This is a genomic window from Collinsella sp. CLA-ER-H9, from assembly GCF_040092295.1.
In the GTDB taxonomy this organism is placed as follows: domain Bacteria; phylum Actinomycetota; class Coriobacteriia; order Coriobacteriales; family Coriobacteriaceae; genus Collinsella.
The window spans coordinates 1-115343 of record NZ_JBBNLV010000005.1; the positions used below are offsets into that span (position 1 = coordinate 1).

General features: G+C 60.4%; 90 protein-coding genes, 1 tRNA gene, 2 rRNA genes and 1 other RNA gene (1 of these 94 running past the window's edge). 64 read left to right on the forward strand and 30 right to left on the reverse strand.

Annotation, left to right across the window (positions count from 1 at the left end; genetic code table 11):
- Both AAAX73_RS04495 and rrf read left to right on the forward strand, forming a co-directional pair.
- A 23S ribosomal RNA gene (locus tag AAAX73_RS04495) occupies window positions 1-104 on the forward strand; the annotation flags it as partial.
- A gap of 146 nt (window positions 105-250) precedes the next feature.
- Window positions 251-366, forward strand: a 5S ribosomal RNA gene (rrf, locus tag AAAX73_RS04500).
- Window positions 367-481: 115 nt separating this feature from the next.
- Here the strand turns inward: rrf and AAAX73_RS04505 are convergent.
- Complete coding sequence (locus AAAX73_RS04505; protein WP_250787219.1) at window positions 482-952, reverse strand: hypothetical protein; 471 nt, start codon at window positions 950-952, stop codon at window positions 482-484.
- 278 nt (window positions 953-1230) lie between these two features.
- Here AAAX73_RS04505 and AAAX73_RS04510 point away from each other — a divergent pair, with 278 nt between their 5' ends.
- A complete protein-coding gene (locus AAAX73_RS04510; RefSeq protein WP_035138719.1) occupies window positions 1231-1662 on the forward strand; it encodes an Hsp20 family protein in 432 nt (143 codons plus the stop codon).
- 70 nt (window positions 1663-1732) lie between these two features.
- On the opposite strand, the gene AAAX73_RS04515 is transcribed toward AAAX73_RS04510, so the two are convergent.
- The gene (locus AAAX73_RS04515) at window positions 1733-2542 is read right to left on the reverse strand and encodes an MBL fold metallo-hydrolase (protein WP_349125156.1); all 810 of its coding nucleotides are present in this window, start codon (window positions 2540-2542) and stop codon (window positions 1733-1735) included.
- A gap of 48 nt (window positions 2543-2590) precedes the next feature.
- Here AAAX73_RS04515 and tilS point away from each other — a divergent pair, with 48 nt between their 5' ends.
- From tilS to AAAX73_RS04540, 5 genes are all read left to right on the forward strand, one after another.
- Window positions 2591-4129 (forward strand): tRNA lysidine(34) synthetase TilS, encoded by a 1539-nt coding sequence (gene tilS, locus AAAX73_RS04520; protein WP_250787217.1) that lies wholly within the window; start codon window positions 2591-2593, stop codon window positions 4127-4129.
- A gap of 148 nt (window positions 4130-4277) precedes the next feature.
- Window positions 4278-4826 (forward strand): hypoxanthine phosphoribosyltransferase, encoded by a 549-nt coding sequence (gene hpt, locus AAAX73_RS04525; RefSeq protein ID WP_118081750.1) that lies wholly within the window; start codon window positions 4278-4280, stop codon window positions 4824-4826.
- Between the two features lie 61 nt (window positions 4827-4887).
- The gene (ftsH, locus tag AAAX73_RS04530) at window positions 4888-6966 is read left to right on the forward strand and encodes an ATP-dependent zinc metalloprotease FtsH (RefSeq protein WP_349125157.1); all 2079 of its coding nucleotides are present in this window, start codon (window positions 4888-4890) and stop codon (window positions 6964-6966) included.
- A 185-nt stretch (window positions 6967-7151) separates the two neighbouring features.
- The gene (locus AAAX73_RS04535; RefSeq protein ID WP_349125158.1) at window positions 7152-8336 is read left to right on the forward strand and encodes a pyridoxal phosphate-dependent aminotransferase; all 1185 of its coding nucleotides are present in this window, start codon (window positions 7152-7154) and stop codon (window positions 8334-8336) included.
- A gap of 165 nt (window positions 8337-8501) precedes the next feature.
- Entirely contained in the window at window positions 8502-9323 is an 822-nt protein-coding gene (locus AAAX73_RS04540; protein WP_118081738.1) for a phosphatase, read from the forward strand.
- 77 nt (window positions 9324-9400) lie between these two features.
- On the opposite strand, the gene rlmD is transcribed toward AAAX73_RS04540, so the two are convergent.
- On the reverse strand, window positions 9401-10615 hold the full coding sequence (rlmD, locus tag AAAX73_RS04545; protein ID WP_349125231.1) for a 23S rRNA (uracil(1939)-C(5))-methyltransferase RlmD: 1215 nt from the start codon (window positions 10613-10615) through the stop codon (window positions 9401-9403).
- Between the two features lie 572 nt (window positions 10616-11187).
- Here rlmD and AAAX73_RS04550 point away from each other — a divergent pair.
- From AAAX73_RS04550 to AAAX73_RS04565, 4 genes are all read left to right on the forward strand, one after another.
- Complete coding sequence (locus AAAX73_RS04550; protein WP_117817847.1) at window positions 11188-12048, forward strand: transporter substrate-binding domain-containing protein; 861 nt, start codon at window positions 11188-11190, stop codon at window positions 12046-12048.
- A gap of 165 nt (window positions 12049-12213) precedes the next feature.
- Entirely contained in the window at window positions 12214-12852 is a 639-nt protein-coding gene (locus AAAX73_RS04555) for an amino acid ABC transporter permease (protein WP_349125232.1), read from the forward strand.
- A complete protein-coding gene (locus tag AAAX73_RS04560) occupies window positions 12845-13609 on the forward strand; it encodes an amino acid ABC transporter ATP-binding protein (protein WP_117817843.1) in 765 nt (254 codons plus the stop codon). Before AAAX73_RS04555 ends, AAAX73_RS04560 begins: the two co-directional genes overlap by 8 nt.
- Window positions 13610-13906: 297 nt before the next feature.
- Entirely contained in the window at window positions 13907-15982 is a 2076-nt protein-coding gene (locus AAAX73_RS04565; RefSeq protein WP_349125159.1) for an elongation factor G, read from the forward strand.
- Between the two features lie 113 nt (window positions 15983-16095).
- Here AAAX73_RS04565 and AAAX73_RS04570 read toward each other — a convergent pair whose 3' ends face one another.
- The gene (locus tag AAAX73_RS04570; RefSeq protein WP_349125160.1) at window positions 16096-17079 is read right to left on the reverse strand and encodes a DNA/RNA non-specific endonuclease; all 984 of its coding nucleotides are present in this window, start codon (window positions 17077-17079) and stop codon (window positions 16096-16098) included.
- 129 nt (window positions 17080-17208) lie between these two features.
- Window positions 17209-18219 (reverse strand): LacI family DNA-binding transcriptional regulator, encoded by a 1011-nt coding sequence (locus tag AAAX73_RS04575; protein ID WP_349125161.1) that lies wholly within the window; start codon window positions 18217-18219, stop codon window positions 17209-17211.
- Between the two features lie 415 nt (window positions 18220-18634).
- Here AAAX73_RS04575 and AAAX73_RS04580 point away from each other — a divergent pair, with 415 nt between their 5' ends.
- From AAAX73_RS04580 to AAAX73_RS04620, 9 genes are all read left to right on the forward strand, one after another.
- Window positions 18635-20107, forward strand: coding sequence for a fructose-specific PTS transporter subunit EIIC (locus tag AAAX73_RS04580; RefSeq protein ID WP_349125162.1), 1473 nt, complete (start codon window positions 18635-18637; stop codon window positions 20105-20107).
- Between the two features lie 144 nt (window positions 20108-20251).
- Complete coding sequence (locus AAAX73_RS04585; RefSeq protein ID WP_006235615.1) at window positions 20252-21526, forward strand: class II D-tagatose-bisphosphate aldolase, non-catalytic subunit; 1275 nt, start codon at window positions 20252-20254, stop codon at window positions 21524-21526.
- Between the two features lie 219 nt (window positions 21527-21745).
- Complete coding sequence (gene fsa, locus AAAX73_RS04590; RefSeq protein ID WP_117757862.1) at window positions 21746-22429, forward strand: fructose-6-phosphate aldolase; 684 nt, start codon at window positions 21746-21748, stop codon at window positions 22427-22429.
- Window positions 22430-22491: 62 nt separating this feature from the next.
- On the forward strand, window positions 22492-23322 hold the full coding sequence (locus tag AAAX73_RS04595; protein WP_349125164.1) for a transketolase: 831 nt from the start codon (window positions 22492-22494) through the stop codon (window positions 23320-23322).
- Window positions 23322-24260 carry a transketolase family protein gene (locus AAAX73_RS04600; RefSeq protein ID WP_349125165.1) on the forward strand — a complete coding sequence of 313 codons (939 nt, stop codon included), beginning with the start codon at window positions 23322-23324 and terminating at the stop codon, window positions 24258-24260. The genes AAAX73_RS04595 and AAAX73_RS04600 overlap by 1 nt, the downstream gene beginning before the upstream one ends.
- A 12-nt stretch (window positions 24261-24272) precedes the next feature.
- Entirely contained in the window at window positions 24273-24725 is a 453-nt protein-coding gene (locus AAAX73_RS04605; RefSeq protein ID WP_349125166.1) for a PTS sugar transporter subunit IIA, read from the forward strand.
- A 273-nt stretch (window positions 24726-24998) separates the two neighbouring features.
- Window positions 24999-25865: a ModD protein gene (modD, locus tag AAAX73_RS04610; protein ID WP_349125167.1), complete on the forward strand. Its 867-nt coding sequence runs from the start codon at window positions 24999-25001 to the stop codon at window positions 25863-25865.
- 451 nt (window positions 25866-26316) lie between these two features.
- Window positions 26317-26967 carry an HAD family phosphatase gene (locus tag AAAX73_RS04615; protein ID WP_349125168.1) on the forward strand — a complete coding sequence of 217 codons (651 nt, stop codon included), beginning with the start codon at window positions 26317-26319 and terminating at the stop codon, window positions 26965-26967.
- A 367-nt stretch (window positions 26968-27334) separates the two neighbouring features.
- Window positions 27335-29029, forward strand: a complete 1695-nt coding sequence (locus tag AAAX73_RS04620; RefSeq protein WP_349125169.1) for an ATP-binding protein — start codon at window positions 27335-27337, stop codon at window positions 29027-29029.
- 136 nt (window positions 29030-29165) lie between these two features.
- Here AAAX73_RS04620 and AAAX73_RS04625 read toward each other — a convergent pair whose 3' ends face one another.
- A complete protein-coding gene (locus tag AAAX73_RS04625) occupies window positions 29166-30044 on the reverse strand; it encodes an ATP-dependent sacrificial sulfur transferase LarE (protein WP_349125170.1) in 879 nt (292 codons plus the stop codon).
- Between the two features lie 173 nt (window positions 30045-30217).
- On the opposite strand from AAAX73_RS04625, the gene AAAX73_RS04630 reads away from it, so the two are divergent.
- Window positions 30218-30868, forward strand: coding sequence for an HAD family phosphatase (locus tag AAAX73_RS04630; RefSeq protein ID WP_349125171.1), 651 nt, complete (start codon window positions 30218-30220; stop codon window positions 30866-30868).
- Window positions 30869-31243: 375 nt separating this feature from the next.
- On the opposite strand, the gene AAAX73_RS04635 is transcribed toward AAAX73_RS04630, so the two are convergent.
- The 3 genes from AAAX73_RS04635 to AAAX73_RS04645 form a co-directional block, all read right to left on the reverse strand.
- Complete coding sequence (locus tag AAAX73_RS04635) at window positions 31244-32377, reverse strand: LacI family DNA-binding transcriptional regulator (protein WP_349125172.1); 1134 nt, start codon at window positions 32375-32377, stop codon at window positions 31244-31246.
- 416 nt (window positions 32378-32793) lie between these two features.
- Window positions 32794-33699 carry an IS3 family transposase gene (locus AAAX73_RS04640; protein ID WP_349125233.1) on the reverse strand — a complete coding sequence of 302 codons (906 nt, stop codon included), beginning with the start codon at window positions 33697-33699 and terminating at the stop codon, window positions 32794-32796.
- A gap of 4 nt (window positions 33700-33703) precedes the next feature.
- Complete coding sequence (locus AAAX73_RS04645; protein WP_349125173.1) at window positions 33704-34153, reverse strand: helix-turn-helix domain-containing protein; 450 nt, start codon at window positions 34151-34153, stop codon at window positions 33704-33706.
- A gap of 238 nt (window positions 34154-34391) precedes the next feature.
- On the opposite strand from AAAX73_RS04645, the gene glmS reads away from it, so the two are divergent.
- The gene (gene glmS, locus AAAX73_RS04650; RefSeq protein ID WP_349125174.1) at window positions 34392-36239 is read left to right on the forward strand and encodes a glutamine--fructose-6-phosphate transaminase (isomerizing); all 1848 of its coding nucleotides are present in this window, start codon (window positions 34392-34394) and stop codon (window positions 36237-36239) included.
- A gap of 283 nt (window positions 36240-36522) precedes the next feature.
- On the opposite strand, the gene AAAX73_RS04655 is transcribed toward glmS, so the two are convergent.
- Window positions 36523-37224 (reverse strand): GntR family transcriptional regulator, encoded by a 702-nt coding sequence (locus AAAX73_RS04655; protein ID WP_349125175.1) that lies wholly within the window; start codon window positions 37222-37224, stop codon window positions 36523-36525.
- Between the two features lie 193 nt (window positions 37225-37417).
- Between AAAX73_RS04655 and AAAX73_RS04660 the strand changes: the two genes are divergently transcribed.
- The 3 genes from AAAX73_RS04660 (at window position 37418) to AAAX73_RS04670 (ending at window position 40595) form a co-directional block, all read left to right on the forward strand.
- Complete coding sequence (locus tag AAAX73_RS04660; protein WP_349125176.1) at window positions 37418-38452, forward strand: YeiH family protein; 1035 nt, start codon at window positions 37418-37420, stop codon at window positions 38450-38452.
- Between the two features lie 266 nt (window positions 38453-38718).
- Window positions 38719-39936 (forward strand): helix-turn-helix domain-containing protein, encoded by a 1218-nt coding sequence (locus AAAX73_RS04665; protein WP_118081714.1) that lies wholly within the window; start codon window positions 38719-38721, stop codon window positions 39934-39936.
- 278 nt (window positions 39937-40214) lie between these two features.
- Entirely contained in the window at window positions 40215-40595 is a 381-nt protein-coding gene (locus AAAX73_RS04670) for a hypothetical protein (RefSeq protein ID WP_118081712.1), read from the forward strand.
- 55 nt (window positions 40596-40650) lie between these two features.
- Here AAAX73_RS04670 and AAAX73_RS04675 read toward each other — a convergent pair whose 3' ends face one another.
- Window positions 40651-41178, reverse strand: coding sequence for a nitroreductase family protein (locus AAAX73_RS04675; RefSeq protein WP_118081710.1), 528 nt, complete (start codon window positions 41176-41178; stop codon window positions 40651-40653).
- Window positions 41179-41470: 292 nt separating this feature from the next.
- Between AAAX73_RS04675 and AAAX73_RS04680 the strand changes: the two genes are divergently transcribed.
- The 4 genes from AAAX73_RS04680 to AAAX73_RS04695 all read left to right on the forward strand — a co-directional run bounded on the left by AAAX73_RS04680 (window position 41471) and on the right by AAAX73_RS04695 (window position 46167).
- On the forward strand, window positions 41471-41761 hold the full coding sequence (locus AAAX73_RS04680) for a CDP-alcohol phosphatidyltransferase (RefSeq protein ID WP_118260475.1): 291 nt from the start codon (window positions 41471-41473) through the stop codon (window positions 41759-41761).
- 179 nt (window positions 41762-41940) lie between these two features.
- Entirely contained in the window at window positions 41941-42441 is a 501-nt protein-coding gene (locus AAAX73_RS04685) for a MarR family winged helix-turn-helix transcriptional regulator (RefSeq protein ID WP_349125177.1), read from the forward strand.
- Window positions 42442-42449: 8 nt separating this feature from the next.
- A complete protein-coding gene (locus AAAX73_RS04690; RefSeq protein WP_349125178.1) occupies window positions 42450-44165 on the forward strand; it encodes an ABC transporter ATP-binding protein in 1716 nt (571 codons plus the stop codon).
- A gap of 1 nt (window position 44166) precedes the next feature.
- Window positions 44167-46167 carry an ABC transporter ATP-binding protein gene (locus AAAX73_RS04695; protein ID WP_349125179.1) on the forward strand — a complete coding sequence of 667 codons (2001 nt, stop codon included), beginning with the start codon at window positions 44167-44169 and terminating at the stop codon, window positions 46165-46167.
- Window positions 46168-46275: 108 nt separating this feature from the next.
- Here the strand turns inward: AAAX73_RS04695 and cysE are convergent, their stop codons facing one another.
- A complete protein-coding gene (cysE, locus tag AAAX73_RS04700) occupies window positions 46276-46980 on the reverse strand; it encodes a serine O-acetyltransferase (RefSeq protein ID WP_349125180.1) in 705 nt (234 codons plus the stop codon).
- Between the two features lie 224 nt (window positions 46981-47204).
- On the opposite strand from cysE, the gene AAAX73_RS04705 reads away from it, so the two are divergent.
- Complete coding sequence (locus tag AAAX73_RS04705) at window positions 47205-47852, forward strand: VTT domain-containing protein (RefSeq protein ID WP_117746503.1); 648 nt, start codon at window positions 47205-47207, stop codon at window positions 47850-47852.
- 288 nt (window positions 47853-48140) lie between these two features.
- Window positions 48141-49193: a branched-chain amino acid aminotransferase gene (locus tag AAAX73_RS04710; protein WP_349125181.1), complete on the forward strand. Its 1053-nt coding sequence runs from the start codon at window positions 48141-48143 to the stop codon at window positions 49191-49193.
- Window positions 49194-49822: 629 nt separating this feature from the next.
- Here the strand turns inward: AAAX73_RS04710 and AAAX73_RS04715 are convergent.
- Window positions 49823-50374, reverse strand: coding sequence for a LemA family protein (locus tag AAAX73_RS04715; RefSeq protein WP_349125182.1), 552 nt, complete (start codon window positions 50372-50374; stop codon window positions 49823-49825).
- A gap of 211 nt (window positions 50375-50585) precedes the next feature.
- Between AAAX73_RS04715 and AAAX73_RS04720 the strand changes: the two genes are divergently transcribed.
- A complete protein-coding gene (locus AAAX73_RS04720; protein ID WP_349125183.1) occupies window positions 50586-51170 on the forward strand; it encodes a TetR/AcrR family transcriptional regulator in 585 nt (194 codons plus the stop codon).
- Between the two features lie 3 nt (window positions 51171-51173).
- On the opposite strand, the gene AAAX73_RS04725 is transcribed toward AAAX73_RS04720, so the two are convergent.
- A tRNA-Ser gene (locus AAAX73_RS04725) sits at window positions 51174-51263 on the reverse strand.
- Between the two features lie 51 nt (window positions 51264-51314).
- On the opposite strand from AAAX73_RS04725, the gene tadA reads away from it, so the two are divergent.
- The 6 genes from tadA (at window position 51315) to AAAX73_RS04755 (ending at window position 63021) form a co-directional block, all read left to right on the forward strand.
- Window positions 51315-53096, forward strand: coding sequence for a tRNA adenosine(34) deaminase TadA (gene tadA, locus AAAX73_RS04730; protein ID WP_349125184.1), 1782 nt, complete (start codon window positions 51315-51317; stop codon window positions 53094-53096).
- A gap of 176 nt (window positions 53097-53272) precedes the next feature.
- Window positions 53273-53368, forward strand: an RNA gene (ffs, locus tag AAAX73_RS04735) — signal recognition particle sRNA small type.
- 350 nt (window positions 53369-53718) lie between these two features.
- Window positions 53719-55593: an ABC transporter ATP-binding protein gene (locus AAAX73_RS04740; protein ID WP_349125185.1), complete on the forward strand. Its 1875-nt coding sequence runs from the start codon at window positions 53719-53721 to the stop codon at window positions 55591-55593.
- Entirely contained in the window at window positions 55594-57453 is a 1860-nt protein-coding gene (locus AAAX73_RS04745; RefSeq protein ID WP_349125186.1) for an ABC transporter ATP-binding protein, read from the forward strand.
- Window positions 57454-57579: 126 nt separating this feature from the next.
- Complete coding sequence (gene bilS / locus AAAX73_RS04750; RefSeq protein ID WP_329739085.1) at window positions 57580-58131, forward strand: flavodoxin family protein BilS; 552 nt, start codon at window positions 57580-57582, stop codon at window positions 58129-58131.
- A gap of 801 nt (window positions 58132-58932) precedes the next feature.
- Window positions 58933-63021, forward strand: a complete 4089-nt coding sequence (locus tag AAAX73_RS04755) for a fibronectin type III domain-containing protein (RefSeq protein WP_349125187.1) — start codon at window positions 58933-58935, stop codon at window positions 63019-63021.
- A gap of 494 nt (window positions 63022-63515) precedes the next feature.
- Here AAAX73_RS04755 and AAAX73_RS04760 read toward each other — a convergent pair whose 3' ends face one another.
- Window positions 63516-65816 (reverse strand): LTA synthase family protein, encoded by a 2301-nt coding sequence (locus AAAX73_RS04760; protein ID WP_349125188.1) that lies wholly within the window; start codon window positions 65814-65816, stop codon window positions 63516-63518.
- Window positions 65817-66029: 213 nt separating this feature from the next.
- Here AAAX73_RS04760 and AAAX73_RS04765 point away from each other — a divergent pair, with 213 nt between their 5' ends.
- The 5 genes from AAAX73_RS04765 to AAAX73_RS04785 all read left to right on the forward strand — a co-directional run bounded on the left by AAAX73_RS04765 (window position 66030) and on the right by AAAX73_RS04785 (window position 71778).
- Entirely contained in the window at window positions 66030-66905 is an 876-nt protein-coding gene (locus AAAX73_RS04765; RefSeq protein WP_349125189.1) for a nitroreductase family protein, read from the forward strand.
- 157 nt (window positions 66906-67062) lie between these two features.
- Window positions 67063-69090, forward strand: a complete 2028-nt coding sequence (locus tag AAAX73_RS04770) for a KUP/HAK/KT family potassium transporter (protein ID WP_349125190.1) — start codon at window positions 67063-67065, stop codon at window positions 69088-69090.
- 60 nt (window positions 69091-69150) lie between these two features.
- Window positions 69151-69321 carry a hypothetical protein gene (locus tag AAAX73_RS04775; protein ID WP_156333780.1) on the forward strand — a complete coding sequence of 57 codons (171 nt, stop codon included), beginning with the start codon at window positions 69151-69153 and terminating at the stop codon, window positions 69319-69321.
- Between the two features lie 113 nt (window positions 69322-69434).
- Window positions 69435-71060: an ATP-binding protein gene (locus AAAX73_RS04780; RefSeq protein WP_349125191.1), complete on the forward strand. Its 1626-nt coding sequence runs from the start codon at window positions 69435-69437 to the stop codon at window positions 71058-71060.
- A gap of 4 nt (window positions 71061-71064) precedes the next feature.
- On the forward strand, window positions 71065-71778 hold the full coding sequence (locus tag AAAX73_RS04785) for a response regulator transcription factor (protein ID WP_349125192.1): 714 nt from the start codon (window positions 71065-71067) through the stop codon (window positions 71776-71778).
- A gap of 94 nt (window positions 71779-71872) precedes the next feature.
- Here AAAX73_RS04785 and rlmKL read toward each other — a convergent pair whose 3' ends face one another.
- Window positions 71873-74431, reverse strand: a complete 2559-nt coding sequence (gene rlmKL, locus AAAX73_RS04790; RefSeq protein ID WP_349125194.1) for a bifunctional 23S rRNA (guanine(2069)-N(7))-methyltransferase RlmK/23S rRNA (guanine(2445)-N(2))-methyltransferase RlmL — start codon at window positions 74429-74431, stop codon at window positions 71873-71875.
- Window positions 74432-74506: 75 nt separating this feature from the next.
- Here rlmKL and AAAX73_RS04795 point away from each other — a divergent pair, with 75 nt between their 5' ends.
- Window positions 74507-75334, forward strand: coding sequence for an HAD-IIB family hydrolase (locus AAAX73_RS04795; RefSeq protein WP_349125195.1), 828 nt, complete (start codon window positions 74507-74509; stop codon window positions 75332-75334).
- A 193-nt stretch (window positions 75335-75527) separates the two neighbouring features.
- The gene (locus AAAX73_RS04800; protein ID WP_349125196.1) at window positions 75528-76232 is read left to right on the forward strand and encodes a transaldolase; all 705 of its coding nucleotides are present in this window, start codon (window positions 75528-75530) and stop codon (window positions 76230-76232) included.
- 263 nt (window positions 76233-76495) lie between these two features.
- Here AAAX73_RS04800 and AAAX73_RS04805 read toward each other — a convergent pair whose 3' ends face one another.
- The 4 genes from AAAX73_RS04805 to AAAX73_RS04820 form a co-directional block, all read right to left on the reverse strand.
- Window positions 76496-78643 (reverse strand): Tex family protein, encoded by a 2148-nt coding sequence (locus tag AAAX73_RS04805; RefSeq protein ID WP_349125197.1) that lies wholly within the window; start codon window positions 78641-78643, stop codon window positions 76496-76498.
- Window positions 78644-79053: 410 nt separating this feature from the next.
- Window positions 79054-80094, reverse strand: coding sequence for a Gfo/Idh/MocA family oxidoreductase (locus AAAX73_RS04810; protein ID WP_006235665.1), 1041 nt, complete (start codon window positions 80092-80094; stop codon window positions 79054-79056).
- Window positions 80095-80163: 69 nt separating this feature from the next.
- Window positions 80164-81420, reverse strand: a complete 1257-nt coding sequence (locus AAAX73_RS04815; RefSeq protein ID WP_349125198.1) for an MFS transporter — start codon at window positions 81418-81420, stop codon at window positions 80164-80166.
- A 65-nt stretch (window positions 81421-81485) separates the two neighbouring features.
- The gene (locus tag AAAX73_RS04820; RefSeq protein ID WP_349125199.1) at window positions 81486-82367 is read right to left on the reverse strand and encodes an SDR family oxidoreductase; all 882 of its coding nucleotides are present in this window, start codon (window positions 82365-82367) and stop codon (window positions 81486-81488) included.
- Between the two features lie 233 nt (window positions 82368-82600).
- On the opposite strand from AAAX73_RS04820, the gene AAAX73_RS04825 reads away from it, so the two are divergent.
- Both AAAX73_RS04825 and AAAX73_RS04830 read left to right on the forward strand, forming a co-directional pair.
- Complete coding sequence (locus AAAX73_RS04825; protein WP_349125200.1) at window positions 82601-83479, forward strand: LysR family transcriptional regulator; 879 nt, start codon at window positions 82601-82603, stop codon at window positions 83477-83479.
- Window positions 83480-83599: 120 nt separating this feature from the next.
- On the forward strand, window positions 83600-84691 hold the full coding sequence (locus AAAX73_RS04830) for a GGDEF domain-containing protein (protein WP_349125201.1): 1092 nt from the start codon (window positions 83600-83602) through the stop codon (window positions 84689-84691).
- A 255-nt stretch (window positions 84692-84946) separates the two neighbouring features.
- Here the strand turns inward: AAAX73_RS04830 and AAAX73_RS04835 are convergent, their stop codons facing one another.
- The 6 genes from AAAX73_RS04835 to AAAX73_RS04860 all read right to left on the reverse strand — a co-directional run bounded on the left by AAAX73_RS04835 (window position 84947) and on the right by AAAX73_RS04860 (window position 93671).
- Window positions 84947-86887, reverse strand: a complete 1941-nt coding sequence (locus tag AAAX73_RS04835; RefSeq protein ID WP_349125202.1) for an ABC transporter ATP-binding protein — start codon at window positions 86885-86887, stop codon at window positions 84947-84949.
- The gene (locus AAAX73_RS04840) at window positions 86880-88637 is read right to left on the reverse strand and encodes an ABC transporter ATP-binding protein (RefSeq protein WP_349125203.1); all 1758 of its coding nucleotides are present in this window, start codon (window positions 88635-88637) and stop codon (window positions 86880-86882) included. Before AAAX73_RS04840 ends, AAAX73_RS04835 begins: the two co-directional genes overlap by 8 nt.
- A gap of 114 nt (window positions 88638-88751) precedes the next feature.
- Window positions 88752-89180 (reverse strand): MarR family transcriptional regulator, encoded by a 429-nt coding sequence (locus AAAX73_RS04845; protein ID WP_349125204.1) that lies wholly within the window; start codon window positions 89178-89180, stop codon window positions 88752-88754.
- Between the two features lie 265 nt (window positions 89181-89445).
- Window positions 89446-91365, reverse strand: coding sequence for an ABC transporter ATP-binding protein (locus tag AAAX73_RS04850; RefSeq protein WP_349125205.1), 1920 nt, complete (start codon window positions 91363-91365; stop codon window positions 89446-89448).
- Window positions 91358-93172 (reverse strand): ABC transporter ATP-binding protein, encoded by a 1815-nt coding sequence (locus AAAX73_RS04855; RefSeq protein ID WP_349125206.1) that lies wholly within the window; start codon window positions 93170-93172, stop codon window positions 91358-91360. The genes AAAX73_RS04850 and AAAX73_RS04855 overlap by 8 nt, the downstream gene beginning before the upstream one ends.
- Complete coding sequence (locus tag AAAX73_RS04860) at window positions 93165-93671, reverse strand: MarR family winged helix-turn-helix transcriptional regulator (protein WP_117655367.1); 507 nt, start codon at window positions 93669-93671, stop codon at window positions 93165-93167. The genes AAAX73_RS04855 and AAAX73_RS04860 overlap by 8 nt, the downstream gene beginning before the upstream one ends.
- Window positions 93672-94231: 560 nt before the next feature.
- Here AAAX73_RS04860 and AAAX73_RS04865 point away from each other — a divergent pair.
- The 3 genes from AAAX73_RS04865 (at window position 94232) to AAAX73_RS04875 (ending at window position 97020) form a co-directional block, all read left to right on the forward strand.
- Window positions 94232-95056 (forward strand): PfkB family carbohydrate kinase, encoded by an 825-nt coding sequence (locus tag AAAX73_RS04865; protein ID WP_349125207.1) that lies wholly within the window; start codon window positions 94232-94234, stop codon window positions 95054-95056.
- Window positions 95049-95378, forward strand: a complete 330-nt coding sequence (locus AAAX73_RS04870) for a TIGR04076 family protein (RefSeq protein WP_349125208.1) — start codon at window positions 95049-95051, stop codon at window positions 95376-95378. The genes AAAX73_RS04865 and AAAX73_RS04870 overlap by 8 nt, the downstream gene beginning before the upstream one ends.
- A 268-nt stretch (window positions 95379-95646) precedes the next feature.
- On the forward strand, window positions 95647-97020 hold the full coding sequence (locus AAAX73_RS04875; protein ID WP_349125209.1) for an ATP-binding protein: 1374 nt from the start codon (window positions 95647-95649) through the stop codon (window positions 97018-97020).
- Window positions 97021-97066: 46 nt separating this feature from the next.
- On the opposite strand, the gene AAAX73_RS04880 is transcribed toward AAAX73_RS04875, so the two are convergent.
- The 3 genes from AAAX73_RS04880 to AAAX73_RS04890 form a co-directional block, all read right to left on the reverse strand.
- Window positions 97067-97513, reverse strand: coding sequence for a low molecular weight protein-tyrosine-phosphatase (locus AAAX73_RS04880; protein WP_118081657.1), 447 nt, complete (start codon window positions 97511-97513; stop codon window positions 97067-97069).
- A 33-nt stretch (window positions 97514-97546) separates the two neighbouring features.
- On the reverse strand, window positions 97547-98917 hold the full coding sequence (locus tag AAAX73_RS04885) for an ATP-binding protein (protein ID WP_329739061.1): 1371 nt from the start codon (window positions 98915-98917) through the stop codon (window positions 97547-97549).
- A 194-nt stretch (window positions 98918-99111) separates the two neighbouring features.
- Window positions 99112-100374, reverse strand: coding sequence for an MFS transporter (locus AAAX73_RS04890; protein ID WP_349125210.1), 1263 nt, complete (start codon window positions 100372-100374; stop codon window positions 99112-99114).
- A 152-nt stretch (window positions 100375-100526) separates the two neighbouring features.
- Here AAAX73_RS04890 and AAAX73_RS04895 point away from each other — a divergent pair, with 152 nt between their 5' ends.
- The 12 genes from AAAX73_RS04895 (at window position 100527) to prfA (ending at window position 114377) form a co-directional block, all read left to right on the forward strand.
- Entirely contained in the window at window positions 100527-101474 is a 948-nt protein-coding gene (locus tag AAAX73_RS04895) for an NUDIX domain-containing protein (protein WP_055286308.1), read from the forward strand.
- Between the two features lie 241 nt (window positions 101475-101715).
- Entirely contained in the window at window positions 101716-103173 is a 1458-nt protein-coding gene (locus AAAX73_RS04900) for an SLC13 family permease (protein ID WP_070100742.1), read from the forward strand.
- 142 nt (window positions 103174-103315) lie between these two features.
- Window positions 103316-104803, forward strand: coding sequence for a UbiD family decarboxylase (locus AAAX73_RS04905; protein WP_055286310.1), 1488 nt, complete (start codon window positions 103316-103318; stop codon window positions 104801-104803).
- Between the two features lie 33 nt (window positions 104804-104836).
- The gene (locus AAAX73_RS04910; RefSeq protein WP_055286312.1) at window positions 104837-105415 is read left to right on the forward strand and encodes a UbiX family flavin prenyltransferase; all 579 of its coding nucleotides are present in this window, start codon (window positions 104837-104839) and stop codon (window positions 105413-105415) included.
- Between the two features lie 80 nt (window positions 105416-105495).
- Window positions 105496-106365 carry a MerR family transcriptional regulator gene (locus tag AAAX73_RS04915; protein WP_349125211.1) on the forward strand — a complete coding sequence of 290 codons (870 nt, stop codon included), beginning with the start codon at window positions 105496-105498 and terminating at the stop codon, window positions 106363-106365.
- A 229-nt stretch (window positions 106366-106594) separates the two neighbouring features.
- Window positions 106595-107464, forward strand: a complete 870-nt coding sequence (locus tag AAAX73_RS04920; protein WP_349125212.1) for a hypothetical protein — start codon at window positions 106595-106597, stop codon at window positions 107462-107464.
- 79 nt (window positions 107465-107543) lie between these two features.
- On the forward strand, window positions 107544-108437 hold the full coding sequence (locus tag AAAX73_RS04925; protein ID WP_349125213.1) for an aldose 1-epimerase family protein: 894 nt from the start codon (window positions 107544-107546) through the stop codon (window positions 108435-108437).
- Between the two features lie 263 nt (window positions 108438-108700).
- Window positions 108701-109627, forward strand: a complete 927-nt coding sequence (locus tag AAAX73_RS04930; protein ID WP_349125214.1) for a transporter substrate-binding domain-containing protein — start codon at window positions 108701-108703, stop codon at window positions 109625-109627.
- 9 nt (window positions 109628-109636) lie between these two features.
- On the forward strand, window positions 109637-110785 hold the full coding sequence (locus AAAX73_RS04935) for an amino acid ABC transporter permease (RefSeq protein ID WP_349125215.1): 1149 nt from the start codon (window positions 109637-109639) through the stop codon (window positions 110783-110785).
- A 22-nt stretch (window positions 110786-110807) separates the two neighbouring features.
- Window positions 110808-111593, forward strand: a complete 786-nt coding sequence (locus AAAX73_RS04940) for an amino acid ABC transporter ATP-binding protein (RefSeq protein WP_118081644.1) — start codon at window positions 110808-110810, stop codon at window positions 111591-111593.
- Between the two features lie 72 nt (window positions 111594-111665).
- Window positions 111666-113081: a M20/M25/M40 family metallo-hydrolase gene (locus AAAX73_RS04945; RefSeq protein WP_349125217.1), complete on the forward strand. Its 1416-nt coding sequence runs from the start codon at window positions 111666-111668 to the stop codon at window positions 113079-113081.
- Between the two features lie 228 nt (window positions 113082-113309).
- Window positions 113310-114377: a peptide chain release factor 1 gene (prfA, locus tag AAAX73_RS04950; protein ID WP_349125218.1), complete on the forward strand. Its 1068-nt coding sequence runs from the start codon at window positions 113310-113312 to the stop codon at window positions 114375-114377.
- A gap of 232 nt (window positions 114378-114609) precedes the next feature.
- Here the strand turns inward: prfA and AAAX73_RS04955 are convergent, their stop codons facing one another.
- Window positions 114610-114936: a hypothetical protein gene (locus tag AAAX73_RS04955; protein WP_349125219.1), complete on the reverse strand. Its 327-nt coding sequence runs from the start codon at window positions 114934-114936 to the stop codon at window positions 114610-114612.
- A gap of 36 nt (window positions 114937-114972) precedes the next feature.
- On the opposite strand from AAAX73_RS04955, the gene AAAX73_RS04960 reads away from it, so the two are divergent.
- On the forward strand, window positions 114973-115343 hold the 5' portion of the coding sequence (locus AAAX73_RS04960; RefSeq protein ID WP_349125220.1) for a HemK/PrmC family methyltransferase. Its footprint extends 916 nt past the window's final position; the window shows 371 of its 1287 coding nt (coding positions 1-371); the start codon lies at window positions 114973-114975; its stop codon lies off the right edge, out of view.

Here is a 115343-nt window from a genome sequence, read left to right on the forward strand (position 1 = left end):
CCTTCCGGTAAGGGCCCAGGTAGACTACCTGGTCGATAGACGGCAGGTGCAAGGACGGCGACGTCCTCAGCCGAGCCGCACTAATCGCCCGAGCTCTTCCGGAACCGCACCTCGCGGCCCGCGGGACCCAGCGCCCATGCGCGGTCCGGGCACGAGGATGCCCCCGAGTCATCTTTCCTATACGCCATGCGGCCCCCAGGGCACGTGAGAGGGACACCCGGACACCGAGAACGGTGGGCGCCGCCCACCGGTCAGCGGCCAGAGCATGGGGGGCACGCCCGGTCCCGTTCCGAACCCGGAAGCTAAGCCCCATCGCGCCGAGAGTACTGCGGGGTCAGCCCGTGGGAGGCCAGGGCGCCGCTGACCGGTGGACGGCACCGAGCCGCCATTGGGAATGTAGAAGGGGGAGGCCTCGCGGCCTCCCCCTTTTTTTGCGTTTGGTCGATATGAGCTAAACGCCTCTATGGCTTAATAGCCTTTTCTATTTGAAGAAAACAAAATGAATGACCAGCGCGATTGCCACGATGGCAATGATCAAGAGCGCAATTTGGAGACGGTGCTGTCTGCGCCGTCTGTTTGACGATGTAAATATCGATTTCCCCTGCTTAGGCGTCTCGAGATAGCGGGCGGAATGCGTTAGAGTTTGCTTGGGACGGGGCCCTCTGCGATGTTGCTTTGTGGGTGTTTGTGTCTGCTCCTGGCTGCTTGCGCTGTTTTTGGATAAGGGGGCATCTTTTAGATACACCGGATCGCTCGAGGCGACACCCATGTGTCTGCGCGCTGATTGAGATTCTTCTAGGGTTTGATATCGATTGCGAGTTACATACTCAGGCTCTGCATCGTTAATGGGCTCTTGGGAAATATGGGGACGATGGTAGCGTATGGGCTGTGAATAGGCAGAACTATCGTTCTGCAGCGACTCAAACGAATTGTCGGAGGTCTGATCGTCCATGATGCCCTTAGGTTGTCATTAACAACGTGTATGCGCTCATTGTAAGCCCTCCGCTTCGTTTTGACAGGCCGCGTATATGGTATTTAAGGCACGGTTCAAAGAACTTTAGCTTCGTTAAAACCTTAGTCGACCAGACTTAGATATGCTTATAGAAAGAGACTTAAAAAACTTTATATCAAAATGTATATATAAGAAATGGATGGGCATATATTAGAGCGTCAAAAGAAGTCCCTGCCACCTAGAAGATGGCTCGGCAGTCCCTTAAAGGAGTGGTAGTCATGGCAAGCATGGTTCCTTATCGTTCGGTTTTTGGTGTTCGTCCCTCTGCTAGCTCGTTGTTTGATCTCTTTGATGATATGAGCGACCTAGCGAACAGCTCGATTGCCTCTAAGGCGTTCCCCGTTGACGTTGAGGATAAGGGCGATGGCTATGAGGTCAAGGCTTATCTGACCGGCGTCGCCAAGGACGATATCGATGTCGAGCTTAACGAGGGCCGTCTGTCCATTAGCGTGAATGTCGAGGAAGACGAGGAGAACGAGGGTAAGAACTTCCTGCAGAAGGAGTTCAGCTCGTACAGCGCGACGCGCGGCGTGTACCTGAAGGATGCTTCGAGCGAGGGCCTTTCTGCAAAGTACGCTGACGGCATCCTTACCGTTACGGTTCCTAAGATTGTCGAGAAGAAGAACGTTACGAAGATTTCCATCGATTAAGGCTATCGGCTTTTAAAATCGGTGCCTACGTTAAGGGGGCTGGGAAGTGATTCCCAGCCCCCTTTGCTGTTTACTGTATGGTCATGGGCCGATATTGTCCGGCGGGACGTATCGTGAGTTTATGCAGCCCCTCAACGCGGGTGGCGGTGCTGCCAAGCTCGTTGTCGAGCGTTGCGTCGAGGGAGCTTGCGTAGCTTTTGACGGTCAGGCTTGGGCGATTGTTGTCTTGGCTAATGTGCATCGCGATAAGTTGCTCGGTGCGATCGGTTGCCAACGCGCGTGCGGCATCGGCGGCCTGATCGTTGGAGAGATGCCCTTTTACAGACAGGATACGTTCCTGAAGAAAGCGAGGATAGTCGCCTTGACGCAGCATGGTTACATCGTGGTTGCTTTCGAGTGCGAGAATGCGACAGTCCTTGAGCGTATCGATGGCATGCTTCGACAACTCGCCGGTGTCGGTGGCAAAGCCAATTGAATCACCCTGAGCGTCAAACCGGTAGCCGACGGGATTAACGACGTCGTGGGATGTCGAATATGTTTGAATGTGGACTCCGGCAATAGAGAGGGCGTCACCTGGGTCGAATTCCTCGACAGGTAGATGTGCGAGGCTTTCTTTGGACGTGAGCGTTCCTCTGCTGGAAAAGACTGGGCCATTCCAATGCTTGCACCATACCTCAAGCCCCTTGATGTGGTCGCTGTGTTCATGGGTGACAACAAGGGCGTACACGTCGTCTACCGACAGTCCGAGTTCCGCCATGCGTTTGAGCGTTTCGCGGCGAGACAGTCCGTCATCGACCATAATGAGCCCCTGCGGGCCCTCGATGAGTGCGCAGTTGCCTTTAGAGCCACTGCCGAGGATATGAAGGTGCAGACGAGACATAAGATTCCAAAGGATACAATGGGTGCGGACGAATAGAGGAGGAAGCAAATGCCTACGGTATCTCAGCATTATGGACACCATGCCGTGCCTGGGGCAGTCGATGAGACCCGGACGAGGCAGCAGGCTGCTCCTGTCGTGCTCATGGTATCAGGCGGCGCGGACTCGACGGCACTGCTTCTTATGGCGTGCACATCAAAGCTGGATATCCAAGACGGACGCGGTGTTGCCCCCATTGCTCGCGAGCGCCTGCATGTGCTGCATGTAAACCATCATCTGCGCGGCAAGGCGTCCGATGGCGACGAGGCCTTTGTGCGTGAGCTCTGCGCGAAATATGGTTTACCGCTGTGCGTGGAGCACGCTTATTTTGATGGGGAGTCGGGCAATATTGAGGCCGCGGCCCGCGAGGTGCGCTATGCCGCGGCGCGGAGGTATGTTCGCGAGCTCTGCGCCCAGACGGGGGCACCGCGAACGGCGGCTCGTATCTGCACCGCGCACACGTCTTCGGATCGCGCGGAAACGTTTTTGATGAACGCGATTAAGGGTTCAGGGCCCGCTGGCCTATCGAGCATTCCTCACCGGAGGAATATCGTGGTGCGCCCCTTGCTCGACCTAACTCATGGCGAGCTCGTGGGCTATCTACAGGTACATGGTCAGCCGTGGCGTGAGGACGAGAGCAATGAGGATATCTCGTATCTGCGAAACTACGTGCGCCATCGGGTAATGCCAGTGGTGGCACAGCGTAATGCGAGCGTGTGCAAGACGATTGGCGCCGCCTGCGAGATCCTTGGTGACGAAGATGCGTTTCTATCCCAGCTGTCGGCACAGGCGTTTCGAAGCTGCCTGCGCAAGGAGGCGGCGGGTGCGCTAGTGCTCGATGCCAGACGCCTTGCTGCGGCCGAGGTGGTAATCGCGCGGCGCATCGTGCGACTGGCGATCAAACGCATCGATCCGGACGCTCGTCCAGAGATGCGACATGTGGAGCGAGTCCTTTCCTGCGTTGCCGAGGGCGCAGGCTCGGTCACGCTTCCGGCGGGGATTGACGCACGCGTCGAATTTGGCATGCTGGCGTTTAAGGCTCCGGTGGCTCGCGAGGGCCTGGTCGCGGACTGGGTTACCGTACCCGGTCGTTTGCCGTTGGGCGGGGGACGTATGCTGGTCGCAGAGCCGATGGCCGTTGAACCGGGATGCGATATCGTGCGCCGCGCCCGTGAGCTTGCGGCTGCCGGGGAAGTGGCAGCTTTGGTAGACGCGGCTGCCCTGGGTTTTGCCGACAGCGATAGCGAGCGGATCCTGGCGGGCTCGCGTGGCGAGATCCCTGCCGAGGCGCGATTGGCGCGCCTATGGGTGGACGGTCCCGCACCGGGAGACGTGATGTGCCCGTTAGGAATGAGTGGCCGAAGCAAGAAGGTATCCGACTTGCTAGGAGAGGCTCGCATTCCCGTTTCCGAGCGCGCCGGCGTGCCCATGGTGAGGACGGCGCCGGGAGGTGCCGTGGTGTGGGTCGCCGGAGTTCGCGCGGACGAACGCTTTAAGTGCACGGCGGCGACGCGTGTGGCCTATCTGCTTCGCGTGGTTGACGCGGATTAGCCCCTCGTACCAGCTTTTCTGTGCGGCGTTGACGGTATTCCAGCGCTGATGATGCGCGGGCTGGAAAATATACCCCGTGCGCTGCTAGAATGTGTAGTTCGCGTCCATACGGCGGTGTGTGGGCGATTAAGCACAAGAAAGGGTTGTCATGGCTTCTCAACATCCGGATATCGAGAAGGTTCTGTTTACGCAGGAGGATATCGAAGGTATCGTTTCTCGCCTGGGCGAGGAGATTACGCGCGACTACGCTGGTAAGGATCTGGTGTTGATCGCGGTCCTGCGCGGCGCCGTTGTCTTTATGGGCGACCTGATGCGCAAGATCGAGCTGCCGACCAACATCGATTTCATGGCTGTTTCGAGCTATGGCGACGGTGTGAAGTCTTCGGGCATCGTGCGTATCATTAAGGACCTGGATATCGACATCCGTGGTCGCGACGTGCTGATCGTCGAGGACATTCTGGACTCGGGCCTGACCCTCAAGTACCTGATGAAGAACCTTGAGAGCCGCAAGCCCGCCTCGCTGGAGGTCGCTGCCTTCCTGTGGAAGGACGTTGAGGACCGCACCTCGGCCATCACGCCCAAGTATGTTGGAACCCATTGCCCCGATGCCTTTGTGGTGGGCTACGGCCTCGACTATGCCGAGCGCTATCGCAACCTTCCGTATCTGGGCATTTTGAAACCGGAGGTTTATTCGTAAGATGCCCGACGACCGTAACGACAACAATTCCCAGACTCCCCGGGAGCCTAAGATCCCGGGGATGCCCGGAGGCAAGAAGCCCACGCGTACGGGCTGGCTGTATTTTCTTTTGGCTTGCGCGCTTCTGGGCTATGCCTTCTTTAATATGGGCTCCGGTTTTGCCAGCTCCAGCAATACCGTTAAGCTCGCGACGAGCGAGATGGTCAGCGCCATTAAGCAGGATCGCGTCGAAGATTTGACCTATACGGTTCAAGACGGAAGCGTGGCGGGTCATTACTGGAAGACAAAAAAGGACAAGGGCGATACGAGCGAGCTCAAGAGCTTTTCCTCGACCTATGTCGGCTCCGATTCGCTTGCCGAGCTTATGGCGGAGCACCCCGACACCAAGTATATCGTCAACACCAACGACCCCGATTTTTGGGGCGACTTGGCGATGAGCGTGCTGCCGACGATCGCCCTGATCGCCATCATGTTCTACTTTATGCGCCAGATGATGGGCGCCAATAACAGGAACATGCAGTTTGGCAAGACCAACGCCAAGACTAACGAGGCTACGCGTCCCAAGGTAAAGTTCGAGGACGTTGCCGGCGTGGACGAGGCCGTCGAGGAGCTCGAGGAGATCCGCGACTTCCTGAGCGATCCGGACCGCTATCGCAAGCTGGGTGCCAAGATTCCGCGCGGCGTTTTGCTGGTTGGTCCTCCGGGTACCGGTAAGACGCTGCTGGCTAAGGCCGTTGCCGGCGAGGCAGGCGTGCCGTTCTTTAGCATCTCGGGCTCTGACTTTGTCGAGATGTTCGTGGGCGTCGGCGCCAGCCGCGTGCGCGACCTCTTTAAGGAGGCCAAGTCTCAGGCTCCGTCGATCATCTTTATTGACGAGATCGATGCCGTGGGACGTCAGCGCGGAGCCGGCCTAGGCGGCGGTCACGACGAGCGCGAGCAGACGCTCAACCAGCTGCTGGTCGAGATGGACGGTTTTGAGGAAAGCGAGTCGGTCATCCTGATCGCCGCAACCAATCGCCCCGATATTCTGGATCCGGCATTGCTGCGCCCCGGTCGTTTTGATCGTCAGGTCACGGTCGACCGTCCGGACGTAAAGGGTCGCGAGCAGATCTTGCGCGTACATGCCGAGAATAAGCCGATGGACGAGGACGTTAAGTTTGAGAAGCTCGCCCAGATGACCGTTGGCTTTACCGGTGCCGATCTGGCAAACCTGCTCAACGAATCTGCGCTGCTGGCCGCTCGCCGCCATCGTTCCGTGATCTCGATGGACGAGGTCGAGGAGTCGATGGAGCGCGTGATTGCCGGACCGCAACGCAAGGGTCGCGTGATGACCGAGGCCGAGCGCACCACGATTGCCTATCATGAGAGCGGCCATGCCCTGGTGGGTCACATCTTGGAACACTCCGATCCGGTTCATAAGATTTCGATTGTCAGCCGCGGCCAGGCTCTGGGCTACACGTTGCAGCTTCCGCAGGAGGATCACTTCCTCAAGACCAAGAACGAGATGCTCGACGAGCTTGCCGTGTTCTTGGGCGGTCGCGTTGCCGAGGAACTCATGTGCGACGACATCACGTCGGGCGCGAGCAACGACCTGGAGCGCGCAACCAAGATGGCGCGCGAAATGGTCACGCGCCTGGGCATGAGCGAGGAACTCGGCACGCAAGTGTTTGGCGAGGCGCAGCATCAGGTGTTCCTTGGCCGCGATTACGCCGATCACCAGGATTACTCCGAGGAGACGGCGCGTCGCATCGATATCGAGGTCCAGCGCATTATGCGCGAGGCCCATCGCCGCGCGGTCGAGATTCTGGATGCCCGTCGCGATCAGCTTGATCTGATGGCGAAGGTGCTGCTTGAGCGCGAGACCGTCGAAGGCGACGCCGTGAATGCCCTGCTCGACAACGAGTGGGATGCCTACCTTGAGCGCGAGGGCGATATCCTGGCGGCCAAGGAGGAGCGCAATGCCAAGGCGGCCGGTATGCCGACCAAAAAGCGCGCGCCCCGTATGAGCGAGGAGGAGCTGGCGGCTGATGCCGCGGCTTTTGCGCAGGCGGCCATGCAGGAGGATGCCGAAGTGGCATCCGATGGCGCTGGCGATGACCATGCCGTCAACGCCGATGCCGACGCCGACGACGACAAATAGTCTTTGTGGCGAAAGCCTCCGCGGGGAAACCTGCGGAGGCTTTTTTTAGCGATATGGGGCCATCTGTTGATTGGGGACAGACTTAAATGAGCGTTTTCACGCATTTAAGTCTGTCCCCAATTAACATTGCTGCGGCACTTTGCTCAACTAAAGCGTACAATACCGCCTATGCGAAAGGGGAACAGATGATCAACGAAACCATGTATGCTCGCGGTGCGGAAAGCTCCATCATCCGTGAGATTTTTAGCTATGGCCTTGAGCGCAAGGCGCAGATCGGTGCGGAAAACGTATTCGATTTTTCGCTGGGCAATCCGAGCGTTCCGGCACCCGCTGCTGTGGCGGAGTCCATTAAGAAGGCCCTGGAGCTGCCGAGCGACCAGCTGCACGGCTACACGCCCGCACCGGGCCTGCCGCAATGTCGTGCCGCTGTGGCCGAATCGCTCAACCGCCGCTTTGGCACGAGCTATGAGGGCAAAGACGTCTTTATGACGGTGGGTGCCGCGGCTTCGCTCACCTGCGCGCTCAACGCCGTTACGAATCCGGGCGACGAGGTTATTGTTATCGCCCCGTACTTTCCGGAGTATCGCGTTTGGATTGAGAAGGCCGGCTGCACGTGTGTCGAGGCGCTTGCCAACGAGGACACATTCCAGCTGAGCGTGGATAACGTATTCAAGGCGATCACCGACAAGACGGCAGCCGTCATTATCGACTCGCCCAACAACCCGACCGGTGCCGTATATACGCGCGACACGCTGACGCGACTGGCCAATGTTCTGCGCGAGGCCAACGCTCAGCGCGATCCCGAGAATCCGATTATGCTCATCTCGGATGAGCCGTACCGCGAGATCGTGTACGGTGCCGAGGTGCCTTGGGTGCCCTCGATCTACGAGCACACCATCGTGTGCTACTCGTATTCCAAGTCGCTGTCGCTGCCGGGTGAGCGCGTGGGGTGGATCTTGGTTCCCAACACCAATCCGCAGGCTGCCCGTCTGATGCCGGCCGTTGCCGGTGCCGCCCGTACGCTGGGCTTCGTGTGCGCGCCGGCGCTCTTTCAGCGCGTAATTATCGACTGCATCGATGAGCCGAGTGACGTTGAGGCCTATGCACGCAACCGCACCGCGCTTACCGACGCACTAGCGGAGTATGGCTACACCTATGTTGAGCCGGATGGCGCGTTCTACCTATGGGTGAAAGCATTGGAGCCCGATGCGAATGCGTTTTGCGAGCGCGCAAAGAAGTATGAGTTGCTTGCGGTTCCCTCGGACAGCTTTGGTATGCCGGGTTGGTTCCGCCTGGGCTATTGCGTGAGTTACGAAACGATTGTCAATTCGCTACCCGCTTGGAAACGGTTGGCGGACGAGTATCGTTAAAAGTAAAGCGCTCTGCCTACAATGTTTTACGTGAAACGGGGTTTGGTGTTAAGCCGGACCCCGTTGTCATGGACGTTGTGTCTTTGGGATGGAGTGGTTTTACGACTATCGAAGGCAATGCGTACAATGAATATAAGCGACGGCCGTGCCAGATAAGGAGACCTGATGCCCTACCTGCTTTCTTGTGACATTCATACCCATACGATGTTCTCTGCGCATGCATATTCGACCATTGAGGAGAATGTGTACTGGGCGGCAGAGCGTGGCCTGCAGGTGCTCGGGTCTGCCGACCATCTGAGCTCTATGGTTACGGCTTGTCCCAATGACCTGCGCAGTTACCAATTCTTTATCAACCAGGATATCTGGCCGCGCATTTGGAGCGGCGTGCTGGTGCTGCGTGGTGCCGAGGCCGATATCGTTTCGCTGGACGGAAGCCTGTTTGGCGAGGACACTCCTGTCACGCTCGATATCGCTGGCGATTCGTACAGTCGTCAGCATTCGCTGTTCGATTTGGTTACGCGTAATTTGGATTATTTGGTTGCAAGCGTGCATAATCCACAGATTGCTGAGGGCGCGACGCTGGCCCAGGCGACCGAGATGTATATCAATGCCCTGGAGCACCCCAAGGTGTTCATGCTGGGTCACACGGGGCGTTCGGGCGTGCCGTTCGATATCGACGAGGTGCTGTTGGCGGCTAAGGCCAAGCACAAGATTATCGAGATCAACAACCATAGTCTTGAACACGGTGTTGACACTGAGCATTGGGCCGTATGCCGCAAGATCGCTGAGCGCTGCGCCGAGCTGGGCGTGGGCATTGGCGTTTCGACCGATGCGCACATTGGCATGGCCATTGGTAAGCTCGATTACGCTCGCAAGATGCTCGACGAGATTCACTTCCCGTTGGATCTGATCGTGACGCGCGATCGCGAGACGCTGCTGCGCGAGATGGCGGCAGCCGGCGTGTGCGACCTGCGCAAGGGGATGTAGCGGAATTAATAAACCAAGAAAGGGGGCGGCCCAGACGGGTCGCCCCCTTTCTTGTCCTAAAAATCTACTGAGGTTGGTTAGCGGCGTTCGAGGACCGCTACGGTTTCGGTGTGGTCGGTATGGGGGAACATGTCGACGGGCGTGATCTTGAGCAGGCGATAGCCTCCGTCGAAGAGCTGATGCAGGTCGCGCTCTTGGGTCACGGGGTTGCAGCTGATATAGGTGATGCGGCGCGGCTTAAGTGCGCAGGCAGCTTCGAGGAACTCGGGGGTGGAGCCGGCGCGCGGCGGATCGATGGAAAGGACATCGATCCGCTCGTTGTTGTCGGCGGCATCTAGGATGTAATCGGTGGCATCGTCGGCCATAAACCATGCGTTGCGAGTAAGGCCGTTGAGCTCGGCGTTGCGACGTGCGTCAGCGATGCCGGCGTGGTTGCGCTCCACGCCAAGCAGCATAATGCCGATGCCCTTGTCCTGGGCGGCTTTGGCTGCGCACAGGCCGATGGTACCGCTGCCACAGTAGGCATCCATGAGCACATCGCCCTGGTGCAAATCCATGCCGTCGATAGCGAGCTGATAGAGCAGCTCGGTCTGTTGCGGGTTGGTCTGATAAAACGCGGTAGGGGAGATATCGAATTCGCAACCGAGCAGCTGGTCGCGCATGCACTCGGCGCCATATACAATGCGGGTTTCCTCGCCGAGGATGGCGTTGCCGGGACGTCCGTTGATGTTTTGGGCGACGGTGACGATGTGCGGATTGAGTGCGGCGACAGCCTCAAAGAACTCCTGCGCATGCGGCAAGTCGCGCTGAGCGGTCACGAGCGTGACCATGACCTGGTCGGTACGCCAGCCGCAGCGGACGACGGCATAGCGAAGCAAACCAAGATGCTTGTCCTCATTAAAGGCGGGAATATGCAGCCGCTCAGCTTCGCGTGCGATGCCGTTGAGAATCTGACGGGCGCCCGGTGCCTCGACGGGGCATTCGGGTACGGCAACGATCTTGTGCGTGCCGCGCTCAAAGAAACCGCAACGGACAGCGCCCTCTCTGCCGGGGGCAAAGGGAGTGGCGGCCTTATGGCGAAACCCGCGCGGCGCAGGATATTTGCCCGGGTCGCCCAGGGTGACGCCCATACCGCGAATGGGGTCGACGCTAATACCCTCGCGCTCGCAAAGAGCAGCAAAAAGCTCCTCCATAACAGCCTGCTTAGCTGCCAACTGCTTTTTATAAGGACGATTGAGCGCCGTGCACCCCCCGCAAGCTTTCATGATCGGACAGGGAGACTTGGGATCCACAGCCTTACGCGCAGACGAAACCTGATCTATATGCGAGCGCTTGGAGCGAGTCTGAGATGCCTTGTCCTCGCTCCGACGAGAGCCGGGACGCTTGGCCTTAGCCTTGCCTTTGGCTGACTTGCCCTTCGCATCCTGAGACGACTTGGATTTCTTAGAAGATTTTTTCTCCTCCGACCCCTCAGCCGCCTCGATCAAAGCACGACGAGCCCTACGCTCCGCACGAGATTCTGCCATCAATAACTCCACTAATTCATGAATTAAAGCTGCAAGTATTGTACCGTGCCAAGCCAGCAGACGATATACAAGCGGTTTATTCGTGTCAGTGATAAGCCCAACGACGGTTGCCCGCCGCGTGAGGGGTGTGGGGGTTAAGTTTATCGCGAGTTCCGCACGAACAGGAGGCCACTTAATGTGGCCTCCGTCGTGAGCAGGACTGTAGAGCAGGAAACTTAACCCCCACACCCCTCACGCGGCGGGCAAACTCGCCTTGTGCTCTATCACGCTAAAGTGTATGATTCTGAACGTTACATGACTCACTTTACCTAACTAAAGTGTCATCAAGGGGGAATACCATGAACACCGATATGTCTCGTCGTCAGTTTGTTGGTCTAGCCGGCTCGCTCGCCACGGTGCTTGGCCTTGGTCTTGTCGGTTGCGGCGGTGGCGCCGGCAAGGGCTCCGCCGCTGGCTCTGCCGCGGCCAAGGATGTGAAGGGCGCTGCGGAGTCCAAGAAGCTCGTGGTGGGCTTTGATAAGTCCTATCCTCCGTATGGTTTTGTGGGCGACGATGGCGAGTACACCGGCTTTGATCTCGATTTGGCCAAGGCTGTTGCCGATAAGCAGGGCTGGGAGGTCAAATACGAGGCCATCGACTGGGATGCCAAGGATACGCTGCTCAACTCGGGCGCCATCAACTGTATCTGGAACGGCTTTACCATGGAGGGCCGCGAGGACGACTACACGTTCTCCGAGCCGTACATGCTTAACGAGCAGGTGCTGGTGGTAAAGAAGGATGCAGGCATCAAGAGCTGGGACGATCTTGCCGGCAAGACCGTGATTACCCAGACTGATTCCGCTGCACAGGATGTGCTCGAGGGCGACCAGAAGGATTTGGCCGCGACGTTTGCCACGCTCGATACCATCGGTGAGTACAACACGGCGTTTATGCAGCTCGAGAGTGGTGCAGTCGATGCCGTCGCCTGTGACCTCTCGATTGCCCAGTATCAGCTTGCCGCCAAGCCCGATGCCTATACACAGCTTGATGAGCCGCTGTCCAGCGAGCACTACGCCGTCGGCTTTAAGAAGGGCGACACCAAGTCGGCCGATGCCGTGACCGAGTCGCTCAAGGCACTCTATGAGGACGGCACGGTCAAGGACCTGTGCAACAAGTATGCGAGCTATGGTCTGTCCTTCGACAACTGGGTTTTGAAATAGCGGCTTTCCCAGGCACTCGATTTTGCCGTTCAAACCGTCGCTTGCGTACATTTAGTACGCGGCGCTCCTCTTTCACGGCAAACTCGGGCACCTGGAAAACCCGCTTTGACATTGGGTTCGCTGTTCTGTTGCTGTGAAAGAGAGCTTAGGTTGTCTATTCAAGTCATGATGCAGATGCTTGGCCAGGGATTCTTGGTCAGTTTGCAGCTGTTTGTGCTGACGCTGCTCGGGTCGATTCCCCTGGGAATTCCCGTGGCGTTTATGCGCATGAGCAAGGTCGCGCCGCTGCGCTGGATTGCGCGCATCTACATTTCGGTCATGCGCGGTACGCCGCTCATGCTGCAGATGTTTGCCATCTACTTTGCCCCGTATTACGTGTTCGGCATCTCGCTCACGCCCGATTCCAAATGGACGGCGTGCGTTGTGGCGTTCATCATCAACTACGCCGGCTACTTTGCCGAGATCTATCGCTCGGGCTTGCAGTCGATTCCGCGCGGTCAATATGAGGCCGCCGAGGTGCTGGGCTATTCGCGCACGCAGACGTTTCTGTATATCGTGATGCCGCAGGTCGCCAAGCGTATTCTGCCGGCGATGGGCAACGAGATCATCACGCTGGTCAAGGACACGTCGCTGGCGTTTGCCATTGGCGTGGGTGAGATGTTCTCGACCGCCAAGGCGCTGGTTGCCTCGCAGGTGAGCATGGTGCCGTTTGCGATTGCGGCGCTGATCTACTGGGTCTTTAACTTTGTGGTCGAGATGCTGCTGGGCGCCGCCGAGAAAAAATTGGATTACTACCATGATTAATTCGGTAATGAATATAGCGAACGCGCGCAAGGCGTTTGGCGGCAATAAGGTGCTCAAGGATATCTCACTCGAGGTAAAGCGTGGCGAGGTTGTGGCGATTATCGGGCCTTCGGGTGGCGGTAAGTCCACGCTGCTGCGCTGCGCCACGCTGCTCGAGACGCTCGACGGTGGCTCGCTTTCGTTTGGCGACCTTGCCGTCGCGACGGATGCGGGTTCGGGCGCGGTGTACGCAAAGGGCGATGTGCCTAAACAGGCGCGCTCGCGGTTTGGTCTGGTGTTTCAGAACTACAATCTGTTCCCGCACTATACGGTGATGAAAAACATCACCGACGCTCCGGTTCGCGTACTCAAGCGTCCGCGCGAGCAGGCCGAAGCGCGTGCGCGTGAGTTGATCGCGCAGATGGGGCTTACGGGCAACGAGAACAAGGTGCCATGTGAGCTTTCGGGTGGTCAGCAACAGCGTGTGAGTATCGCCCGCGCCTTGGCGCTCGACCCGGAGATCTTGTTCTTTGACGAGCCGACTTCGGCGCTCGATCCCGAGCTAACGGCCGAGGTGCTGCGTGTCATTAAAGACCTTGCCGCGCAGAATATGACGATGGTGATCGTGACCCACGCAATGCAATTTGCGCGCGATGTTGCCGACCGCGTGGTCTTTATGGACGGCGGTCGCATTGTCGAGGAGGGTCCTGCCGAGCAGGTTATCGATCACCCGCGTGAGCAACGTACCCGTGAGTTCTTGAGCCGTATCGAGGGCTAGGCTCAGCTATATATTGAGAAAAAGCCGCCGCAGGTCTTATGGTCTGCGGCGGCTTTTATTTGTATCGATGGGGTTTAATAATCGCCTCGCATGCGCTCTTCTTCCTCTCGCCGCCTGTATTCATACGTGCGCCGAAAGGTATGCATGGACGGTCGCCCGTGAGGGTAGGGTGGTGGCATAGGACATTTGGAGGGTGAGTCGGCTCGGCTGCCGACCATGCTGCTCCCGGGATGGCACCGACCGCGAACTCTCCCCGTTGGCGTCGCGCATTGCGCGCGGCCCTGCAAGGAGGTCATCATGGGTGCTCCCAAGACCGGTAACGTAAGGAACGTGGTGCTCGTAGGCCAAGGCGGGGTGGGCAAGACCTCACTCGCCGAGGCCATGCTCCACCTTTCTGGCAAGACCGCCCGCCTGGGCGGCCACGACGGCACCAAGCCCACGCTCGACTATGACCCCGAGGAGGTCAAGCGTGCATTTTCCATCTCGACGACCATTGCGCCGATCGACTGGAAGGGCGCGCGCATCAATGTGCTCGATGCCCCGTGCTATCCCGATTTTATCGGCGACGCCTTTGCCGCGATGAGCGTCTGCGAGACGGCTCTGTTTGTGGTCGATGCCGAGGCCGGCCCACAGCCTACGACGGTTAAGCTCTGGTATGCCGCCGAGGACCTGCGTCTGGCGCGTGCGGTGTTCGTAAACCGCCTGTCGCGCTCTGAGGCCAGCTTTGCGACCACGATGAATCTGCTGCAGGAGCGCTTTGGTATGCGCCTGGGCGCCGTGACCCTTCCCTGGGGCGAGGGCGAGGACTTCGACGGCATCATCGATCTGGTGCGCATGAAGGCACGCCATTGCAACGGCACTGAAGCCGTTGAGTCGGAGATTCCCGAGGAGTATCGTGCCCAGGCCGAGGAAGCCCATGACCATCTGTGCGAGCTGGTGGCCGAGGCTGACGACGAACTGATGATGAAGTACTTGGAAGGCGAGGAGACACTGACGCAGGAGGAGCTTGAAGGCCTGCTTTCGAAGGCGATCGCCGAGCGCATCTTTGTGCCGGTCTTTGCGGGCGATTGCATTAAAGAGCAGGGCGTCAACTCGCTGATGGACGATATCGCCACGTACTTCCCGGCGCCGACGGACTACGGCGAGATGCCGCTCATCGACGGCGATTCGCTTAAGATCTCGAGTGACGATGACCGCCCGGTGGCATTTGTGTTTAAGACCTTGGCCGATCCGCAACAGGGTCGCATCAGCTTTATCAAGGTGCTGACGGGTACGCTTGAGCCGGGCCTTGAGCTGGTCAATGCGCGCACGCGCAAGGGTGAGCGTCTGGCCCACCTGTATGTGATGTGCGGCCGTGACATGACCGAGGTCGGCCACGCTTATGCCGGCGATATCATCGTGGCGCCCAAGCTGGCGGCCGAGACGGGCGATACACTCTCGATTACCGGCAAGGTCGAGGCTGCGGCGTTTAAGTTCCCCAACTCGCAGTACCGCATCGCCATCGAGGCCGAGAACCGCGGTGACGAGGAGAAGCTATACACGTTTATCGAGAAGGCGTGCAAGGCCGATCCGACCATGAGCATCGATCGTGACGAGGAGACCGGCCAGACTATCATCTCCGCCGTGGGTGAGGCGCAGGTTTCGGTCCTGCTCAATCGCCTTGAGGATCGCACCAAGGTCGTGGCCAAGAGCGTGCCGATCCGTATTCCGTATCGCGAGACCATTCGCCGCACGGCAAGTGCCCAGGGTCGCCACAAGAAGCAGACTGGCGGTGCCGGTCAGTATGGCGACTGCTGGCTGCGCGTTGAGCCACTCATTGGGCCCGACGGCACGAGCGATGGCTATGAGTTTGTAGACGAGGTCGTGGGCGGCCGAATTCCGCGCTCGCTGATCCCCGCCGTGGACAAGGGTGTCCAGGAGACTATGAAGGACGGCATCATTGCCGGCTACCCGCTCACGGGCATTCGCGTGGCCGTGTACGACGGCTCGTATCACAGCGTCGACTCCAACGAGATGGCGTTCCGCGCGGCGGCCCGCATCGGTCTGCGCAAGGCATGCGCCGATGCCGACCCGGTGGTGCTGGAGCCCATCGAGGAAATCACGGTGACTATCCCCGAGAGCTACGCCGGCGCCGTGATGGGCGACATCTCGGCCTCACGCGGTCGCGTGACGGGTATGGAGACCGATGAGCGCGGCGATACCGTGGTCATTGCCCAGGCGCCGCTGGCCGAGCTGACGGATTACTCGACGCGTCTGCGCTCCATCACGCGCGGCACGGGCGACTTTACCATGAAGCCTGCCGGCTACGAGCAGGTGCCTTATGACGTTCAGGCCAAGCTGGTCGAGCGCTATGAGGAGGGCCGCGCCAAGTAGCGTGGGGCTTTGCCTGCAACATACATGTCGATGCAAGGGCCGCTCTGGGCAATCCAGGGCGGCCTTTTTGATCCCCAGTGGGGTTGCAAATCAGTTCTTGTCGTGGCTCGGGGCTAGTCTCCCGAGGCCTGGTTGCGGCCGGTGGTGTAGTCGATCTGCACATGCGGTTGCAGGTTGTAGCAGTACACGTGGAAGCACAGCGTCTTGCCGTGGTCCTCGACCGATTGCGCCTCAAGGCGCACGCCGCGGCAGACAAGCTCCTCTTCGTTGTACATGGGCGTGACGCGATAGAGCACATGGTTGCCCGTATCGCGAATATAGTTGAGAATCTGCTCTTCAAACGGTAGCATGCCCGTCTCGTTGAGATAGCGCGTGCCGGTGAGGAGATTCTTACGGTTGGCGTTTTCGCCGCAGAGCGACCAGGCGATAAGGTGACAGCGGTTGTAGAGGCTCTGGCCCGGAATAAAGTCGTAGCGCTGCTGGCGCCATCCAGCGGGATGGATACGCGAGATATCGCCGCGCTCGCCTTGACCGAGTGATTCGGGGCCCACACAGGCGAGCGCTTTGCGGGTGCGGCCCAAGCTGTCGAGTTTGGAGAACTTCTTAAAGCAACCCTCTTCGGTGGCGCGCTCGTATTCATCGAGCGTGAATGACGGTGTGCCGAGCGGGTGCGTGCTGTCGGCGCGCAAGGCCACATAGGGGTTACCCGCGTAGTCGGGAATGCTGCTGAGATATACGCCGCGGGCGCGGTCGAGATCGGGGTTTTCGACCTCGTCGATGGGGGTGGTGGTGCTATCTGCGGAAGTGCCGTCGCCGGTGTCGGTTGTGGCGGAATCGGAGCCATCGCCGGTGCTTTGGCCCCCTTCGGAATCCGTGGAGCTTGCCGTTCCCGATTCGAGCCGGGCAACCAGGTCTGCCTCGTCGTCGGTGCGGCTGGGACTCTCGTTTTGTTTCTCGGCCAGAGCCGCTGCCTGCTCATCGCTTTGTGGCGACAACAGCTTGGGCGCTCCGTCGAGCGACCCTGTGAACAACGCAAACCCCAGCACCACGGCGGTGCCGATGGAAAGTACTTGCTTGTAGGCGGACTTGCGCGACATGGTGACTCCTGGCTAGTCAATTGGGAATCTACCAGTCTAGCAGGAGCCGGCAGGGGCCGTTCTGTCGAACAAATACTTAAGATTTGGGACAACCGCTACGGATTCATTTGCCTCATATTTGACGTATGGCTAGATCGAGGTGGAACCGAGCCAATTGAGTTTGCATTCGAGAATACGCTGCTCACCGGGCGTGCTGCTGCCATCGAGTAGCGCGAGGAGCATCTCGGCCGCCTCTCTGCCTTCCTGGTCGACGGGCTCGATGATCGTGGAGACGGTCGGCGTGGTGAGGTTGGTCCAGTCTTCGCAGTTGAGTCCCAAAAGACCGATTTGCTGCGGAAGTAGATGGGCCATGGGCTGGAGGGCCTTGTAGACACGGGGAAGTGCCCACTGATTTTGCACGAAGATAAGGGTTCGCTTGGCGGGGTTGAACTTGTATTTAAAGTACTCGGTAAGCTCACTGACCGACGGCTTGTTGTGGTCGATGGGAATCGCTTTGTAGAGCTGTCCGTTCGCTGCCAGTGCCTCGGCATACCCCTGAAAACGCTCCATGCGGGTGCGCATCTCGGTCATGTTGGCGGCAATGGAGAAAAAGTCCTCGTAGCCGGCGTCGAGGAGTGCCTGCGTGGCGTTGTACACACCGTCGTAAAGGTTGGTTTTGATCCAGCTGGTACCTGGGCTATAGATGGCCGCATCGAAAAAGACGACGGGCTTGCCGGCGCGCTTGATGCGGTCATGAACGGCCTTGAAGTTTGCCGTGGGCTGGATGATAAAGCCATCGACGCCCAGTGAGAGCATCTTGTCGACATACATGAGCTCGGTCTCGGGGTCGAAATTGCTGGTGCAAACGACCGTTTGGTAGCCCGCGGGGAGCATGACCTGCTCCATGCCGTTGAGGACGAGGCCCGCCCACTTGTTGGTGTTATCCAAGATGATGATGGCGATGACGTGGGTCTGTTTGCCGGTGAGCGTTTGTGCCTGAGCGTTGGGGACGTACCCCAGCTCCTTTATAACGCGCGCGATCTTTGCCTGCGTCTTGTCGCTGAGCTTGTCTCGTTTGTCGTTGAGGTAATACGAGACGCTTGCTGTTGAAGTTCCCGCCTCGCGGGCGACGTCTGCGATCGTAACGCGCTGTTTTGCCACAGCGACTCCTTCCGACAGATGAGCATTTTCCAACATGATGACTTTGAGTCTTGGTGTGGGATGCGCTTTGGTGAGCGACCCTTTCCTTTCATATGAGTATGCAACAAATGCGGTATACGGGTGGGGTCGAAATTTGTGACCGGCATGCGCATCTGCCGTCTACCGAGAAAATCAAATACTTCTTGACTTTTGAAATCGAGGGTAAAATCGCAGGATTCATTTTTGGTTAAACGCATAACTAAATCGCATAACTAATGCTCTGACCTGCGCGTTTACCGAATTGAGCTGGTTTAATCAATGCCAGCACCCTATATTGGTCTTGTCGAAAAGACAGCAAGTCCAAACGGCAGGGGATGCTCCGGAGGCCTCCGCAAACGGTGTCTTGCGCACGCAACTCTATGAAAAGAGGGAAGCAATGAAGATCGTAGGCGTTGCCGCCTGTACCGTGGGTATTGCCCACACGTATATGGCCCAGAAGGCGATTCAAGATGAATGCGCCGCCCGTGGCATCGAGTGCAAAGTCGAGGCTCAGGGTGGTCTGGGCATCGAGAACGAGCTGACGCAGGAAGACGTGGATTCCGCCGACCTGGTGCTCGAGTCCGTCGACGTGGGTGTCGAGAATGAGGACCGTTTTGAGCAGAAGATGGCCGAGGGCAAGTTCCTGAAGGTCGGCACCTCGGATGTAATCGCCGATCCGGTAAAGATCATCGACCAGGCCGTTGAGATCATCAAGGCGACGGGCGGCTCCGTTGACGCGCCCAAGGCCGAGGCCAAGGCAGAGAAGAAGGCCGTCTCCGCTGCCCCGCAGGCCCCGACACCGGCGTCCAAGCAGTCCATCTTTGCCGATCCTGGCAAGACGCTGCTCAATGCATTCAATACCGGCGTTTCCTATTTTATCCCCATTGTCGTTATCGGCGGCGTGTTCCTTGCCTTCTCACTGGCATCCGGCACCGCCGGCGCCAATGGCATGGAGGTTACGAACCCGCTGATGGTGAGCCTTAACACCATCGGTATGGCCGGCATCTCCATGATGATCCCGGTGCTTGCGGCATACATCTCCTACTCGATGGCCGGCAAGCCCGCGCTCGCCCCCGGTTTTGTCCTGGGCTACCTGGTCAACAACGCAGTCGTTACCCCTAACGGCAACAGCGTTTCGACCGGTTTCTTGGGCGCCATGATCATGGCGGTCATCTGCGGCTACTTTGTCCGCTGGATGAAGACCTGGAAGGTCAACAACACTATCCAGACCATCATGCCCATCCTGATCATCCCGATTCTGACCTCGCTTGTCCTGGGCATGGCCTATATCTACATCCTGGCCACGCCGCTTGGCTTTGTGATGGACTGGCTTACCGGCGTGCTCGGCAGCCTGCAGGGCGGTTCCGCGGTTGTCCTGGGTCTGGTCATTGGCGTTATGACCGCCTTCGATATGGGCGGCCCCATCAACAAGACCGCCTCGACCTTCACCATGGCCATCATGGCCTCCGGCATTTACGGTCCTAATGGTATGTTCCGCGTCGCCGTCGCCGTTCCCCCGATCGCCTGTGGCCTCGCTGCACTTATCGCCAAGAACAAGTTCGATGACGCCGACCGTCAGATGGGCATCTCTGCGCTGTTCATGGGCTGCATCGGTATTACCGAGGGCGCCATTCCCTTCGCGGTCAAGGATCTCGGCCACACCCTTCCCGGCATCTGCATCGGCTCTGCCGTGGGTGCTGCTCTCGCCGCCTTCCAGGGCATCGACTGCTACGTCCCGCACGGTGGCTTTATCGTCGCCCTTGCTACCAACAACGTCGCGCTGTTCTGCCTGGACATCGTGATTGGCTCTGTGGTTGCCGCTGCAATCCTGATTGCCATGAAGCCCACGCTCGATAAACAGGCCAAGTAAACCTTTAAGGACTCCGGTTGTGCGGAGGGATGGATTTGACTCCGCACAACCGCCCCTACACAACAAAATCCATCCGCACTGATAGGGCCCGTATCTGGGTCCCAGGGAACTTTTGTCAAAAATCCTCTGGAGAAGGAGAACAAAATGTCCAATCTCACCATCCGTCAGGCCGTTCAGGGCATGCTCAAGCTGCAGGATAGCGGCGATCACGCAACCATGGTCGGCATTGGCCCCATGAGCCCCAACCTGATTCAGGCCGTGTTCGAGCTTGCCAAGGACGAGGATTTCCCTCCCATGTTTATCGCCAGCCGCAACCAGGTCGATATGGACGAGATGGGCGCCGGCTACGTCAACGGTTGGGACCAGACGCGCTTTGCTGCCGACATTAAGAAGGTTGCCGACGAGGTGGGTTACACCGGTCCGTACTACCTGTGCCGCGATCATGGCGGTCCGTGGCAGCGCGACGAGGAGCGTAACGCCCACCTGCCCGAGGACGAGGCCATGGAGCTCGCCCGCAAGTCCTTCGTCGCCGACATGGAGGCAGGCTTTGACCTGCTGATGGTCGACCCCACCAAGGACCCCTATCAGATCGGCAAGGTTATTCCGCTCGACGTTGTGCTTCGCCGCACGATCGACCTGATCGATTACCTTGAGCAGTACCGCCGCGAGCATAACCTGCCCGAGGTCGCCTATGAGGTCGGTACCGAGGAGACCAATGGCGGTCTGACCTCCACCGATAAGTACGAGGAGTTCATTTCTCAGCTGCAGCCCGAGCTCGAGAAGCGCGGCTGCCCCATGCCCACCTTTATCGTCGGCCAGACCGGCACGCTCACCCGTTGGACCGAGCAGGTCGGTCATTACAACTTTAAGAATGCCCGCGAGCTCGCCGACATGGCCAAGCGCTACGGCGTGGGCCTGAAGGAGCACAACGCCGACTACCTGGATGACGCGACGCTGCTCGAGCACATCCCGGCTCACGTGACGGCCTCCAATGTTGCCCCTCAGTACGGCACCGAGGAGACCCGCGCTTACCTCAAGCTCTGCGCTACTGAGCAGATTCTGGTCGACAACGGCCTGTGCGACGATCCCTCCGACCTGTATCACACGCTGCTGGTCAAGGCTATCAAGACCGAGCGTTGGCGCAAGTGGATGACCGGCGACGATGTCAACCTGCAGGTTGACGATATTCTGGCCGACGACGAGCTCAGCCTGAAGATTCTGGATGTCTCCGGCCACTACGCCTTTAACGATCCCGAGGTCAAGGAGCAGGTCGAGAAACTCTATCGCAACCTCGCTGCCCAGGACATCGACGGCAAGCGCTTTGTGATCGAGCACATCAAGCGCCCGATCAAGCAGTACGTCGTCGGTCTTAACCTCAAGGGCGTCACGAGCCGCATCGAGAAGGCTCTCGAGGACTAGGTAGTTCCGGCGTTTTGACAAACGCCGGACCGGTCGACGCTGCGCGGGCATCTGCCGGGCAATCTGGCGCTCAAGCCGTCGCTCGCGTACCAAAGTACGCTTCGCTCCTCTTTCGCACCACCTTGCCACGGCAGCTGCCCGCTCGCTGACGTTGGATTGACCGACGATCGGGCCGCTGTCCTTAGGATTACTAGCAATTCATTTGAAGGAGTTTGCACCATGAAGTTCTTTATCGATACCGCCAACCTTGACGAGATCGCCGAGGCCAAGAGCTGGGGCTGCCTTGCCGGCGTCACCACCAACCCGTCCCTGTACGCCAAGACCGGCGGCAAGCTTGCAGACTTTGAGCCTCACATGCTCAAGATCGCCGAGCTTTGCGAGGGACTGCCCGTGTCCGCCGAGTCCACCGCGACCACTGCCGAGGGCATGATCGAGGAGGGCAAGCGCCTTGCCGCCCTGGCTCCCAACATCGTGGTTAAGCTTCCCGTGTGCGAGGCCGGCCTCGCAGCCTGCCGCGCCCTGGCCGATGCAGGCGTGCGCGTCAACATGACGCTTGTTTTCTCGCCGACGCAGGCCCTTATGGCCGCCAATGCCGGTGCCCGCTACATCAGCCCGTTTGTCGGCCGCTTTGACGACATCGCCGAGGACGGCATCTCGCAGCTCGACAATGTCGTGACCTGCATCAAGAACTATGACTGGACCGGCAAGAACGTCGACGACACCGTCGAGATTATCACCGCTTCGGTCCGCACGCCCAACCACGTGACCCAGGCGGCTCTTCTTGGTGCCGACATCGCGACCGTGCCCATGGCCGCTCTCAAGAAGTGCCTGCATCACCCGCTGACCGACCAGGGCCTTGCCTCGTTCGAGGCCGACTGGAAAAAGGTCGTCGAGGCACAGTAACGATGGTTCTGCCGGCCCAGCATTTGTTATGCCGGGCCGGCGTGCTCAAGAGAGGAAACTTCATGACCGATCAGGAACTGGCCAAGATTGCCAATGAGGTTCGCCGCGGTATTGTCACGGGTGTCCACGCCGCCAAGTCGGGGCATCCGGGTGGATCGCTTGGCGCCGCCGACATTATGACCTACCTCTACTTTGAGGAAATGGATGTCGACCCGGCGAATCCGAGCCGCGCCGAGCGCGATCGCTTTGTGCTCTCCAAGGGACATTGCGCTCCGGCACTCTATGCCGTGCTCGCCGAGCGCGGGTTCTTTCCCAAGGAAGAGCTCGAGACGCTCCGTCATATCGGCAGCCGCCTGCAGGGCCATCCCAATATGAATGACACGCCGGGCGTCGACATGTCTACCGGATCGCTCGGTCAGGGTATCTCCGCCGCGGTTGGAATGGCACTCGCCGCAAAGCACTGGGGTGACAGCTACCGCGTCTACACGCTGTTGGGCGACGGTGAGTGCGAGGAGGGCCAGGTGTGGGAGGCGGCAATGTTCGCCGGCAACCACGACCTGGATAACCTTGTCGCTATCGTCGATCACAATGGCCTGCAAATTGACGGCAGTATCGATGAAGTCAACTCGGCTATGCCGCTTGCCGACAAGTTCCGCGCCTTTAAGTGGCATGTGATCGAGCTTGCCGACGGTAACGACATGGCGCAGATTGCAGCCGCCTTTGCCGAGGCCCGCAAAGTGAGCGACTCGCCCGTGGCCATTATCGCCGAGACGGTGAAGGGCAAGGGCGTCTCCTTTATGGAAAACCAGGTGGGTTGGCACGGCAAGGCACCCAACGATGAACAGTTTGAGCAGGCCATGGCCGAGCTCGCAGCAGCAGGGGAGGAGCTCTAATGGCAGACGTCAAGAAAGTCGCCACGCGCGTTAGCTATGGCGAGGCACTTGTCGAGCTGGGCAATGAGCGCGATGACTTTGTGGTTCTCGATGCCGACCTGGCCGCCGCAACGCAGACCGGTAAGTTTAAGGCTGCGCATCCTGAGCGCTTCTACGATGCCGGCATTGCCGAGAGCAACTTGATGGGGCTCGCCGCCGGCATTGCGACCACGGGTCACGTCGCCTTTGCGAGCACATTTGCCATGTTCGCCGCCGGCCGCGCGTACGAACAAGTGCGTAATTCCATCGGCTATCCGCACCTCAACGTCAAAATCGGCGCCACGCATGCGGGTATATCGGTCGGTGAAGACGGCGCAACGCATCAGTGCTGCGAGGACATCGCGCTCATGCGCACGATCCCGGGTATGACGGTGATCGTTCCCGCCGATGACATCGAGGCTCGCGCTTGCGTGCGCGCCGCCTATGAGTTTGAGGGACCGGTCTACATGCGCTTCGGCCGCCTGGCAACACCGGTCATCAACGACTGCGAGGACTATGAGTTCAAGATTGGTCGCGGCGTGGTCGTGCGCGAGGGGTCCGATGTGACCATCGTCGCTTGTGGCCTCATGGTCGCCGAGGCGCTTGAGGCTGCCGAGGCGCTCGCTGCCGATGGTATCGACGCCGAGGTCATCAACATGCACACGATCAAGCCGCTTGATGAGCGCCTGGTGGTTGCCAGCGCCAAGAAGACTGGTCGCGTGGTCACCGCCGAGGAGCATTCGATTATCGGCGGTCTTGGCGAGGCCGTGGCCTCGGTGCTCGCGGAGCAGCAACCAGTGCCGATGCGTCGCGTCGGCGTGCGCGATGTGTACGGTGAATCCGGTCCTGCGGTCGATTTGCTGCACAAGTACGGTTTGGACGCCGACGGCATCGAAGCCGCGGTCAGGTCCGTGTTGTAAGGAAGGCTTTCCATGGGGTTTGTATCTGCCAACCAAGTGACGATTGGCTACGCTGCCGCCTCGCGCGAGGACGCGCTGCATTATCTGTCCGAGCAGGCTGTTGAGCTTGGTTTTGCCGATGACGCATCTGCTGTAGAGGCGGCTTTTATTGCTCGCGAAAACGAGGCCGAGACTGGCCTCGTCGCCGGTTTTGCCGTTCCGCATGCCAAGAGCGATGCGATCCATACGCCGGGCGTGGCCGTGCTCAAGCTGTCCGAGCCTGTTGAGTGGCCGAGCTTTGATGGCGTGCCCGTCGATGTGGCGCTCGCGCTGTACGTGCCCGCCGGCGAAGCGGGAACCACGCACCTGCGTCTGCTCTCCAAGGCCGCCGTGATGCTGATGGATGCCGGCTTCCGTGACAAGGTGCGCGAAAGCACCGATCCTGTCGAGATTGCCGAGCTCATCAACGCCGGGCTTGAGGGTTAGAACGGGCTCTCCGTTCCATTAATCGATCCTTCTCCAAGGAAAAGGGCCGCGACGCTATAGACGTCGCGGCCCTGTCTGCGTTTCCCCAGATAAAACCTGGCAAAATAAACCTGTCCCTTTTTAGCAGGTTAATCAGTCTAGCGGGAGACGCCGCAGGACGTTTGCTCGTCAGAATGCGTAAGATGCGGGGCAAACGCTGCTGATGAGGTTGTACCGTATAGGCTGGAAAAGCGGCACGCTTTTTGCTGAGAACAACGCGAGAGAGAAGGCTCCATGTCCGACATTATCCGTATAAGCGACGCGCGGCTCGAGGAGCTTATCGCCGAGGATGTCCCCTATATCGATCTTACGACGCATATCCTGGGAATCGGTGAGGCGCTCGGTGCGATGGAGTATTACACACGCGAGAACTGTGTGCTTTGTTGCACGGAGGAGGTTGCGCGTATGGCCACTATGCTGAACTTGACGGTCGAGTGGTTTGAGCCCTCGGGAACCAAGGTTGAAGCCGGGCAATCTTTTATGCGCGTACGCGGTTCGGCCGCCAATTTGCATCTGCTATGGAAAGTCGGCCTAAATATGTTCGATCACTACTCGGCTGTGGCAACCAAGACGCGCAAAATGGTCGACGCTGCGCATGCGGCCAATCCCATGTGCGAGGTGCTGACGACGCGAAAGAGCACGCCGGGCAATAGAGATCTGCTGACCAAGGCGGTCGTTGCGGGCGGAGCGTTTCCGCATCGCATGGGTCTTTCTGAGACCGTGCTGGTGTTCGACAACCATACCAGGTTTATGACAGCGCCTTCTGGAGCGACGGGACTCGATGCGTTTATTGAGCTTCTGCCCCAGATTCGTCGACGCTGCATCGAGAAAAAGCTGTTTGTCGAGGCGGGCGCCGATGATGCTCGCAGGCTGGTGAAGGCGGGCGTCGACGGTATTCAGTTCGACAAAGTGTCGGTTGCCGAGCTGGGGCCGCTCGTCGAGGAGCTGCATGGAATCGACCCTCATGTGGCCCTGGTTGCAGCGGGCGGGATTCATCCCGACAACGCTGCCGAATACGCGTCGACCGGTGTTGATGGCCTCGTGACTACGTCCTGCTTCACGGCGAATCCCGTCGACATGAGCGTCAAGATGTTCGTCTAGCACGTCGCCGCGCGTTTGCCCGGGCAAACGCGCCCAATAATAAAACCGTTTCTTTCTTTGCGGGTCCATGCTCGCAAAACGCAGTTGCGGTGGAATAGTTCCTGTTGGGGCCCGATGGGCCGCAAAACAGGAACTATTCCACCGCAACTTATTGGGATGCAGGTTACTGGTTCATGTTGCCGTGGATGTAGGGGGTGACCTCGGGTGAGATATGGCAGTAGCTCGACATGCGCACACCGGGCTCTTCCTGAAGCCCCTTTGCAGGTGCGGTAGTGTCTGAAAGCAGAAACGCTTCTCACCGCTGGACACTCGACCGAAAACCATGGTCCTACCGAGCGCTCGTTATGAGACTCCCATCTATATAGCGAACGTGCAATATGATATATACGTTATATACAAGTTTATAACGTGCAGTAGATTTGCGGTAACGCAAGCCGATGAAGGGGTCGATATGATCAAAGCTGTTATTTTTGACATGGATGGAACGCTGATCGATACCGAGCGTTTGGACATGAAGGCGTGGAAGGTGGGTGCTGCCGAGCTGGGTATCGAGATTGATGACGCGTTGACGCATCAGTTTATCGGCCGTTCGAATGCCGATGTTAAGGGCATCCTTGAGGCGCATTACGGCAAGGGCGAAACCGCCGACGCGATTTATGCCCGCAACATTGAGCTTCACACCGAGATGGCCAAGACCGACCTGGAGCTTAAGGCCGGTGCCGCCGAGTGCCTAGACGAGCTGCTGGCCGCGGGCTATCACGTGGGCCTTGCGACGTCGTCGCGCCGCGTTGCGGCCGAGCGCAATCTTAAAACGGTCGGCCTCTTTGACAAGTTCGAAACGGTGACCTTCGGCGAGGATGTCGCGCACGGCAAGCCCGACCCCGAGATCTACCTGCTCGCCTGCGAGCGCGCGGGCTTTGCCCCCGAGGAATGCGCTGTGGTCGAGGATTCGCGCAACGGCTGCGTCTCGGGCATCACGGCCGGCTGCCATGTCTTTGCCGTTCCCGATATCTTGCCGCTGCCGCAGGACGTGGTGGACGGCTGCGAGGCCGTACTTGATACGCTCTTTGAGCTGCCGGCGGTAGTTAAGGCGGTGCGTTAAAGGCATGCACTGAGGTTGATGGCGGTGGATTCGGCGTGGTCCTGCTTGCGTTTCCCCAGATAAAACCTGCCAAAATAAACCTGTCCCTTTTTGGCAGGTTGGCGGGGCGATGCCCGCCAAACGAAGTTGCGGTTGGGATGTGTACGCTTTAAAGAGCGGAGCCCATGGTTAGAGAGATGCGCTCGTCTCTCTAAACGTCTCTCTAAAGAGAAAGTCGGTTAGAGAGATGGCTTTAGGTAATCTAGCAGTGAATTCGATACATCTCTCTAAATTTCTCTCTAAAAGAAGGTGCTCATCTCTCTAAAGTTAGAGAGATATACTAAGCTTTAGAGAGATAAATCTATTGTTTTAGAGAGACGGAATGCCAATGCTGTTGGATGAACCTCTTGGCCTTATCGTTGAGCGCCTTCGCAGGCGGGGGACCGATGACGCATCGGTAGAAGTTAAAGCCTGCACGAATAAATTGAGTGCAGACGTATGGGAGACAGTGAGTGCTTTTGCGAACACTGCGGGCGGGCTCATTATTTTGGGCCTGAACGAAGCCGAAGGATTTGTTCCTTCTGCCAACTTTGCTATCGACAGGGTGCGCGACCAGTTTGTTTCGGGTATCGGAGACGGAGGCTCAGCGGCGGCGGTGACCCATGCGCCGCGGTATGAGCTTGATCGAGGCGAGGTCGACGGGCTCCAGGTACTTCTGGTGCGCATCTTTGAACTTGAGCTCAAAGCGAAGCCATGCTATATCGGCGCGCGCGGCGTGCAGAACGGTAGCTACAAGCGCGTGGATGATAAAGATATCAAGATGTCGCCCGCTGAGCTATATGAGCTACAGAGTGCGTTGCTTCCGAGTGATGCAGACGGTACGGTGGTTTCGGAGGCAACAGTCGAGGATTTGGATCCGGATGTCGTGCGGTCCATTATCGCAAATCGCCGGCTGCAGACCCCGCGCGTTTTGCGCGGAGCCGATACGCTGGAAAAGCAGCTGGCCAGACTCAATATCACTACAAAGGATGGGGATGTGAAGCTCGCGGGACTTCTGTCGGCGGGAATTTACCCCCAGCAGTTCTATCCCAAGCTGATGATCGATGTCGCCGTTCATTCCGATGTGGAAAAATCTGCTCCTGGGCAACCCCGGTTTATTGACCGCCAGTTGTGCGATGGCCCGATTCCGGCTTGCATCGAAGATGCCCTCGCTGCGATCGGACGAAACTTGCGCAAAGCGGCGATAGTGCGAGGCGCTGGTAGAAGGGAAGATTGGGAAGTACCCCAGGAGGTTTTGCGCGAGGCCTTGGCGAATGCCTGCATCCATCGAGAGTATTCGCCCATGTTTGTGGGGCAGGCTGTGAGCGTCGATATCTACCCAGACAGAATAGAGATCAAAAACCCCGGCGGGCTTTGGGGCGGAAAGACGGTGGACAATCTTGCGGACGGGGAATCGCGCTGCCGAAACCCAAAGCTCATGAGTCTGATGGGGGCGACGCCGTTAGAGCATGCTGAGGGGGCTGTTGCGGAAAGTCAGGGATCTGGCATCCCGGCTATGATTCGCGAGATGGAGTCTCGTTCGCTTGGCAGGCCGAAATTTATCGTTAAGGCCGATTCGTTTACGGTGCTGCTTTCCCGGCACGGGGCGGAGCTTGCTGAAAACCGCATGTGGATTCAGGGCCATGTGGACACCGAACTGACGCATCGCGAGGAAACATTACTCATGTTTATGCGGGAGCATGGGTGCGTATGCGATGTTCAAAAAATACGAGAGGCCTTGAAGTGGGATTCGGATGACATTCGCCTGATCTGCGGGGACCTTGTCGATAAACATGTCCTGTCAAAATGTGGCAAAGACACGTTTGAAATTATCGATATGAGCAGAGAATCGTCAGCTTCGACGGCGGATAGGATCCTGGAGGCTCTCAGCGCCGGAATGGATATGACGGCGCGAGAAATAGCGGTTGCATCGGGGGTCAAGATTTCGTCCGTCCGTTACCATCTGCCAAAAATGGCGGATAAAGGACTCATTGAAGTAATGGGTTCATCGACGAGCCGCAACCGCCGCTATCGGAAGAGGTAGATGCAGCCGAGTCGCCTCTCTAGTGTCTCTCGAAGTTGGATGGGTGCTAGAGGGGCGATTGTCTTGCGATATTTCTCCAGATAAAACCTGCCAAAATAAACCTGTCCCTTTTTGGCAGGTTGTAAAACGGCGTAACTTAAAGGTTCATGTTGCCGTGGATGTAGGGGGTGACCTCGGGGGAGATATGGCCGCAGCCTAGGTTGCGCAGGGCAGATTCGATGGCGGCGGGAAGCGGGGCCTTGCCCTCGTCGTTGACCGCGGTGCTGCCGAGGGCGGCGATCTTGGCGACGTCTGCCGGTGCGGCCTCGATATGCATGCAGCCGCCGACGAGGCGTGCGCGGACCTGGTCCAGGCCAAGGTCGTGCAGGTAGTCCTCACAGGCGCGGATTGCATCGACCTTCTCGCGCGTGAGCTCCTCGCCCGTGGGGACACGCGTGGCCAGGCAGGCTCCTGCAGGCAGGTTCCAAACGGGATAGCCCCAGGCGCGCAGCAGCTCGCGCTCTTCGTCCTTGGTAAAGCCGACCTCCATGAGGGGCGAGCGCACGCCGAGCTCCTGGGCGGCGCGCATGCCGGGGCGGTAGTCGCCGCGGTCGCTTGCGTTGCTGCCGTCGATGACGGTGGGAAAACCCAGCGACCTGGCGTGGTTGACGATGGCGGTAAAGCCGGCGCGCTTGCAGTGGTAGCAGCGGTCGGCGTCGTTGCAGGCTACCTGGGGGAGCTGCAGTTGATCGACCGAGAGGTTGAGCACGGGGAGCTTAAAATGCGGCCCCTCATCGGCCTGCCCGTCAATCGCCCGCTCAAACGAAGCCTGCTCGGGCGTGCCGATGAGCGGCGTAGTGAGGTGAACAAGAAGCGTGCTGGCGGGCATGATGCGGGCGCAGACCGCGGCTAAAAAGCTGCTGTCGACGCCGCCGGAAAAGCCGATGGCGACGCGTCCGTATGCCAAAAGCAGCTGCTCGAGCGCTGTGAGTTTGTCCTGAAGCCCCTCTGCAGGTGCGGTGGTGTCTGAAAGCATGAATCGATCCTTGCCGTTGAGTACTCGGTCGAAAACTATAATCCTACCGAGCCGCTTGTCATAAGACTTCTATCTATGTAACGAAAGTGCAATATGCTATATACGTTATATACAAGTTTACAGGTGCGGTAAAGTTGCGGGAGTACAGCAGCGCGAAGCGATGGGGGACCGATATGATCAATGCCGTTATTTTTGACATGGACGGGACGCTGGTCGATACCGAGCGTTTGGGTATCAAGGCGTGGAAGGCGGGCGCGGCCGAGCTGGGATTCGCGATTGATGATGCGCTGATCCATCAGTTTATCGGTCGCACGCTGCCCGATGTCATGGGCATCCTTGAGGAGCATTACGGCAGCAGCGAAACCGCTGAGGCGATCTATCGTCGTCACAAGGAGATTCGCGACGAGATGGTCAAGACCGACCTGGAGCTTAAGGCCGGCGCCGCCGAGTGCCTAGACGAGCTGCTGGCTGCGGGCTATCACGTGGGTCTTGCGACGTCGTCGCGCCATGTTACCGCCGAGCGCAACCTTAAGATGGTCGGCCTCTTTGACAAGTTTGAAATGGTGACCTGCGGCGAGGACGTCGCGCACGGCAAACCCGATCCCGAGATGTACCTGCTCGCCTGCGAGCGCGCGGGCTTTGCTCCCGAGGAGTGCGCCGTGGTCGAGGATTCCCGCAACGGCTGCGTCTCGGGCATCACGGCCGGCTGCCATGTCTTTGCCGTTCCCGATATCGTGCCGCTGCCGCAGGACGTGGTGGACGGCTGCGAGACGGTACTCGATACGCTGTTCGATCTGACGGCCGCGGTCAAGGCCGTGCGCTAGCGTTTGCACGCAAGTCGCCATGCCCCGCGCCCGATCTCGCAGGACGGTGGCGGCAACTATTAGTTTGTGGTTGTCGAGGGCGAGGACGTTGACGGCCCGACTCACCACATGGCTGCCTGCCTGGTCAGCCAGACTGACACGATCCTTAAGGTCGCCAAGATTTTGGAAGCGCCTGTCGAGGTCGTTTGCCGCCAACGGTGACCGCGCGGAGGCACTGTTCTAAAAAATGGAATTGAATCCATTTTTGCAAAGAAGCTAATGAAAAATGGATTACATTCCATAAACATCCGTAGCCGCAGGTCCGGCTAAACGGGGAGGGAACATGGGGCCAGCAAAACGCCGCAGCGGGACTGTTCCCGTTGCGGCGTTTTTTTGTTACAGGTAGGCGCCCAGGTTGATGTCGTTTATTGGGGCCGCGGATGGTCCCGTCGGGTGCTGTTCGGCCTTTTGGGTGCTCACACGTTCGAGCAAGAAGGGGCGCACGAGCTCCTGACGGTTGATGTCCTCGGTGGCCGTGACCGTGGTGATGGTACGCGCGGCGGAGCCGATGCGGACTCGTTTGGTCTTGGCGGCAGGTTTATCCTCGATCTGCTCGATGAGCAGCTGCACGCCCTTGCGGCCGATCTCGTAGCCCGGTGGTGCCACGGTGGTGAGGGGGACCGATCCGCTCCAGGCAAGCGGGTTGCCATCGCAGCCGGCAACAAGAATCTGGCCGGGGACAGAGATGCCTTTGTCGGTCAGCGCCGAGATAACGCCCGAGGCCAATACGTCAGTCAGGCCGATGACAAAATCGGGGCGCTCGTCAGTAGGACGCTCGGCAATCTGGGCACCGATGCTGTAGCCGTCGGCTGCGGTATTCCACTCGCCGGCGTCAATGACTTCGATCTTGATGTCGGGATGTAGCGCGAGCGCCTTATGAATGCCAAGGACGCGCAGGGTGAGTTGCATAAATGCTGCTCTACCCACAACGGTGATATGGTGTGCGCCACGGGCGATGGCGAGTTCGGCAATGATGCGACCCTGGGCCTCGTTGTCGGCCGCTACGTAGTAGCCGGGCTCGGAGCAATGGATGTCCAGGTGGACGATCGGCACGGGCATCTTGGTCATGGCGGGGTGCCAGTCGGGGGATGCCATGGGCTGAACCATGACGCCGGACATCTGGGTGCCCATAAAATAGCGCAGGTAATGGTCCTCGAGAATATCGTCGTTATCGGCGTTAGCGATGAGCAGGTCGTAGCCGTGCTTGCGGGCCTCGTTGTGGGCGCCGCTGGCGATTTGGAGCGAAAAGCCGTGATCGAGACGGGGGAGCACCAGGCCAAAGGACTTGGTGGCGCCGCCCGCAAGCTGACGAGCGCTTTGGTTGGGCAGGTAGCCCAGTCGATTGATGGTTTCGTTAATGAGCTTGAGGGTCTCGGGACGCAGCTTTTCGGGGTGGTTGAGCGCGTTGGAAACCGTGCCCAGCGAAACCCCGGCTTCGCGCGCGACGTCGCTGATTTTAACCTTTGCCATAGCGGCCCCTTTGATGCGTTTCAAGTACAAGCCAGATTGTAGCATCGCCCGCCCTTGAGGTGTCAAAACCTGCCAATTAGGGACAGGTTTATTTTGGCAGGTTTTATCTGGGAAAACGCCGTTGCCAGCGCGACTACCACGAAGGGGACAGGTGCCTTTGTGGTGGTTTGAGCTGCCCGGGCCTTCAATTGTCTCGATCTGTAACATCTGGACGGCAAAACCGGCTCTACCTGTTACAGATTGAGACATAGTGCAGGGGCCGAACCGTAATGTCTCGGTCTGTAACACTAAGCCGGCTTATTGCGGCCCAGATGTTACAGATCGAGATTATTCGCCGGGACAGAGCGCCGCCCCGGTCCAAATCACCACAAATGAACTGCGTCCCGAATCTTGGCCTTCTTTATTAGAAGCGAACACTAGGACGCTTTCAATAGCCGTTTCCGAAACTCCACCGGGGTGAGGCCGCCGAGCGCCACCTGGCGACGCCTCGTGTTCCAATGCACGACGTAGGCGTCGAGGTCCCTCTTGAAGGACTCGAAGTCGGCCCACTCGACGCCCCTGAAGAACTCGTCCTTGAGATGCCCGAACACCTGCTCCGTCGCCCCGTTGTCTAGGCAGTTGCCCTTTCTCGACATGCTCTGCCTGGCGCCGTGCCTCCTGAGCTCGCCGGTCCACCTAGGGTGCTGGTACTGCCATCCCATGTCGCTGTGGACGATCGGCGAGGCCCCGGCCGGCATCCTCGCGAACAGGCGCCTGAGCACCTCCTCCTGCTGGGCCATGTCCGGGCTCGTCGACACCGACCAGGAGACGATCTCCTTCGTGCAGAAGTCGTAGACCGGGGCGAAGTACGCCTTGCCCCAGGGCTGCCTGAATTCCGTGACGTCGGTCCCGAGCTTCTCCCACGGGGCGCCCGCGCGAAAGTCACGCGCTATCAGGTTGTCGAACCTCTCGCCGACCGGACCGCGGTAGGAGCTGTAGCGATGGTAGTCGGTCTCCCGGCGGATGCCGCAGCGGATGCCGAGCTCCCGCATCATCTTGAGGACCGTCTTGTCCGCTATCCTCGCGCCCAGCTCGGCCCTCAGGCACATCGCTATCTGGCGGTGGCCGCACCCGTTCGCCGTCCTCGAGAAGATCTCGCGCACGGCCTCCCGGAGCTCTGGCCGGGTCGCTCTCGGCGGGTGCGCTACGGCATAGTGGTAGCTCGACGGCGCGAGCCGCGCGGCCGCGAGCAGGTCGCATAGGCGGTGGTGCCCTGAAAGGGAGGCTACGACCTGGGCTTTCTCCCAGTTTGAGAGCTCTTCTCCGCTTTCAGGGCTATCGATTTTTTTAGATACGCCACCTGGGCCTCGAGTTTGCGCACGCGCCCCTCGAGCTCCCGCTCGCGCGTCCGCCCCCCCCGGGGCCCTCCGGCCTGCCGCGGCGTCCCGGCTCGAGCGCCTCCGGCCCGCCCTCGCGGTACAGCCTGCACCAGCGGTCGAGCGATGTGGCGGCGGCGATGCCGAAGCGGGCCATCGCCTCCGACCGCGGCATCCCCTCGTCCACGACGGCCCTCGCGACGGCGAGCTTGGTCTCCATGTCGTAGGTCCTGCGGCTCTCGCCCATCCCGATCAGCCCCTTCCTCCCGGTTGCCCGGTACGCGTAGAGCCATTTTCTCACCGCCGGGGCGGGAACGTCGAGCTTCTTGGCCGCGAGTTCGAAGTCGAGGCCGGCCTCGAACAGGTCGGCGGCGCGTGCCCTCATCTCGCGACCGTATCTTGCCTTCTTCCTGCGGGGCATTTCCGATGCCTCCCTTTTCTCGAACCTTAATTTCAAAGTCCAAGAAATGGGATGCAGTTCAAAAGGTGCCTGTCCCCTTTGTGGTGGTGGGGTGTGTGTATCGAGTGGTATTCAAGTTGAGATACCACTTCTGGTATATCAGCTTGCGTTTGTGTGAGTACAATACTCGGACGTTATACGTCTCAGCGCCCGTCGTGCGTGGACGTTTTGCAGTCACGCGAACGAAGGGATTTATCCTATGTGCGGAATTGTCGGCTACACCGGCTCTGATATTGCAAAGAATATTCTGGTCACGGGCCTTAAGCGTATGGAATATCGCGGCTATGACTCCTCGGGCGTCGCGCTCGAGGTGGGCGAGGGCGCCGCGGCTCATCTCGACGTCATCCGCCGCGTGGGCAAGGTCGCGGGCCTGGAGAGCGAGCTTGCCAACATCGACAGCGACGCTACCTGCGGTATCGGTCACACCCGTTGGGCTACCCATGGAAAGCCTTCCGTTGTCAACGCCCATCCCCACACCAGCTGCGATGGTCGTATCGCCATCGTCCACAACGGCATCATCGAGAACTTCGCCGAGCTGCGCGAAGAGCTGGAGGGCCGCGGCCATCACTTTAAGAGCGAGACCGACACCGAAGTCTTCGCGCACTTGATCGAAGAGGCCTATGCCGAGACGAGCGACCTGATGGCTTCCGTGCGCGAGGCCTGCACCCACGTGGTGGGCGCCTATGGCTTGGCCGCTGTGTGCGCCGACGAACCTGGCGTGATAGCCGTTGCCCGCAAGGACTCCCCGATTGTGGTCGGCGTGGGCGAGACCGGCTCCTACGTTGCCTCCGATGTGATCGCGCTTATCGATGCTACCCGCGATGTCGTGGTGCTCGAAGACGGTCAGTTTGCCAAGCTCACGCCCGCGGGCGTCGAGTACACCGACGAGGCCGGCAACGTGATTGAGCCCAAAATCACCCATATCGACTGGGACCTGGACATGGCCGAAAAGGGCGGTTATCCCGACTTTATGCTCAAGGAGATTCACGAGCAGCCTCGCGTCGTGCGCGACACGCTGGTGGGCCGCATGACCCCTGCCGGTGAGCTCGATATCGACGAGCTGGGCCTTTCGCTCGAGGAACTCAACGATATCGACCGCGTATATGTGATTGCCTGCGGCACCAGCTACCATGCCGGACTCATCGCCAAGAACCTTATTGAGGGCTGGGCTCGTATTCCTACCGAGGTTGAGGCGGCAAGCGAGTTCCGCTACCGCAACCCCATCATCACGCCGACGACGCTCGTCGTGGCCGTGTCCCAGTCGGGCGAGACGGCCGACACCCTTGCCGCCATTCGCGATGCGCGCATCAAGGGCGCCAAGGTCTTTGGCATCACCAACGTGGTGGGCAGCCCGGTGGCGCGCGAAAGCGACGGCGTCATCTACACCAAGGCCAACAAGGAGATCGCCGTCGCCTCGACCAAGAGCTTTATCGGTCAGGTCGTGAGCCTCACGCTTTTGGCCCTGCTGCTGGCGCAGGTGAAGTACCGCCTGACCACCAAGCAGACGCGCATGCTGTTCCGCGAGCTTTCCGATACGGCCGAGCAGATCCAGTGGATTCTGGATACGCAGGCCGAGGCTGTGCACGAGGCCGCGCTTGTGTGCAAGGACGCGCAGTCCGCGCTGTTCGTGGGTCGCGGTATGGGTGCCGCCATTTCCTACGAGGGCGCGCTCAAGCTCAAGGAGGTCAGCTACCTGCACGCCGAGGCATATGCTGCTGGCGAGATGAAGCACGGCCCCATCGCGCTGATCGACCCGGGCTTCCCTGTCATCGCGGTGGCAACCAAGAGCGCGACGTACGATAAGACGGTGTCGAACCTCATGGAGTGCAAGGCGCGTGGCGCCAAGGTTATCGTCGTTGCTACCGAGGGCGACGAGGAGATCAACAAGATTGCCGACTGCATCATCCGCGTGCCGGCCGTCCGCGACGTGTTCAGCCCCATCACGGCGAGCGTCCCGCTGCAGCTGCTCGCCCGCGAGGTCGCCATCCTGCGCGGTTGCGACGTTGACCAACCTCGAAACCTCGCTAAGAGCGTTACTGTCGAGTAGTTGGTTCCGCCGTTCTGCCGAACGGCGGACTTGCTGGCGCTGCGCGGGCCGCATTCCCGCCAATCTGACGTTCAATTTCGAGGGCGCGACCAGAAGGTCAGCGCCCTCTCATTTCGCGTCACCTTGGCGCAAATGCGGCCCGCTCGCTGCTGGTGACTGACATCGAGTGCCCCGTTGTCGAAACGCGCCAACAAAAAGGCCCGGCTCCGTTGTGGCGGAGTCGGGCCTTGTTTCATTTGACCAGGTAAAACCTGCCAAAATAAACCTGTCCCTTTTTGGCAGGTTAGCGGAGCTTGCTGGTCTCGAAGTACTTGGGATATTGGTCCAGGACCTCGGTCTGGTTGCGGAACATCATATGTAGGTGCTTACTGACCAAAAAGCTCGCCTCGATGGGGTCGCGACCGGCGATGGCGCGGCGGATTTGCTTGTGCTCGTTAACAGTCTCCTGATTGTCGAGCGTCTGCGTGGCGGCGCGCAGCCAGCGGAAGCGCTCCAGGTCGGCATTGGTCTCCTCGAGCCATGACCACACGGTGCTGCGGCACGCGATGCTAAAGATCATGCGGTGCATGAGGTTGTCGCTTAAAAAGAATCCGATGCGGTCCTCCTCGGCCATGGCCTTTTCCTGCAGCGCGATGGCTCGGTCGAGCTGCTCGATGCCTGCCGAGGTGGCACGGGCGCAGCACTCCACAATTACCTGCTTTTCCAGGTGCTCGCGAATGTAGCAGGCGCTCTCGGCAAGGGTGAGGTTGATGGGTGAGACATAGGTGCCGCTTTGGGGCACGGTGCGCACTAGGCCCTCTTGCGCCAGACGCACCAGTGCCTCGCGCACAGGGGTGCGCCCCATATCCAGGTCGTCGCAAAGCTGCTTGACGCCCAGCTTTTCGCCCGGCTTGTAGTCCAGATAGACGATTTTGCGTCGAATGGTGTGGTAGGACTGGTCCTGTAGGCTCGTTTCCTGCTCGCCGACGTGCATCGATTCTTCCATAGCGCCTCGCAACTGTTCTATCACACTCATATGTCAGTTGTTAATTATGCCGCGAATCAGCTCTCCGCGGTGGGTAATTCGGCTGTTGCCCAAGAACTATTGCGGCATCTTAGTCTGTGTTTGCTCAGGGCTGTGCCCAATGTTGCCGTATCATAAGCCGTCGCAAACGTGAAATAGAAAGAAGGAATCCCATATGCAACTGGCAAATATCGTACGCGAGCGCTGGAAGGGCGTCTTGTTCTGTCTGATCATCGCCATCCCCGCGACGTTGCTCGGCAAACAGATTGAGGTGGTCGGCGGGCCGGTATTTGCCATCCTCCTTGGCATGGTTCTGGCGCTTGTCTTTCCCAAGAATCGCCGCGAACAGCTCGTCGCCGGTGTCACCTATACGTCTAAAAAAGTCTTGCAGTACGCGGTTATCCTGCTTGGCTTTGGCATGAACCTCTCGCAGATTCTGTCCAAGGGCGCCCAGTCGCTGCCGATTATCGTGGCGACGATCTCGACCTCGCTTGTCATCGCCCTCGTGCTCTGCCGCGTTATGAACGTGCCGAGCAAAATCGCGACACTTGTGGGCGTGGGTTCGTCGATTTGCGGCGGTTCGGCCATCGCTGCGACTGCGCCCGTCATCGATGCCGACGATCGCGAGATTGCCCAAGCCATTTCGGTCATCTTCCTGTTTAACGTTATCGCGGCGCTCGTGTTTCCGACGCTCGGCGGCATGCTCGGGCTGACCAACGAGGGCTTTGGCCTGTTTGCCGGCACCGCCATCAACGACACCTCGTCCGTAACGGCTGCGGCGAGTGCCTGGGACAGCATGCATCCCGGCGCCAATGTGCTCGAAAGCGCCACAGTGGTTAAGCTCACCAGGACGCTGGCCATTATTCCCATTACATTGGCTCTCGCATGCTGGCAGATGCATCTGGCGCGCAAGGCCGGCGGCGACGCCAAAAGCACGTTCTCGCTTAAACGTGCGTTTCCCATGTTTGTGTTGTTCTTTGTGCTGGCGAGCGTGATCACCACGGTGCTTCAGCTTCCTGCATCTATTACGGCGCCCATCAAGGAGCTGTCGAAGTTCTTTATTGTGATGGCCATGGCGGCTATTGGCTTTAATACCGATATCGTCGAGCTGGTCAAAAAGGGCGGCAAACCTATCGCATTGGGCTTTTGCTGCTGGATTGGCATTGCATGCATGAGTTTGGGAATGCAGCACGTGCTGGGAATCTGGTAGAGAAGTAGCTGATTTGCGTGTTGCGTGCTGGCGAGCGCATTCTCACGGTGGAGCGATAGGAGCTCTTGCGGGTATGGCTTGTCCGCAGGTTGATAGGTCCCGAAGAGCTCTTATCGCCCCGCCAGGATGGCGATGCGGGGCAATTCATATACTCGCAGGACGGCGACTTTTGCCCTATAGTGTTTGGTGAGTAATATCGTTCAATTTTGAAACACTCGGTCGTGCGACCGTCGGCGGTTGCACGTCGCCGCGGACAGGGACAAATCATGGATAGCGATGCCAAGCTGCAGATTCTGATTGAGGCATTGTCCGCAGCCGGAGCATCGGCGCTGGCAATCGACGAGCGCGGTGGCGTTGTGATCTCGACTATGAGTGACGCGGCGCTCGAGCAGGATATCGCTGCTTTTGTTTCCGAGCGTCTCGCTCGCGTGGGCGATGGGGCGCGCCTGGTGATGGGCCACGAGGGCGTGCGGTTGAGCTTGACGGTGCGCCCGACGGCCAAGGAGCGCGGAGCGCTTTGGGTGGTCGTGGCGCATGAGGTGCGCGCCGCTGCGACGCATGCGGGCATCGAGTGGCTCAATGCCGACGAAGTCGAGGCTCGCTACGCGTCGAGCACGTACGGCATCGTCGAAGACGCGGCGGCGGTCGCTGTCCCCGTACGGGAGAGCTATGCGCGTGGGGTGCCCCTTATGCTCGAGGGCGAGCTGGGCGCGGGGCAGGATCAGATTGCAAGACGCCTGTACCTGGATGGACCCTATGCCGATCAGCCCTTTGTGTCCGTTGCGCTCGATGAGCTTACGGATCGCGGCTGGCGCCATCTGCTCAAAAGTTCCGAATCGCCGCTATTCCAAACGGGGCTGACACTTTGTATGGGCGGCTGGCATGCTGTTGGCCCCCAACGTCTGCGCGAGCTCGTGTCCGCAATGATCGACACGGCGCTCGCAACTCGTTGCCATGTGGTGTTGACGGCAAACGATATGCCGGGCGGCGGCGAAAGCGATCAGGCTGCTTTTGTAACCGAGCGTCTGGCCTGTGCCGTGAGTGTGGCGCCGGCGATTGCCGAGCAGGGCGGCGCGTCGGAAAAGGTTGCGCGCTATCTGGGGTATCTGGCAGATATGTTTAAGACGGGTGCCCCCATGTTGTCCGCCGCCGCGGCAGAGACGCTCGATGCGTACCGTTGGCCCCGCAATTACCTGCAGCTGCGTGAAGTCTCTGAACGACTCTATATATTAGTGGGGGCTGGAACGGTGGAGCGTGCCGTGGCGAAAGAGGTGCTTGCCCAGGAGGACGTTATCAAGACCGCGACCTTTGGCGCCCCGGCGCTCGAAAGCGATTTGTACATCTTGCGTCCCCTGGCCGATACCGAGCGCGATGTCGCACGGTTGGTTCTGCAGCACCTTCACGGCAACAGGACACGTGCGGCAGAGGTGCTCGGTATAAGCCGCACGACTTTATGGCGCCTGCTGAAGGACAACGACCGCTGAGCGAGGCGCCGTGACCGCGTGCGGCGCGTGTGATACAGTCCAAAGAAGCATTGTTTCGATTGTGTTACGGCGTGCGGGGGAGTATGGCGGAGACTTCAAAAACGAACCGAACAAAGCGAAGTGCGGCGCCGGTCGGCCGGCGTACGACTTCGCGGACGTGGGGCAAAAGCGCCTCGGGGTTCGACGGCTCGTTCAAGCGCACAAAATATGGCTATCCTTCGGCAAGCGCTCGCTTGGCCATGCAGGCCGAGTCCTCGTTGTGGGGACGAAGGCGCGTGGTGGGCTCAAAGCTCAAGCACGATGGAACGCTTGGCTACATTAGCCGCGGTGCTGCCCGCCGTAGCGGCCTCAATCCTGCAGGCTGGCATCGTTACGTGCCGATCGTGGTCGTTGCCGCGATAATCGTCATCGCGCTCGCGGCGCTCGGATATGCCGGCGACGGCGCGAGTCTGGGCGCGATGTTCAAATCGCCTGAACTTGCGCATGCTGGCACGGAGCTTGTTGAAGGCGCACAAGACCAGACGGGTGTGGCGCCCCAGCGCGGTATGGTCGCAGCTGCTGCCACCATTGCCGATGCTCAAAAGGACGAAGGCGGGCAAAGCGACGACGCCGATGCGAGTCAGACGAGCGAAACGGCAACAACTCCATCGGCAAGATAAGTTGCGAGTGGGGCAGCAAATATGGGACGGGGCCTTTCAGCGGGTCCGCCGTTCGTTAGAACGGCGGAACATACACCACGTTTTCGCGGCGGGGCTTGGCCTCGGGAAGCGTGCCCTCGGCATAGCCCAGGATGCAGTTGCCAACACCGCGCAGGCTTCCGTCGGCGGACAGACCCCAGCTGGCCAGCAGCTCCAGGCCCTCGGGCGAATCGAAAACCTCGTGGGCGCGATGAATCCAGCATGAATCAACGCCCAGCGCATAGGCTGCGTTGAGCAGGTTGCCCATGGCGAGCGAGCCGTCTTCCAGGTGCGTGGGCACGCTGCGGTCGACCAGCACCACCACAACGGTCTTGGCGCCGTAGAAGGGATCTCCCTCTCTGCCCATAACTTGGGCGTTGAGCTGCGAGAGGCGCTCGACGGTTGCGGGGTCGGTGACGGCGACGAACGTGACCGGCTGGCGTCCCATGCCGCTCGGCGCGTACTGGCCGGCTTCGATAATGCGTGCGAGCTTCTCGGCCTCGACAGGGCGATCGCTGTATTTGCGGCAGCTGCGGCGGTGGATGAGTGCTTCGATGGTCTCCATGGGTCCTCCTGACGTTGGTTTCGATGCCTCGTTCTTACCCGCCGAACCAAAACCGTAATCGCGTAGTCGGCCCCAAACAACGCAAGCTACCAAGTGGAAAAGTTGGTTTGCATAAAACTTCAGCCAGAATGTGACAAACCGGTGGGATGGTTAAACGTTTTATCCCGTCTACCCTGCGGTTTTTTACCACTTGCCTAAATGATGCGCGCATAAGCTCTGATAAAGGTTTTACTAAAGGAGCACCAACGTTTATCAACGCGCCATGGTGGCGCCGGGCCAGGAGGTAACTATCATGTTCCAGGCTGGAGATGTCGTCGAGACCGACTTCGAAGGATTTCTGAAGCTGCTGCGTTCCAAGACGCGCGCTTTCGTGTCGATCAATGATCACGAGTACTACATCACGCACACCGATGGCTATTGGCGTGTTCAGGATTGCGAGGCCCTCAACGATAAGGGCCACTTTACTGACTGCTCCGAGCTGGTCAACACGGTCTGCGAGGTCGTCGAGCTGCCGTGGATCTGCGGCAAGAGCCTGCACGATAGCTTCTCGGGCGCCACGGTCTACGAGGCCGTTGCTGCCTAACGGCCAACAACTGATATTCTCTCGCAACCGCCGGCGCCGCCCCCGCGCCGGCGGTCTTTTTTGTCGATATGCTTATGTAGAGCCGACCATAAACAACGAGCGTATTGACGATAGTCAAAACTCGGACTAATGTAGAGATATAAATTGGTCAAAACTCGGACTATCGAATGGTGGGAGAGATGAATAGTGCAGTTAGCCTGGTCGATTTCGACCGGATGCTTAACAGGCTTGACCGTATCTATTCGGAGTTCGCGCGTACCTGCGGTCTTTCGGACTGCGCCTACTGGATGCTCGTCGACACGAGTGCAGCGGGCGGAAGCGTTGCCGTGAGTCGGCTGACGAGTGAATGGTTCTACAGCAAACAGACCATCAATTCGGCGATCAAGACGCTTAGGGCGCGAGGGCTTGCGACGTTGGAGTTTGCCGAGGGCAGTCGTAAGAACAAGGTTGTGCGATTGACCGAAGAAGGCGTGCGGTTTGCCAAGCGCTACGCGTTACCGGCGCAAAAAGCCGAGCAACAGGCATTCGAAGCGCTCGAGCCGTGGGAACAGCGCGAGATCATGCGCCTGGTCGGTAAATTCTCCCATGTTCTGAACGAAGAGTGCGAGGCATTTAAACGGCAAGTGGCCGCCGAGAACGAGGCTGACGATAAGGGCGAGGGGGACACATGCGACTCTTAATGAGGTTTATGAGGCCGTACCGCGGTCTGATTGCGGTGACGCTGTTTGCGGTGCTGATAGATAACGTCGGTACGCTGTTGGTTCCCACGATGCTGGCGAACATGGTCAACACCGGTATTACCACGGGCGATGTCGACTATATTTTACGTAACGGCCTGTACATGCTTATCGCGACCGGCATGGCCAGCGGCGGCACGGTGCTGGGCTGCTATCTTTCGGCGCGCCTGGCCGCCAACGTGGCCTGCGATATCCGCAATGCCGTGTACGACAAGTCGCTCGAGCTGTCCGCCAGCGACTTTGAGCGCTTTGGCACGGGTTCGATGATCACACGCTCGCTCAACGACATCAACGTGATTCAGCAAGCTGTCCTTCAGACGATTCAGCTGGTGTTGCCGGTGCCATTCTTGGCCGTGGCAGGCATCATTTTTGCTTGGTTCATCGATCCCGCCATGGGCACGCTGCTGGGCGTGGTGGTTGCGATCGTGCTGGTGGCGGCGGTCTTTACGGTGGCTAACGCCGCGCCGATTTTTATGCGCCTGCAGAGCTTTATCGACCGCATGAACGTGGTGCTGCGCGAGAACATCGTGGGCGTGCGCGTCATCCGCGCATTTAACAAGGAGCGCCACGAGGAGCAGCGCCTGGACGAGGTGTTTAGCGATTACGCGGCCAACGCCATCAAGGTCAACCACCTGTTTGTGGGCCTCGACAGCTCCAGCTTCTTTTTGATGAACATCGCCGAGGTGGCGGTGCTGTGGGTGGGCGGCAACCGCGTGGGCGTCCACGCCATGCAAATCGGCAGCATTTCGGCCGTGTTGGAATACGCGATCCTGATTCTTTTCTTTGTGATGATGGCGCAGATGGTGATTCTGACGCTTCCGCGCGCCGCGGCGTGCCTCAACCGTGCGCAGCGGGTGCTCGAAATCGAGCCGAGCATCGTGGACGGCAAGGCTACGCTGGGCGACGGGGCGCCTGAGTCCGCAGACGGAGCCGACGCGGTCGCCGTGTTCGATCATATGTCGTTTCGTTTTGACGACGCCGACGAGGACACGCTGTGCAATCTGAGCTTTACCTGTCGCCGCGGTCAGACGACCGCGATCGTCGGCTCGACGGGCTCGGGCAAATCGACGGTGGCCAAGCTCCTGCTGCGCTTCCACGATGCCACCAAGGGCGCCATTCGCCTGGACGGCGTTGATCTGCACGACCTTTCGCAAGACGAGATTCGCGGGCGCATTGCCTATGTGCCGCAAAAGGCATGGCTGTTCTCGGGCACCGTAGCAAGCAATCTGCGCTTTGGCAACGAAGACGCGACTGAGGCCGACATGCTTCATGCGCTCCGGGTTGCCCAGAGCACCTTTGTGCTCGATCAGCCGCAGGGGCTCGATACCCCGGTGGCGCAGGGCGGCACGAACTTTTCGGGCGGCCAGCGCCAGCGTCTGGCCATCGCCCGTGCGCTCATGAAGCATGCCGATCTATATATCTTCGATGACAGTTTCTCGGCCCTGGACTTTAAGACCGATGCCGCCCTGCGCCATGCGTTGCAAGACGAGACGCGTGACGCTGCGGTGCTCATCATCGCGCAGCGTATCTCGACCATTCTGCATGCCGACCAGATCGTGGTGCTCAGGGATGGCGAGGTCGTGGGCCTAGGCACGCACGACGAGCTCATGGAAACCTGCGAGGTGTACCGTGCTATCGCGGAATCGCAGATGAAGGGAGGTGAGTAGCATGACCGAGGAGCTCAAGAAGCAGGGCATCGCCGATGGCGCCGCGGATGCAGAGACAGTTGAGGAGACGGGCGCCACGCCCGACCTGGACGAAGCCGCCAAGGCGGCGGAGCGCGAGGCTCGTCGCCAGGCACTCTATGAGGAAAATGAGCGCGCCGAGGACGAGCGCGCCCGCGCCGAGGCGGAGCGCATGCGCGACGTTGACGACGAGGATGAGGACGAGACACCCCGCGACACCTGGGCGACGGTGCGCCGCCTGTGGAGCGAGGCTGCCGGCGACCACTGGCGCTTCTATATCGTGTTCGCGAGCATTGTGTTCTATGCCATCTTTAACACCGCCGCGCCGGCATACAGCGCCCGCGTGATCGATGAGCTGTGGGGCCACATTCAGGTGGCGTTTGCCAACGACACCACCTTCAACATCACCTGGGAGAACTGCGGCAGGACCATCTTCATCTACTTTATGATCTGGACGGCCGCTGCCTCGTTCTACGCACTCCAGAGCTTTTTGATGTCGAGCGTGGCCGAACGCCTCAACCTGCTCCTACGCAACCGCATCGCACAAAAGCTCAACCGTCTGCCGCTTGCCTTCTTTGACGCGCATCGTCCCGGTGAGGTCGTCAGCCGTGCGACCAACGACTTGGACAAGATGTCCGAGAGCATGCAGCGCGGCTTGCTGCAGCTTCTGGTGTCGATCGGTACCGTGGTGGGCGCTGTGAGCGTGATGTTCGTGTTTAGCGTGCCGCTCACGCTCGTCTTTTTGTTCTTTACGGCGTTGTCGCTGTTGGTGACCAAGGTGGTCTCGCGCCGCACGCATGACGTAACCGGTGAGCGCCAGGAGTGGGTGTCAAGGATTACGAGCGCGGTTGAGGAAGGCTACTCGGGCCGTCTGGTGATTCGCGCGTTTAACCGCGAGCGCCAAAGTTCTGCCGAGGTACACCAGGCCTCGGGCGAGCTGGCACGCGTGAGTGCCAAGGCCGACTTCATGATTAACGCCGTCGGCCCCGCGGTGCGCTTTATCGGCCGCCTGGCACAGATCGTGATTGCGATTGTGGGCTGCAGTATGCTGGTTGCCGGCCACATGACCGTCGGCGTGTTCCAGGCGTTCTTCCAGTTTATCTACGAGGCATCTGAGCCCATGACGCAGCTGTCGTTTACCTTCAACTCGCTGCAGAGCGCGCTGGCGAGTGCGGAGCGCGTGTTCGACCTGCTCGATGAACCCGAGATGGAGGCGGATCCGCAGCCGGGCGAGGCCGCCAGGCTGCCGGGTCGCGTTGAGGGCCGTGTCGCTTTTGAGCATGTACGCTTTGGCTACGCGCCCGACAAGCCGCTCATGCGCGACGTGTCGTTTACCGCCGAGCCGGGCCAGAAGATCGCCGTGGTGGGAACCACGGGCGCGGGCAAAACCACGCTCATCAACCTGCTCATGCGCTTCTACGAGATTGACGGCGGGCGCATTACGCTCGACGGCGTGGACACGAGCCGCATGGATCGTGGCGAGCTGCGCCAGCAGTTTGGCATGGTGTTGCAGGATGCCTGGCTGTTCGACGGAACGATTGCCGAGAATATCGCCTATGGCTGCCCCGAGGCGACGCGCGAGGAGATCGTGGCGGCCGCACGCGCCGCGCAGGTCGACTTCTTTGTGCGCACCATGCCGCAGGGCTATGACACGCGCGTGGCCAACGATGCCGAGAGCATTAGCCAGGGTCAGCGCCAGCTGCTGACCATTGCGCGCGTGCTGCTCAACAACCCGGCGATTCTCATCCTGGACGAGGCGACGTCGAGTGTGGACACGCGCACCGAGCTCGCCATCGGCCGCGCCATGGACGCGCTCATGCGTGGGCGTACGAGCTTTGTGATCGCGCACCGTCTGTCGACGATCGTAGATGCCGACCTGATCTTGGTCATGGATCACGGCAACATTATCGAGCAGGGTACGCATAAGGAGCTGCTGGCTGCCGAGGGTGCCTACGCCGACCTCTATCTGAGTCAGTTCGCATAATGTGACAAAGGGACAGTCCCTTTGTCACATCGCAAATAAGGCGCGCCGGGCGTGAATCCTCTGGCGCGCCTTTGCGTTGGCGTCAATGTTGTCGGTGGCCGTCCGGCTCTAGCGTTCGTCCACGAGCTTGGCGACGAGGGTTTTGAGCTCGGCTACCTCTCGCTCGAGTTCCTTGACGCGGCGGGCGTTCTCGGTGATGCCCTGACGGTTGAGCGCGGACTGCTCGGCGGCGGCGTCGGGCATGTACTCGCGATGCTGCTTGGCATCGAAGCTCTCCTCGAACACGCGGTAGCCGTTGCGCTTGATGATGCGTCCCGGCACGCCCACGACGGTGCAGTTGTCGGGTACGTCCTTGACGACGACCGAATTGCCGCCGATTTTGACGTTGTTGCCGATGCGAATGTTGCCGAGCACTTTAGCGCCTGTGCCCACGGTGACGTTGTTGCCCAGGGTGGGGTGGCGCTTGCCGGTCTCGTTGCCGGTGCCGCCAAGCGTGACGCCCTGGTAGAGCACGCAGTTGTCGCCCACAATGGTGGTTTCGCCGATGACGACGCCCATGGCGTGGTCGATAAAGAAATGCTTGCCGATCTGTGCAGCGGGATGAATCTCGACGCCGGTAATGTGGCGGGTGATTTGCGAGAGCACACGGGCGAGCGAGCGATGGCCATGCTCCCAGAGCCAGTGCTCTGGCACGTGGTTCCACTTGGCGTGCAGGCCGGGATAGGAAAGGAAGATGACCAGACCGTTTTGCGCGGCGGGGTCCTGCGCCTGGACGGTCTTGATGTCCTCGCGAATGGTATTGATAAAGCTCACCGACCGCCCTCCCTTAGCGCCATGGCAATGCGATTCAATAAAGTATAGCGATTCGCTAGGGATTAGGAAGGGCGATCTTGCTTTGCTTTGGGCGACAAGTGTCAGTTATGCAAACTTGCTGGTAATGGAGTCATGCTTTTGTGGGGTTGCGCACGAGGGGGCGCCGCAACCGTATACTGGTCAACTTGGACGTATCCGCGCCCACAACTGAGAGGTTTTACTTCATGGGTTTCATCAATTTCATTGCCGAGCTGCTTAAGGATCCGCGCACTGCGATCGCCAGCTGGATCGCCGCCGGCCCGCTCATGGCCTACGGCTGTGTGTTCCTAATCATCTTTATCGAAACGGGCGTGGTGTTCTTCCCGTTCCTTCCCGGCGATTCGCTGCTGTTTGCCTCGGGCTTCTTTGCCCACAACGGCGGCTTTAACATCGTGGCCCTGCTGGCCACCGCATGGGCCGCAGCCATCCTGGGCGATCAGTGCAACTTTATGATCGGCCACTTCTTTGGCCGCAAGATCATCGCCTCGGGCAAGGTAAAGGCCATGACGCCCGAGCGCATCAAAAAGTCCGAGGACTTCTTGGATAAGTGGGGCCACCTGGCCATCTTCCTGGGCCGCTTCTTTCCGTTTATCCGCACCTTTGTGCCCTTTATCGCCGGCATGGGCGGCATGCACTGGCGCAACTTCGTTGTCTTTAACGTGCTGGGCGGCATTACCTGGTCGACGGTCTTTACGCTGCTGGGCTACTTCTTTGGCGGCATTCCCTTTGTGCAGGAGCACTTTGAGCTGCTGATTATCGGCATTGTCGCCGTGTCGATCATCCCGACCGTGGTCGGCTTGGTTAAGGCTAAGCTGGGCAAAAAGAACGCATAGCTCGAGCCGGCGCACAAATCGTGTCGTTGAGGCCCGTCACCGTTTACGGTGGCGGGCCTTTATGCTTCGGGCAAATGAAAATACTTTACTTAGTTAAAGAAAAGCGTTTTATCAGACGCGTACGGGGAGTACAATCTCCTGCATGCGAATCGATGTGCCATGGGCTTTGGTGTTGCCCGCGTGTCCCGTCCGGCTCTACGCTCCGGGCGTGCGACGTTGCGACGCGGTCGGCCTCGGTCCTTGCGTGCGAGTTCGCGAGTATGCAACTGTGTATGTAAGGAGCGACATATGACTGTCGAGAAGAAGGATATCGATTGGGGTAGCCTCGGCTTTGGCTACATGAAGACCGATTACAGCTACGAGGCTCATTGGAAGGATGGCGAGTGGGACGAGGGCGGCCTGACCACCGACCACACCCTGCATGTCTCCGAGTGCGGTGGCATCTTCCATTACTGCCAGGAGGTCTTTGAGGGCCTGAAGGCCTACACCGCCGAGGACGGCAGCATCGTCTGCTTCCGTCCCGACATGAACGCCGAGCGCATGTATAACTCTGCCCAGCGCCTCGAGATGCCCCCGTTCCCCAAGGATAAGTTTGTTGAGGCCGTCAAGCAGGTCGTTTCTGCCAACGCCGCTTGGGTTCCGCCCTTCGGTTCTGGTGCGACCCTGTACGTGCGTCCGTTTATGATCGGCTCCGGTGACGTGATCGGCGTGGCTCCCGCTCCTGAGTACACGTTCCGCATTCTCGTGACCCCGGTCGGTCCGTACTTTAAGGGCGGCCTCAAGCCCGTCAAGCTGCGCGTTTCCGAGTACGACCGCGCCGCACCGCACGGCACCGGCAATATCAAGGCCGGCCTGAACTACGCCATGTCCCTCAAGCCCACGATGGAGGCCCATCGCGAGGGTTATGCCGAGAACCTGTATCTCGACTCCGAGTCCCGCACCTATGTCGAGGAGACCGGTGGTGCCAACGTCCTGTTCGTGAAAGAGGACGGCACGCTCGTCGTTCCGCAGTCGCACACCGACTCCATCCTGCCCTCCATCACCCGTCGCTCGCTCGTCCAGGTCGCCGAGGACTTGGGTATGACCGTCGATCAGCGCCCTGTCGAGTGGGCCGAGGTCAAGGCCGGCGCCTTTGTGGAGTGCGGCCTGTGCGGCACCGCTGCCGTCATCTCCCCGGTGGGCGAGATCGACAACAAGGTCTATGGTGCCGATGAGACCGTGACTTTCCCGGCTGGCTGCACCGAGATCGGCCCCGTGATGAAGAAGCTTCGCGAGACCCTGACTGGTATCCAGTCCGGTGCTGTCGAGGACAAGCACAACTGGGTTTACACCGTGGCGTAACCTGGCTTCGTAATTCCCATCAAGCCCCGACCGAGGCGGACCGGCCTATCTCCCGGCGCGTCCTCGGACATGAAAGAACCTCCGCTGCGCACTACGTGCGGCGGAGGTTCTTTCGTCCTGTGGAATGCGCCGGGAGATAGGCCGGTCCGCCTCGGTCGAGTGCTCTGCATTCCTTGCCAGGAGGTTACTGGGCTGTAGGGAAGATGGTGCGCGGCCTTTTGACCGCGCCTTTTATTGGCTGTTAGGGCTTTGCCGTAGTTGCAGCCGAAGAGGGGACGTGCACGTTTTTTCGGTTGCCGCTCGCCTGGGGTGGGGCGGGGCGTGCATTTTTGGGAGTTTTCAGCAGTCGAGGGTGCCTGCATACTGGTTTTTGGACGAAAGTCAGGCGCCATGAGCCGCATCCTGTAAAAAAATGAGCGATCTCTGAGGCGCTGAGGGCTCAGAATCATGGTTTTCAACGCGGTTCTGTGGGTCCGTTCCTGCCCTGTGGGTTCCGGGATGCTGAAAACTCCAAAATTTGCACGCCGTCCCTGGGGGTACCTTCGGGCAAAAAGCAACCGCCCCGTCGAAGTATGCATTCGACGGGGCGGTTTATGCATATAGCCGAATTGGGATACGTTGCCAACTGGTTAGAACTTGACGGTCGGTGCCTGGCGGGCGGCCTCGGCGGCCTCGAAGCCCTGGCGCTCCTTAAACTGGAAGATGCCGGCAAAGATAACGGCCGGGAACGTCTGGATGGCGTTGTTGTAGCTGAGCACGCAGTCGTTGTAGCTCTGGCGCGCGTAGCTAATCTTGTTCTCGGTATCCTCGAGCGATGCCTGGAGCTGCGTAAAGTTGGTGTTCGCCTTAAGGTCGGGGTAGGCCTCGGCGACGGCAAAGAGCTGGCGCAGCGCACCGGTCAGCACGTTGTCGGCTTCCATCTTGGCCTCGGGGGTGGTGGCGTTCACGGCGGCGTTGCGCGCGTTGACCACGGCGGCGAGCGTGTCCTGCTCGTGTTTTGCGTAGCCCTTGACGGTCTCGACCAAGTTGGGGATCAGGTCGTTGCGGCGCTGCAGCTGCGTGTCGATGTTCTGCCAGGCGTTATCGATGCGATTGCGCTTGGTGACCATGTTGTTGTAGATGCCGGCGATGGCGCAGGCAATCACAATGACAACAACGATACCGATGATGACGGGAAGCATGATGTCTCCGTTTCGAATGGCAGCGGCGTCTTGCGCCGGCCGTTGTTGGTATAACACGTCTAGTATACCCGCAACCTTTGGCGGTGCCGAACTTTCCGGTAAGCGTTGTGTTTCAACCAGGGAGGGGGCGCCAATAACGAACGGGTGGTACAGGTGTAAGATATGCGACAAATTAAGGAATGCTGTCTACACCTTGAGGATGGCGATATGGATGGACCTTCGCATCAAGAAAACCTATCGTGCCCTGTTTGATGCCTTTACCGAGCTTTTGGAAGAGCATCGGTTTGAGGATTTGACGGTTGCCATGCTTTGCGACCGGGCCCTGATTCGTCGCACGACGTTCTATAAGCACTTTCGCGATAAAAACGATTACTTTGCCTTTTATATCGATGAGCTTATGACGGGCTTGCCGCAAAAACAGCCCGATGAGGCCGGCGCAGTGTCTGCCGAGGACGTGCGCGCGCTTCGACACGCGATTTTGGACGATGCCATGGATTTGATTTTGGCGCACGAGCAGCTCATGGATAACATTTTGGCAAGCAGCATGTCGGGCATGTTGACCAACGTTATTTGCGACCGCATTGCCCGCTCCATTCGCGAGCGTGTGATGAACGTGCTTGCCGAGGATGCCCTGGCGCCCGTTTCGCTCGAGACAACATCGGAGTTTATCGCCGGTGGCATTATTCGACTGTTCACAAATTGGTGGGAGTCGGGTCACGATCTTGAGCGTCGACCCGAGATGGCCGACGTGGTTGATGCACTGTTTGAGCGCACCATGACGCCGGTGAATCACTAGAAGTGGCGGAGAGAGGGGGATTCGAACCCCCGGAACGCTCTCGCGCTCAACGGTTTTCAAGACCGCCGCATTCAACCGCTCTGCCATCTCTCCGTGAGTCGTAATGATAGCATCGTTTTGAATTTGCAACAGGGAAGGCGAACGATGACGAGCACCGAAATCGACGAGAAGTTCATGCGCGAGGCGCTGGCCGAGGCGCGCGCCGCCGCTGCGGTGGGCGAGGTACCGATTGGCGCCGTGGTAGTGCGCGCGGGCGAGATTGTCGCGAGGGCGCATAATCGCCGAGAACTCGACCAGGACCCTGCGGCGCATGCCGAGTTTTCGGCCCTGTGCGCTGCCGCTCGGTTGCTCGGTCGTTGGCGCCTTTCCGATTGCACGGTCTATGTAACGCTCGAGCCTTGCTGCATGTGTGCGGGGCTTATGGTCAACGCGCGCGTGGGGCGCTGCGTGTATGGCGCGACTGATGCCAAGGCGGGCGCGCTGGGTTCGCTGTACGACCTCAATGTCGATTCGCGCCTGAACCATCGATTTAATGTGACCGCCGGCGTGCTGGCAGGCGAGTGCCGCGAGATGCTGAGCGACTATTTTAGTGGGCTGCGTGGCGCCGATGGTGCTGGCTGCGGTTGCGGGGCCGATCTTGAGGCGCATGCCGCTCATGCCGAGGCGCTCGCGTGTGCCGAAGATATCGCCGTTGAGGCGGTTGTCTTTGGTCCCGCGTGCCACCGGCCCCGCCGTGTGCTGCTGGCGATCGACTCCTTTAAAGGCAGCGTTTCGAGTGCACAGGCGGAGGAGGCCGTTGCCGAAGGCATGCGCCGTGTGTGGCCCGATGCCGAGTTGAACGCTTTGCCGCTGGCAGATGGTGGCGAGGGAACGCTCGATGCCATCGCCGCGCGCGCCGGCGTGCTCTCGACCTGTGAGGTTGCAGGCCCCTTGGACTATCGCGTGTCTGCCCGGATGCTGGTGGACGACGAGCACGACTCGGCTGTAATTGAGATGGCCGAGGCGGCGGGTATTGGGTATTCACCCTGCACGGAATCGGCGGCGCTTGCGGCTTCGACCTATGGCGTGGGCGAGCTCATACTTCGCGCGGTCCGCGCGGGGGCAAAGACTATCTATATTGGTCTGGGCGGCAGTGCCACCAACGACGGTGGCGCCGGCATGCTGCAGGCGCTGGGTGCCCACCTTGTTGATGAGTGTGGCTGCAATATCGCCCCCGGTCTCGCGGGCCTTGAACATGTGGCGAGTATCGATTTGACACCACCGCTTCGGGTACTGAATGGCGCGCGTCTTGTGGTGCTTTCCGATGTCGAGAATCCGCTCGTGGGGCGTCGAGGCGCACTGGCGGTGTTCGGTGGGCAGAAGGGTCTGCCGACGGGTGATGCTGAGGTGCTGCGCAGGTACGACAGCTGGATGGTCGGCTACGGCCGCCTGCTTGATGCGGCGATTTTCGAGGTGCGAGCCCAGGGGCTGCTGCGTGCGCCCGAGGGCGCACGGACATTTGGCTCGGTGCTCGGTGTGCCCGGTGCCGGTGCTGCCGGCGGCCTGGGTGCCGCGCTGCTGGCGCTCGGTGCCGAGTTGCGTTCGGGCGTGGAGACAGTGCTCGATTTGATTGGGTTTGACGAGCGCGTGCGCGATGTCGACCTGGTCATTACAGGCGAGGGCAATATGGACGAGCAATCCGCCGCCGGCAAGGCGCCGGTGGGTGTGGCCCGCCGTGCCAAGCGCTATGGCAAGCCGGTTGTTGCCGTCGTGGGCGGTCGTGCCGACAACCTGGATGCGGTGTATGGGCAGGGTGTCGACTTAGTTCTGCCGGTCTGTCGCAGACCCATGCCCCTTGACCAAGCGCTCGACCCCCAGGAAGCCACAACCAACCTCATCTGCGCCGGTGAAGCCGCCGCCCGATCCTACGACCTCGCCCGTATCTAAGTCTTTCCGGGCAAGTCTCAATAAGTTGCGGTGGAATAGTTCCTGTTTTTGGCCTTGGGTCGTAAAACAGGAACTATTCCACCGCAACTCAAAAGTGGTCTTTTGGCCCTGTCCCAAATTAGCTATCTTGCCCCATCGGGCGGGAGCGGGTAAGATATACCGAGCGCCTAGCGCGTTCGATGGGTTCGGATGACGACATGTTCCGAATCTGGTCAGGTCCGGAAGGAAGCAGCCATAAGGAGCCTCTGTCGGGCATCCGAATCCATCGAGCGCACGGGCGTTTTTTGGTGCCGCGACATGGCCCGGCCGGCGGCGAGGTATTTGGTGTCTCGCTGGTCCTCGGCTTTGCCTGCGGGATCGCTCGACTACCAAACACCTCGCCGCCGGCCGGGCCCCGTCGTCCAAAAATCACCCGTAAAGGCGCGTTAATCTGAACAATTCAATCCCTTGTCTAGTGCTGCTCATTGGCTTTGCCAAAACATGTTCGGGCGCTTTGTCTCTGTGCCTAGTTTCCTGATTGTTTCGGGGGCTTGTTCTGTAACGAGTTGCTTACGCATCTCCAGGGCTCTCCGTACTATCATGAATCAGATTGAAGAGAGATGATGATAGGGAGCGCCTATACATGATTGAGCTGCTCAGGCGTTTTGGTGGTAAGTTTCGCCGGTATATGGTGGTTGGTCCTGCGTGCAAGCTGATCGAAGTGATCTTTGACCTGCTGACGCCGCTGGTGATTGCCCAGATGATCGATAAGGGCATTGGCTCGCACGACGTGAGCGCCGTTATCCACTACGGCATGGTACTTGCCGCTATGGCCGTGATCGGCATCTCGTTTACGCTCGTCTGCCAAAAGATGGCGGCGCTCACCTCGCAGGGCATGGGCACCGACATTCGCGGCGCGCTCTACGAGCACATCAATAAGCTGAGCTACGCCGAGCTCGATCGCTTTGGCACGCCGTCGCTTATCACCCGCATCACCAACGACGTCAACCAGGTGCAGCTTGCCGTGGCGCTGGGCGTGCGCATGCTCATCCGCTGGCCCTTCCTGGCGGTGGGTTCCATGGTTGCGGCCCTTGCCATCGACCTTAAGCTCGGCATCATCTTTTTGATCTGCACGCCTGCTATCGGCTTGGTGTTTTGGTTTGTCATGGCGCGCTGCATCCCGTATTACAAGCAGCTGCAGGCAAAGCTCGACCGCATTGCGCTCATTTGCCGCGAGGGGCTTTCGGGCGCCCGCGTGGCTCGCGCCTTTGTGCGCGAGGACCATGAGCGCGAGCGCTTTGCCCAAGCCGCCGATGACCAGGCCAATACTGCCATCGCGGTGGGCAAGCTCTCGTCGATTCTCAACCCCGTCACGTTTTTGGTGATGAACCTGGGCGTGTGCGCCATCCTGTGGGTGGGCGGCATCCAGGTCAACGTAGGTGAACTTACGCAGGGCCAGGTCATGGCGTTTGTGAACTATATGACGCAGACCCTCGCCTCCATCGTGTACGTCGCCAACCTGGTCGTTGTCTTTACCAAGGCGAGCGCCAGCGCGTCGCGCATCAATGAGGTGCTCAATTGCGTGCCGAGCATCACCGACGAGGGCAACCAGCCGGTCGCGCTGCCTGAGCCGAGCGACCTGGCGGGGGACACCACTCCGGTTTCCGCGCTGAGCTTTGACCATGCGAGTTTTTCGTTTGGCGCGGGCGCGGCAAATGCCGTAAACGACGTGACTCTGGATCTGCCGCTGGGCAAAACGCTCGGTATTATCGGCGGCACGGGCAGCGGCAAGTCCACGCTCGTCTCGCTGATCCCGCGCCTGTACGATGCAGGTGCCGGCAGCGTGTGCGTGATGGCTACCGACGTGCGCGCTTGGCCGCTCGACCAGCTGCGCCATGCGGTCGCGACCGTCCCGCAGCGCGCGTCGCTGGTGAGTGGCACGATCCGCAGCAACCTGACCTGGCGCGACGAGGTGGCGACCGACGAGGAGCTCTGGGCGGCGCTCGATATGGCGCAGGCCAGCGAGTTCGTGCGCAACAAGCCACAGGGGCTCGACGCCCCGGTCGAGGCGGGCGGCAAGAACTTTAGCGGTGGCCAGCGCCAGCGCCTGACCATTGCGCGTGCCTTGGTGGGCTCGCCGCAGATCCTGATTATGGATGACTCCGCCTCGGCGCTCGACTTTAAGACCGACGCGGCGCTTCGTCACGCCATCCGCGAGCGCAGCGGTCGCGGTGCCGCCGGGGGCGGGCTGCCGCTGACGACCGTCATCGTGAGCCAGCGCGTCTCGACCGTGCGCGATGCCGACATGATCTGCGTGCTCGACCACGGCTCGGTTGCGGGCCTGGGCACGCACGACGAGCTGTACGCAAACTGCCAACTCTATCGCGAGATTTGCCAGTCGCAGCTTCGTCGCGAGGAGCTCGAGGGCCAGCAGGGGAGCGCGGCACCCGCGTCCGTCCCAAGTCCCGCGTCCGCCCCGGCTGCCCCGGCATCCACTTGCGCAAAGGAGGGCTGCTAAATGAATCCGTACACTTCTTCCGGTTCGGTCGCCACGATGACGGCCAACGTGTCCGGCAACGATAACCTCAACGACCTGGGTGACGGTCCGCGCCAACCCGGCGACCCTGAGCGCTATCCCGTGGGAGCGGTGACTCGCCGCCTGCTGGGTTATGTTCGCCCGCATCGCGTTTCGTTTGCGGCGTCGTTTGTGAGCGCCGCCGTCTCGGTGATCTTACAGCTCTATACGCCTATTCTCATTGGCGAGGGCATCGACCTGATTATCGCCGCGGGCCAAGTGGACTTCGATGCGCTGCTGCCGCTCGTCACCAAGCTCGCGCTCGTCGTGGTGGGGGCCGCGGCCTTCCAGTGGCTGCAGGGCTACTGCGTAAACCGCCTGTCCTACGAGACGGTGCGCGATATGCGCGTGGAGACAAGCGACAAGCTCAGCCGCATGCCGCTCAGCTTTATCGACAGCCATGCCCACGGCGACCTTATGAGCCGTGTGGTCAACGATGTCGACCAGGTGGGCGACGGTCTGCTGCAGGGCTTTACCCAGCTCTTCACCGGCGTCATCACCATCGTCGGCACGCTCGCGTTTATGCTCTCCATCAACCTGACCATGACGCTTGTGGTGGTGCTCGTCACGCCGCTTTCCATCTTTGCGGCCGGCGCCATCGCAAAGCTCTCCAACAAGAGCTTTGCGGCCCAGCAGCGCATTCAAGGCCAGCTCGGCGGCCATATCGAGGAATACGTGGGCGAGCAGAAGCTCGTGGACGCGTTTGCCTATGGTTCCAACGCCCAGCAGCGCTTCGATGCTCTCAACGCTGAGCTCTACGCGGCAGGTGAGCGCGCGCAGTTTATGGGTTCGCTTTCTAACCCCGGCACTCGCTTTATCAATAACATCATCTATGCCGTGGTCGCTGTGATCGGCTGCGTGGGCGTGATCACGGGCGTGCCGGCGGCGCTTACGGTGGGCGGCGTGCAGATTTTCCTGTCCTATGCCAACCAGTACACCAAGCCGTTCAACGAGGTTACCAACGTCATTACGCAGATCCAGACCGCGTACGCCTCGGCGCGTCGCATGTTCGCGCTGCTCGATGCACGCGAGCAGGAGCCCGATGCGGCGGATGCCGTGGAACTTGCCACCCCGCAGGGTGAGGTGACCCTTGAGCATGTGGACTTTAGCTACGTGCCCGACCGCAAACTGCTGCAGGACATCTGCATCGAGGCTAAGCCCGGCATGCGCTTTGCCCTGGTCGGTCCCACGGGCTGCGGAAAGACAACGCTCATCAATCTGCTGCTGCGTTTTTACGATATCGATGCCGGCCGCATCATGGTCGATGGCCGGTCTTCGCGTGACTACACGCGTGCAAGCCTGCGCCGCGCCTTTGGCATGGTGCTGCAGGATACGTGGCTGTTCGAGGGCACGGTGGCGGACAACATCGCTTACGGTTGCCCAGGAGCTACGCGCGAGCAGGTCATCGAAGCCGCCAAGCGCGCGCACGCGCACAAGTTTATCGTGCAGCTGCCAGGCGGCTACGACACGGTGATTGGCGAGGACGGCGGCACGTTTAGTCAGGGCCAAAAGCAGCTGCTGTGCATCGCGCGCGTCATGCTCACCGACCCGGCGATTCTGCTACTGGACGAGGCGACCTCGAGCATCGATACCCGCACCGAGCTGCAGGTTCAGGCGGCATTCGACGAGCTCATGGCCGGCCGCACAAGCTTTGTCGTGGCGCACCGCCTGAGCACCATCCGCAACGCCGATTGCATTCTGGTCATGCGCGACGGCCAGATTATCGAGCGCGGCACGCACGACGAGCTGCTAGCGGCAGGCGGCTTCTACGCCGAACTCTACCGCAGCCAGTTTGCCCAGTGAGCAAGCCCGTGGTGCAAATTAATCAATCGACAGACGGTGGTTTACATCTGTCACGTTAGTACTAAGATATTCATCTAATAAATTGCATTAGTGGCTTTAGTTTTGGGGGAAACGAGCAACGTGACTATGACATGCTCTTTGGTGGTCAACAGCAAGAGCGGTAATACCAGGATGGTTTCGGGTGCGATCAAGCGCACTCTGCAGGCTGCGGGCGTTGAGTTTGTCCATGCCGCGGCGTTGAGCGACGATGCGGATGCAGATCAGGTTGCGCTCGAGGCGCAGGGCGCCTGCGCGGCCGACACAGTGCTCGTCGGTTTTTGGTGCGACAAGGGCGCGTGCACGCCTTCGGTCGCGGCGTTGCTTTCCGCCTTGCACGGCAAGCGCGTCTTTCTGTTTGGCACCTGCGGTTTTGGGGCCGACCAGAGCTATTATCAGCAGATTATCGATCGTGTGACCTCCAATTTGGCTGAGGATGCCGAGCTTGCGGGTTGGGCGATGTGCCAGGGCAAGATGGGCCCTGCCGTAAAGCAGCGCTACGAGGCCATGCTCGAGCAAGATCCCGACAATGTCCGCTTTAAGATGCTGCTCGATAACTGGGTCGCCGCAAAGGATCACCCCACCAAGGAAGATCTGGACAACATGGCTGCAGCCGCCAAAAAGGCCGTGCTGGGGGAGTAGCTCTCATCGCTGACGGCGGTCGGTCCATCTTTCTAAATGAAACGTCCTCCCGGGCGTCGGGGCACGAAGTTCCCTGCTCTACAGTCCTGCGCAAGACGAAGGCCACATTAAGTGGCCTTCTTTGCGTGCGGAACTCGCGATGAACTTCGTGCCCCGCCGTCCGGGAGGACGCCTCTTTATTGATGGGAGGCCTGATAGGTCGATGGTTCCGTGCCCGGATGCGTCCAAAGTGGGACGGGCTTTCCGGATGGGCAGGCTTTCGAAAAATGCGTCCCGGAATTTGCCTTTGGAATGGGACGTAGTTTCCCGTTGAGGTGCTTTGCGGAAAGTGCATCCCACTCTGGGCGGTCGAAGTGGGACACACTTTCCCAAAGGCGCTCCAACGGGAAATTGCGTCCCATTATTCGGTCAAGAAACGGGATGCATTTTCCCAATGAGAGCAAAACCGGAAAATGCATCCCACAATCAGCCCTCAAAGTGGGACGCCGTTTCCCAATGAGGCTCAAGCGGAAAATGCATCCCGGAATTTGCGCTCAAAGTGGGATGCGGTTTCCGGTTGAGGGTCTAAGGGGAAAGTGCGTCCCAGAATCGACGCTTGAAATGGGATGCAGTTTCCCGATGAGGCGCTCGACGGAAAATACATCCCAGAAATGGCCTTTGAGCTGGGATAAGATTTCCGCGGCATCTCGGATTCTCAAAAATGAGACACGCCGTTGGCGAAAATGAGACACGTGATATCGGGCATCGGATGTATCATTTGCAAAAATGAGTCCACTCCACTCGAATAAAGCGAGGTCCCTCATGTACGTTCCACACCCCCGTATCCGTAGGCTGTCGAAAATCCCGCTTGTTGGGATGGCGGCGCTTGCTGCGTTGATCGCCACGAGCGTCGCCTGCTTCACGGCCACGCCCCAGGTTGCCCAGGCGGCAGACGCGCCCGCAATCACCGATATGACCGAGCAGGATTATCAAGCCCTGGGTCTGGGCACGAGCGAGGACATTCCGGCCGATACCGTTGGCCCCTATTCCACTGATACCCCCACGACGTTTGCCACGCGCAGCGAGGTCTATATGGCAGCTAACGGTAGCCATGGCAATCGCTACACTCTGCGCGACAAGCTCGAGAACGTCGAGCGCGGTGACATTGGCGGCAGCAGCAAACTCACCGATGGCTATGGAAGTGTGTGGGGCGCCGCAAAGTTCTGGCAAAACGTCAACAACTTCGATACGAACAGCGATCTCTACAAGCATAGCGACTACGGTGGCGGCACCTGGTCGTACCTAAGCAACAATGAGTCCTCAACAGTACTCGCCAACGACAACAACGGTTTCTCGGGCATTCACGCCACGAGTGTTGAGTTCTGCAGCGACGCCAGCACGGGCAAAAAGAGCCGCGTTGCCGAGCTCCGTGCCTACGGCGACAGTTCCTCCACGACGATTGACGGCAAGTCATACGCCGGAAAGGTTGAGCTGGTCCTCTACTCGTTTAGCAACGGGCGCACGCGCACTCTCGACACACACCTGCCGGTGACGGTCAACACTAATATGATGTACGAAGGCCGTTTTAAGTACCTGGATGCCGGTTACCTGCAAGAGCACGACGCCGTCTTTGATGTCGAGGCGGGCGATGTCGATGGCGACGGCGTCGACGAGCTTTTTGTCTACGCGGGCTGCTATGTCGACGAGAACGGCGTGCGCAAGGCTGTAGTCGACATGTATGACTTGGAGGGCGGCAACTGGAAGCAAAGCGTCGTCAAGATCGATGCCGGTAACGCCGCGGACTACACCACGCACAACAAGGGCGGGAACGACTCCTGGACGCAGCTTCAGTCAGCTCCTGTCGTTTCGCTAGCGGCCGGCGACCTCGATCGCGATTTTTGCGATGACCTCGCCATCGTGGTCTCGGCACCCTACGGCAAGAAGAATATTGATAAGTCGACGCATTGCGAGCTGTTTTCGTGGGATGCATCCAAGGGTGCGCTCGTCCATGTCGATGCTCTGGGCGACGCGGGCGCAATCTCCCTCTCCGCGAACGGCAAGACCATGGTCGCTGCGAATGTGACGTTCGGCACGTTTGCCGCCTACGATGAAGAAGGAAAGAAGACGGGTGAAACCGTCACGGGCCTTATTCTTGCGGGCTATGACTGGCAACGCAGCGCTTTTGATTACGGCGCTTCTGACGGCAGCAAGGGGCTGTACGGCGCGCTGTACCGCTACGCGTATTTTGACTCGGAGTCTGGCGAGTTCAAGCTTTCCGATTGCAAGGAATACAGAGACGGGCTCCTCGCCTCCTATGGGCTGATGCATGTGCCCAACAGCGCATGGAAGGATAGCGCTCAGGATAAGCGCTATCCGTGCACCTTGGCGCCTATTGCCCTTGCCACTGCCAACCTTGACGGCCCGTCCGAGCAGCTGGCGGTCGACGAGGTGCTCGTGGGCGGCGATGTGTTCCGCGACTTTGCCTGCAACACGGCACAGAGCGGGGCTCAGGGCTTGGGGTCCATGGTCGGAACCATGAGCATGAGCGGTCAGCAATACAACAGCAGCAACAAGCATGACCACAAGGGTATAGAGCAGGTGTGGATCAGCGACGTTAAGGCGGGCAGCGTCTCGGGTTCGGACCGCTATAACGAGAGCTTTATCGCCGTGGTGGGCAAGCACCGCGACGAGGACCTGCGCAAGAACGATGACTACTATTGGATGACCGCCTCGCATTTTTCGCTCGACGAGAACGGAAAGGTGCGCCGCGGCGAGGAGCAGGTGATTAGCGAGAGCAACCGTCGCGGCACTACCTACGGCACATTTATCTCGCTCGCGCTGCCCGATGTCGACAACGACAGCGTCAAGATCACGTACAAGGACCGCTACAAGGTCTATACCAACCCGCGTGTGCTTGCCGTGCTGCAGGATGCGCCCTATGTTGAGGATCTGGAGCAGGCATACGGCTATCTGGTGTTGGGCGGCACGTCATACGGAGAGGAAAAGGGCACGGGGACATCCCAGGGCTATACCATTGGCGCCGAGTTGGGCGTTGCCGTCGAGGTGCAGACCGGTCCGCCCCTGGTCGCGATGAATGCTTCAGTCGATTTTGCCGCCGAGGGATGCTATGACTACCGGAGCGAGCGCACGGTCAGCGCAAGCGTAAGCTATGAGTCGCATGCCGGCGAGGGTGACAAGGCCGTGCTCTACACGATTCCGATGGTCTATTACGAGTATGAGATCGAAAATGAGGAAACTGGTGGCAAGGGCGTGATGGCGGCGCCCGTGTCGCTCGGCGCGCAGACCTCGGTCGTTAATGTCGAGGCCTATGACCGCATTGCCAAACAGCACAATATGACGCCGCTCAGCTACTTTTTGACCAACCGGTCGGGAGAACCCGGAACCTATCAAACGACGCTCAACGGCGAGACTCCCGTTGGGGATTCCTTTGGCCTGGGCAAGCCTGGCGTAACGCGCGCCTACACGCACGATGGGTTTAACGGCGCCGCCGCGCAGTCGGGGGCGAGCATTGAGCAGACCATCGAAGTCGAGGAGGGCAAGGAGCAGGAGCTCGAGCTCGGCTTGACGCTGAACGGCAGCGTTGTCATGGGCGCGAAGCTCGCAAAGCACGAGTTGTTTGGCGGCCTGTGCTTTGGTGCCAACGCCGGCTTTACTACGGGTAACTCCTCGAGTGAATCGACCGAATACGGCGGCACCGTCGACAACCTGCCCGAGGCCGCGCAGGGCAAGTACGGTTTTGTGTGGCGTCTGGGCGTCAACGCGGTGGATGTCGACAAGTTCGAGGCAGACTCGGGCGACAAGCTCGGCACCAAGGACACCGACCAGTTCTGGATCGTGGGCTATGACGTTAAGGACGTCGAGATGCCCGACGCGCCGGCCGTGACGGGCTTTACGGCAAACGCCGTCGATTCGACCAGCGTTACGTTTAGCTGGGACGATGTACTCGCAAACAAGAGTGGCTTTAGCTACGGCGTGGGCATGCTGCAGAGCAATGCGGCGGATGCGGTCGTCAATAGCTGGAAGATTGCCGACAACACGCAGACCTCGCTCAAGTGGGATGGGCTGCAGCCCAATACGGAGTATCGATTCGCCATCGCCGCCGTTAAGAATGGATCCACGACCGAAACAGGTATTCGCTCGGCAATCATCACGGTCAAGACCATGCCCGATGGCATGACGATGACCGTGAGCGGACCTGCGGCGGATGCTGCGGAGGGGTCGGATTTTGGATACGACTCTTCGGTTGAGCGCACGGCGGGAAGCCACCTGACGCTCTCGGCGATTGGCCATGTGAAGCAACTCGGTGCCGACGATAGCGAAACAGGGCTGGCACCGACCTATGTGTGGTACCGCAAGGGCCGCGGCGAGACAGAGTTTAAGCTCGTGGGTGCCGATGGCAACCTCGCGGCTGGAACGGCCTCAAAGCTCGAGATTGACCTGACCGCAGACGATGACGGTGCGCAGTATTACTGCCACGTGGGATACAACGACGTGGGCCTCGACACCGGCACGACGCTCGTGAATATCGAGGCCGAGGAGACGGCGCCCACAACGGTGAACGCCACCCCGATCCGCATGCGCCGCCTGTTCTCACAGGCAAGTGCGGGCGCCAAGAAGTTCCTGGACCATACGCTGGTAAACACCGCCGGCCCAACCGATTCCGAAGGCTCAAAGGACCCCGAGACTCCTAAGACCCCGACGAACCCGGACAAGCCCAAGTCCGACAACGGAGCTAAGACCGACACCAAGGTCAAGACTACGACCACAGCGAAGAACCTCGCAAACACCGGCGACCAAACATTCGCCCTAGTCGCCACCGCAGCAGCAGCGGGAGCAACGCTCGTAGTGATAGCCCTCATCATGCTGATCAAGCGCCGCAAGACCCACTAGTAGCCAGTCGAACATATCGACAACCCAAAAACCCGGGTAGCCAAAAAACAGGCCACCCGGGTTTTCTGTTGAGTGGAGACTCCGCAAGCGGAAACTGCATCCCACAATTAGCGCCCGGAACGGGACACATTTTCCCAACGAGCCTCAACCGGAAAATACATCCCGGAATCCAGCTGAATAGTGGGACACACTTTCCCAATCGGGTCCCAAGCGGAAACTGCATCCCATTCCAGACAAGAATTCCGGGACACACTTTCCGCAAACAAAGAAGGCCACATAACGTGGCCTTCAACTTATATATGTTCGGCGATACACCCAAGACAAGCCATGCTCCAACAACAGGGCGTCTGTCCGGGCGGAGGTATGTAAGGTTCATCGCGAGTTCCGCACGCAAAGGAGGCCACTTAATGTGGCCTCCGTCTTGCGCAGGACTGTCCGAGCAGGGAACCTTACGTTCCGCGTCGCCGGGCAGACGAACCAGTTAAGACGCGCTGCTACTTGATCTTGGTCGTACCCGGTGCCAGGTTGGGGTCGGTCTCGTTGGCCTCGGTCTGGAAGTGCTCCGTGTAGACGTTCTTGCCGTCGCGGAACATCTCGTAGTACTGCATCTTGGCGTAATCCTCGCGTGCCTTGGCGGCAGCCGCGGCGGCGTCGTCGTCACCGGTGACGTTGGAGGAGAGCGCCCAGCGCAGGCTGGCGTCCTCGTAGCCCACCGAGTTGATGGCGGGCAGCGACTCGCGCAGCGTCATGTGCGCTTTCTGGTAGTCGGAGAGAGGTGCGCCGATCAGCTGCATCAGCTGGGTGGACAGATAGTTGGTGGACAGGTCATCGACCTCGCTCGTCTGGTCGCAGCCGGCAACGTCGTAGTTGGCCCAGATGATGTAGTCGGTCTGCCACAGGCGCTCTTGATGCGTAGCGTCGTCCTCGCCGGTAAACCACTTATCGTTGAACTTGGACGGGAAGAACGGCTGGTGATCGCCCCAGAACACCACGACCACCTTGCGGTCGAGCTTGCTCAAGGCGTTGAGGAAGTAGCGCAGTGCCTGGTCGGACTGCTCAATGCACGAGACGTACTCGTCGACATCGGAGAGCGTGCCGTCCTCGACGGTCTTGGTGTCCAGGTCGGTCGTGTCGATGTTGAGGTGCATCTGCTTGTCGACCGGCAGCAGACCCGTATCGTAGCCCGAGTGGTTCTGCATGGTTACGTCGAAGATGAACTGCGGATCGGCGTTCTGGTCGAGCAGCTCAAGAATCTTGTCGTAGGTTGCCTGGTCGGTCACCATGCCGCGCAGGGTGTCGGCGCCCTGGAAATCGTTGATGGACAGGAACTGGTCAAAGCCAAAGTCCTTGTAGACGTTCTCGCGGTTCCAGTTGGTCGCGTGGTTGGGGTGCATGGCCGTGGTGGAATAGCCGAGCGACTTGAACTGCTCTGCCAGGTTCCCGGTCGTTTCCATGTTGTAGATGGTGTAGGGGTACACGCCCGAGCCCAGGTTGGCCATGGAGTTGCCGGTCATAAACTCAAACTCGGTATTGGCGGTACCGCCGCCGTAGGCGCTCACGTAGAGCTTGCCGCGGCTGAGGCAGTTGGACAGGTTCTTAAAGTACTGCGGGCCCTCGTAGCCGGCGCGCATGTTCTGATAGATGGACAGGTCCGAGAAAGTCTCGTTCATGATGGCGATGACCGTGGGCTTCTCGCTGTCGAACTGCTCCTTTGCGGCGGCGCGCTCGTCGCTCTTGGCGGCATCGGACTTGTCGTAGGCCTTGGCGTACTTTTTGAGCGTGGCCTTGGCATCGTCGACGGAGTAGTCGGCGGGTTTGGGCGGCTTGATGGACTGCGCCGCGCTAATGAAAGCGGGCAGGTAGCCCTCGCGCCAGTAGCTCTCGAGCGGACGCCAGGTGTAGACGGTTATACCGAGGGTGTTGTAGTAGTCGATGAGCGTGACGTGCGCGGTCACACCACCCAGGCACAGCACCGCTACGAGCAGGTTGGTGAGCAGCATGCGCTTGGCGTTGGCGGCGCCCTTCTGGCGATGCGGCGCGACCAGGCCGGCGTACTCGCACAGCAGCATGGCGATGGCGGTAAAGCCCATGGACAGCACGCAGAACAGCGAGATGGAGAAGGTGTAGCCGGTGCCGGCGACCGCGGCGGCAGTGGAGATGGCCGAAAGGTCACCCGGCTGGATGGGCATGGATTTAAACGTGATGACGAAGAACTCGGCAATGCCCAGGACAAAGAGGGCAAAGGCCAGGACCGCGGGAGCTGCGCCGTGGCGCTGGAACAGGAAGAACAGGCCGGTCATGAGCACGGTGATGATGGCCCACTCGAGCAGGATGCATAGGGGGTAGACCCAGGTAAAGTCGTGGTTGGACGAAACCTCTATGCCCAGCAGCGCAAAGACGCCGGCGAGCAGCAGGCACAGGACGGCGGCGACGAGCGGTTTGCCCACAAAGGCGCCGCGCAGGCGGGCGAGCTTGCCGGTGGGGGCGGGGGCGTCGGGCTTGGCGAACGCAAAGACGCGCGGGGCGATGCGGTCGCGGGCGATGCTGGCCCAAGCGCAACCGGTGAGAATGGCATTGGTCAGGATGAGCATCACAAAGGCGAGCGGCTCGTTTTGCGCGACGAGACCAATAGCGCCCCAGACGGTCAAAAAGACCTGGAACAGACCGAAGGCGACGCTCCAGGCGATAGCGCCCTTGGCAACGGTGCTCGACTGTGCGCGAATGGCCTTGGCCTCGCGCAAGACAAGGTAGACGGTCGCCGCAAGACCGACGAGCGAGATGGCGGCAGCGAACATGCTGAGACTCCTCACAAACTAAAACCTACGAAAGCGGGGGTTTACCCGATTGTTACCAAGATATGCGCTGCAATTGGTGGCTGCGCACAACAACCAGCCATATTAACGCGCGCGTGTGGCGGTGTGGCGCAATGTAGTGGCGACCTGCGCGATAATGGACGGGAATTACACGGAAACGTAAAGGCTTCTTAAAGAAATGGCGAGGGCAGGGCGATGAGCGAGCAGGTTTGTATGACGGGCGCCGAGTACTGCGACGGAGCTGTGGGCGTGGATACGTGTGGCTATCCGGTCGAGACGACGGGCAATGCGGTGCTGGACACGTTGGAGCACCGTTCCTCCACGCGTGCCTTCGCGCGTGATGACGACGACCGCCCCGTGGCGGTGACCGACGAGCAGCGGGCGGCGATTCTGCATGCGGCGAGCCGTGCGCCGTCGGCAGGCGCCATGATGATGTATTCCATCGTGAGCATTCGCGAGCAGGCTACGCTGGATCGTCTGGCCGACCTGTGCGACCACCAGCCCATGATCGCCAAGGCGCCTTGGGCACTAATATTTGTGGTCGACTATGCCAAGTGGATCGATCTGTTTGAGCATGTGGGTTGCTTTGAGCCCGAGTTTGTAGAGCGTACGGGCAAGGCGCCCCGTCGTGCACCGGGTCTGGGCGACTTTGCCATCGCGGCGCAGGACGCCGTGATCGCCGCCCAAAACGCCGTGGTTGCCGCCGAGGCCCTGGGGCTGGGGAGCTGCTACATCGGTGATATCGTCGAGAATGCCGAGGAAGTTGCCGAGCTGCTCGATCTGCCGCCCTATACCATGCCGCTGTCGATGCTCATCATCGGCACGCCCCGTAAGGAGCGCCCGGCAATCGCGCACCCCGTGGTGAACCTGGTGCACGAGGAGCGCTACTGCCGCGCGGATGCCGCGACCATGGACGCGCAGGTGGCCGAGATGGACGCGATGTTTCGCCCGCATGCCCGCGAGGTGGGGGAGCGCGTGGTGGATATCTACACCCGCAAACACACCAGTCCCTTTATGGCCGAGATGAGTCGCTCCATGGAGTGGTGGTTCAAAAACTGGCTCGGAAAATGACGAATGTGGCAAAGGGGGCGTCCCTTTGTCACATTCCATATCGCGCGATGGCATAAAGGCCGTATAAATGTTTATCTAGCTGGGAAAACAGTGCATTAAAACATGGGCCGATTGCCTATAATCCCTTCGAACATTAAAGTTGGGAGGAAACCGGCTTATGGAACAAAAGGCCAAGGAGGCAGCCTCGCACGCTGCGATTCCTGTGAGCATCTCGGCGATGCTCGTCACGCTGGGCGTGGTGTACGGCGACATCGGCACCAGCCCTATGTATGTAACCAAGGCGCTCGTTGCCGGCAACGGCGGCATCGGAAGCGTGACGGAGGAGTTCGTGCTCGGCGCGCTCTCTCTTGTCGTGTGGACGGTCACGCTGCTGACGACCGTCAAGTACGTGCTGATCTCGCTGCGCGCCGACAACCACGGCGAGGGCGGTATCTTTGCCCTGTACAGCCTGGTCAAGCGTTGCGGCAAGTGGCTTATCATCCCCGCCATGCTGGGTGGCGCCGCACTGCTCGCCGACGGCATCCTGACGCCGGCTGTTACCGTTACCACGGCCATCGAGGGCCTGCGCACCATCCCTGCGGTTCACGCCGTGCTCGGGGATGACCAGGGCCGCGTTGTCGCCATCACGCTCGCCATCATCATTGCGCTCTTCTTGGTGCAGCGCATCGGCACGGCCAAGATCGGTCACGCCTTTGGCCCCATCATGACGCTGTGGTTCCTGTTCCTGGGCGGCACGGGTCTGTTCTTTGTCTTCCAGCACCCCGCCGTGCTGCTGTGCCTCAACCCGGTGCGCGGCATCGCCTTTTTGCTAAGCCCCAACAACCACGCGGGCATCATGATTCTGGGCAGCTGCTTCCTCGCCACCACCGGTGCCGAGGCGCTCTACTCCGACATGGGCCATGTGGGTCGCGGCAACATTTACGCCACCTGGCCGTTCGTTAAGTGCTGCTTGCTGCTGTCCTATATGGGCCAGGGCGCTTGGCTTATGAACAACGCTGCCAACCCCGAGCTCATGGGCATTGCCGACCTTAACCCGTTCTACCAGATGCTCGCCCCGGGCCTGCGTCCGTTTGCCGTCGGCCTTTCAACCATCGCGGCCATCATTGCCTCGCAGGCGCTCATTACCGGCGCGTTCTCGCTGGTGTCCGAGGCCAGTCGCCTGGACCTCATGCCGCACATGCAGGTCTTCTATCCGGCCGAGACCAAAGGCCAGCTCTACATCCCCATGGTCAACAACGTCATGCTTGTCGGCTGCGTCATCGTGGTGCTGCTGTTCCAGAACTCGGCTCATATGGAAGCCGCCTACGGCCTTGCCATTACGCTGACTATGATGTGCACCACGCTGCTGCTCTTCTTCTACCTGCACGAGGAGCGCAAGCTCAAGGTTGCTCCGTGGATCTTCGCGGCCTTCTTCCTTTTGCTCGAAGGCTTCTTCTTCGTGAGCTCACTCACCAAGTTCTTCCACGGCGGCTACTTCACCATCCTCATGGCTGCACTCATCATGGGCATTATGGTGTGCTGGTACAACGGCACGGCGGTCGAACAGCGCCAGTTTACGCTGCTGCCGCTGCGCAGCTATCTGCCGCAGCTCAAGCGCCTGCGCGACGACGACCGTTACGAGCGCATGAGCGACAACATCGTGTACCTGACCAAGGACACCCATACCGACTACATCGACCGTGATATCGTCTACTCGATCTTGGACAAGCATCCCAAGCGCGCTCGCGCCTGGTGGTTCGTGAACGTCGAGACCATGGACGAGCCGCATACCTTTGCCTATTCGGTCGAGACGTTCGGCACCGACTACGTGTTCCGCGTGCATCTGTACCTGGGCTACAAGATTAACCAACGCGTCAATGCCTACCTGCGCCAAGTTGTTCAGGACCTGGCTGCCAGCGGCGAGCTGCCGTCGCAGACGCACGACTACTCGGTCTATAAGGATCCGGGCAACATTGGCACGTTCAAGTTCGTCATGATCCGCAAGCTGCTGGCGCCCGAAAGCGACGTGGAGCCGAGCGAGCGCACGGCCATCACGCTCAAGTACATCATCCGCCGCGCCGCCGGCACGCCCGCGCGCTGGTACGGCCTGGAGAACTCCAACGTGAGCTTTGAGTACGTGCCGCTGTTCACCAAGTTTAAGGCCGTGAGCAAGATGCAGCGCCTTGCCCCCAACGAGCGCCCGTAGCCGACGGAGACTACACGGAGTTGGTTATCGATGAGCAAAACTAAAGCCGGGGAGGTAAACATGGATGCAAGGACACTTGACGTCCGTGAGGCGCGCGTCGACGCCGCCGAAGATCGGTTCTTTACGAATCGGGCCAACATGGACATGGTCGATCGCGTGATTTCGATCGTGGCATTGGTATTTGGAGCGGTGTGCGTGTGCGCCCTGCTCGCGCACGTGCTGTTTGTCTAACGACCGCAGGCTGTAAAGGCTATACACTTGGAACCACCACAAGGGGAAACCACCACAAAGGTGCCTGTCCCCTTTGTGGTGGTTTTTGTTTTTGAGAGAGGGGCGGGGCGCTGATGGACGTCCATGCGGACGGCGATATTGCCGAGAACTTTTGGTGGCGGCGCACGACGCTGACGCGTCGCAGCCCTCTGTATGACGCCTGCGTATCGGCGGGGCTGCTGGTCGCGGCGACGATTGCGGGCGCGCTGCTCGACCATCCGGGTCTCGCGCCGAGCATCATGATCGTCTATGTGTTCGCCGTGCAGCTGTGCGCTTTCTTTACCTGGAGCCGCCTGTATTGCCTGCTGAGCTCGGCTGCCGCCGTGGCGCTCTACAACTATTTGTTTGTCGACCCGCGCTACTCGCTGTCGCTCATCGACCGCGTCTATCCCGGCATGTTCTTTATCATGTTTGCGGTCTCGCTCGTGTCGAGCTCGATTGCGCTGGCCCTGCGCCGTGCCTTGGCGCAGGCCGCCGCCAGCGACCGTCGTACGCAGATGGTACTCGAGACCAATCGCATGCTGCAGCGCTGCGCCGATCAGCAGCAGATTGTCCATGCTATGGCAACGCAGCTGGCGCGTCTTTCGGGCTGTCCGGTCGTGTGGTACAGCGCCGATCCGGAAGACGATGACCTGTTGCCGCGCGCGACGTACACGGCCGTGGGCGATGCCGCGCCGGTGCACGAGCTGGTGCCGCAGATGCCGCCACGGCTCTCGGCGTCCGCCTATGTGGGAACGCCGCTCGATGCCACCTACGGCGGCTCGGCGTTCTACGGCATCTACCTGACCGTGCGCTCGGGCGACACCATGGTGCGCGCGGGCGATCCCGCCTCGGTGGTGGGCGTGCTGGCTATCGTTGCCGAGCCCGACGTGCTGACGCACGAGGAGCGGACACTTGCCGATGCCATCGTGAGCGAAGGAGAGCTGGCGCTCGATCGCGCCCGCGCCATGGAGGCCCGCGAGGAGGCGGCGGTGCTCGCTAAAAATGAGCAGCTGCGTGCCAACTTGCTGCGCTCCATCTCGCACGACCTGCGCACGCCGCTTACCAGTATTTCGGGCAATGCCGATGTGCTGCTCGACCAGGGCTCGACCGGCACGGCCGTGCTCGACGACCAGACGCGCCGCGGCATGCTCCTGTCCATTCGCTCGGATGCACAATGGCTCAACGCCACCGTCGAGAACCTGCTCGCCATCACCAAGCTCGAGGGTGGTGGCATGCGCCTGTCGACCACGCTCGAGCTCATGGACGATATCGTCGAGGAGGCGCTGCGCCACGTAAATCCGGCTGTGCGCGAGCACGACCTTAAGGTAGTGGCGTGCGACGAGCCAGCGCTCGTCAACGTCGATGCGCGCCTGATGGTACAGCTCGTGGTCAACCTGGTGAACAACGCCATTGCCTATACGCCTGCGGGTTCGCATATCGTGATCTCGATTGGCGCTGACGGCGGGTGCGTGAGGTGTTCGGTCGCCGACGACGGGCCGGGCATTGCACCCGAGGACCGCGAGCGCATCTTTGAGTCGTTCTACACCGCCAACCATGGCTTGGCCGATAGCCAACGCAGCGTGGGCCTGGGATTGTCCCTGTGCCGCTCCATTGCGCTGGCACATGGCGGTAGCATAGAGTTTGCCGCGGCGGAGCCGCACGGCTCGGTCTTTACGATTGAGCTTCCCGCCGCCGACGTTTCGTTTGATAAGGAGTAGCGCTGTGCCGAACTCTGCCGTAAAACCGCTCATCTTGGTCGTTGAGGACGATCCCGCCGTCCGCAATCTTATCGTTGCCGCGCTCGAGGCACACGGCTTGCGCCATATGGCTGTGGAGACCGCTCACGCCGCCATCGCCGCCGCCTCGTCGCAGGCGCCGAGCATCGTGCTGCTCGATCTGGGCCTGCCCGATATGGACGGCGTCAAGGTGGTGGAGTCGGTGCGTGCATGGTCGGGCATGCCGATCATCGTGGTCTCGGCGCGCAGCGAGGACGCGGACAAGATTCGCGCGCTCGATGCCGGCGCCGACGACTACCTGACCAAGCCGTTTTCGGTCGAGGAGCTGCTCGCGCGTATTCGCACGACGCTCAGGCGCCTTTCGTATACGCAAACGGGCAGTGTTGCCTCCGAGGGCTCGTTCGATACCGGCGAGCTGCATATCGACTTTGATGCCGGCATCGCCACGATGGATGGCGAGGAGCTGCATCTGACGCCGATCGAGTACAAGCTTTTGTGCCTGCTGGCGCACAATGCCGACAAGGTACTGACGCACCAGTTTATCCTGCACGAGATTTGGGGTACGGCAACTAAGAGCGACCTAGCGAGCCTGCGTGTCTTTATGGGCACGCTGCGCAAGAAGATCGAGTCCGACCCCGCGCATCCGCGCTATATTCAAACGCACGTGGGTATCGGTTACCGATTGGTCACCCAAGGCTAGATCGCCAATCACCATCCCAATATGAGTTGCGGTGGAATACGGTCTAAATTTGCCTAATTCCAGGTAAAACAGTCCGTATTCCACCGCAACTTTGTTATCTGCCCTTGGGCTTGCTGGCGTAGAACTTCTTCTTTTTGGGCTTTCCGGCGGGGGAGGGTTTGCCGGCAAAGTTGGACTTGCCGTTGCCGGCCTGCGCGTGCGCGGGCGCTGCTGCACGAGGCTTGCGCGCCTCGGGGTTGCGCAGCTCCTCGGTTCGATCGGCAATCTCCTCGGCGCTAAAACCGACCTCGGCCATGGCGTCCTCGATGGGCAGTCGGCGCACGATATAGCAATGATGCACCTTCTGGTTGCGTGCGAAATCCTCGGGGATGGTCTGCGCCGTAATGTCCTCCAGCACGACGCCCGCGCGTGCGAGCTTGCGCGTCTCGGGGCGAAAGCCGCGCAGGTTGCAGCTAAAGATGGCATGTCCGCCCTGTGCGAGCAGGCGAGATACGCCGGCCAAAAGCTCAACATGGTCGCGCTGGACATCCCAGGTGCGGCGGCCCATCTTGGACGAGTTCGAAAACGTGGGCGGGTCGACAAAAATCAGGTCCCAGCGGTTGCGCGTCTGGCGCTGGTCACGAATCCAGGCGAGCACGTCATCGCGCACAAAGTGATGCTGCGGGCCAACAAAGCCGTTCTGGCGCATGTTGCGCTCGGCCCAGTCCAGGTAGGTGTTGGAAAGGTCGACCGTCACGGTCTCCTCGACGCCGCCGTCTGCCGCATAGCAGGTGGCGGTGCCGGTGTAGGCGAACAGGTTGAGGAAGCGGCGTGCCTGTTTGGCGTGCTCGCGCACCAGGTTGCGGGTGACGCGGTGGTCCAGGAAGATGCCCACATCCAGATAGTCGTCAAAGTTGACGGCAAAGGTAAGGCCGCCCTCTTCGATGAGCGGCAGGCGACGGCGCGCGATGTTGGCACGCTCGCCCGATCCGCCCTTGCCGGCACCCTGCTTGCCGTACTGCGAGCCGCCGCGCGAACGCATGCGGGCCTTGGCGTGCACATGCTCGGCGGGAACATCTAGGATGCGCGGCGCGATGGCCAAGATGTCGAGCATGCGGGCCTGGGCCAGCGTGGGATCGATGGTCTTGGGCGCGGCGTATTCGGCGATGACGAGCCAGCGTCCCGGCGTCTGCGGGCAGCCTTCGTACAGGTCAATGGCGGCGGAGTAGTCGGGCAGGTCGGCATCGTAGACGCGGTAGCAGCTCACGCCCTCGCGCTTTGCCCACTTGCGACGCAGGCGGGCGTTCTTGCGCAGGCGGTTGGCGAACTGCTCGGACTCGGGGATGAGCACGGGCAGCGGCTTGCCGTCGCCCAGGTCGAGCGTGGCGGCAGGTTCGGGCATGGGAGTGTCGGCGGCTTCGTCTTGAGCGTCTGCGGTCTGCTGTTCGGCATCTGCGCTGGTCGCAGCTTCGAATGCCGCGGTGGCGTGGTCGAGCGAGGGCCAGACCTCAATAGCCGCCTCCTCGTTATTGGGCATGACGGCGATGGAGCGCGCAGGCTCGGCATGGAGCGCGCGGGCCATAAGGCCATCGCGGGCGAGCGTGGCGACCGGCGCGGCGGTAAGCTCGGGCGCGCGGCGCAGCTCGCCGACCAGCGTCATGGCGTCGTGCATGAGCGAAAGCGGGGTCTCGGTGGTGTCTGCGACTACGGCGGCGCCGGCGACAGCGCCTGCATGGTCCAGCACGGTGGCTGGTTTGGCAGCGCAGAAGTCGACGAAACGCTTGTAGCCGGCGCACTTGATCATACGCTCGGCAGTCTTGCGGGCGGCGGGGTCGATGTCTACGGCCACGATGCGCGCCTGGCGCTCGCGCGCTGCCGTTCCGCGCTCGCGCGCCTCGGCAAGCAGCTGCTCCCACAGGGCGGCGTCGTGCAGCTGCCAGCCCTCAAAACCCCAGTGCTTGCGTGCGGCACCCGGGGCGCGGTCGGTCAGGATATTCACGGCCTCCAGCAGCAGACCGCCGCCGGCGCACGAGGCATCGATCAGCGTGGGCAGGGCTTCATTCTCGTAATCATCGGCCGTCAGCTCGCGCTCGCACAGTGCGGTCCAGCCGACCTGCGCCAGCACCAGAGCGGCGTAGTCGGGGCGCAGCACGTGCGCGCCCTCGCCGGCACGGGTCGCTGCGGGCGGCAGGCGCTTGAACAGCGGGTCGCCCGAAAGGTCTAGGCTTATGCTCGCGCGGCGCTGGCGCAGCGAAAGCAGTAGGTGAACATCGGGGTCGGCGGCATCGACATCGGCGCGACGTCCTGTGGTCTCGGCCAGGCGGTCGCACAGCGCGTCTTTGGCGCGCAGGGCCGAGAAGCGCGTGTTGCGCAGCTGCTCGGTCACGCCGCGGGCGGTAATGGCGATGGTGGCGCCGGGGCGGATGATGGTCTCCCAGGCGATGTCGTAAACGCCATCGTACAGCTCGTCGGCATCCTGCGCCTCAAAGCGCCCGAGTACCACGAACACGCGGCTCGCCAGGCGCGACCGCAGACAGGCGCGGTAGCCTTCTTCGAGCTCGCCCTCAAACGTGGCGCGGCCCTTCAGCCGGCGAACATGCGAAAGCCCGAGGCGTTTAAGCTCATCGGCGAGTGCGGACTCAAAGCCCTCGGGGCAGCTTGCGTAAAATTCCATGGGTGACCTCTCTGGTTGCGTCGCTCCATTATATGATGGATGCTTCGTTTGCCCTTATCCTCGAAAGGAACCCATATGATTGATGCGTGCCCCGAATCCGCTGTGCTCTTTTTTGACGTGGACGGCACGCTGGCGTCGTTCGATCCCGACGATATGACCGATAAGGACTTCAATGCAGTCCATCCGTCGAAGTCCGTTATCGATGCATTTGGTCGCCTGCGCAATGCGGGTCACCGGGCATTTATCTGCACGGGTCGTCCCTTGTGGCTGATTGCCGATGGCCTGCGCGCGCTGAACCCGGCGGGTATCGTTGCCATGGCGGGGGCGACGCTCGAGGTCGAGGGCCGCGTGGTGCATGAGGACTGCTTTGACGAAGACATTGTTGAGGAGCTTGCGCATCGCGTTGTGGATGCCGGCATCGAGGTTTTTTTCGAGTCCAATGCTGCGACCTTTGCGCTGGAGCCTGTGGGCGTTGAGCGCTCGTCTTTAATCGGTACCTCTGTGGTGCACAGCGCCGAGGAGATGCGCATCGACGGCAGCTTGCGCGTGGGCAAGGTATGCCTCAATGTGCCCAGTTTGGCTCGTGTAGCCAACGATGACGGCTTTATCAATCGCAACTTTGAGCTGTGCAACACCGGTGGTCAGAACCGCGAGCTGAGTCCCAAGGGTATTGACAAGGGCGTGGGCGTGACGCGAGCGCTGGCGTATCTGGGCCGCGAGGGAAATGCGCGCACTTTTGGCTTTGGCGATTCGGGCAACGACCTGGGCATGCTCGCTGCGGTCGAGACGGCTGTCGCCATGGGCAACGCCATGCCCGAGGTCAAGGCGGTCGCCGACTACGTGACCGACGATGTCGCACACGACGGCACCGTCACAGCGATGCAGCATTTCGGCCTCATCTAATGAATCCCGCGTTCTGACGTTTGCTCAAACTGCGACTCTTTGCTTTTGCATGCTCAATCGATTTATCAATCCAAACACTGAGGTGTTTATACCGTTCGCCGAGAAGATAAAAACCCGCAGCTCACGCCTTGATAAACGTAGGTAAAGTGTTTAGCAGTGCAACGCCCATGTGCAAGCGAAAGGAATCAGGCAGATGGCAATCAAGGTGTTCGCTGACGGTGCAAACCTCGAGGGCATGCTCGACATGTACGAGAACGGCAACGTTCAGGGTTTCACGACCAACCCGTCCCTTATGAAGAAGGGCGGCGTGACGGATTACCGCGCGTTTGCCAAGGAGGTCCTGGCCCACATCACCGACGTTTCCGTCTCGTTTGAGGTCTTTGCCGACGACGTCGAGACCATGGAGGTTGAGGCTCGCGAGATCGCTACCTGGGCCGAGAACGTCTACGTCAAGATCCCGTGCGTGACCACCAAGGGCGAGTCCACCGCCGAGCTGGTCCACAAGCTTTCGGCCGACGGCATCAAGGTCAACGTCACCACTATCTTTACGCCTAAGCAGGTCGATGAGATGGTCGAGGCCGTTGACGCCGAGACGCCGTCTATCATCTCGCTTTTTGCCGGCCGCATCGCCGATACCGGCGTCGATCCCATTCCGTTTATGACGGAGTCGGTCAAGAAGGCCGCCGCAAAGCCCAGCTGTGAGGTCTTGTGGGCGTCCACGCGCGAGCTCATCAACATTTACCAGGCGGAAGGATGCGGTTGCCAGATTATCACGGTGCCCAACAGCATCCTGGCCAAGCGTAAGAACATCGGCCGTGACCCGTACGAGGTCTCGCTCGATACCGTGCGCGGTTTTGCCAAGGATATCGCCGCTTTGGGCTTCCATATTCTGCCGTAGGGCGAACACTGGCTGCGCCGTGGGCTGTTCGCCCCGGCCTTCCCTTTCCCTATCGCTCACGCGCTTTGCGAGGGTCGCGCTAGGGAAAGGGAAGGCCGGGGCTGCCGGCACGAGCTTGCCAGTAGGTTCTGAGCTGAATGAGACTTTGTTGGTGCCGCCTCTTTGATGGGCGGCACCTTTTTGTTGTGGTATCTGCAAGTTTTCCCATTGGGTGAGAAAACTTGCAAGTTCGACGATGGGCAGCGGTGGTTCGTCCTTTGCTGTTACTTCCCCTGCACCATGGTGAGGGAGATCTTTTTGCGGTCGCGATCAACCTTCTCGACCCAAACCTTGACCGTATCGCCGACGCGCACCACGTCGCTCGGGTGCTTGACAAAGCGGTTGGCCAGCTTGGAGATGTGCACGAGGCCGTCCTGGTGTACGCCCACGTCGACGAAGGCGCCAAAATCCACGACGTTGCGCACCGTGCCTTTGAGCTCCATGCCGGGCTCTAGGTCGTCGATGGAAAGCGCCGAGCGGCTGAAGACCACCTCGGGTGCGTCGTCGCGCGGGTCGCGACCGGGCTTCTTGAGCTCGTTGACGATGTCGATGAGCGTGAGGGTGCCGCAGTCCAGGTCGCTTGCCAGCGCCGAGATGCTGCCCAGGCGGTGCTCGATGTCGGGCACGCCGCCGCGGCTGAGCTCGCTGGCTTGAACGCCGGCGCGCTCCAGGACGGCCGTGGCCACCTCGTAGCTCTCGGGGTGGACGCTTGTCGCGTCGAGCGGGTTCTTACCGCCGCTGATGCGCAGGAAGCCCGCGGCGTTGAGATATGCCTTGGGTCCCAGCTTGGGGACCTTCTTGAGCTGGCGGCGATCGGTAAAGGCACCGTTTTCCTCGCGGTAGGCCACGATGTTTTTGGCTACGCTCGGCGTAATGCCCGATACGTATCCCAGTAGACTTGCGCTCGCGGTGTTTACGTCGACGCCCACGCGGTTGACGACGTCCTCCACCACGTGGCCCAGGGTACGTGAAAGCTCGGCCTGGTCAAGGTCGTGCTGGTACTGGCCAACGCCGATGGACTGGGGCGGAATCTTGACGAGCTCTGCCAGCGGGTCTTGCAGGCGGCGGCCCAGGCTCATGGCGCCACGTACGGTGACATCCAGGTCGGGATACTCCTGGCTTGCGAGCTCGGAGGCGGAGTACACCGATGCGCCGGCCTCGTTGACGATGGTGTATCGCAGCCCAGGAGCCTGCTCGGCGATGAACTCCGAGACGACTTCCTCGGTCTCGCGGCTAGCGGTGCCATTGCCGATGACGATGGTGTTGACGCCGTCCTTCTTGACGAGGCGAGCGAGCTCGCGCTTGGTGCCGGCGACGTCGTGGCGCGGCTTGGTGGGGTAGACCACGCCGTGGTCGAGCAGCTTGCCGGTCTCGTCCATGACGGCGACCTTGCAGCCGGTGCGGTAGCCCGGGTCGAGCGCGAGCACACGGGCGCCGCGCACGGGGCGTGCCGAGAGCAGGCCCTCGAGATTCTTGGCAAAGACGTTGATGGCCTCGGTTTGGGCGCGAACGGTGAGTTTGGCGCGGGCCTCGCGCTCCAGCGAGGGGGCCATGAGGCGCTTGTAGCCGTCGGCGATGGCGGCATCGAAGACGGGTGCGAAGACGCCCTGGCGTCGGGACCAACGGCTGCCGAGGCGTGCCGTGGCGGCGGCGCCGTCGACGTTCACGCGCACGCGGAGCTTGCCCTCGCGCTCACCGCGGTCGATAGCCAGCACGCGGTGGTTGGGAATACGGCGCAGCGGCTCGTCAAAGTTGTAGTAGGGCTCGTAGGGAGTCTTCTCCGTGGGGTCGGTGGCCTCGACGACGATATCGGCGGTGTTTTGCGTAAAGGCGCGCAGGTCGGCGACGTTCTCGGGATCCTCGGCCACCGTCTCGGCCACGATGTCGGCGGCGCCGGCAAGCGCCTTCTCGGGCGTGTCGAAGCCGGCCTCCTCGTTGACGTATGTTGCGGCGGCGTCGAGCGCGCTGCCCTTGGCCGAGGCCTGCATGATGATCATGTTGGCGAGCGGCTCCAGGCCGGCTTCGCGGGCCTTCTGTGCGCGGGTCATGCGCTTTTTGCGGTAGGGCTTGTAGAGGTCCTCGACACGCTGGAGCTGCGTGGCCTCGCGGATCTGCTGCTCGAGTTCGGGCGTGAGCTTACCCTGGGCGTCGATGAGCAGGATAACGTCCTCTTTGCGCTGCTCAAGATTGCGCAGGTATGACAGGCGCTCGTCGAGGGCGCGCAGGGCGACGTCGTCCATGCCGCCCGTGGCCTCCTTGCGGTAGCGCGAGATAAAGGGGATGGTGTTGCCCTCGTCGATGAGCTTGACGGCCGCTTCGATGTTGGCGGACTTAAGGTTGAGCTCGCGGGCGAGCTGGGCGATAAGATCCATGGGACTCCTTGCGTTTGAGGTGCGTTTGCAGCACAGAGCTACCAAGGATACCACCCGTCCTAAAAGACTGTTTTGGGGCTGCGCCATGAAAACGGCCCATCTACTACGTTTGAACCGTATAGGTCGACCATGCCTGGGTTTTCCGAAAATCGGCAAGCCGTCTACCTGCGGTTTTTATTTCGCGAAATTCGGTATGGTTGAGGGTAATCGGTTAAACGTAGTAGATAGGCGCATTTCGTGGCAAACGAATCAAGCCGAGGTACAAAATAGCCCCGCCCCAGAAAAATCGTCGGCAAGGTAGCAAAATGCCCCGCGGGCAGGAGGCTGCTCGCGGGGCAAAGAAGAGGGGCTTATTGGTGGCGGACCGAGGGGCTCGGCATGGGGCTTCTGCCGCGGTCTGCCCTAAGGCATTACAGCTCGACGAGCTGGCCGGTCTCGGCGGCCTCCTTGATGGCGTTGAGAAGCGTGAGCGTCTTGACGTTGTCGGCGGGGGTCACGACGGGCTCGACCTCGCGGCGGACGACCTTCACAAAGTGCTTGAGCTGCATCTTGTGCGGCAGCGCCGGGTCCACAGCCGGGATCTCCATCTGCAGCGGCTTGTGCCAGTTGGAGGCACCGTCGTAGGAGAACTGGTGCAGGCGGGGTAGCGAAAGGGCGCCCTTTGTACCGCCAATAAAGTAGGCATCGGCGTCGAAGGGGCGATACTGCGGATCCTCGCGAGCGGTTGCCTCCCAGTTCCAGGGGCTGGCGGTGGCGTCGGAGATGGTCATGCTTGCGAGCGCGCCATCGGCAAAACGGACGTTGACCACGGCGGAGTCCTCGGTCTCAAAACCGCGGGCGGCGCTGGACTGCATGCCCTGGACGGCAACGGGCTCGCCCAGCAGGTAGCGGAGCAGGTCGACGTCGTGCACCAGGTTGACCAGGATCGGGCCGGCACCCTTCTTGCGGCGCCACTCGACATCGAAGTACTCGTCATTCTTATAGATCATATAGTGGAAGCTCGACACGGTGAGCTTGCCCAGCTCGCCGGACTCGATGATCTCCTTGGCCTTGTTGACGAAGGGGTTGTGGCGACGGTGCTGACCCACGAGCACGGGCACGCCGGCGGTCTCGGCCTCGGCGGCGAAGGCCTGGGCATCCTCGAGGTCGTTGGAGATCGGCTTTTCGACCAGCGGCACGATGTTGCGCTTCACGGCCTCGCGGGCAACGCCCAGATGCAGGTCGTTGGGCGTGGCGATAATGACGGCCTCGGGCTTGACCTCGTCCATCATCTGGGCGGGATCGGTGTAAAACGGCACGCCGGCGGCCTCGGCCGTGGCGCGGGCGCCCTCAAAGGCGTCGGCGATGGCGACGAGCTCGGCCTCGGGCTCCTCGGTGACAAAGCGGATGTGGTTGCGGCCCATGGCGCCGGCGCCGATGACGGCAATGCGGACGGGGTTGAGCTCAGACATTTCGACTCCTTAATACTGGTGGCTGGTGGAATGCGACAAAGGGACGGTCCCTTTGTCGCATCGGTAAAACTAGGCGGACTTCTTCTTGCTGTCGGAGACCATCATGTAGACGGTGAGCACGACGGCAATGGCGGCGATCACGATGGCGCCGTAGAAGGACTGCTGGTAGGCGGCGCTGCCGGCCTCGGCGTGATACAGCACGGCGGTGATGGGCTGGCTGATCCAGGTAGAAGCGGCGTAGCCCAGGAACATGATGCCGTAGTTGACGCCGATGTTGCTGGTGCCAAAGGCGCCACCGGTGAGCGGCGGGTAGATGACGAGCAGGGCGCCAAAGCTAAAGCCGAGCAGGGCGAGCGCCACAAAGAACATGCTCTGTGTAAAGCTCATCGACATGATGACGAGCGCGACGATGGTGACGACAAGGCTGATGAGCAGCGACTTGTAGGCGCCGAGCTTGTCGATGATCTGGCCAAAGGACAGACGGCCGACCAGGTTGGCGCAGGTGTTGACGGAGACCACCACGCCACCGAGGGCGACGGCCGCGGCGCTCGTGGGGTCGGCGAAGAGCTGGACGGCGGCGATGGAGGCAACCTTGCCCACGAGCAGGGTGCCTGCAGTGGCAGCAAAGGCGAAGGTGACGATGAGGACCCAGAAACGCGGGGTCTTGACCATCTCGCCCGGGGTGAGGTCGCCGAAGGTGCCGGCGTGTGCGCCGCCCTTGGGGGCCTCGAAGCCCTCGGGCAGCCAGCCGGCCTCGGGGGCCTTCAGGAACAGGGCGGAGGCGGCGATCGTCACAAAGAAGATGACGCCGAGCGCCTTGAGGGCGCCAAAGATGCCGAGGCTCGGGATGAGCAGCGAGGCGAGCACCGGGGACAGCACGGCGGGGCCGGCGGTCGAAGCGGCGAGCGTAATGCCGGAGGCGAGGCCCTTCTTGTCGATAAACCACTTCTGACCCGTGGTGAGTGCCGGGTTGTAGCCCAGGCCGTTGCCGACAGCGGCGACGAGCGAGAACCACAGGTAGAACTGCCACGGCTCGGTAACGGTGCCGGACATGAACCAGCCCAGGCCGTAGCACACGGCGGCGGCGATCACGACGTTGCGCGGGCCGATCTTATCGGAGATGCGGCCGGCGAAGATGCCCGTTACGGCCATGATGGTCTGAAAGACCGGGAAAGCCCAGGTCAGGGCACTGGACCACTCGGGGTAGACGGCGAGCAGGTTCTTGCTCACGACGGAATACAGCGCGATGGAGCTGATGAAAAACATGGTGACGCACGCGGCGGAAAGCACGACGGCGCGACCCTTGTTGGAGTTGGTGGAAGTCATGGGACTCTTTCTAATCGATGCGGGGGAGGGGCGGGCATCACCGCGAGCCTCCCTGTCGGGCTGGTTTACTGGTCAGTCGGCTTTGCGACGCCGGACTCGTCGGACCAAAGCTCGACGCCCTTGTTCTTGAGGTAGTTGTCGGCAAAGGTTCGACGGCCGCCGGGCTTGGCGGTGAGATCGCCCATCATGTTGGAGAAGCCGCCATCGACCTTGATGGCGTCGCCGGTGGTAAAGTCCGAGCGCTTGGACGCCAGGAACATGACGGCGTTGGCGATATCGCTGACCTCGCCGATGCGGCGCGTGGCGATGAGGCGGCTGCGGCTCTTCTCGACCTCGGGGTCGGCGTAAAAGCTTGCCGACATGGGGGTCTTGACAAAGCAAGGCTCGACGCAGTTGGAGCGCACGCCGTAGGGGCCCCACTCGGCAGCCAGCATCTTGGACATCATGTTGACGCCCGCCTTGGTGGAGCTGTACACGCCCGAGAACGTCTCGGGGGAGTGGCTGGCAACGGTCGAGATGTGCACCAGACGACCCTGACCGGCCTTAATCATCTCGCGACCAAAGCGCTGCGAGGTGATGAAGTAGCCGGTAAGGTTGACGTTGAGGACCTCGTTCCAGTCGCTCAGCGGCAGGTCTTCCATGGCTGCGAAGCGCAGGACGCCGGCGGTGTTGACGAGAACGTCGACGCGACCGAAGTCGGCGATGGTGGCGTCGACGGCGGCCTGAACCTCGGCCTCGTCGGTGGCGTTCATCTTGTAGCCCTCGGCGTGGATGCCAAACTCGGCAGCGAGGTCGGCGGCTGCGGTCTTGACCTTCTCCTCGTCCAGGTCGAGCAGGACGACGTTGGCGCCGTTGCGGGCGAACTCGCGGCAAATCTCGACGCCCATACCGCCGAGCGCACCGGTCACGGCGCAGACGTCGCCCTCGAGCTTAAGCCAATTGCTCATAGGAACTTCCCTTCTTGTGCCTCCCTGTGGGCCGCTCCCATTAATCGACCCACGTGGTTTTCGCTGGTTATCGTATGCTTTGAATTCGCGCAGGTGAATTGCATATTTGTTAGAATGGCGTAAACCATTGGTTTATAGCTCGCAAGTAGATTTGTCCGTAATTGAGTGTGTGACCTGCCAAAACAACCCCCTGCGGCCGCGCATGGGCATACGTCTGGAAACGGGAGATTGACGTGTACGATCGACGACTTGAGGCCATATCGGCCGCCGCGGAGCTGGGAAGCTTCTCGCGTGCCGCGGCAAAGCTGCGCGTGTCGACGCCGGCACTCGTCAAGCAGGTTTCGGGCTTCGAGGCCGAGTTCGGCATCACGCTGTTCGAGCGGTCGCACTCGGGCGTTAAGGTGACGCCGGCTGGTGCGCTACTGGTGGACGACGCGCGCTCGATCATGCGCCAGTCCGATGATGCGCTGCGCCGCGCCCGACGCGCGGCGGGCGATGGCGGCGCCGTGCGCCTGGGCGTGTCGATGATGTGCCCGGGGCGCCACACGCTCGCGCTGTGGCCGCAGGTGCACGACATGGAGCCGCGCTTGCGTTTTGAGATTGTGCCGGTGGGGGACCTTTACGATGAGCGCGAGACCGTCATGCGCAGTCTGGGGCGCGAGGTGGATGTGGTGCAGTCGAGTTTTTCGACCCCGCGCTGGGGCGACGCCTGCCAAAAGCTCCGCATCGTTACCGTGCCGTTTTATATTGATGTGCCGCGCACGAGCCGGCTCGCGCGCAAGACGCGCATCACGGTTGCCGACCTGGAGGGCATGCGCCTGCGCGTGCTCCGTCACGGCAACGACGCCATAGACAGCCTGCGTATCGACCTGTTGGCCGACGGCGGCGTGGACGTGATCGACGTGGACAGCTTTGACTTTGCGCTCTTTAACGAGGCGGAGGAAAAGGGCGACGCGGTGCTCACCTGCGGAGCTTGGTCAGGCGTACACCCGGCTTTTATGGGTGTGCCGTTCCTGTGCGGCCGCGAGGTGCCGGTCTATTTGCACTATCCGCTCGAGCCCACCCTCCAAGTCCAAAAATTCGTCAACGCCATGGCCCAACTTCTCAAATAGCTATCGTGTCGATGATTCTTTAATCCCCGTCCTAGAAAAATCATCTGGTAGAGTTTGCCTCACGTGATTTTCAGCACACTGCGTGCCACCAGATCTTTTGCCATTTTGGGGAGTGAGCTTGTGAATACTTTTGTCGCCAAGAAGGCCAGCCAGGCGGTGCGCCTTCTCATGATGGTGCTCACGGCAGTTCTCATCTTCTTCTTTATCAATGTTATGCTGCTCGTCTCCGACATCCAGGGCACGGCGCGCGTGGTCAATTACGCCGGTCTGGTGCGCGGCACCACGCAGCGTATCGTTAAGCTCGAGGACGCGGGCCAGCCACAAGATGACCTACTCAAGGCTGTGGATTCATACATTAATGGTTTGCGCTACGGAAGCGACGACCTCAATCTCGTCCGTCTGGATGACGATGAGTATCAGGCAAAGATGACCGAACTTGCGAGCTATTTTGACAAGCTTCGCACCGAGATCGCCCGTGTGCGCGAAGTCGGCTACGAGAACACCGACATCATCGCCATGAGCGAGGAGTTCTTTGGCATTTGTGACGATGCCACGAGGCTTGCGGAGGACTACTCCCAGGAGAAGGCCACGGCGCTCAATCGCCTTGAGGGTTCGGTGATTATCGACATCGTGGGCCTGGTGGCGACCTTTGCGGTCGAACTTGCTCGCGCGGTGCGCACTGCCGCGCTCAATCGCGAGCTGCAGAACAAAGTCTATCTCGATGAAGCCACGGGACTGCCCAACAAGAACAAGTGCGAGGAAATCTTGGGGCAGGGGCATCCCGTTTCCGCCGAAGCGCCTGTTGCGCTGTGTGTTTTCGATCTGAACAACCTGCATACGGTCAATAACAGCTTTGGCCACGAGAAGGGTGACGAATACATCCGTTCTTTTGCCCAGCAGCTGGGGTGCGTGGCGTCCGAGACCTGCTTTGTGGGCCGCGACGGCGGCGATGAGTTTATCGCGGTGCTGTGGGATGCCGATCGAGCTGCCGTGGAATCCTGTCTCGCTCGGATTCGTGCGAACGTGAGCGAGTATTCCGAGGCTCACCCCGACATGCCTATCAGCTACGCGGTGGGCTATGCGCTTTCCAGTGATTTTGATGAACCGCCTACGATGCGCGAGCTCTTTTCCCAGGCCGATAAAAACATGTACATCGACAAGAACCGCATAAAGACGGCCGAGCCAGCCGGGCCGCAACGCGAGGACCGGTAAGCCTGTAACAGAGGGCGGCTAATTTGAAGGCAGCTAAAAAGCCCCGTCCCAAAAAGACTGCCATGAAAAGAGGTCCTGGCCATTTGGCCAGGACCTCACTATCTTTTATTCCGTTCAAATGAGGAGTTGACTGCGCGCAGGGCTCCGTCTCGGGAGGGCGGCATTTTACCTCCGCGCGCAGTTTCGCAGCGAAGCGAGAATGTTTGAGCACGGAGGTAATATGCCGCCCTCACGAGACGGAGCCCGTGGGTTTACCTACTCGAGCTCAAACGCACCCGTGTACAGCTGGTAGTAATACCCGCGCTTAGCAATCAGCTCATCATGGCTGCCGCGCTCGATAATCCGCCCGTGATCCAGCACGCAGATCAGGTCAGAGTTGCGCACGGTGGAGAGACGGTGCGCGATCACAAACGTGGTCCTGCCCTCCATCAGCGCATCCATGCCACGCTGCACCAATGCCTCGGTGCGGGTGTCGATACTCGACGTGGCCTCATCCAGAATCATCGCGGGCGGGTCGGCCACCGCGGCGCGCGCAATGCTGATCAGCTGGCGCTGGCCCTGCGAGAGTCCGCTGCCATCGCCCTCAAGCACGGTGTCGTAGCCCGCCGGCAGCATGCGGATAAACCCGTCGGCGTTTGCAAGCCGCGCTGCCTCGATGCACTGCTCGTCCGTGGCGCCGGGGCAGCCGTAGCGAATGTTGTCCATGACGGTACCGGTGAACAGGTTCACGTCCTGCAACACCACACCGAGCGAACGGCGCAGGTCGGCCTTGCGGATCTTGTTGACGTTGATGCCGTCGTAGCGGATCTTGCCGTCGTCAATGTCGTAGAAGCGGTTGATAAGATTGGTGATCGTGGTCTTGCCGGCGCCCGTCGCACCAACGAGCGCGATCTTCTGCCCGGGCTCGGCTTCGAGCTCGATATCGTGCAGCACGAGCTTTTGGGGCACATAGCCAAAGCTCACATGATCGAGCATAATATGCCCCTTGAGCGGCACGAGCCCGCAGCCGCCATCGTGATGTGGGTTCTTCCAGGCCCAGCGCTCGGTTCGCTCGCTCGTTTCGACAAGCGCGCCGTCCGCGTCCTCGCGCACGTTGACCAGCGTCACGTAACCGTCGTCGGACTCGGGCTTCTCATCCATGAGCGTAAAGATGCGCCCGGCGCCCGCAAGCGCGATGATGATCGAGTTGAGCTGGTTGGACACTTGCGCTACGGGGTTCATAAAGTTGCGCGTGAGCGTCAAAAACGATGCGATGGCGCCGAGCGTGAACGTGTCGAAACCGGTAAGTCCCAGGTTGGGTGTCCCTGCGATGGCCATGTAGCCGCCGAGCACGGCCACCACCACATAGATCAGGTAGCCAAGCGCGTTCATCATGGGCATGATCGAATTGCCCACGCCCTGCGCGTTCGTCGCAGCCTTTGCCCAGGCACGGTTGAGCTTGCCCATTCCGGTGCGCGCGGCGTCCTCGTGACAAAAGGCCTTGATGACCTTCTGCCCGCCGACCATCTCCTCGATGTAGCCGTTGAGCGCGCCGAGCGTATCTTGCTGCTCGATAGAAAACGCCCCGATGACCCCCGTGATGCGGCCCACGAACACGAGCACCGCCGCCATGAGCACGCAGACTACCACGGTGAGCCCCACGCTCATCCAAAGCATGCACACAAAGACCGCGACCAGCGTGAATACCGAGCTTACGAGCTGCGAGAGCGACTGCGCGATCATCTGGCGCAGGGTGTCGGTGTCGTTGGTGTAGAGGCTCATGATGTCGCCGTGCGCGTGCGTGTCGAAGTAGCGCAAGGGGAGCGTCTGCATGTGCGAGAACATATCGTCGCGGATGTGTTTGAGCGTGCCTTGCGCCACAGTAACCATCGCGCGGTTGTAGACGAGTGTGGCCACGACGCCCACCACATAGACCGCGCCGATGGTGATGAGCGCGTGCGCAAGGCCCGTCCATACGGGAGCGTCAGTCGCCAAAAGCGGGGCGATGTAGTCGTCGATGAGTGCCTGCAAAAACATCGACGACGCGGCGCTTGCGATAGCAGAGATCAGGATGCACGCGACGACGAGTACAAGTTGTCCTCGGTAGCAGGACATATACGAGAGCAGTCGCTTGACGGTTGCCATGTCGAGTTGCATCGCGGGCACGTCGGCGCCCGGTGCCGCTCCGTTTGCGGGGCGTTTATTCTGCTTACTCATCCTCTGCCGTTCCCTTCTGCTGCGACTCAAAGACCTCGCGATAGATATCGCTCGTGCGCAAGAGCTCCTCGTGCGTGCCTACCGCGCTGATGCGTCCGTCGTCCATGACCACGATCTTGTCGGCGTGCATGACCGAGCTCACGCGCTGCGCGATCACGATCTTGGTCGTGGCGGGCAGGTACTCGGCAAGGCCGCGTTGGATCTTGGCGTCGGTCTTGGTGTCGACGGCGCTCGTGGAGTCATCGAGTACGAGCACGCGCGGCTTGGCCACGAGTGCGCGGGCGATGCACAGGCGCTGCTTCTGCCCGCCCGAGACGTTGGTGCCGCCCTGCTCGATCATGGTCTGGTAACCGTCCGGCAGCTGGTCGATAAACTCGTCCGCGCAGGCGAGCTCGCAGGCGCGCACCAGCTCTGCATCGTTGGCCTCGGCGTCACCCCAGCGCAGGTTCTCGGCGATGGTGCCGCTAAAGAGCTCGTTTTTCTGCAGTACCATGGCCACCTGGCCGCGCAGCGCATCGAGGTCGTAGTCGCGCACATCGATGCCGCCCACGCGCACGGTGCCCGCGGTGACGTCATAGAGACGGGCGATGAGGTTCACAAGGCTCGACTTGGACGAACCCGTGCCGCCGATGATGCCCACGACCTCGCCGCTCTTGATGGTGAGGTTTACGTCCTCGAGTACGTTTTTCTCGGCCTTGCTCGCGTAGGCAAAGCTCACGTGGTCAAACTCCACGGAACCGTCCGCAACCTGCGTGACGGCGCGACCGGGCTCGGGGCTCGCGATGTCGCTCTGTTCGTTGAGTAGCTCGGCGATGCGCTTGGCCGAGCTCTGGGCAATCACGATAAGCGTAAAGACCATGGAGAGCATCATGAGCGCCATAAGGATTTGCGTGGCGTAGGTAAAGAGTGCGGTGAGCTGTCCTGTGGTGAGGCCGAGCGCGGCGTTGTTGCCCGAGGCCACGATGGCCTTAGCGCCGAGCCACGAGATGAGTATCATGCATGCGTACATGCAGGCCTGCATGAGCGGCGTATTGAGTGCGATGAGGCGCTCGCCGCGGGCGAAGTCCTCGTAGATGCGTTGGCTGATACGGCCGAACTTGCCAATCTCGTGCTCCTCGCGGTTGAACGACTTGACCACGCGGATGCCTGCGACATTTTCCTGCACCACGTTGTTGAGCGTGTCGTAGGTAGCGAAAACGCGGTTGAAGATGCTGCTTACGCGCCACATGATGAGTCCGAGCGCGATGGCAAGGATGGGGATCACGGCCAGGAACACAAACGAAATCTGCCGGTTGATGGTAAACGACACGATCCAGCAGAACGCGAGCATCACGGGTCCGCGCACGCCCATGCGGATGATCATCATGTAGGCGTTTTGCACGTTGGTGACATCGGTGGTGAGGCGTGTGACGATCGAGCCGGTAGAGAACTTGTCGATGTTGCCGAAAGAGAAAGTCTGCACGTTGTCGTACATATCGTCGCGCAGGTTGGCGGCGAATCCCACCGAGGCACGTGCGCCCATCCAGGCGCCGCCGGCGCCCACTCCAAACTCGAGAACGGCAAGGACGAGCAGGGCGATGCCAAGGCGCCAGACCTCGCCCATATTGCCTGCCTGGATGCCGCGGTCGATGAGGTCGCTCATGACGAGTGGGATAGCGATCTCGAGTATCACCTCCAGGATTGAAAGCAGGATGGCGGTGACGGAGCTCTTGCGGTATTGCCGCAGGCTCCGTGCAAGCGTTCGTATCATGTATGTTCCTTTCTGTACGAATCGGGCTGAAATTATGTAGCAAGCTACGGAATGGGGCGTAAAGAAGCCCGTCGCAGGTGGAATGAATCCGGTGGGCGACGGGTGCTATTGAGGCTATTGTTTGCAGACGTTGGCGTAGATTCGCCTGAGCATGCGGATGAGCTCCGTCTGCTCGCGCTCATCAAGGCCGGCGAGCAGCTCTCGATCGCGTTCGCGCATTGTGGCACGCATGCGATCACCGGCATCGTGTGCCTTGTCCGTGAGCTCAACGACCTTATTACGTCGGTCATCCTCGGCTACCCAGGTGCGCACAAAGCCGTTTTTCTCGAGCCGGCTGACGAGGCCGGAGACCGTTGGGTGAGAGACCTTGAGGTTGGTCTCAATCTCTTTTTGGAGCGCCCGGCCCGCGTGCTCGATGAGGTAGACAATCACCTGGCTTTGCGCAAAAGTGAGTCCTTGCTCCTTGAGGTCCGCGTCGGCAGACGCCTGCATGCGCTCGTTGATTACCTTAAACAGGGGTCCAACAGCATCTTCGGGAACCATTCCAGCCACCATCCTTTCTGTAGCATGCTACGTTTATATCACAACCCGAAGCATGCGACAAATTTACACAAAAAGAGCCCCTGGCCAACCGGCCAGGGGCTCACAAACTTTTATTTCCTTCTAAATGACGGGCTGATTGCGCGCAGGAGGGTTCCCCGGGGCGGCGGGGTATTTCCTCCGCGCGCAGTTTCGCAGCGCAGCGAGAATGTTTGAGCACGGAGGAATTACCCCGCCGCCCCGGGGAACCCTCCGTCAGTAACCGGTCCTACTCGAGCTCAAACGCGCCGGTATAGAGCTGGTAGTAGTACCCGCGCTTGGCAATCAGCTCGTCATGGTTGCCGCGCTCGATGATGCGGCCGTGGTCCAGACAGATGATCGCGTCGGAGTTGCGCACGGTGGAGAGACGGTGCGCGATGACAAACGTCGTGCGGCCCTCCATGAGCTTGTCCATGCCCTCCTGCACGATGGCCTCGGTGCGGGTATCGATGCTCGACGTAGCCTCGTCCAGAATCATCGCCGGCGGATCGGCCACGGCGGCGCGCGCGATCGAAATCAGCTGGCGCTGGCCTTGCGACAGCTGGGCACCGTTGCCGGTAAGCATGGTGTCGTAGCCGTCGGGCAGGCGGGTGATAAAGTCGTCCGCGCCCGCGAGCTTGGCCGCCGCGATGCACTCCTCGTCGGTGGCGTCCAGGTTGCCGTAGCGGATGTTGTCCATCACGGTGCCGGTGAACAGGTTCACGTCCTGCAGCACGACGCCCAGCGAGCGGCGCAGATCTGCCTTGCGGATCTTGTTGACGTTGATGCCGTCGTAGCGAATCTTGCCATCGGCGATGTCATAGAAACGGTTGATGAGGTTGGTGATGGTCGTCTTGCCGGCACCGGTGGCGCCGACAAACGCGACCTTCTGACCCGGCTTGGCGTATACGGACACGCCGTGCAGCACCTCGTGGTCGGGCGTGTAGCCAAAGTCCACGTTGTCCATGACCAGATCGCCACGCAGCGGCACATATTCGATCTCGCCGGTTGCGCGGTGCGGATGTTTCCATGCCCACATGCCGGTGTGGTGGTCAGCCTCCTCGAGCTGCCAAGTGTCGGGGTTGACCTGCGCGTTGACGAGTGTCACGTAGCCTTCGTCGGCCTCGGGCTTCTCGTCGATGAGCTCAAAGATGCGGTCGGCGCCGGCGAGGCCCATGACCACGGCGTTGATCTGCTGCGAGATCTGGCCGATCTGTCCGCAGAACTGCTTGGTCATATTGAGGAACGGCACTACGACTGCGATGGACAGCGCCATGCCCGAGATGCTCAGGTTGGGCACGCCCAGCGCCAGGAAAATGCCGCCCGCCAGCGCGACCAGCACGTAGAGCAGGTTGCCCAGGTTCATAAGGATGGGCATGAGGATGTTGGCGTACATGTTGGCCTTCTGGGAGACCTCGAAGAGCTTCTCATTGCGCTCGTCAAAATCGCCCTCGGCGGCAGACTCGTGGCAGAACGCCTTGACGACCTTCTGACCGTTCATGACTTCCTCGATATGGCCCTCGACCACGCCGAGCTCGGTCTGCTGCGCAATGAAGAAGCGCGCGGAGTTGGAGCCGAGCAGCTTGGTCATAAAGGTCATAAAGGCGACGCCGGCGATGATGACCAGGCACATCCACACGCTGTAGTACAGCATGATAAAGAACACCGTGACGATGATGATGATCGTCATGAGCAGGTTGGGCAGCGACTGGCTGATCATCTGACGCAGCGTGTCGATGTCGTTGGTGTAGTGGCTCATGATATCGCCGCGCTGGTGCGTGTCGAAGTAGCGGATCGGCAGGTCCTGCATGCGGTTGAACATCATCTCGCGCAGCTTCTCGAGCGAGCCCTGCGTGACGATGGCCATGGCGCGGTTCCAGAACAGCGAGGACAGGATGCCGACGCCGTAGATGCAGGCGAGGGTGGTCACAAGCTTCAGAATTTTGGGCTGCGCGGTCGTCCAGTCGCCCGACTGCCACGATTCGCTAATAATCTGCAGGGCGCTCTGAAGGAAGGTCGCGCCGATGGAGTTGATGATGGCGCAGAGCACCACGCCGACGACGACGAGGGGCAAAAGCACGGGGTAGAAGCCAAAGAGCGTCTTGATGAGGCGCGACATGGTGCCGCCCTTGCGGTTGAGCGCGCGCTCGGCGGTCGTTGCCTTACTCATGTGCCTCGCCTCCTTCCTGGGTCTGAGCTTGCGTTGCAGATGCCTCGGTGTCGGCCTCGACGGCCCCTTCGCCCTCGGCAGACATCTTGCTTTGCGAGGTAAAGGTCTCGCGGTAGATCTCGCTCGTCTTAAGCAGCTCATCGTGGTTGCCGATCTGCGCGATGCGGCCACCCTCCATGACGATGATGCGATCGGCGTCCTGCACGGAGCTGATGCGCTGGGCGATGATGAGCTTGGTCGTGTTGGGCAGATAGCTTGCCAGCCCCGCGCGGATCTTGGCGTCGGTCTTGGTGTCGACGGCGCTGGTGGAGTCGTCCAGGATCAAGATCTTGGGGCGACGCAGCAGGGCACGCGCAATGCACAGACGCTGCTTCTGACCGCCCGAAACATTAGAGCCGCCCTGTTCGATCCAGGTGTCGTAGCCCTTGGGGAAACCGTCGACAAACTCGTCGGCGCAGGCCAGATGCGCTGCCTCGCGGACTTCCTCGTCGGTGGCGTTCGGGTCGCCCCAACGCAGGTTTTCGGCGATGGTGCCGCTAAACAGCACGTTTTTCTGCAGCACCATGGCGACCTGGTGACGCAGCGCGTCCAGGTCGTAGTCGCGCACGTCCACGCCGCCCACGCGCACAGCGCCTTCGGTGGTGTCGTACAGGCGGGCGATGAGGTTGACGAGCGTGGACTTGGCCGAGCCGGTGCCGCCGATGATGCCGATGGTCTCGCCGCTCGTAATGTGCAGGTCGATATCGTCGAGCGCCTGGCGCTTCGCATGCTTGGAATACTTAAAGCTCACGTGGTCAAAGTCGATGGAACCGTCGGCAACCTCGAGCACGGGCTCGGCGGGATCGGCGATCGTGGGCTCGGCGGCCAGCACCTCGGCAATGCGGTGTGCCGATTCGTCGGCCATGGTCACCATGACAAAGATCATCGACAGCTGCATCAGGCTCATGAGAATCTGGAAACCATAGGTAAAGGTCGAGGAGAGCTGGCCCACGTCGAACAGCGTGCCCTGGCTCGTGATGATGAGCTTGGAGCCCAGGTAGATGATGACGACAAACGCGCCGTTGACGCAGATGTTCATCATGGGGTTGTTAAAGGCGAGCAGCTTCTCGGCGCGGGTGAAGTCCATCTGGACGTCGCGCGCGGCGGTCGCGAACTTCTCCTTCTCAAAGTCTTCGCGCACATAGCTCTTGACCACGCGCATGCCGGTGACGTTTTCCTCGACGGACTCGTTAAGGGCATCGTACTTGTGGAACACGCGCGAGAAGATGGGGCGCACCTTAAAGATGATAAAGAACAGCCCAAAGCCCAGCAGCGGAATGATGACCAGGTAGACCATGGCGACGCTGCCGCCCATGATAAACGCCATGGTAAAGGCGAAGATCAATACCAGCGGCGCGCGCACGGCGATACGGATGATCATCATAAAGGCCTGCTGCACGTTGTTGATATCGGTGGTCAGGCGCGTGACGAGCGAGGAGCTCGAGAACTCATCGATGTTGGCAAAGCTGAACGTCTGGATCTTGTAGAACAGGTCGTGACGCAGGTTCTTGGCGAACCCGCAGCTCGCATGGCTGCAGGTGACGCCGGCCGCGGCGCCAAAAGCAAGGGATGTTAGCGCGATGAGCACCAAAAAGCCTGCGGTGGGAAGCATCTCGGCTACGGTGGCGCCGTCTTTGATAGCGTCGATCAGGTTGGCGGTGATAAATGGAATCAGCATCTCGCAGAGCACCTCGCCAAGCACGAGCAACGGCGTGGCAACGGTGACTTTCATATAGTCGCGGATGCTTCCCATGAGGGTTTTAATCATCCAGTTCCTCCCAGGTTACGCGGATTTTATCGAGCATTTCGGCGAGGTCCTCGCGCTCGTCGTGGGTGAGCGCGCTAAAGGCCTGCTCTCTAAAGCGAATGCGGGCCGCCTGCTCTACGTGGGCCTTTTCCCATCCCGCTTCGGTCAGGCGAATGGTGAGCTGCCGCCGGTCTTTGGGATTGCGGCTGCGCTCGATAAGGCCGGCGCATTCGATCTTGGAGAGAATCTCGGAAAGCGAACCGGGCTTAAGATCAAAGTGCAGGCCTAGTTCCTGCTGTGACATCTCGCCGTTTGGCTGCTTGGCGAGCAAGCAGACGATGGGGGCCTTTCCCGAGGCGCCGCCGCCGTGAAAGTGCAGAAAGTGGCCGCAGAAGCCCAGCCCGTTTAGGATGTGCTTGGCGAGCGCGTCTGATTGGGACTGTGCCGCGGGCGCATCTGCGGGTTCATGGGGGTCGCCGCCCGGCGTGTGGGGGCAGAGGCCGATGTGGTCATCGCACATGGTATCGCTCCTTTCTTTAGTTAGGTAGTGCAATTGTTTTGTGCCTAACTAATTTAGGAGTGCAAGAAATAAATGTCAAGGTACCAAACTTATTAAGTTACGGCGTTTTACCAAACGCCGTAACCGCTCGATGCTGCAAACGCTCCTAAGCGGCAATCTGATCCCTTGGGGACGAAGGAAAAGGTATCGTTTTGGGCTGCGATGATGCCTTTCGAAGCGGCCTTGCCAAAAACTATGCCTAATTACTACGATGAATCCAGCATCGCTGACCACAACAGCTGTTTCTGAAAAAACGCAAGCTATCTACCGGCGGTTTTGTTGGAGAGAAATTCGTTGTGGTTGGAGGCGGGCGGTTAAACGTAGTAAATAGGCATAGTTTTGAAATGGCGCTATATGAGTAGCATCAACTAGGCCGCTATGGAGCAAACAGCCCCCATTTCCGAAACCTTTCCGCAACAATTTGCCCTTCGTACCGCTCGCCTCCGCCCACAACGCCTCCTGCGCTACACTTAGTCGCACTGTGGCGCTGCTGCGCTGTGCCCGAAACAAGGGAGACCCTCATGAAGAACACTCAGCTGCTGCTGATTAACGATATGTGCGGTTACGGCAAGGTCGCGCTTTCCGCCATGCTGCCGGTGCTGTCGCACATGGGCTACCGTATCCATAACCTGCCGACGGCGCTCGTTTCCGACACGCTCAACTACCCCAAGTTCTACATCCACGACACCACGGAGTACGTGCGTCAGAGTCTTGCCATCTGGGAGGAGCTCGGCTTTGAGTTCGACGCCATCTCGACCGGCTTTATCGTGACCGAGGAAGAGACGCGTATCATCTCGGACTTTTGCCACCGCCGCGCGCAAAAGGGCACCAAGGTGTTCGTCGACCCCATCATGGGCGACAACGGCAAGCTCTATGCGGGCGTGCCCGAGTCCACGATTGGCCTTATGCGGCACCTGCTGGAGTGCGCAGACTACGCGGTGCCCAACTACACCGAGGCCTGTCTGCTCACTGATACGCCTATTGCAGAGCAGATCACGCCCGATGAGGCCCGCGCCCTTGTGGACGCCGTGCGCGAGCTGGGTGCCAAATCGGTGGTCATTACGAGCGCCGTGGTCAATGGCACGAACGCGGTTATCGGTTACGACTATGTGGCGGGGGAGTACTTCACGATTCCCTTTGACCTGATTCCGGTCTATTTCCCGGGCACGGGTGACACGTTCTCGGCGGTGCTCGTCGGCCGCGTTATGACAGGCTGGAGTCTGCAGCGCGCGACGTCCGATGCCATGCGTGTGGTGGCTGAGCTTATCGAGCGCAATGCCGACCAAGAGGACAAGTCGGCTGGCCTTCCCATCGAGGCCTGCCTGGATGTGATTGACCATGAGTAATGCTGGCGAGGACGGCGTCAAGCCTGCGGGCGAGAACAGGCCGCTCGGCGTGCCGCGTGGCAAGCGTCCGCGTATCCGCGTGAGCTGCGTGGACCAGCTGGGCACATGCCGCTGCCATCACGGGCACAAGCCGGGTGACGTCTTCGACTTCGACCGCGACCGCGGCAAGATGTGTTCCATGGCATGTCACGTGGGCTTTCCCTATATCGATATCCTGCGCTATGGCGGAACCGTGCCTGGCAACGAGCCCGGCACGGCAAAGTTCTGCTGTCCCGAGGTCGACACGTTGAACGTCTGGCTTGCCGAGATCGTCGACGAGTAACCGAGCGAGGATTTTCTCCCGTCGAAATATCGAGCGTGGATTATCTCCCGTTTTGGGCGCAATTTCGCACTCAAAGTGGGAGATAGTCCTCGCTCGATTTGTATGCGAGAATTCCGACCTCACTTATGCCCATGCTTAGGCGCACGCGTCGTTGTTCTGTGCGCGAGTAAGCTCAAATTTCTGCATTTCATCCAATTTCGGTACTAAAAATCTCTGCATTTCATCGATAATAGTCGATATAAATATCTGCATTTCATTTATCGAGGCGATGGGAGAGCTTATGTTGCGCAGGAAAATCGCTGATGAGCTTGATTGTTGGCAGAGATCCATTGAACGAAAGGCGTTGTTCGTCACGGGTTCTCGCCAAATCGGTAAGAGCTACTCGATTCGCGAGTTCGGTAAGTCAAACTACGCAACCTATATCGAGCTCAATCTCGCGGAAAATCGCCAGGCAAAAGATGCTCTTCTCGAGGCACGGGATGCCGACGATTTCATCAGCAGGGTGACGCTTCTCTCGGGAAAGCCGATAGCACCGGGCAAAACGCTCGTGTTTATCGATGAGGTCCAAGAGGCCCCCGACATCATGACGATGGCAAAGTTCCTTGTTGAGGACGGGAGGTGCCGCTGGGCGTTTTCGGGGTCAATGCTCGGGACCCAGTTCAAGGGCGTTAGGTCCTATCCCGTGGGATATGTTCACGAGCTTAGGATGTTCCCGCTCGATTTTGAGGAGTTTTGCTGGGCGATCGGGGTGAGCGAGGGAGCTCGCCAAACGATACGCGACGCGTGTATCAGCGAGAAGCCCATTCCTGATTACATTCATGACGCGATGATGGCAAACTTCAGGACCTATACCGTTGTCGGCGGAATGCCGGAGGTCGTGCAGCGCTTTCTTGACACGCGGGGCGACCTTGCCTCTGTTCGTCAGCTACAGTCAGAGCTCAACGAACAGTACCGGCGGGATATCTCCAAGTATGCAAGCGGGCGAGCCCTTCAGGTGCAGAGCATTTACGATCAGCTCCCTATTATGCTCGAGGGCGAAAACAAACGCTTCGTGCTCAATTCCATTGACCCCAAGGCGCATTACGACAAGTACCAGCGAGATTTTGTCTGGCTCGTCGATGCCGGCGTTGCTCTCAAGGCCGATATCGTAACCGAGCCAAAATCGCCCCTGCTCAAGACGGCACGGCCATCGCAGTTCAAGCTATACCAATCGGATACGGGCATGTTGATGGCGCGCTACCCCGTTGGCGTCGCCCAGGCGGCGTATCTTGATAGCAAGGAACCCAATCTGGGCGGTATTTACGAAAACGTGGTGGCCCAGCAGCTGACTGCCCAAAATCGCCAGCTTTACTACTATCAGACAAAGAAGCGCGGCGAAGTGGACTTTGTGGTCGACGGACCGGATGGAACGGCTGTTCCGATCGAGGTTAAATCGGGTTCCTATTACCACGCGCACGCCGCGCTCGGTCATGTGCTTGATACGACCGAATATGGCGTAAGGCTCGGGATTGTTTTCTCGAGAGGCAACGTTGAACGCAGCGGAGCTGTTCTTTATTTGCCGCTATATGCGACCTGGGCCCTTTCGGATGTTTTGGGTGACTCCTGTGCCGAGGGGATAAAGCTGGAGGTCAAGCCGGTCTAGGGACAGTCCCCGATGCGACAAAGGCGTGGCCCGCGACCTCGATTGCCTACAGCTGCTCGAGCATAGCGGTGCAGCCGTCGAGTACGTCGCGGTAGGTGGCATCGAAATTGCCGGTGTACCAGGGGTCGGCCACGTCGCCGGGGCGCTCGGTCCAATCGAGCATGCGCGTAATCTTGCCGTCGGGGTCGTCGCCAAAGATGCGACGCAGGCCACGCGCGTTCTCGTCGTCCATATAGACAATGTGGTCCCAGTCGCCATACTCCGCGCGACGCACCTGACGTGCACGATGTGCGACGACGGGAATCCCGACCTCGCGCAGCTTGGCAACGGTACCGTGGTGTGGCGGGTTGCCGATCTCCTCGGTCGAGGTCGCAGCGGAGTCAATGACAAACTCGCCCGCGCGCCCGGCGCGCCGCACCAGCTCGGTAAACACCGACTCAGCCATCGTCGAGCGACAGATGTTGCCATGGCAGATAAACAGTATGCGTTGCATGAGCGGTTTCCTTTCTAGGCGGTCGTGCAGGGCTTACAGACTGCTCTTGAGGCAGTTTGCTCCAATAAAGCCCGCTGCGTACAAGGGGAGGTGGCGTAGCTCGCGCCCGTCATCGGTTTCGCTGCGGAAAAAATTGTTCTCGGACAAAATGTAGGCATATGGCGATCGGGCTTTGTCCATGAACGACCCGAGGGTTCTCGCGCGCACGTTGCGTGCGGACTTTACCTCGACGGGCACGATTTCCATACGGTCGGTCTGAAGTAGAAAATCGAGCTCGCCGGTCGTCTTCCAAGACGACGGCGGCACCCAGTAATACGTCTGCAAGCTGTTACCCGAAAATGCTTGCATGACCGAGTTTTCCGCCAGGGCGCCTCGGAAGTCGGAAGATAGCGCTATGGCGGAATCTTCTTTGAGGTCGAGCCAGAGCCTCGGGTTGATGCCGAGTTTGTAGAACATGAGGCCGGTATCGAGAAGATAGACCTTAAAGAAACTTCCATCTTCGTCGTCGAAGGGAACGAGGGGAGGCTCGATGCCTTCGGTCAGGTTGTTGACCGATATGATACCGGCGCCTTCGAGCCAGTCGAGCGGCTCGATAAGCTTGGCGCGACGGCCTCCGCGTTCGACCTCGGAGTACTTGAATTTTTTTGTGGACGATCTCAGCAGCTGGGACGGAATGGAGCGCCAGACCTTGCGTGCCGCCACGCCGCTGATCCCGTTTTCGGGGTCGGTCATATCGGCGGTATAGGTCTCGTTGATTTCGCGCTGCTCGACGCGCGCATCCTCGATGGATAACGTCTTGCGATATGCGTTGACGGCGGCGGGCATGCCGCCCACGATCTGGTATCGATGAAACAGGCTGAGCGCGGCTTGGTGCGCGGCGTAGGTCTCGAGCGTGCCGGCGTGGGTACGAATGGCATCGGCCATCTGCTCCTCATCGAGCGCCCAGAGAAACTCCTCGAACGACATAGGATGCATGGTCTCTTGACGAACGCCGCTGGGAAAAGGCAGCTTACGTTTGCGCGTGGCGACGCCGAGCTGACTGCCGGTCGCGCATATGCGCCAGCCCGAACCCGAAAAAAAGCGAAGCGAGTTGAGCGCCCGTTCGCAGAGCTGCACCTCGTCAAACAGGATGAAGGTGGTTTCTTTGCGAATGGGGGCGCGTTTATAGTCTGAAATCCGCGCCACGATGGTGTCAACGTCGTCGGTGGGACAATCGAACAGCGGAGCGATCAGCTCAAGATCGGTCTGAAAGTCGAGTTTGACAAACGCATCGCCGGCGATTCGCCTGCCGATTTCCTCGGCAGCGTACGTTTTGCCTACGCGTCGCGCACCACGGATGAGGAGGGGGCGTGAGGCGTCCTTTGTCGCCCATGATTCGATAACGGACTCGATTGATCTGCGCATGGGGCCGCCTTTCCAATTTCGTGTACTTCAGATACATAGTTTAGTACGATTTCATGTACTTGAAATACACGAAATAATAGAAAAGCGTGTATCTCAAATACACGAAATTGCACTGCTGAAGCTTCCAGGCGGATAAACATACTCATATTGGGCGGTTTTCACCGGTTACTCGCCACCTTGGGCTATGTTTGCCCCTATGCCCGTATTGAGGGCCGTGCTGATTGACGACGGCGCTCCCAGCGAGCCAGCTTAATCGTCACCAGCGTGAGGGCCCAGGCCACAAGCGAGAACGCGGCGCCCACTGCGCCCACGTACGCAATGCCAACGCTGCTTACCACGGCGCCGCCCACTGCGGTGCCAAACGAGATGCCGACGTTAAACGCCATGGGCTCAACCGAACTTGCGAGTACCATCGACTTGGGATGGCGGCTGCGTGCCACGTCCATAAAGTGCGTGATGCATGAGACCGAGAACAGGTACATGAGCATCGCCAGGCTAAAGACAAAGACCAGCGCGAGCGGCATGGCGGCGCCCACGGCAAACAGCCCGAGCAGTGCCGCCGCCTGCAGCACAAACGTAACCAGCAGCGCCTTCATGCCAAAACGCGCATCGATCCATCCGCCCAGGATGTTCGAGATCAGGCAGAACACGCCATAGGCCATAAGTGTGGTGCTCGCCTGAACGGTATCCATGCCCAGCACCTGCTCCAGATAAGGCGTCACGTAGCCGTAGAATACGTAGACCGAGCCCACGCCAAACAAGAAGATGAGCATGCCGGTGATGATACTCGGCTCGCGTAGTAGCCCCGCCTGCTCGCGGAAGGTGGCGGGCTCATCGGTCTGCCCGGCGCGAGGCATAAACGCCACGAGCGCGCTACAGATTAAAACGGCAAAGGTCGGCGTGCCGTACATGGCCACGTGCCAATCGAGTGTGTCGGCCACAAACTTGCCAATCGAGGTCACAAAGACCATCGCCACGGAAAACGCGCCGTACACGACCGAGATGGCAAGTGAGGTTTGCTGCGGGGATAGCAGCTCAGGGATGTACGTCACGCCCACGGCGAGCAGCGCACCCGAGACAGAGCCCAGGACAATGCGTGAGATAAACAGCACCTGGAAGTTGGGAGCCAACGCCATGACCAGGTTGCCGAGCACAAAGACGACGCTATAGCACACGAGCAGCTGGTAGCGGCGGAATCGCCCCGTGCTGAGCGCGAGCACCGGCGTCGCGATAGCGTAGACGAGCGCAAACACGCTGATGAGCTGGCCCGCAGTGGCAAGTGATATGCCGAGTTCCGTTGCCAAGTCGCTTTCGATGCCGATGACCACGAACTCGGAGCAGCCGAGCGAGAATCCCAACAGCACGAGCAGCGCCAGGCAGAGCTTGGTGCGCGCGGGGGAGAGCGCGGCGGCGGTTGGCTTACTTTTAGGCGTGGTTGCGGCGGTCAAGGTTGTCACTCCAATGTCGCATGAATAAGCGGGATTCAATCCCTGCAACTCTAACAGAATGTGACAAAGGGGCAGTCCCTTTGTCACATGGAGGGCTTGCCTGTATAGTCGCAATACAGGCGAAGATGGTCTCAGGTACATCGCGGGCGGCAGGAGATCCCATGGGTATGCACACGACAAAGGTTGCAGTGGGCGAGGGCAAGTTTGCGCTCGAGGCCCAGCTGACGGTGACGCCGCGAGGCATGGCGGTGTACGCCTGCTCGCCGGAGTTTGCGCACCTGGGCGCCACGGCGCAGGCCATTCCGCGCCCCGAGCCCGGCCGTACGGCAACGGTGAGCATCCTGGCCGTTCCGTGCCATCGAGACGAGATCCCGGCGCACGATATCGCGGCGGCGCTGGCCACGCGCTTTGGCGTGCCGGTAGTTGCAAGCACGGGTTTTCATGTTGAACAAGCGAGCGGTGACGACCTGCAGCGCGTGCTCGACACCACCAAGGAGCTCATCGCCGCGCTCGAGGAAGCCGCAGCCCGCATTCTGCGCGCCGGCTGGGATGAGGGCGGTGCGGGCGCCGAGGTCGTGGCGGTCGATGCTGCGACCGGCGAGGCGCTTGGCCCCGTCGACCGCATCGAGGCCCATGCTGGTGAGGGCATCCTGCATCAGGCATTTCTGACGCTTTTGGTCGAGGGCCGGGGCGAAGACGCGCGCCTGCTGCTCTGTCGCCGCAGTCCGCTCAAGCGCCTGTGGGGCGGGGTGCTGGCCGATAGCTGCGCCGGCCATCCGCTCCCCGGGGAAGACGTCGCGGCCGCCACGGCGCGCCGCATCAACGAAGAGCTCGGCATTACGCGCGAGCCCGATCAGCTCAAGCACCTCGGACACGTGGTGTACCGCGAGGACCACGGCGACGGTCGCTGCGAGTGCGAATGGTGCGAGGTCTACCTTGCCCATGTTGAGCCGGGCGAGCTGCATATCAACCAAGAGGAGATCTCGGAAGTGCGTCGCGTGGCTCCGTCCGAGCTCAAAGGCTACCTGCAGGGTCACCCCGAGCAGCTGGCCCCCTGGCTCCGCGAGGCCCTCGGCGACCCATTCATCCGCACGGCCCTCGCTATGTAAAAAAGACAGTCCCTTTGCCACATCCAAACCGTCACAACATTCGGCGAAAATCTCGAAAACGAGGAAAAGCGTCGAATGTTGTGACGGTTTTTGTCTAGGGAATCGCTTCTCATCCAAAAAATCCGCTTGACTGTATTGCCGCAACACAGCGCAACGTAAGGGGTGTCCGATAACGGGCGCCCCTTTTTAAGCGGCAACATGGCTGCGAATTCGGAGCGCCCCCAACAAGAAAGGTGGGGAGATGGAAGCGGAAAAGAAGGCGTTTAAGATCACCAAGCGCGAAATTGGCTTTGTGCTGGGTATCGTTGTCTTTTTGCTGGTGAAGTTTCTTCCTTTGGCGGAGCTGAGCTCGACGGTCGAGCTCACGGTCGGCGGTCAGACCTGTCTGGCACTGACGCTCGCCACGGTGGTGTTCTGGGCATGCGGCGTGGCACAGCCGGGCTTTGTGGGCCTGCTCTACTGCGCACTGCTCGTCCTGTTCAAGGTGTGCGTGGACGACACGGGCGCCGCGAGCATCTCGGCGACGGTCGCCTCCACGTTTAGCTCGTGGACCAAGGCCACCATGTGGCTCGTCATCGGCGCCTACCTCATCGCCAGCGCGGTCAAGGAGTCGGGCCTGGGCGAGCGCATCGCCTACGCGTTCATGCTCAAGTTCGTGCGCGACGCCAAGTCGCTCATCATCTCGATCTTCGCGCTCACCTTTGTGCTGTCGCTGCTGATCCCGCATCCGTTCCCCCGCGCCTTCCTCATCCTCGCCGTCGTCTCGGTCATCGCCGAGTCCGCCGGCTACGGTGACGACGACAAGGGCAAGCTCGGCTTCCTCGTGTTTGCCGCTGCCGCCCCGGGCTCCATGTTCTTCCTGACGGGCGACTCCACGCTTAACCCGCTCGTTGCGCAGTACAGTGCCGAGGCCGGCGGCATGAGCCCGTCCTTCGTCGACTGGTTCCTGTACATGAGCGTGCCTATGCTGGTTGCGCTGCTGTGCACCCTGTTCCTGGGCCTTTTCCTCTTTAAGCCCAGCAAGGAGCTCGTCTACGATCGCGAGCAGATCGTGGCCAAGCAGGCCGCGCTCGGCAAGCTCTCCGTCAAGGAGATCCGCACCATCGTGTGGCTTGTCATCGCCATCGCGCTGTGGCTCACCGTCTCGGGCGACTATATCGGCTGGGTCACCCTGGCCATTGGCGTTGCTCTCGCCATGCCCATCATCGGCGAAGTCCTCACTCCCGCCAGCTGGAACGCTGTCGACATCAAGTCCCTCATGTTCCTGACGGCCGCCATGGCCGTGGGCTCCGTGGGCGGTGCCACCGGCATGAACGCCTGGATCGCCGACGTCGTGCTCCCCAGCTCCGTGCCTGAGAACATCTTCCTGTTCGCCCTGCTCGTCGCCGCGCTTTCCATGATCATCCACATGTTCATGGGCTCGGTCATGGCCGTGCTCGGCGTGTGCGTGCCGGCATTTATCAGCTTTGCCGCCGGCTCCAGCGTGAGCCCACTCGCCGTGGCGCTCATCGTCTTCACGTCCATCAACATCCACTACATCCTGCCGTTCCATAACCTGCCGATCCTTATCGGCGAAGGCAAGGACGCCGGCGGCTACACCTCCAAAGAGGCTATGCGCATGGGCATCCCCCTCACCGCGGTCGTCTTTGTCGTCGTGCTGGTCGAGGCCGCCTGGTTCCACCTCTTTGGCCTGATGTAAGCGGTCGAGCGCCCCGGCTGTAAGCAGCCAAGCGCTTGAACTTCGAGTGGTCGAGCGCTCCATTTGTGAGCGCCGCGGCCCCATTACGTTACCCCGTCCGGCGGCACCCCGTCGCCGGACACTCTCCCGAAAGGAGTACGCCATGTCCACTACCGATGCTTCCCAGATCCACGACCTGCGTTCCGCGCTCGACTTTTTGCGTGAGATGCCGGGCCAGCTGCTCGAGACCGACACCCAGGTCGATCCCGATGCCGAGGTCTCGGGCGTCTACCGTCACGTCGGTGCTGGCGGCACCGTCATGCGCCCGACCAAAGAGGGTCCGGCGATGGTCTTCAACAACGTCAAGGGCTTTGACGACGCCAAGGTCTGCATCGGTATGCTTGCCAGCCGCAAGCGCGTTGCCGCCCTGCTCGACCTGGACGAGGAGCACCTGGGCCTCGAGATCGGCAAGCGCTTCGAGAACCTGATCGCCCCCGAGCAGATCGCCGAGGGCAAGCACGTCGACTGCCAGGAGGTCGTGTACAAGGCGACCGACGAGGGCTTTGACCTGCGCAAGATCGTTCCCGCTCCCACCAACACGCCCGTTGACGGCGGCCCCTACATCACCATGGGCCTCGCCTATGGCACGAGCCCCGATGGCACCCAGTCCGACGTAACCATCCACCGCTTCTCCTGCGTCGACAAGGACAAGCTCGCCATGTGGATCACCCCGGGCAGCCGTCACCTGGGTGCGTTCTTTGACGAGTACTGCCAGCGCGGCGAGGATATGCCCATCTCCATCTCCATCGGCCTGGACCCCGCCGTGTACATGTGCTGCGGCTTCGAGGCTCCCACCACGCCGCTCGGCTTCAACGAGCTGCAGATCGCCGGCGCCCTGCGCGGCCGCGCCGTCGAGCTTGCCGACTGCGTCACCGTTCCGCAGAAGTGCATTGCCAATGCCGAGTACGTGCTCGAGGGCTACCTCATGCACGACGAGACCATCAACGAGGATGTCAACGGCCACGGCTACGCCATGCCCGAGTTCCCCGGCTACACCGGTGGCGCCAAGGTCTGCCCGGTGATCAAGATCACCGCCGTCACCACGCGCGTCAACCCCATTATGGAGAGCTGCATCGGCCCTTCGCACGAGCACGTGTCCATGGCCGGTATCCCCACCGAGGCCTCCATCTACAAGATGGTCGAGACCGCTATCCCGGGCCGCCTGCTCAACGTTCACGCCGCTCCCTGCGGTGGCGGCAAGTTCGTTGCCATCATGCAGTTCAAGAAGTCGAGCAAAAATGACGAGGGCCGTCAGCGCAACGCCGCCATGCTCGCCTTCTCGGCGTTCTCCGAGCTCAAGCACGTCATCCTTGTCGACGAGGATGTCGACATCTTCGATATGAGCGACGTGATGTGGGCCATGACCACACGCTTCCAGGCCGACGTGGACCTCATCACCATCCCCGGTTGCCACTGCCACGTGCTCGATCCGTCCAACGACCCCGCGTTCGATCCTTCGATCCGCGAGCACGGTATCGCCTGCAAGGCCATCTTCGACTGCACGGTTCCGTTTAACCTCAAGAAGAACTTCATCCGCTCGCAGTTCATGGAGATCGATGAAGAGAAGTGGGCCGCCGAGCTCGCCTTCTAGTAAGTAGCCCTACCAAGTAGTTAAGGAGTTGTCATGCCTGAGTCTTCTGTTCGTCCCCGTCGCATTGTCGTTGGCGTGTCTGGCGCCAGCGGTGCGGCACTGGGCCTTGAATGCCTCAAATGCCTGCGCCAGGCCGGCGCTGAGTCGGCGCTTGTCGTCACGCGCGGGGGAGAGATCACCATCGAGCAGGAGCTCGGCATGACGCTCGACGAGTTTGCGTGCTATGCCGATGTGGTCTACGACAACAAGAACATTGGCGCTGCCATCGCAAGCGGCACCTATCCGGTCGACGGCATGATCGTGGCTCCCTGCTCCATGAAGACGCTCGCCGGCATCGCGAGCGGCTACAGCGAAAACCTGTTGCTGCGTGCGGCCGATGTGCAGATGAAAGAGCAGCGCCGCCTGGTGCTTATGGTGCGCGAGACGCCCTTCAGTGCGATCCATGTCGACAACATGGCACGCCTGGCGCGCGTGCCGGGCGTCATGCTCATGCCGCCCATGCTCACGTTTTACAACGGCCCCGCCACGCTCGATGAGGCGGTGCATCACATCGCCGCCAAGGCACTCGAGGCCGTCGGCGTGTCGTGCGCCAACTATAAGCGCTGGTCATAGGCATCTTTAGGGTAGGATACGAGTAGTGTTTGAGCCCGCTGCCCCTGTGGGCGGCGGGCTTTGGTGTGTCGGGAGGATCTATGCAGACGGGCATGTATGCGATCAGCGAGATGGCGAGCTTGTTTAACGTTTCGCGCCAAACGCTCATCTACTACGACAAGATCGGCCTGTTTAAGCCCGCCGTGGTTAACGAAAAAGGCTACCGTTTCTATTCGCCCACGCAGATCCCGCTCATGCGGCTGATCTGCATGCTGCGTGACCTGGGGCTCGAGCTCGACGAGATCGACCGTCTGACCTCGACGTTCGACATTGGCGAGATGACCGATCACCTGCGCTCGCGGGTGCAGGCGCTCGACAAGCAGATTGCCGGCCTCAAATCCGAGCGCGCGAGCGTGCAGGAGCGGCTGAGTTTTTACGACGAGGCGGTTTATTGGCGCGAGCGCGAGGGCAAACCGGAGCTCAAGCAGTTCGAGCGCCGCTTCGTGGTCTTTGAGGAGTTTCCGTGCGATATCGGGCGCGGCCGCTCGATGCTTCACCCCACGCTCATGCGGGCCATCCTGCGCATGCGTACGTTGACGGGCACGCGCCCCATGCGCGGCTGGGGTGCCATGCTGCGTCGCGAGGCGCTGCATTCCGACGACCCTATTGCCGGCGCCGGCTCCTTTGCCGTGCTGCCGCGCGGTGCCGAGGAGCTGCTGCCGAGCGACGCTGCCGAGCTGGCAGAGATCGGCATCGAAGTGCTGCCCGAGGGCACATACCTGTGCATGAGCCGCTGGGGCATGCCGTACGAGCCCGAAGGCATCCGCGCCATTGTGGCCTGCATGGACGAGCACGCGCTCCAGCCCGTTGGCAACGCCTTCGACTTTTGCTACCTCGATACCACGAGCTATGACGAGTCCCACCAAGAGGACTTCTGCTGCATCCAAATCCCCGTCGCCCTCCAGATGTGACAAAGGGACAGTCCCTTTGTCACATCCGAATAGCATCGCAAGCTTGTTTTGAAGCGGAGGAGGGTCGCTCATTTCTTATAAACTTGCAAAATCTGCAAGTTTATAAGTTTTCACGTCTGGCCGTGTGACAAAGGGGCAGTCCCTTTGTCACATTCCGTGCGAGCGGGCGTGTCATATGGGGGTATAAGGCTAGCAAGTGTTTATTTGCGAGGCTTAAGGGGCGCCCCGTATGGATATCGATAACTTTGAATGGTGGTATAGCGAGGGCGAGGCTCCGGACGAAGAGTGGGACGAGCCCGCTCCGTGTGACGTGTCGAGCGACGAGGACGAGACCGGCAACGATACCGCTGTCGAGCCTGAAGCCGCCTCCGATGCCGCCGAGCCCCTGACCTTTGAGCAGGCTTGGGCCCAAGCTGAGGCCGATGAGGCTAAGGCCGATGCCACGGCCACACTCGGTGAGCCGGCGGACATGTCCATCTCGCCGGCCAAGACCCCGCAGCCGCGCCATAACATCGACCCCGGCAGCACGGCATCCTTCAGCATACTCGACGTGCCCGCGCAGGGTGCCCAGGCGCCCGCCCCCACCCATCGCCCCAACCTGGCTCGCGAGGAAGACGCGGGCCGTCGCTCTCCGCTCGGCCCCATTCTCATCGCCTTTATGGCCGGCGTCATCGCTTGCTCGGCGATCGGAAATGTCTGGAGCCACGTGGAGCAACAGCGCAAAGACGCCGCCAAGGTCGAGATGTCCGTCGAGCAATCGCTCAGCCGCACGCGCTCGGTGCATGTGTCGGTCGAGGTTAAGGACGGCGCGACGTGGGATACCGCGCGCGGCGATAGCCAAATGCTCGTCCATATCGTGGGCCGCACGCTCAGGGGACAAGCAATCGACGAGTATCAATACGTCAATTCCGAAGGTGACGGTATCGAGCTCAAGCCCGGCGACTACGAGCTCACGGTTGATGAGCCGCCCGTCGCCACCGACGGCACGCGTTACCGCGCCTCAAAGCGCATGGTTCCGGTGAGTTTTAATTCACGGGCGCCCGATACGGTCGATAGCACGCCGCAGGGCGGGTTTGACCTTTACGCTATTGCTCAATAACTGCGCCTGACGCTCAACCCCGCCGCCAAGAGTGGGACAATAGCCCTCGATACTGTTGTTTATTTTTGGAGGAAGTAGCATGTCCACCGTCACTACCATCAAGCGCGGCGGCCTCACCGCGGCCATCGATTCCATGGGTGCCCAGCTCACGAGCCTTGCCCTCAACGGCAACGAGTATCTGTGGCAGGGCGACCCGGTCTTTTGGGGCAAGCACGCGCCCATTCTGTTCCCCATCGTGGGCTCACTGCGCAACAACACGGCAACATCTGCGGCTGGCACCTGCGAGATGCCGCGCCACGGCCTCGCGCGCATCGTCGAGCACAAGCTGGTCGAGGTCTCCGAGGACGGCTCGTCCGTCACCTACGAGATCACCGACACGCCCGAGTCGCTCAAGGCTTTCCCCTTCCACTTTAAGCTCAACATGACCTATGCCCTAACCGGCGACGCCACGCTTACCCAGACCTTTGCCGTCACCAACACCGGCGACGTGGACCTGCCGTTCTCGGTGGGCGGCCACCCTGCATTTAACGTGCCCGCCCCCGGTGCCGAGGACGAGACGTTCGAGGATTACGAGCTGGCATTTACCGAGGCTTGGACCAACGAGGCCCCCATCATCACGCCCGATGGCCTCATGACGTTCGAAGGCAGCTACAGGGCGCCCGATAACTCGGACGTGCTGCCCATCACGCACCGCAGCTTCGATAACGACGCCATCATGTTCACCGATACCCCGGGCTCCACGCTCACGCTGCGCGGTCGCAAGTCGGGCCACGGCGTCAAGATCGACTTTGAGGGCTTTAAGTACATCGGCGTGTGGTCTGCCGCCAACGACGCTCCGTTTGTGGCGCTCGAGCCTTGGACCGGTCACACCACCATGTCCACCGAGGACGACGTCTTTGAGCACAAGGTCAACACCATCACCTTGGCCCCCGGCGCTACCGATAAACGCAGCTTTAGCGTCACCTTGCTCTAGAGGTTCCGCCGCTCGGTCGATGCTGCGTGCCGTCCAGAGCGATAATTTGTCATTCAAAAGGCAAGGCATAGACCTTCTGGTCATGCCTTGTCTTTTTCATGCCACTTGTTCGCTCTGGACGTCGCTCGCCGGCATTGCCAAAACATCGACGTCCCCAATGACTACCATGTGTCTATTAATTTTTCGAGCTTGTGCTGCACTGCTGGTCGCTGGCGTATATCCTGTTAAGTCGTCAGCATACGATTCAACAGGGAAGGCAGATTATGCATTCTCCCCATCAGCGCGACGCGCATCCGCAGCCGGTGTGCAGCCGTCGCATCTTCTTGGGTAGCGCTCTCGCTGCGAGCGCTTCCGTCGTCGCCGGCGCGCTCGCCGGCTGTCAGCGTCCGTCCACGCTCAAGGTGGTTCAGCCCACGACGGGCGGCGGTCGCGACGACCTGTCCGATTCCGTGATCGGCAAGGACAAGATCCGCATTGGCATGGAGGCGGCCTACGCCCCGTACAACTGGCAGGTTTCCGAAGCCAGTGAGTACACTATCCCCATCGACAACGTGCAGGGCGCCTATGCCGATGGCTACGACGTGCAGATCGCCAAGATCGTCTGCAAGGCCCTCGGTGGCGAGCCCGTTGCCGTCAAGCAGAGCTTCTCGGGCCTCATCGATTCGCTCAACAACGGTCAGATCGACCTCATCATCGCCGGTATGAGCGCCACGCCCGAGCGTGAGGAGTCGGTCGGCTTCTCCGACCCGTACTTTATCGGTTACTTTGGCCTGTTCGTAAAAGAGGGCTCGCCCTACCAAAATGCGACAAAGCTCAGCGACTTTAGCGGCGCCACGGTCCTCGGCCAAAAGGACACCATGCTTGATACCGTCATCGACGAGATCCCGGGCGTTGTGCACAAAAACCCGGTCGATTCGGTCCCCACGGTGTTCTCGAATCTGCTGCAGGGCACGTGCGACGCCGTGACCTACAACACCGAGAACGAGAAGGGCTATATGGCCCAAAACCCGGGCATTGTCCCCATTCATTTTGCCGAGGGCGAGGGCTTTAAGCAGGAGGTCGCGGCAAACGTCGGCTGCCGCAAGGGCTCGGACAAGCTGCTTAAGCTCATCGACAAGACACTCAAGGGTGTCAGCCAGGAGGAGCGCGACCAAATGTGGGACGCGTGCCTCGACCGTCAGCCGGCATAGGGAGGCAGCATGAAAACCATCAATCGTCTGGCCTCTTTTATCAAGGCCGACCACCGTTATGTGTACCTGGGCACGAGCGTCATCGCGGCGCTCGGCCTGGCGTTTAGTCAGCGCAATCCCACACCGCTGAGCTTCTTAGCCCCCACCGGTATCTTCCAGGATTGCCTATGGGCGATTCTTTGGGCCTGGATTGTCGTGTCGGCGGCGGCGCTGGTCACCAAACTCATGCATTGGAATGACTATCGCGAAAAGTCGCCGTTCGCATCCGAGCGTTTCCGCCGCGGCGCGCGCCTGGGCAGCTACGTCGTGGTCGCCATCGCGGCGATCTTTTTCGTGGACCGCTGCGTCATGTCGTTTATCGACCTGGTGCAGGTGAGCATTGTCTCGGATTCCAACCCTAGCGACTTTTTGTCGAGCCTGGTCTACATGACCTACAAGAGCGGCGACTTCTTTATCCGCGGCATCGAGATCACCATCGCACTTGCGACCTTCGGTACCGTCATCGCCTTTTTCCTGGCGCTGCTCTTTGTGTTCCTGCGTATTCAGACGTTCGATCGCGTGGACAACGACCTGGTGCGCTTCTTTAAGAGTGTCGGTCGCGGCTTTGCGACTGTCTACTCCACCATCGTGCGCGGTACGCCCATGATGGTTCAGGGCCTGCTCATCTATTACGCGGGCTTCACCGTTTTGCGCGGCATGGGCTTCGAGACCGCCCAGGCCAACCAGATTTGGAGTACCTTCACCGCCGGCCTCGTCACCATCTCGCTCAACTCCACCGCCTACATGATGGAAGTCCTGCGCGGCGGTATCGAGTCCATCGACCCCGGCCAGGCCGAGGCAGCGCGCTCGCTGGGTCTTTCGCAGTGGCAGGCTATGCGCAAAGTCGTGTTCCCCCAGGGCATTAAAAACGCTATTCCGGCGCTCACCAACGAGCTCATCATCAACATCAAGGATTCGTCGGTGCTTTCGGTCATCGGCGTGTTCGACCTTATGTACGCTACTACCACGGTCGCCGGCGTGTACTACCGCCAGATGGAGGTCTACTGCGTGGCGCTCGTGGTCTACCTGATCCTGACGCTCGTGGCGAGCCGCCTGCTCGAAGCCTTTGGCAAAAAGCTCGGCGCCGAGGCCCCTGCCACGCTGCCCAGCTCTAACTAGGCTTAAGACGAGGAGAATCATCATGGCAGATACCGCCACTACCGGCGTTGCGGCCGCCGCACAGACCAATGAGCCGCTCATCCGCGTCGAGGGCCTGCGCAAGAGCTTCGGTTCGCTCGAGGTGCTCAAGGGCATCGACCTGTCCGTTAACCACGGCGAGGTCGTTACCATCATCGGTGCCTCGGGCTCGGGAAAGTCGACCTTCCTGCGCTGCCTCAACCTGCTCGAGACCCCGGACGCGGGCCACATCTGGTTCCATGGCCAGGACCTCACGGCCGAGCGTTGCAACATTAACAAGCTGCGTGAGGACATCGGCATGGTGTTCCAGGGCTTCAACCTGTTCAACAACATGGACGTGCTCGACAACTGCACGCTTGCGCCCGTCACGCTCAAAAAGATGAGCAAGGCCGAGGCCGAGAAGGTCGCGATGGAGCATCTGACGAGCGTGGGGCTCGAAAAGTTCGCGCACGCCGCCGTGGGTCGCCTGTCCGGTGGTCAAAAGCAGCGCGTGGCCATCGCGCGCGCCCTGTGCATGAATCCGCAGATCATGCTGTTCGACGAGCCGACCTCCGCACTCGACCCCGAGATCGTGGGAGAGGTGCTCGAGGTCATGCGCAAGCTCGCTGCCGACGGCATGACCATGGTCGTCGTCACGCACGAGATGGCCTTTGCCCGCACGGTGTCCGACCGCGTGGTCTTTATGGACAAGGGCGTGGTGCTCGAGGATGCCGCGCCGGCCGAGCTCTTCGGCAACCCCAAGCACCAGCGCACCCGCGAGTTCCTCTCGCGTTATCTCGAGGACAAATAACCGACCGCAAACGCTTATGTGGCAGGGCCGCTCCGGTGGGGCGGCCCTCGTCATCACAATCGAAAGGATGTCATGGCCGAGGTTTGGCGCTTCTTTGCGCATGAGGACGATTTTGCCGATATAGACGAGGCCGGCGCGTGCGAGCGCCTGGGCCGCGTGCTGTCGTTTCCGACCATTTCGAGCATGGATGCCGAGGCGGTGGACTGGCGGCCCTTCGACGATCTGCGCGCCTATATGCAGCAGGCGTGGCCGCGCGTGTTCGCGGCGGGCGAGGTCGAGCTCGTCGACCATTCGCTGCTCGTGACGCTTACCGGCTCCGACCCTGCCCTTAAGCCCGTTATGCTCATGGGCCACATGGACGTGGTTCCCGTGGTGCCCGGCACCGAGGCTGACTGGGCGCATGCCCCCTTTAGTGGCCACGTGGACGACACCTACATTTGGGGTCGCGGCGCTATCGACATGAAAGATCAGGTCGCAGGCATTCTCGAGGCGGTTGAGTATGCGCTGGCCCACGGCTGGGAGCACGAGCGCACCCTGCTGCTGGCTTTTGGCCAGGACGAGGAAACCACGCAGTTCGGTGCGGGTGCCATCGGCCGCGTGCTCGAGGAGCGCGGCGTTGAACTTGAGTACCTGATCGACGAGGGCGACTACCGCATCGTTCCGGCTGCCGAGTATAGCGCGGGCGAGGGTTGGCTCATGCACGCCGACCTGGCTGAGAAAGGTTATGCCGACATTGTGCTCAAGACGAAGAGTGAAGGCGGGCATTCGTCTAACCCCTACGGCGGCACATCGCTCGAGGTGCTGAGCCGTGCCATCGCTGCAATCTGCGATATCGAGTGGCCGACGCACGTGACCGACTTGCTTGCCGCCCAGCTCGTCGAGTTGGGGCTCTACACGGCCGATGAAATTGCCGCCAACGGGGATGTCATTGTCCGCGATTGCCTCGCCAGCAAAAAGCTCTATCCGCTGGTGGCGACCACCTGCGCGCCCACGCAGATCGAGGGCGGCAGCACCGGCGCCAACGTAATGCCGCAGGATATGTGGGCCAACATCAACTTCCGCATGCTCGAGGGCACGAGCGTGGCCGATGTCGTTACCCGCTGCCGCGAGGCGGTTGCCGCGGCGGGCCTTGCCGGGCGCGTGGAGATCGAACTCGGTCCCGGCAGCTCCGAGCCTTCGCCGTCTCCGCGCGTCGGCGGGCCGGGGCTCGAGGCCGTCCGCGCCATCGCCGCCCACTATTTCCGTGATCCAAAGGGGACGGAGGAAAACGGATCATTCGAGCCAGTGGCAATTGTGCCCTCGACCGTGATCGGTGCGACCGATGCTGCCAACTACCAGCACATTTGCCCCGAGTGCATTCGCTTCTCGGCCTTTGTGGTTGATGACGACGAGTGTGATCGCGGCGTCCACGGCACCAACGAGCGCATCACCCGCTGCGCCTTCCTCCAGGGTGTCCGCTTTCTCATCGCTCTGCTCCACACGCTCTAGAATCCGACAAAGGGACTGTCCCTTTGTCGGATTCCGTGCGGGTTATATGCAGGTTTGTCTGCGCACGCTATCATGTATGGGTTAGACCGCAACTATGTACCCCACACGCGAAGGGATGCGCATGTATCTGAAGATCGACATGTTCTAGCTGGGCTTACCCCCGCAGTGGCGCCATGCGCCCCATCAACTCTGCCGATTTTCACCTTCACGCATATAAAGGAGTCCGTCATGCGCGACAAGCTCGAAAAGATCATCAAGGCCTACGAGGAGCTCGAGAAGAAGCTGTCCGACCCGGCCGTCGCCTCCGACATCAAGGAGTTCACGCGTCTCAACAAGGAGTACGCGCACCAGTCCGACCTCATTGCTGCCTCGCGCGAGTACATCGGCGCGCTCGACGACATCGAGGCTGCCAAGGAAATGCTCCACGATACCACCGATGCCGATGAGAAGGAGATGCTCCAGATGGACATCTCCGAAAACGAGGCTAAGCTTCCCCAGCTCGAGGAAGATATCAAGTACATGCTCATCCCGAGCGACCCCAACGACGACAAGAACACCATCGTCGAGATCCGCTCCGCCGCCGGTGGCGACGAGGCGGCTATCTTCGCCGGCGACTTGTACAAGATGTACCAGCGCTTTTGCGAGTCGCGCGGCTGGAAGACCACCGTGCTCGATTCCAACCCCAGCGAGGCCGGCGGCTTTAAGTCCATCGAGTTCAAGGTCGAGGGCGACCGCGTCTACTCCGTCATGAAGTTCGAGTCCGGCGTGCACCGTGTCCAGCGCGTTCCCAAGACCGAGTCCCAGGGCCGTATCCAGACCTCTACGGCAACCGTCGCCGTGCTTCCCGAGGCCGAGGAAATCGACGTCCAGATCAACCAGTCCGACCTGCGCATCGACACCTACTGCGCCTCCGGCCCTGGCGGTCAGTGCGTTAACACTACCTACTCCGCCGTGCGCATCACCCACCTGCCCACCAACACCGTGGTGCAGTCGCAGGAGCAGCGTTCCCAGATCCAGAACCGCGAGGTCTGCATGCAGATGCTGCGCGCCCGCCTCTACGAGATGGAGCTCGAGAAGCAGCAGGCAGAGCTCGGTGCCGAGCGCCAAAGCCAGATCGGCCACGGTAACCGTTCCGAGAAGATCCGTACCTACAACCAGCCCCAGGACCGCGTGACCGACCACCGCATCGGTTTCAACTCCACCTACAACGGTGTCCTTCTGGGCGACCAACTCGGCACCGTGATCGAGGCGCTCGCCGCCGCCGAGCGTGCCGAGAAGCTAGCGCAGGCTGTTTAGGTTACGCGGTTTTACCAAACCGCGTAACGGCTCGACGCTGCAAACGCCCCTAAGCGGCAATCTGACGTTCAATCGTCGGTCGCGTACCGAAGTACGCTTCCCTCCTCTTTCACGTCACCTTGCTCGCTTAGGGGCGTTTTCGCTGACTTATGCTCAACCTGCGGCGCCTTAGAGGTGGTCATTGGGGACGTTCTTAAACGACTAGGTTGGGCTTATTGCTTTGAGATGTTATTCAATCGTCTTTGATAGACTTCAAGCTGTCTACCTGCTGAAAGCAATTAACGGTATGCATCTGCAATTGAAAATATTGCTTGAAAAATCGTCCAAGAAGTCGCGGGGTGATTTTTGACGCGTTGCGCGTCAAGTGATGTGGCAAGCGTTTGGTTAGATATTGGTTAGTTTTGGGGCAACCTTGCCAAAAGCTTGACGAATGCAAATCTAGACGTCGGCGAATGAACACTTTGAGCGAGCCCGGTGCAAAATTCTGGGCTGATTCTCGATAATCGCCTTCAATCGTCTCTTGCCAAGCGCTGGCCTCGCGTACAATCTGCTCCGACATTCGCGCGCCGCCCGGCGCTTAAGAGGGGAGGACCCCATGGCAAACGAGATCTGGACCATCAAGCGTTGTCTCGAGTGGACCAAGGAGTACCTGGCCGAGCGCGGCGAGGAACACCCCCGACTTTCTGCCGAGTGGCTGCTCTGCGCTGCCACGGGTCTGGCGCGCATCGACTTATATATGCGTATGGACGAGACGCTCGATGCGGCGCAGCTCGAGACCATGCACGCGGCGGTCGTCCGCCGCGCCAAGGGCGAGCCGCTGCAGTACATCACCGGCAGCACGCAGTTCCGCATGATCGACGTCGCGTGCGCCCCCGGCGTACTCATTCCGCGTCCCGAGACCGAGATGCTCGTCGAGGAAGTCCTCAATTATCTGGATGCCGAGGTGCTGAGCCCCGAGGCTGCCGC

Bases quoted from the DNA above. Each gene is read 5' to 3' on its own strand.
- AAAX73_RS04560 (WP_117817843.1), top strand. From the start codon at position 12,845: ATGATTAATTCGGTAATGAATATAGCGAACGCGCGCAAGGCGTTTGGC.
- AAAX73_RS04840 (WP_349125203.1), bottom strand. From the start codon at position 88,637: ATGATACGAACGCTTGCACGGAGCCTGCGGCAATACCGCAAGAGCTCC.
- AAAX73_RS04565 (WP_349125159.1), top strand. From the start codon at position 13,907: ATGGGTGCTCCCAAGACCGGTAACGTAAGGAACGTGGTGCTCGTAGGC.
- AAAX73_RS04795 (WP_349125195.1), top strand. From the start codon at position 74,507: ATGATTGATGCGTGCCCCGAATCCGCTGTGCTCTTTTTTGACGTGGAC.
- AAAX73_RS04775 (WP_156333780.1), top strand. From the start codon at position 69,151: ATGGATGCAAGGACACTTGACGTCCGTGAGGCGCGCGTCGACGCCGCC.
- AAAX73_RS04770 (WP_349125190.1), top strand. From the start codon at position 67,063: ATGGAACAAAAGGCCAAGGAGGCAGCCTCGCACGCTGCGATTCCTGTG.
- AAAX73_RS04885 (WP_329739061.1), bottom strand. From the start codon at position 98,917: ATGCGCAGATCAATCGAGTCCGTTATCGAATCATGGGCGACAAAGGAC.
- AAAX73_RS04910 (WP_055286312.1), top strand. From the start codon at position 104,837: ATGCCTGAGTCTTCTGTTCGTCCCCGTCGCATTGTCGTTGGCGTGTCT.
- AAAX73_RS04745 (WP_349125186.1), top strand. From the start codon at position 55,594: ATGAATCCGTACACTTCTTCCGGTTCGGTCGCCACGATGACGGCCAAC.
- hpt (WP_118081750.1), top strand. From the start codon at position 4,278: ATGGCTTCTCAACATCCGGATATCGAGAAGGTTCTGTTTACGCAGGAG.
- AAAX73_RS04760 (WP_349125188.1), bottom strand. From the start codon at position 65,816: ATGTTCGCTGCCGCCATCTCGCTCGTCGGTCTTGCGGCGACCGTCTAC.
- AAAX73_RS04780 (WP_349125191.1), top strand. From the start codon at position 69,435: ATGGACGTCCATGCGGACGGCGATATTGCCGAGAACTTTTGGTGGCGG.
- AAAX73_RS04815 (WP_349125198.1), bottom strand. From the start codon at position 81,420: ATGACTTCCACCAACTCCAACAAGGGTCGCGCCGTCGTGCTTTCCGCC.
- AAAX73_RS04875 (WP_349125209.1), top strand. From the start codon at position 95,647: ATGGGAGAGCTTATGTTGCGCAGGAAAATCGCTGATGAGCTTGATTGT.
- AAAX73_RS04935 (WP_349125215.1), top strand. From the start codon at position 109,637: ATGAAAACCATCAATCGTCTGGCCTCTTTTATCAAGGCCGACCACCGT.
- tadA (WP_349125184.1), top strand. From the start codon at position 51,315: ATGACGAGCACCGAAATCGACGAGAAGTTCATGCGCGAGGCGCTGGCC.
- AAAX73_RS04720 (WP_349125183.1), top strand. From the start codon at position 50,586: ATGGACCTTCGCATCAAGAAAACCTATCGTGCCCTGTTTGATGCCTTT.
- AAAX73_RS04915 (WP_349125211.1), top strand. From the start codon at position 105,496: ATGCAGACGGGCATGTATGCGATCAGCGAGATGGCGAGCTTGTTTAAC.
- AAAX73_RS04740 (WP_349125185.1), top strand. From the start codon at position 53,719: ATGATTGAGCTGCTCAGGCGTTTTGGTGGTAAGTTTCGCCGGTATATG.
- AAAX73_RS04865 (WP_349125207.1), top strand. From the start codon at position 94,232: ATGAAGAACACTCAGCTGCTGCTGATTAACGATATGTGCGGTTACGGC.
- AAAX73_RS04705 (WP_117746503.1), top strand. From the start codon at position 47,205: ATGGGTTTCATCAATTTCATTGCCGAGCTGCTTAAGGATCCGCGCACT.
- tilS (WP_250787217.1), top strand. From the start codon at position 2,591: ATGCCTACGGTATCTCAGCATTATGGACACCATGCCGTGCCTGGGGCA.
- AAAX73_RS04585 (WP_006235615.1), top strand. From the start codon at position 20,252: ATGTCCAATCTCACCATCCGTCAGGCCGTTCAGGGCATGCTCAAGCTG.
- AAAX73_RS04895 (WP_055286308.1), top strand. From the start codon at position 100,527: ATGGGTATGCACACGACAAAGGTTGCAGTGGGCGAGGGCAAGTTTGCG.
- AAAX73_RS04580 (WP_349125162.1), top strand. From the start codon at position 18,635: ATGAAGATCGTAGGCGTTGCCGCCTGTACCGTGGGTATTGCCCACACG.
- AAAX73_RS04600 (WP_349125165.1), top strand. From the start codon at position 23,322: ATGGCAGACGTCAAGAAAGTCGCCACGCGCGTTAGCTATGGCGAGGCA.
- modD (WP_349125167.1), top strand. From the start codon at position 24,999: ATGTCCGACATTATCCGTATAAGCGACGCGCGGCTCGAGGAGCTTATC.
- AAAX73_RS04660 (WP_349125176.1), top strand. From the start codon at position 37,418: ATGCAACTGGCAAATATCGTACGCGAGCGCTGGAAGGGCGTCTTGTTC.
- AAAX73_RS04845 (WP_349125204.1), bottom strand. From the start codon at position 89,180: ATGGTTCCCGAAGATGCTGTTGGACCCCTGTTTAAGGTAATCAACGAG.
- AAAX73_RS04765 (WP_349125189.1), top strand. From the start codon at position 66,030: ATGAGCGAGCAGGTTTGTATGACGGGCGCCGAGTACTGCGACGGAGCT.
- AAAX73_RS04925 (WP_349125213.1), top strand. From the start codon at position 107,544: ATGTCCACCGTCACTACCATCAAGCGCGGCGGCCTCACCGCGGCCATC.
- AAAX73_RS04755 (WP_349125187.1), top strand. From the start codon at position 58,933: ATGTACGTTCCACACCCCCGTATCCGTAGGCTGTCGAAAATCCCGCTT.
- AAAX73_RS04570 (WP_349125160.1), bottom strand. From the start codon at position 17,079: ATGTCGCGCAAGTCCGCCTACAAGCAAGTACTTTCCATCGGCACCGCC.
- AAAX73_RS04695 (WP_349125179.1), top strand. From the start codon at position 44,167: ATGACCGAGGAGCTCAAGAAGCAGGGCATCGCCGATGGCGCCGCGGAT.
- AAAX73_RS04920 (WP_349125212.1), top strand. From the start codon at position 106,595: ATGGATATCGATAACTTTGAATGGTGGTATAGCGAGGGCGAGGCTCCG.
- AAAX73_RS04945 (WP_349125217.1), top strand. From the start codon at position 111,666: ATGGCCGAGGTTTGGCGCTTCTTTGCGCATGAGGACGATTTTGCCGAT.
- AAAX73_RS04930 (WP_349125214.1), top strand. From the start codon at position 108,701: ATGCATTCTCCCCATCAGCGCGACGCGCATCCGCAGCCGGTGTGCAGC.
- AAAX73_RS04810 (WP_006235665.1), bottom strand. From the start codon at position 80,094: ATGTCTGAGCTCAACCCCGTCCGCATTGCCGTCATCGGCGCCGGCGCC.
- AAAX73_RS04800 (WP_349125196.1), top strand. From the start codon at position 75,528: ATGGCAATCAAGGTGTTCGCTGACGGTGCAAACCTCGAGGGCATGCTC.
- AAAX73_RS04535 (WP_349125158.1), top strand. From the start codon at position 7,152: ATGATCAACGAAACCATGTATGCTCGCGGTGCGGAAAGCTCCATCATC.
- AAAX73_RS04850 (WP_349125205.1), bottom strand. From the start codon at position 91,365: ATGAGTAAGGCAACGACCGCCGAGCGCGCGCTCAACCGCAAGGGCGGC.
- AAAX73_RS04820 (WP_349125199.1), bottom strand. From the start codon at position 82,367: ATGAGCAATTGGCTTAAGCTCGAGGGCGACGTCTGCGCCGTGACCGGT.
- AAAX73_RS04900 (WP_070100742.1), top strand. From the start codon at position 101,716: ATGGAAGCGGAAAAGAAGGCGTTTAAGATCACCAAGCGCGAAATTGGC.
- AAAX73_RS04615 (WP_349125168.1), top strand. From the start codon at position 26,317: ATGATCAAAGCTGTTATTTTTGACATGGATGGAACGCTGATCGATACC.
- AAAX73_RS04630 (WP_349125171.1), top strand. From the start codon at position 30,218: ATGATCAATGCCGTTATTTTTGACATGGACGGGACGCTGGTCGATACC.
- AAAX73_RS04605 (WP_349125166.1), top strand. From the start codon at position 24,273: ATGGGGTTTGTATCTGCCAACCAAGTGACGATTGGCTACGCTGCCGCC.
- glmS (WP_349125174.1), top strand. From the start codon at position 34,392: ATGTGCGGAATTGTCGGCTACACCGGCTCTGATATTGCAAAGAATATT.
- AAAX73_RS04510 (WP_035138719.1), top strand. From the start codon at position 1,231: ATGGCAAGCATGGTTCCTTATCGTTCGGTTTTTGGTGTTCGTCCCTCT.
- AAAX73_RS04855 (WP_349125206.1), bottom strand. From the start codon at position 93,172: ATGATTAAAACCCTCATGGGAAGCATCCGCGACTATATGAAAGTCACC.
- AAAX73_RS04645 (WP_349125173.1), bottom strand. From the start codon at position 34,153: ATGCCCCGCAGGAAGAAGGCAAGATACGGTCGCGAGATGAGGGCACGC.
- ftsH (WP_349125157.1), top strand. From the start codon at position 4,888: ATGCCCGGAGGCAAGAAGCCCACGCGTACGGGCTGGCTGTATTTTCTT.
- AAAX73_RS04665 (WP_118081714.1), top strand. From the start codon at position 38,719: ATGGATAGCGATGCCAAGCTGCAGATTCTGATTGAGGCATTGTCCGCA.
- prfA (WP_349125218.1), top strand. From the start codon at position 113,310: ATGCGCGACAAGCTCGAAAAGATCATCAAGGCCTACGAGGAGCTCGAG.
- AAAX73_RS04715 (WP_349125182.1), bottom strand. From the start codon at position 50,374: ATGCTTCCCGTCATCATCGGTATCGTTGTTGTCATTGTGATTGCCTGC.
- AAAX73_RS04620 (WP_349125169.1), top strand. From the start codon at position 27,335: ATGCTGTTGGATGAACCTCTTGGCCTTATCGTTGAGCGCCTTCGCAGG.
- AAAX73_RS04540 (WP_118081738.1), top strand. From the start codon at position 8,502: ATGCCCTACCTGCTTTCTTGTGACATTCATACCCATACGATGTTCTCT.
- AAAX73_RS04685 (WP_349125177.1), top strand. From the start codon at position 41,941: ATGAATAGTGCAGTTAGCCTGGTCGATTTCGACCGGATGCTTAACAGG.
- bilS (WP_329739085.1), top strand. From the start codon at position 57,580: ATGACATGCTCTTTGGTGGTCAACAGCAAGAGCGGTAATACCAGGATG.
- AAAX73_RS04690 (WP_349125178.1), top strand. From the start codon at position 42,450: ATGAGGCCGTACCGCGGTCTGATTGCGGTGACGCTGTTTGCGGTGCTG.
- rlmKL (WP_349125194.1), bottom strand. From the start codon at position 74,431: ATGGAATTTTACGCAAGCTGCCCCGAGGGCTTTGAGTCCGCACTCGCC.
- AAAX73_RS04940 (WP_118081644.1), top strand. From the start codon at position 110,808: ATGGCAGATACCGCCACTACCGGCGTTGCGGCCGCCGCACAGACCAAT.
- AAAX73_RS04955 (WP_349125219.1), bottom strand. From the start codon at position 114,936: ATGTCGGAGCAGATTGTACGCGAGGCCAGCGCTTGGCAAGAGACGATT.
- AAAX73_RS04655 (WP_349125175.1), bottom strand. From the start codon at position 37,224: ATGGAAGAATCGATGCACGTCGGCGAGCAGGAAACGAGCCTACAGGAC.
- AAAX73_RS04555 (WP_349125232.1), top strand. From the start codon at position 12,214: ATGATGCAGATGCTTGGCCAGGGATTCTTGGTCAGTTTGCAGCTGTTT.
- AAAX73_RS04880 (WP_118081657.1), bottom strand. From the start codon at position 97,513: ATGCAACGCATACTGTTTATCTGCCATGGCAACATCTGTCGCTCGACG.
- fsa (WP_117757862.1), top strand. From the start codon at position 21,746: ATGAAGTTCTTTATCGATACCGCCAACCTTGACGAGATCGCCGAGGCC.
- AAAX73_RS04835 (WP_349125202.1), bottom strand. From the start codon at position 86,887: ATGAGTAAGCAGAATAAACGCCCCGCAAACGGAGCGGCACCGGGCGCC.
- AAAX73_RS04515 (WP_349125156.1), bottom strand. From the start codon at position 2,542: ATGTCTCGTCTGCACCTTCATATCCTCGGCAGTGGCTCTAAAGGCAAC.
- AAAX73_RS04805 (WP_349125197.1), bottom strand. From the start codon at position 78,643: ATGGATCTTATCGCCCAGCTCGCCCGCGAGCTCAACCTTAAGTCCGCC.
- AAAX73_RS04905 (WP_055286310.1), top strand. From the start codon at position 103,316: ATGTCCACTACCGATGCTTCCCAGATCCACGACCTGCGTTCCGCGCTC.
- AAAX73_RS04710 (WP_349125181.1), top strand. From the start codon at position 48,141: ATGACTGTCGAGAAGAAGGATATCGATTGGGGTAGCCTCGGCTTTGGC.
- AAAX73_RS04860 (WP_117655367.1), bottom strand. From the start codon at position 93,671: ATGTGCGATGACCACATCGGCCTCTGCCCCCACACGCCGGGCGGCGAC.
- AAAX73_RS04550 (WP_117817847.1), top strand. From the start codon at position 11,188: ATGAACACCGATATGTCTCGTCGTCAGTTTGTTGGTCTAGCCGGCTCG.
- AAAX73_RS04870 (WP_349125208.1), top strand. From the start codon at position 95,049: ATGAGTAATGCTGGCGAGGACGGCGTCAAGCCTGCGGGCGAGAACAGG.
- AAAX73_RS04675 (WP_118081710.1), bottom strand. From the start codon at position 41,178: ATGGAGACCATCGAAGCACTCATCCACCGCCGCAGCTGCCGCAAATAC.
- AAAX73_RS04505 (WP_250787219.1), bottom strand. From the start codon at position 952: ATGGACGATCAGACCTCCGACAATTCGTTTGAGTCGCTGCAGAACGAT.
- AAAX73_RS04635 (WP_349125172.1), bottom strand. From the start codon at position 32,377: ATGGCAAAGGTTAAAATCAGCGACGTCGCGCGCGAAGCCGGGGTTTCG.
- AAAX73_RS04625 (WP_349125170.1), bottom strand. From the start codon at position 30,044: ATGCTTTCAGACACCACCGCACCTGCAGAGGGGCTTCAGGACAAACTC.
- AAAX73_RS04680 (WP_118260475.1), top strand. From the start codon at position 41,471: ATGTTCCAGGCTGGAGATGTCGTCGAGACCGACTTCGAAGGATTTCTG.
- AAAX73_RS04595 (WP_349125164.1), top strand. From the start codon at position 22,492: ATGACCGATCAGGAACTGGCCAAGATTGCCAATGAGGTTCGCCGCGGT.